Raw genomic sequence first — 110,221 nt, forward strand, 5'->3', positions numbered from 1 at the left:
CGAACGCGATCCTGAAGTGGCAGGAGGAACGCCAAGTCGAGTGGCACTACATCGCGCCCGGAAAGCCGATGCAAAACGGCTTCGTGGAGAGCTTCAATGGTCGCCTGAGGGACGAGTGCCTCAACGAGCACCTGTTCGCCAACCTGCGCCATGCCCGCCATCTGATCGCGGCATGGCGCGAAGATTACAACCATCACCGCCCCCACACGAGCCTCGACGGACTCACCCCGTGGGAGTATCACCAACGGTCAAGAGAGGACCAAACCCTGAACAGCGCGAACCAATAATCGCGGACTCCCTGGGGAGCAGGTCAGCTTCAAGCGCGCCGCTGTCGCAGTGGCGCGCAAGCTGGCGGTTATCATGCACGCGATGCTGAAATCCGGTCAGACCTTCCAACGACAAGCCGACCCCGTGGTCTGAACCGCAACCGATACGCATCGACCTTTCGACGCGACCCGGACGTCCCTGCCGGGACGTAGCCAGAACCATTCCGCCGAGGCTGTTGCACCATCCGATCCGTCAAAGTCGATGCGTGCGCTTCACACATTGGAAGGTTCTCCGCGAAGCCCCACCATGCGGCGGCACATGCCGACCGCGAAGATGACACTGCTCCCGGCACACGATGTCCCCCAACAAGCTGAAAGGTCTTGCAGTATGATATGCGATTAGATGACACCCTCGGCCGAGCGCTGCGTTGCCTGTCGTCGGGCAGTAAGCCGTGAGACACGGTATCGCGGCGCCAGAGCTGCACCTGGAACGTTCCAAACAGAACATCCTGCCGACACCGCATCTGCCCTTCACAACGACCAAAAGCCCTGCCTTCTGGAACGAAAGGCAAGACTTTTTGAAACTTGATATTGCGGGATTTTTTTGGTCGGAGCGAGAGGATTCGAACCTCCGACCCCCTGCTCCCGAAGCAGGTGCGCTACCAGGCTGCGCTACGCTCCGACCGTGACGGCGGAACTACAGACTCGGCCGGGGATTTGCAAGGGGCATTTCGCGCATTTTTCAATGTATCTCGCGCGGGCCACGAACACCCCGCCTCTGCAGCGCCCGACAGCGCCATCGCCGGCAAGAAGTGTGACCGGAGATGGAGGCTGGGGCGTGGTGCCGCCTCAGGGGCAAGGAGCGCCCGGGAAGCGCGGATGTGCGGGCATTGCGGCCAGCCCCCGGAGGGTGATCCGGTGGGAAGTGAAATCATGTTAAATATAGACCTATAGCTGATCTATTTTTGTGACGCCTCGCTCGAGAGCACGCCTTGCAGAACGATGCCGATGTGGTGTTCGAGCTGGTCCAGAAGCGAGTCGATCGGGCGCGACGGGGCCGCGACGAAATTGCCGAAATACTGTGTGGTCAGGCCGACGATGATCTCGGCCAGCGCCGTCGCATCGACCGAGGCGCGGATCTTCCCCGCTGCCTGGTAGTGCAGGACCAACCGAATGTAATGGCGCAGGATCAGGGTATGAAGCCGCGCGCCGGTTCGGCTGGCCGGGCCCTCGGGCTCGAGGAAGGGCGCCGACAGGATGACCCTCCAGCATTCGCGCGACAGGGGCCGCATTGCCTGGCGGGCGAGAAGCGACTCGAAGGCGATTACCCCCTGCAGCGGCTCCTCGGGCAGGTTGCGCAGGAAATCGCGCCGCTCGGGCAGCGAGGCGCGCACATGCCGCAGCGCCAGCCCCATCAGCAGGTTCGGCTTGGTGGCGAAGTAGTTGTAGACCGTCGCCGGCGCCACCAGCGCCTGTTCTGCGATCGCCTCGATATGTGTGCCCTCATAGCCGCGCTCGCGAAACAGCAGTGCCGCGGCATCCAGAACCTGCTCCGCCCGCCTCCGCTTGTTCCGCTCTCTCAGACCGCCCAGTGCCATTGCACTCTCCTTCGAAATTGACACTCTCCTGGGTATCGCGGTCTGACCGGCACCCTTAAGGTACGCGTCGCTCTAAATTTAACGTTGAAAACAAATAAAAACCCGTTCCTCCTGAGTTTTAAACGCCGGGCGGATCGTGGCAAAGCGAAAAAGCTCGCGCCGGTTCGCAACCTCGCGGCGCGACGGCTTGAACAGGCTGCTGCCCGCCCCGCACCCCCAGCCCAAGCGAATGACCGGCACCGGATCAACCTGGCCTCGGGGCTGCGCCATGACCGCGCGTGGTGGTGTTGCGGTTCGTCGAGATCTGGCGGGGGATGGTCACCGTGGCAGCCGCGCCGCCCGCACGCGGCGGCGATGGAACCGGCGCATGCGTTGCAGGGGCAGTCGGGTGCTGCGGGGCGGTGGGAACGGGCCGACAGGCTTGCTGATCTCACCCGGGGCGCGTCAGAAAATCAGTCTCTATTTTCGTTGTTGGGATGCTCTCGCATGATTGCCGAAACTCCGGGCGCTCCTCGGGCCGGGCTGCGAACGAGCGAATGGTGAAACCGGGACAGGCATGACCGGCGAGCGCCGGGGCGGGCCCTCTCCGGTCCGTCGAGGACCAGTCGCTTCAGCGCATGCAGACGGAATCAGGGCCAGATGCAGACGCCTGTACGTCTCGTCAATGCCGAGAGGTCCGGCGCTGCCCTGCGCGGTGCGCGGCGGATCGGCCCGGAAAGCGGCAGGTCAGGATTGCAGCAGCGTGAGGGCGACGGCGGCGGGGCTCGTGAAGCTGACCTCGGCGATCTGGACTCGGGCGAAATAGAGTCTGTTCAGTTTCTCGAGCGAGTCACTCGCCGCGAGCACCGACAGATCCGACGAGCCCAGAACCTCGAAGGCCTTCTGCCGATAGATCTCGACCTGCTGGTCGACATCGAGCGAAGCGACCTGCGAGGGCAGGCCAAGGGCCGTCTGCAGGTAGGAGCTCATCGGGCGCGAGCCGATGACGGCATACCAGCCGGCCCGCTGCGTGCTCTGCTTCGCGGCGATCTCGGGCAGTTCGCGCCGGGCCGAGAGCGCCAGCCTGAGACTGTCGTCCGTTTCGCCCACCGCCGCCTCGAACTGCCGGCTCTCGTATTTCTGCAAGATCTCGTCGGCGAAATCGGAAAGCTGCGTGCGCGGGACCGAGAAGTCGCCGAAGCCGAAGGCCTCCGACAGCTTGAAGTAGCTCTTGTCGGAGAGCGCATTCGCCAAAGATCCGGGCTCCAGCGTGCCTTCGTTCAGCACCTTCAGGATGAAGTGCTTGTTGTTGATGTCGCCCTCGAGCCCGAAGGCGCCAAGGGCGACGGTCAGCAGCCGGCGGTCGGCGACAAGGTCTTCCGCGGTCTTGATCGAGCCGATCTTCTCGCGGAAATAGGTCTCGCTGCGCTGGATGTCCTGCGAGGCCGTGAAGGCGGTCATCTGCCGCTCCATCGTCCGGTTCAGCAGGCTCCAGCCGGCATAGCCACTGAACGGAAGGATGGGCGTATAGCTCATGCTCCGGCTGCGGCGAGAAGCCGCTCCTCCCGGGGCAGCAGGCTGCGCAGCGCCTTCAGCGCCTGATAGGTCTGCCCCTCGAGCACCGCCGAAGTGGCAAGCGCCAGCTGGGCGCGGCTGTCGCGATCGGTCAGGGCCTGGCTCAACTGCTCGATCCCGCGCAGCAGCTGCCCCTTCGCCTCGGTCCACTCGGCATCGCCCGAGAGGACGAGCTGGGCGATGTAGCACACGCGCCGGACCGGGGTGTTGACCTCGTCGGGGTGAACGGCGTCGCGCAGGCGCAGGATATGGGCGTTCGGCGTCATGATCGCGAGCCGCGAGCGACGGTCGCCATTCTCGATCACCGCGCCATTGATCAGGACCCTCTCCTTCGGGGCCAGCTTGAGAACGAGACCGGTCATCCCTGTGTTCCTTCGCTGCGCAATCCCTTCATGATTGCGGTGTTGATGTCCACGAGAATGTCCGCCCGGGCCTGGCCGAGCAGGACCTTGCGACTGTGGGCCTGGGTGAATTCGGCAAGATAGAAAAGGCGCGCGCGCAGCGGTGCGGGCAGCGGGTTTTCCGGCAGGGACACATCCGCCGCAAGGATGGTCCACAGGCGGCGGTTGTCGTGGATGGCGCTGGCGAGATCGACGAAATCGGAGCGGGCGTCGGCCTGTTTCAACCGTCGCGTGACGCGCGCGAAGACCTCGTATTCGGTGGCGCGCGGGGTGCGGATCGGTTGTGCGGGGTTTTCGTAGGCCATCTTGGCCATGGTCGTTGCGGACACGGCAATACCTTTCTGTATCGAGGCGGGCATCGCGCAGCTTTGGCGCGGAAAGCGGGGCGCCTGAAGGCGCCCCGCCGGATGTCATCACTTGAACAGCGAGAGGATGTTCTGCGGCTGCTGGTTCGCGATCGACAGCGACTGGATGCCAAGCTGCTGCTGCGTCTGCAGCGCCTGCAGGCGGGCCGACGCTTCTTCCATGTCGGCGTCGACAAGGGCGCCGATGCCGGTCTTCATCGCATCCGTCAGCTTGGAGACGAAGTCCGCCTGGGTCTCCAGACGGGATTCGACCGAACCGAAGTTCGCGGCGGCGGTGGTGGCCGAATCGATCATCTTCTCGATGTTGGTCAGCTGCGCCGCGAGGGTCGAGTCATCGGTCACGTCGATCGTCGCGAGCAGCGACAGATCGCCCGAGTCCGCGTTCTTGTACTGGCCCGTCACGGTCAGCGCATTCGCGCTGGTGTTCGACAGGTTGAGCGTGCCGGTCGTGGTCGTGTCGTCGTAGGTCACGGTCAGCCCCGAGATCCCGAGGGCGTCGATCGCGTTCTTCAGGCCGAAGGCGATCGATTCCGACTTGTCGACACCGGCCCGCAGGTCGTCCTCGGTGACGGTGTAGGTCGCGCTCTGGTTGCCGATGTTCACCGAGATCGAGTCACCCGCGGCGAGGCCGGCAACCGTTCCGTCGACGACGATCGCGCCCGCGCCGGTTGTCGCACCAAGGCTGAAGGCCGTGGTATCGGCCCCCGCGGTGCTCAGCGCGCCGGATGCCCCCGAACCGGTGGCAAAGACGCTGCGCGCAGTGTAGCTGCCCGCAGAGAAATCCACCCCCGCCACCGAGATATAGGCCGCCGAGACATCCCCGCCGAGGGTGCGGTCGAGAGAGGACAGGATGTTGGTGGAGGCCTTGCTGCCGTCAATCAGGTTGAGCCCGTTGAACTGGGCCGAGCTGACCACGGACGCGATCTGCGCCTTCAGCGCGTCGACGTCGGTCTGGATCTTGCTGCGATCCTGGTTTTCGTCCTGCGCCGAGACGATCTTCGCCTGCATCTTGGTGAGCAGATCGGTCACCGTCTCCGACGCCTGGCGGGCCACGGCGACGGTCGATTCCCCAAGAGACAGGCTGTCGGAGATGCCCTGGAAGCCCTTCACGTCGGCTTCCATCACCTTGGAAATGGCCCAGACAGCCGCGTTGTCCTTCGCGGTGCCCACCGACTTGCCGGTCGAGATCTCGCCCTGCGTCTTCGAGAGGTTGGAGTTGATGCCCTTGAGCGTCTGCAGCGCGACCATGGCGCTGGTGTTCGTCAGAATGCTGGACATGTCAGTCCTTCACTTTCCATTCGGCGCTTTGCGCCGGCTTCAGATGCCGCTCCCTTTTGGGAGGCGGCGCTCGTGGCGTTCTGACCATGCGGCACGCCTGTTGCGTCGCCGCGCCATTCCATCGGAATGCGAGATGATCCTTGCAAAGAGATGCTAACGGAAAGCTAAGGGCCGGCATTTCTGCCGGCCCCGAATGCTTCAAATTTTCAACGTAATGGCGACGTTTCAGTCGACGCCCATCTGCGCGAGATAGCCCTCGATCAGCGGCACGTCGCTCGGGTTGTTCAGCTCCCAGAATTTCGCACCGGGGGCAAAGACCTCGACCGTCGAGACCGGGTAGCCGTTTTCCAGGAACCGCAGCTGTTCGAGCCCTTCGAGCTGTTCGAGCGTGCCGGGCTCCCAGCCGGAATAGGCGGCGAGCGCGGCGCGGCGATAGGCGTAGAGCCCGACGTGGTGGAACACCGGCACGATGCCGTCGACCTCGCCCTTGCCATTGGTGAAGGGGATCACTTCCTTCGAGAAGTAAAGCGCCTGGCCCAGATTGTTCGACACCACCGTGGTGGCGCCGACGCGGCCGTTGCGGCGGTCCTCGATGAAATGGCCGACCGATTCGGCATCGCAGCGCAGCACCGGCGTGGCGATGCCGCACGACGGGTTGGCGCGCATCGCGGCGATCAGCGCGGTGACGAAGCCGGGGGGGGTCAGCGGGGCGTCGCCCTGCAGGTTGACGATGATCTCGGCGCCGATCCCGGCGCGGTCGATCGCCTGGGCGACGCGCTCGGTGCCGTTGCGGCAGGCGGCATCGGTCAGGATCACCTCGGCACCGATGCGGGCGGCCTCGTCGGCGATGCGGTCGTCATCGGTCGCGACGTAGAGCGAGATCTCGCCGCCCGCCTCCTCGATCGCCTTGCGCCCGGCCATCACCGAGCGCTCGAGCAGGCTGCGCACCGTGCCCTTCGCGCCCTTCAGCGTGGCAAGCGGCTTGCCCGGGTAGCGGGTCGAGGCATAGCGCGCGGGGATGATGATGCAGGCGTCAGAGGTCATTTCGCGATCCGTTCCTTGTAGAGCGCGTCGAAGGCGCGCAGGTCGGCCACCAGGCCGCCGAGCTGATCGACCGGGATCATGTTCGGCCCGTCCGAGGGGGCGTTGTCCGGGTCCTGGTGGGTCTCGATGAAGAGCGCCGAGACCCCCACGGCGCAGGCCGCCCGCGCCAGCACCGGCGCGAATTCGCGCTGCCCGCCCGAGGTGGCGCCCTGCCCGCCCGGCTGCTGCACCGAATGGGTGGCGTCGAACACCACCGGATAGCCGGTCTGCGCCATGATCGGCAGGCCGCGGAAATCGGTCACCAGGGTGTTGTAGCCGAACGAGGTGCCGCGGTCGCACAGCATGATGCGCTCGTTGCCGGTCGAGGCGATCTTGGCGGCGACATTGGCCATGTCCCAGGGCGCGAGGAACTGCCCCTTCTTCACGTTGATCGCACGGCCGGTCTCGCCCGCGGCCAGCAGCAGGTCGGTCTGGCGGCACAGGAAGGCGGGGATCTGCAGCACGTCGCAGACCTCGGCGGCGATGGCGCAATGCCAGGGCTCATGCACGTCGGTCAGCACCGGCACGCCGAATTCCTTGCCGATGTCACCGAGGATCTGCAGCCCGACCTCCATCCCGAGCCCGCGGGTCGTCGCGAGCGAGGAGCGGTTCGCCTTGTCATAGCTCGCCTTGAAGATGAAGCGCGTGCCGGTCGGCGCGCAGGCCTCGGCAATGCGCTCGGCCATCATCCGGGCGTGGTCGCGGCTTTCAAGCTGGCACGGGCCGAGGATCAGGGCGATCGGGTTCGCCCCGCCGATCGCGATGTCGCCGATGGTCACGATGGAAGTCATGGTTCGTCCTTCACGCAATGCCTGCAGGCTGTTTCCTGCGGCATATATGGGATTTTCTCGGCGAAAGGCAGCCCATTCGCTCGGCCCGAGCGACATCGGGCACAGGGGGCGGCGTGTCGGCCATGAAAAAGCCGCAGAATTCTGATTTCGGGGGAGGCGGACCATTGACCTCACCTTGCGCCGACGCTGCCCCGACCGCGACGGACGCTGGCAGAACGGATCGCGCAATGAGACAACCGACGGCTTTCGAGCAGGAACTTCTGCAATACATCAACCGCGCCCGGATGGACCCGGCCGGAGAGTTCGACGCGCTGATCGCCAATGCCGACAGCCGCACCGCCGTCGCCGCCGACGTCACCACCGCGATCCGCTATTTCGGCGTCGATCTTGCGCTGTTCCGCGAGCAGCTTGCCGCCTATGATCCGGTTGCGCCGCTGGCCTGGAACGGGCTTCTGGCCGATGCCGCGCTCGGGCACAGCCAGCTGATGATCGACCAGGACACGCAGGCGCATCAGCTGACCGGCGAGGCCGCGCTTGGCCCCCGGATCCTGGCCACGGGCTATGCGGCGCTGCGGGTGGGCGAGAACATCTTCGCCTATGCCGAGAATGCGCTTTATGCCCATGCCGGCTTCTTCATCGACTGGGGCTATGGCACCGGCGGCATGCAGGATCCGGCGGGGCACCGGATCACGATCCTGAACGGCGCCTATACCGAGATTGGCATCGGCGTGCTGGCCGACCGGTCCTCTGCGACCAGCGTCGGGCCCTGGGTGGTGACGCAGGACTTCGGCGCCCGCGCCGATACCCCGGTGCAATTGCTGGGCGCGGTCTTCGACGATGCCGATGGCGATTCCTTCTATGATGCGGGCGAGGGGATGGGCGGGGTCACCGTCACCATCGTGGGCAACGGCCGCACCGTCACCACCACGACCTGGGACGCGGGCGGCTATCAGCTGGCCCTCGATCCGGGCAGCTATTCGGTGGAATTCTCGGGCGGCGGGCTTTCGGGCGTGGTGCGCCGCACCGTCACCATCGGCGCCGAGAACGTGGCGCTCGATGCGCAGGCCTCGGAGGCGGTGCCGGCCATCACCATGATCCGTGGCGACGATGCCGCGAACCTGCTGGCCGGCACGCCCTGGGCGGACCGCCTCTTCGGCGGGGCCGGGGCTGACACGCTGAATGGCGGGGCGGGCGCCGACACGCTTGACGGCGGGATCGGCAATGACGTGCTGAATGGCGGCTTCGGCAATGACGTGCTGTTCGGCGGTGCGGGGGCGGATACGCTGGCCGGCGGCGCCGGGGCGGACCGGATGGTCGGTGGTGACGGCGCCGATCTCTATTATGTCGAGTCGGCTGCCGACCGGATCGTCGAGCTGGCCGGCGGGACGGGGATCGACCGGGTCTTCTCCTCGGTCAATTTCTCGCTGACGATGGGCTATCTCGAAAACCTCGTGCTCACCGGCACGGCGCTGCGCGGTTTCGGCAATGCGCTCGCAAACCGGATCACCGGCAATGCCGGTGACAATTTCATCGACGGCGGGCGGGGCGTCGACACCATGGTCGGCGGCGCGGGCAATGACGTCTACGTCGTGCGCGACGCCGGTGACCAGGTGATCGAGGCGGCGGGGCAGGGGCTCGATTCGGTCTGGGCCTACGTCTCGACCGTGCTTGCGCCGAATGTCGAGCGGCTGTTCCTGCAACCCGCCCGCGATGCCGCGGGCGTGGGCATCGAGGGGCTGAGCGGCACCGGCAACGTTCTGGCGAACACCATCTTCGGCAACGGTTTCGACAACACGCTGACCGGGCTTTGGGGCAATGACACCCTGCGCGGCGGTGCCGGCGCCGATGCCTTCGTGTTCAACCGCACCCCCGGCGCCGGCAATGTCGACCACATCCTCGACTTCGACCGCACGGCCGTGGACGAGGGCGACACGCTGCGCATGGATCACGCGGTCTTCTCCGCGGTCGATCTTGGCGCGCTGGCGCCGTCGGCGTTTCAGGCCGGGGCGGTCGCGCAGGATGCCGAGGACCGCTTCCTCTATGACGCGGCGGCGGGGCGGCTGTGGTATGACGCAGACGGCACCGGGGCGGGGCAACGAGTTCTGGTCGCCACCTTCGCGGCCGGCACGGTGCTTGGCGCCGACGACATCTTCGTGTTCTGAGCGCTCAGTTGTCCGAGAAGCAGGCGGCGCGGCCGTCAACTCGGATTGTCTCGGCCCCGGCCGAGATCGCCCGCGCGCGGCGGGAGACGAAAGCCGAGGGACGCGAGGCCGAGCGCCCCTTCGGATCAGGCAGCACCGCGGCCAGCAGCGCAGCCTGCCGCGCCGTCAGCTTGTCAGGTGTGGTGCGGAAATAGTGGAAGGCCGCAGCGTTCACGCCGAACACGCCCTCGCCGAATTCCGCGACGTTGAGATAGATCTCGAGGATGCGCCGCTTGCTCCAGATGAATTCGGTGACCGGCGTCAGCGCCGCCTCCATCGCCTTGCGCAGCCAGCTGCGGCCCTGCCACAGGAAGACGTTCTTCACCGTCTGCTGACTGATCGTCGAGGCGCCGCGCTCGGCGCCGGCATCGATCGCCTGGCGGATCGCCTTCATGTCGAAGCCCCAGTGGCGGCAGAAATTCGCATCCTCCGCCGCGACGACCGAGCGCGCCATCACCGGCGCGATCTCCTCCATCGGCGTCCATTGCTGATCGACCGATCCGAGGCGGCGCATCTCCGACCAGATCGTCAGGGTGATCGGCGGATTGATGACGATATAGACAACGGCCAGCGCGACATAGGCCGCCGCGATGCCCAGAACGAGGCGCGCAAGCCAGCGCAGGGCCCACCGCAGGGGTGCGCTCGCGCCCTGTGCGGCCGCGCCTGCGGCCTTCTTGCCCGGTGATGCCCTGCGTGGTGCTGCCATGGCGCCATAAGTCACGCCATGGCCCGTCAGGTCAAGCCATCCGCGCCCTCAATCGCGTCCGGCGCCAATCACCGGCCGTTTCCGTTCGGCGGCGGCCGCGGTCATCTCCTCTGCACTGACTGCGGTGGTGCCGGCACGTGCGATCGCGACCCGCAGCCGCGCCTCCATGTCCTCGGGCAGCTCGGTGCTCAGGCTGCGGCCGGTGGCGCCGAGATTGCGCAGCCGTTCGAGCACCTCGGCTGCCCGCGCCCGGCGCAGAAGCAGGAACAGAACGGCGCCCCCTTGCGGCAGGGCGGTGGCGGCACGGCGCATGAAGTCGTCGTTGATGCCGATGTCGGCATGCGCGCCGGCGAGTGCGCCGACCCCCGCGCCGATCGCCGCCCCCGCGACCGGGGCCAGGAACACAAGCCCGATCAGCGCGCCCCAGACGGTGCCGCCAAGCGCGCCGCTTGCCGTCAGGTTCAGCGGCTGGTGCAGGATCACCCCGCCCGCGGCGTCGCGCGTCGCCACCACCATGTCCTCGGCGTCGAGGAAGCCCGTGCGCTGCAGCTCGCCCAGCGAATCGCGCATGCCGAAGGCGGCCGTCTCGGTCTCGAAGGCTAGGATCAGAAGCTCGGTCATCTCGCTCTCCCGCGGCTGCAAACGAAAAGGGCGGAACCCGGAGGTCCCGCCCGTCAACGCACGAGGCGTCGTTTCGTTCCGTCTTATTCGGCGGGCATCGCCGCCGGCTCGTCGCTGAGCGGATAGGGCAGGTGCACCAGCATCTCCTTCGGGCAGACCTGCAGGAAGTTCGCCCGCTCCGTCTCCCAGTTCTGCAGGATGTCCGCCGCCTTGCGCGAGCCCGTCTCCTTCGCGTGCCGCTCGATCAGGGTGTGCAGCTGCGTCTCCCAATGCGGGTGGCCGATGCCGCAGGTCACGATGCTCTCGAGGTTCATGTAGTCCTCGGCGATCCCGTCCGGATCGTAGAGATAGGCCATGCCCCCGGTCATGCCGGCGCCGAAGTTTGCCCCGATCCGGCCAAGGATCACCGCGACGCCGCCGGTCATGTATTCGCAACCGTTCGAGCCGCAGCCCTCGACCACCACCTTGGCGCCCGAGTTGCGCACCGCAAAGCGTTCGCCCGCGCGGCCGGCGGCAAAGAGATAGCCGTCCGTCGCGCCATAGAGCACGGTGTTGCCGATGATCGTGTTCTCGGACGCCACCAGCGGCGAGGACATCGGCGGACGCACCACGATGGTGCCGCCCGACAGACCCTTCGCCACATAGTCGTTGGCGTCGCCCGAAACCTCGATCTTCAGCCCCGGCGCCGCGAAGGCACCGAGCGACTGGCCGCAGGAGCCCGTCAGCTTCACCGTCAGATGGTCGGGCTGCAGCGCGTTGCGCATCCCGAAGTTCTTCACGATGTGGCTCGACGCCCGCGTGCCGATCGTGCGCAGCGTGTTGCGCACCGCATAGGACAGCTGCATCTTCTCGCCGTCCTCGAAGAAGCGGTGGCCGTCCTTGATGATCTCGGCATCGAGCGTATCGGGCACGTAGTTGCGCGGCTTCGAGCGGTCGTAGACGATCTTGTCCCAGCCATCGACGGTGATCAGCAGCGGGTTCAGGTCGAGGTCATCAAGATGCGCAGACCCGCGGCTGACCTGGGTCAGCAGGTCGGCACGCCCGATCACCTCGTCAAGCGAGCGCGCGCCGATCGAGGCGAGGATCTCGCGCACTTCCTGGGCGTAGAAGGTGATCAGGTTGACCACCTTGTCGGCCGTGCCGTGGAACTTGGCGCGCAGCACCGGATCCTGGGTGCACACGCCCACCGGGCAGGTGTTCGACTGGCACTGACGCACCATGATGCAGCCCATGGCGATCAGCGCCGCGGTGCCGATGCCGTATTCCTCGGCGCCCATCATCGCCGCCATCACGATGTCACGGCCGGTGCGCAGACCACCATCCGTGCGCAGCGTGACGCGCTCGCGCAGCTTGTTCATCGCAAGGACCTGATGCGCCTCGGTCAGACCCATTTCCCACGGCAGACCCGCGAACTTGATCGAGGTCGCCGGAGAGGCGCCGGTGCCGCCGTTGTGGCCCGAGATCAGGATGATGTCGGCCTTCGCCTTGGCCACGCCGGCCGCGATCGTGCCGACGCCCGAGGACGCCACCAGCTTCACCGTGATCTTGGCGCGCGGGTTGATCTGCTTGAGGTCGTAGATCAGCTGCGCAAGGTCCTCGATCGAGTAGATGTCGTGGTGCGGCGGCGGCGAGATCAGCGTCACGCCCTTGGTCGAGTGCCGCAGACGCGCGATGAGCTCGGTCACCTTCATGCCCGGAAGCTGGCCGCCCTCGCCGGGCTTGGCGCCCTGCGCGACCTTGATCTCCAGCTCCTCGCAGTGGTTCAGGTATTCGGCGGTGACGCCGAACCGGCCCGAGGCCACCTGCTTGATCTTCGCCGACGGGTTGTCGCCGTTCGGTTCCGGCACGAAATGCGCCGGATCCTCGCCGCCCTCGCCGCTGTCGGATTTGGCGCCGATGCGGTTCATCGCGACGTTCAGCGTCTTGTGCGCCTCCGGCCCGAGCGCGCCGAGCGACATGCCCGGGGTGACGAAGCGCTTGCGGATCGAGGTGATCGATTCCACCTCCTCGATCGGCACCGGCTTGCCCAGCGGCTTGATGTCGAGCAGGTCGCGGATGTGAATGGGCGGGTTCGCCCGCATCATCGCGGAATACTGCTTCCACAGGTCATAGCTTGCCCGGTCGCAGGCCGATTGCAGCAGGTGCATCGTCTGCGCTTCCCAGGCGTGCTTCTCGCCGGTGCGGCGTGCCTTGTAGAAGCCGCCGATCGGCAGCACGTCCTGGCCACCCAGCCAGCCCTTCTTGTGCACCTCTTCCAGCTTGTGCTGGATGCCGTGCAGGCCGATGCCGGAGATGCGCGAATGCATGCCCGGGAAGAACTCGGCCACCATGGCGCGCGACAGGCCCACCGCCTCGAAGTTCAGACCGCCGCGATAGGAGGAGATGATCGAGATCCCCATCTTCGCCATGATCTTCAGCAGGCCGGCATCGATCGCGTCGCGATAGCGGCGCATGTTGTCGACCAGCGAGCCGGTCAGCAGGCCGCGCTCGATGCGGTCGTTGATGCTGTCCTGCGCGAGGTAGGGGTTCACCGTGGTCGCGCCCGAGCCGATCAGCACGGCGAAATAATGGCTGTCGATGCATTCGGCCGAGCGCACGTTCACCGAGGTGAAGGTCCGCAGCCCCTTGCGGGTCAGCCAGCTGTGCACCGCCGAGGTCGCGAGGATCATCGGCATCGCCACCTTTTCGGCGTCCTGGAACTCGTCGGTCAGCACGAGATGCAGCGCGCCCGAGCGCACGGCATCCTCGGCCTCGGCGCGGATCCGTTCCAGCCCCTCGCGCAGCGCTTCCTGATCGGCGCCGGCGGGGAAGGTGCAGTCGATCACCGTCACCGACTCGCCGAAGACCTTCATCATCTCGGCATATTCGGCATTGGCGATGAACGGGCTCTCGAGGATCAGGATCTCGGTCTGCGAGCTGTCCTCGTCGAGCACGTTCTTCAGGTTGCCGAAGCGGGTCTTCAGCGACATCACCCGGCTTTCACGCAGCGAGTCGATCGGCGGGTTGGTGACCTGGGAGAAGTTCTGCCGGAAGAAGTGGCTCAGCGGGCGATACTGCTTCGACAGCACCGCGGGCGGCGTGTCGTCGCCCATCGAGGCGAGCGCTTCCTTGCCGTCCTCGGCCATCGGCGCAAGGATCTGCTCGAGATCCTCAAGCGAGTAGCCCGCCGCGATCTGCCGCTTGCGCAGATCGGCGCCCGCGTGCAGCGCCTTTTCCGGCACGTCGCGCATGATCGCGTTCAGGTCGATCACCTTCTCGACCCAGGCACCGAAGGGCTGGCTGTTGGCGAGCCGGTCCTTGATGTCCTTGTCGCGGTAGAGCTTGCCCTCGCGCATGTCGACGGCGATCATCTGCCCCGGCCCGAGCGCGCCCTTTTCGCGCACGTTCATCTCGTCGACCGGAACCATGCCGGCCTCGGAGCCCGCGATCAGCATGCCGTCGCCGGTGACCACATAGCGCATCGGGCGCAGGCCGTTGCGGTCAAGCCCGCCGCAGACCCAGCGGCCGTCGGTCATCGCGAGCGCCGCGGGGCCATCCCAGGGCTCCATCACCGCGTTGCAATAGGCATACATGTCCTGCCACGCCTTCGGCATGTCGGTCGTCGCCTTCGACCAGGCTTCGGGGACCAGCATCGTCTTCGTCATCGGCGCCGAGCGGCCCGAGCGCACCATCACCTCGAACACGGCATCAAGCGCGCCCGAGTCGGAGGTGCCCGACGGGATGATCGGCTTGATGTCCTCGGCCGCGTCGCCGAAGGCCGAGGAGGCCATGCGGATCTCGTGGCTCTTCATCCAGTTGATGTTGCCCTTGATCGTGTTGATCTCGCCGTTGTGGGCAAGCATGCGGAAGGGCTGCGCCAGCCACCACTGCGGGAAGGTGTTGGTGGAATAGCGCTGATGATAGATCGCGAAGGCCGATTCAAAGCGCTCGTCCTTCAGGTCCGGATAGAACTCGGCGACCTGCTCGGCCAGCATCATGCCCTTGTAGATGATCGAGCGCGTCGACAGCGAGCAGATGTAGAGCCCGGCGATCTGCGCCGCGATCGCCGCCTTCTCGATGCGGCGGCGGATGATGTAGAGCTCGCGCTCGAAGGTCTCGTCGTCGATGTCCTTCTCGCAGCGGATCAGAATCTGCTCGATCTCGGGACGGGTCGCGTTCGCCTTCTCGCCCAGCACCCCGGTGTTCACCGGGACGTGGCGCCAGCCATAGATGTAGTGCCCCATCCGCAGCACTTCGCTCTCGACGATCGTGCGGCAGCGTTCCTGCGCACTGAAGTCGGTGCGCGGCAGGAAGATCTGACCGACGGCGACCTTCTTCTCCATGTCCGGCTCGTGGCCGGTGCGGCGGATCTGGTCATAGAAGAAGGGCGCCGGGATCTGCACGTGGATGCCCGCGCCGTCGCCGGTCTTGCCGTCGGCATCGACCGCGCCGCGGTGCCAGATCGCCTTCAGCGCCTCGATGCCGTTCGCCACGACCCGACGCGAGGCCTTGCCGTTGAGCGACACGACGAGACCCACGCCGCAGGACGACTTTTCATCGTCATCGCGGTAGAGCGAGTTCTCTGCCATCCACTTGCGCTTCGCTTCCTCGGCGGCAACCCAGGCTTCATCGTATTTCGTCATCACAGTGCCTCCTCAGAGAGTGGGACGGTCAGGGTTCGGGGACATGTTGGTCATCATCATGTCGCAATCAAATTCGGGCTCGGCCGCGGCAAAGCCCTTGTCGCCCGGAAAGGCGAAGGTCACGGGCGCCTGCGAGATCTCGCTGCGGTCGCCCTGGACAGTTTCATAAGTCTCGGTGTCCGAGAAGAAGAGACGCAGCTTGCGCGAGATCAGCTGCATCCCCTTGCGGGTGGCAAGCGCATTGCCGGCGCCGTCCTCGATCCGCATCTCGAAGCCGCAGCGTTCGAGTGCCACGCCGCCGATCGTCACGCTCTCGCCGGTCAGCTGGTCGTGGCCGATGTAGCGCCGCACCTCGCCGCTGGTCGAGCGGGTGATGAAGTCGTAATCGTCACGGCCCGTCGCCAGCAGCGCGCTGAACGAGGCGTTGTCGGCCGAGGCGGCGGCGTCGAGCGCGTCATAATCGCCGGTCTCGAGGTCGAGGCTGGCGATCCAGCGCGTCTCGCTGTCGATGTGGCTGCGGAAGAACTCGCCCTTGCCATCGGCCAGCGACACCCACTGATCGCCCGCGGGGTCGCCCGCGCAGCGATAGTGGTTGGCGACCTGGCACGAATGCAGCTGCACCGTCATCTCGAGCGTGCAGCCCGGCGGCGGCGCGAAGATGCCGCCGGCCTGCGCCGGCAGTGCCGCGCACAGCCCTCCGAACAGAGCCAGATATGCCAGAGCCGGACGCATTCTCATCCTTCTTCCGAACGGGGTCGGGACCGCCCGTGCCGGCCGGGGCCGGACACGGGAAAGGTCGTTCACTCGGCCGCGACGCGCGAGGCGCCGTCGAGATACTTGACGATCTCGGCGCCGGCCTCGCGGCCGTCACGGATCGCCCAGACCACGAGCGAGGCACCGCGCACGATGTCGCCCACGGCATAGACGCCGGGCAGCGAGGTCGCATGGGTGCCGAAGGCCGCCTTGATCGTGCCCCAGCGGGTGGTCTCGAGCGCGTCGACGCCCCACATCTCGGGCAGGTTCTCGGGTTCGAAGCCGAGCGCCTTGATCACCAGATCGGCCGGTTCCTCGTAGATCCCGCCCTCGATCGGTTCGGGCGACTGCCGGCCCGAGGCATCGGGCGCGCCGAGCTTCATGCGCTGGATCGACACCGAGCGCACCGGGTTGCCCGAGAAGGCCTTGGGCGCGGCGAGCCAGACGAATTCGGCGCCCTCTTCCTCGGCGTTCTTCACCTCGCGCTGCGAGCCCGGCATGTTCGCCCGGTCGCGGCGGTAGACGCATTTGACCGAGGTCGCGCCCTGACGGATCGAGGTGCGCACGCAGTCCATCGCGGTGTCGCCGCCACCGATCACCAGCACGCGCTTGCCCTCGGCGTTCAGCGTGCCGTCGTCGTATTCCGGGACGTCGTCGCCGAAGCCCTTCTTGTTCGAGGCGGTGAGGAAGTCGATCGCGCGCACGATGCCCGCGGCGTCGGCGCCCGGGTCGCGCAGGTCGCGCGTCTTGTAGACGCCCGTGGCGATCAGCACCGCGTCATGCTTGCCGCGGATCGCGTCGAAGGAGATGTCCTCGCCGACGTTGCAGTTCAGCACAAATTCGACGCCGCCTTCCTCGAGCTGCTTGACGCGGCTCATCACCACGTCCTTTTCCAGCTTGAAGCCCGGGATGCCATAGGTCAGCAGACCGCCGGCGCGGTCGTGGCGTTCATAGACGGTCACCTGCACGCCCGCCCGGCGCAGCGCGTCGGCCGCGGCAAGGCCGCCCGGGCCGCCGCCGATGATCCCCACGCTTTCCGCGCGCTCGACCGCCGGCTTGATCGGCTTGACCCAGCCCATGTCCCAGGCGGTGTCGGTGATGTATTTCTCGATCGCGCCGATCGTCACCGTGCCGTGGCCCGATTGCTCGATCACGCAGTTGCCTTCGCACAGGCGATCCTGCGGACAGATCCGGCCGCAGATCTCGGGGAAGGTGTTGGTGGCCTGACTGATCTCGTAGGCCTCCTGCAGCCGGCCCTCGGCGGTCAGGCGCAGCCAGTCGGGGATGTTGTTGTGCAGCGGGCAATGCGAGTGGCAGTAGGGCACGCCGCACTGGCTGCAGCGGCTGGCCTGCTCGGCCGCCTTGGCATCGGCGAACTCGCGGTAGATCTCGTGGAAATCCTGCGAGCGCACGGTCGCGTCACGCTTCTCGGGCATCTCCTTCGCCGTGTGGACGAACTTGAGCATGCGTTGCTGTGCCATGGATGCGCCTCCCATTGGTGCAATTCCGGGTGCGCATGAGTTACACCGCTTCGCGGAGGAATAAAAGTCAGCATATGTGACCTAAATGGCCGAAAAATACCGGGATGACCGGGGGTGGGTGAATTTTTTGGGTCAAATAACGTCAGCAATGATGACCTATGCGCAATTCGGCAAGGAAATCAGGGGCGGGAATCACCGATGTGAGGGTGATTCTCTCATTTCAGTTGACGACACCGGCCTGCGCAAGGGCAAGCAGAACCGCGCCGAAGGCGATGCGATAGATCGCGAAAGAGGTGAAGCGATGGGTCCGGATGAAGCCGAGCAGCCATTTCACCGCGATGAAGGCGGTCACGGTCGAGGCCGCGAAGGCGATGCCGAGCCCGGTCCAGTCTTCCTGGCCGACGCCGTCCTTCACCTGCTTCAGAAGCTCGTAGCCGCTCGCCGCATACATCGTCGGGATGCCGACGAGGAAGGCGAACTCGGTCGCTGCGGCGCGGTTCGGGGTGCCGAGCAGCATCGCCGCAAAGATCGTCGCGCCCGAGCGCGAGGTGCCGGGGAAGATCCCGGCGACGATCTGCGCAAGACCCACGGCAATCGCGACGCGCAAGGTGATGCGGGTGCTGTCGGGCAGCCGCGCGGCAAGGGCCTCGGCGCCGAGGATCCAGAAACCGCCCAGAACCAGGGCCCAGGCGATGGGGGTGACCGTCTCGGGCAGCTCGAACCCCAGCTTCTTCACCACCAGGCCAAGCACGGCGGTGATCCCGAAGGCGATGGTCAGCTTGAGCAGGTAATCGCGGTTCTCGGGGTCGCGCCAGTTCAGGAACAACCCGACGATCCGCTGCCAGTAGATCAGCGTGACGGCGAGGATCGCCCCCGCCTGGATCACGATGTTGTAGGTGTCGGACCGGGCGCCAAGCCAGTGTTCGGCCAGCAGCAGGTGCCCGGTGCTCGAGATCGGCAGGAACTCGGTGATGCCCTCGATGATGCCGAGGAGCACGTCATTCAGATAGGACAAGCCGTCCTCCCATGCGGGATGTGCTGCCGCCGCCCCGGATCAGGACGGCTTGCGCAGGTTCTTCGCCGAGGCCTGGATCGTCTCGTACTGCCCATGCGGGCGGAAGCGCCACAGGTAGTCGGGCAGGATCGCCCCCATCGGCGTGGGGGTGATGCCGAGCGCGTCGAAGCCCTTGGCACCGGCCGAGACCACACTGTCGGTATAGAGGTTGCGGACCTGGTCGAAGGTCAGGACCTTGTTCGCGACGAGCCCGCCGGTCAGCCCCTGCACCGCATCGCCCGCGACGCCGATCGCCGAGGCGACGACGCGCGGCAGGTTCAGCACCAGACGGCGGCGGTCGATCACCGCCAGCATGCGCTGCATCAGCTGTTTGAAGGTCTCGACGTCCGGGCCGCCCAGTTCGAAGACGCCCTGCGCCTCGCCCAGCACGCCCTTGACCGCGGCCTTCGCCACGTCGTCGACATAGACCGGCTGGAAGCGGGTGTTGCCGCCGGCGATCGGCAGGATCGGGCCGAATTTCGTCATCGCGGCGAATTTGTTGAAGAACTGGTCCTCGGTGCCGAAGATCACCGAGGGGCGCAGGATCATCGCCGTCGGGAAGGCCTTGAGCACCGCCGCCTCGCCTGCGGCCTTGGTGCGGCTGTACTCGCTGTGCGAGCCGGCATCGGCACCAAGGGCCGAGATGTGCACCAGCCGCGCGACGCCGGTTTCCGCCGCGATCTTCGCGATGCGCTGCGCGCCTTCGGCATGGATCGCACCGAAGCGGTTCTTGCCGCGGCCGAGCAGGATGCCGACGCAGTTCACCACCGCATCCGCGCCGTGCATCGCGGCGCGCACGCTCGCGTCGTCACGGACGTTGCACAGCACCGGCTCGACCTGGCCGACGGCGCCATAGGGCTTGGTGAAGAGAGCCTCGTTCGGGCGCCGCACGGCGATGCGCACGCGCCAGCCTTCCTTCGCCATCCGGCGGGCGATGTACCGCCCGACGAAACCCGAACCGCCATAGATCGTGACCAGCTTCGACATCGGCTTCGGCCCCCTGCTGAGAAAAAGTCGCATTCTGATTACCGCCAACCCCCCTGCCAAACAAGACCCTGACGAAGGTGTTGCAGCGACGTGAAGATTTTCTTTCGAAACCCTGTTGACACTCCCGGCGGGGGTCGGTAAATCCCCCCTCACATCACCGGCCCAGGTGGCGGAATTGGTAGACGCGCACGGTTCAGGTCCGTGTGCCGCAAGGCGTGGAGGTTCGAGTCCTCTTCTGGGCACCAATACTTCGAAAGCCTCGCAACCCCTTCAGGTTGCGAGGCTTTCGTGTTTTCTGGCCCTCGCTGCCGATGCCGTGAGACCGCCGCGTCGCGCGCGCCCCGGGGCGCCGGCCACGCCGCTATCTCAGCCGGATCGCCGCGGAGTAACCAAGACCGGGATGCCGCCCCTCGGACCCGGGACGCAGCAGCGCCGCGGCCCGCCGTTCGGCCATCGTGCCCTCGCCGCCGAGGACATGGAGCGCCTCGAGATATTCGGGCAGGCGGCCCGACAGGATCAGCTTGTCGTTCAGCGGCAGATCCGATTTCAGGCCAAGCGCGAGCCCGTAGACCACCGTCGTGCAATTCGCCGTGATGGTGTTGTAAAAGCGCGGCTGACGTTCGAGCTGCCGCGCAAGCTCGACATAGGACAGGAACAGCGTGCGGCGCTGTTCGGCGGTGAGAATCACCGGATACATGCGCACCTCCTCGCGCCGCAGGTCGGTGCGCAGGCGCAGGATGTCGCGCTCGGTCGCGGCGATCAGCACCAGTTCGAACTGCCGGAAGAAGCCGCCGATCTCGTTGAACTCCTCGCCCTTTTCGCGACGGATCTCGACCGAGAAGACGACATGCTCGCCGGTGCTGAAGCCGAAGCTCACCAGAAGATGGGCGATATCGGGGTTGTCCCAGACCGAGGTGATCATGTCGACGGTCTCAAGCCGGTCCAGATCGACGCTGCGGGTGATCCAGCGCGGCGTCGCGTTGTCCTTGCTGTGCCAGTCGAAGTCGCGGATGTCCGCGAGCGTGACGATCTTGCCCGAAATCCGCGCCGTCACGCCGCGCGACACGTCCACCGCCCAGTCCCGGTCGGCGCGCGGGGCGATCGTCTGATACCAGCCACCAACCACCAGCGCCGCCAGGGCCAGCACGGCCCAGCCGGCCGGGCGCCTGCGGGTCCGTGCGGTGACGGCGCCGGCCGCGGCCAGCACCAGCGCGGCGAGGGCGGCAAGGCGCGGGAGGCCCGCCAGGTGCAGCCAGAGCGCCGTGGCGGCCCAGAGGCTGCCGGCCAGCACCGTCAGCGCGAAAAGGACATTGGAGAAAAGGCGCAGGGCGCGGGCCATCGGAACTGTCCTCTGCCGGAATTCGGGAACTTGCGAAACGGAGGGGCGGCCTCGGGCTGTTGCGGCACGGCCAGGCCGACCTTGTCCAGAAACTCCGCCGCGTGTTCGCGCACGGCGAAGAGCGTGATGAAGGAGCCGATCTCGTTCAGCGCGCTCTGGCTGAAGTTGCTGCGCGGGAACCGGCCCAGCCACGCGACGTGGCGCTGGTTGCGGTATTCGTCGGGATCGCCCGGCACATGCGCGTAATCGCCCCGGAGGCGCCCGATATTGACCATACGGTCGTGCTTCGAGGGATAGATGACGATGTCGCCGGGGCGGATCTCGCGGCAGAAGCGGAACAACGTGCCGGCATCGACGGGCAGGGCGCCCGGCTTCTTGTCGGGATAGGTGCAGGCGAGCGCGGTCTTCAGCGCCTCGCGGTCCGGATACTGGCCGAGATCGCCCAGTTCGGGCCAGCCGATGGCGACATAGCCAAGTTCGATCGGCCGCGCGGCGACATGTTCGCCCATGTGGATGCCCCAAACCGCGATCTGCTGTGCCATGCGTCCGTCCTTGTGAAATCCGCCTCGGCGAGGCGGCTTCATTGCTAGGTCGGGAGCGTGCCCCGATCAAGGGGAGGGGCCATGACCCGCCCTTCGGGGCGGCTGCCGTGGGGGGCGGCGCCGCGCCACCGTGCGTCCGGCAGAGGGCGAGCGTCGGCGCTATCTCCGGCCCGGTGGCCGCCGCGCACGCTGCGCTTGCCGCGCCCCTAGTTCAGGACCATCTCCGCATGCAGCGCGCCGGCGGCGTGGATGCTGTTGAGGATGTCGATCATGTCGCGCGGCGGCACGCCGAGCGCGTTCAGCCCTGCAACGACATCCGAGAGCGAACTTGTGCTGGCGATCTCGGCGATCTTCGAGCCGCCGCCCTGCTCGATGCTGGCATTGGTGCGCGGCACGACCACGGTCTCGCCGCGGGCGAAGGGGTTCGGCTGCGATACCATCGGGGTTTCCTCGATCCGCAGCGTCAGGCTGCCCTGGCTGACGGCAACGCGGGAGATCCGGACATCCTCGCCGATCACGATCGTGCCCGAACGCTGGTCGATCACCACGCGCGCCTTCTGCTCGGGCTCGATCCGGATGTTCTCGATCCGGCTGATGACATGGGCGGCGTTCGAGGACCCGGCCTGGCCAAGGTCGACCGAGACCGTGCCCGCATCCGTCATCCGCGCGACCCGCCGGTGGAATTCGCGGTTGATCGAGGCCTCGATCCGCGAGGCGGTGGTGAAATCTGGCGTCCGGAGTGCAAGGCGGACCTCGCGCAGGCTGTCGAGCTCGAAGGCGACCTCGCGCTCGACGCGCGCGCCCGACGGGATCGTGCCCGAGGTCGGCACGCCACGCGTCACGCTGGCGGCCTGGCCGCTGGCCGAGACGCCGCCGGCGATGATCGTGCCCTGCGCGACGGCGTAGATCTCGCCATCCGCCGCCTTCAGCGGGGTCATCACCAGCGTGCCGCCAAGCAGGCTCTTCGCATCGCCGATCGCGGAAACCGTCACGTCGATCTCGCGGCCGGAGCGGGCGAAGGCGGGAAGCGAGGCGGTCACCAGAACCGCCGCGACGTTCTTCGGCCGGACCTGTTCGCCGGTCACGTTGACGCCCAGACGTTCGAGGACGTTCGACATGATCTCTTCGGTGAAGGGGGCGTTGCGGATGCCGTCGCCGGTGCCGTTCAGGCCGACCACCAGCCCGTATCCGACAAGATCATTGCCGCGCACGCCGTCGAACTCGACCAGATCCTTGATGCGGATCGAGGCGGCCTCGACCGAGAGGGGCAGGAGCAGCAGGACCAGCAGGGCGAGAAGGCGCATCACAGGTAATCCGTCAGATGCATGCCGGAAAGCCGCGAGGTGAGCGCGTAGAGCGTTTCCAGCTGGGTCTGGACCGCCTTCAGGGCGGTCGAAGTCTCATAGGGATCGGCGGCCACCATGCCGAGCCTCGCGGTTTCAAGGCTGGTCCGTTCGGCGCCGTTGCGGGTCTTCGCGGCTGCGGTGGCCTCTTCCGCCACGCCGACCTCGGCGCGGGCGCCGGTGAGCGCGCTGCTGGCCGAGAGCACCTGCTGACCGGCGGTCTCGAGCATCCGGGACCGCAGCGCAGCCTCCGCCGGCACCATGTCCTTCGCGACAAGGGCCGACAGCGCCAGCCCCTGCAGGACATCGCGCAGCCGGGTGTCCGCCGCGGTGATGTCGGCGGCGACGGCCACGGTCTCGGAAACGCGCTGCGGCGCGAGCGGGCTGGCACTGCCCTGATAGGCCAGATCGCCATAGCCGCCGCTGCCGGCGGGGGCGGCAAACCAGTCGTTCACCGCGGTGATGATCTCGTCCGCCGTCGAAAGCCCCGAGACCGCGGTCGAAAGCGCGGTCAGGATCTGGTCGGGATCCGCCAGCGGCCGGGTGGCGGTGTCCATCCCGGCAAAGACATAGCGTCCGGCCGCCTGCGTGTTCAGCGCGCCCGCCACCGCGGCAAACCGCTGCGCGCCGTCCCTCGCCGCGGCGGCAAGGGCCGCGCTGTCGCCATTCTGCCCGGCGGAGATCAGCGTCGTCCCGAATTCCGCCGTCTGATCCTGGATCGTGCCGAGCGTGGTCTGCATCACCGAGAGGAAGGTGCCGGTGACGCTGGCCGAGGTGTCATAGGCATCGAGCCGCGCGATCGAGGCGACGAGGGCCGAATAGCCGGTGAATTCCCCCTTCAGCGCCGCGCCGACATCCTGCTGCACGCCGCTTGCCAGCTCGTCGGTCAGCCGGGCGAGGGTGGTCTTCAGCTGCTGGTTGTGCTGCCGGAAGCGGAAGCTCTGCGCCATGTCGCCGATCGATACATAGGCCATCTCAAAGCTCCAGAATCCGTTGCATCATGTCGTCGATCGCCTGGATGACACGGGCGTTCGCCGCATAGCTCTGCTCGATCTGCAGAAGGGTCTGCATCTCGTAATCGGTGTCGATTCCCTCGGAAAAGGCCGCCTCCGACAGGCTGTCGTGCTGTGCGGCCGCCGAGGCGCTGCGCAGCTCGGCGGACTGGCGGGCGGTCGAGGCCTGCGAGAGCAGCTCGGCCGCGAGGCCCGAAGCGCTGCGTGCGGCCGTGCCAAGCGCACCGGACGCCGGCACGACGTCCTGGGCGAGCGCGTCGGCGAGTGCGTTCAGCAGCGTCGCATTGCCGACCGGCCCCTGTGCCGTGGCTCCGAGCCCGTCGCGCAGGCGCCAGACCGCACCGCCCGCGGCGGGATCGACCAGCGCGTTGAGCCGGAGGCGGCCGGCGAGCCCCGCCTCGTTCGCGGCATCGAAGGCCGTGCCGGCATCGGTGAAGAGGCCCGCCGCGCCTGCCGCGAGGGTCGGATCCACCCCCGGGTCCGCGAAACGCTCGACAAGGTTGCGGGCGAGGGCGTCGATCTGCGATTGCGCCGCGGGGGCGAGCGTGTCGCGCACCGCGAATGTGGCGCCGAGCGTGCCGCCGCCCAGCACGCCGTCATCCGTCGACGCGATCGGCTGGCCGTTGATCGTCAGACCGGAGAGCACGCCGCCCGCCAGGGTCATGTCCGCGGTCATCGCCCCGACCGGGGTGAAGCCGATCTCGACCGTCGAGGTCCCGTCAAGCAAAAGCGCCCCGCCGGTGGTGTAAAGCGTCACCTGCCCGCCCTGATGGGGGGCGCTGCGCAAGGGCACGATCTCGCCGATCTTGGCGATCAGGGCCTGACGCGTGTCGATCAGGCCGTTCGCATCGCGCCCGTTCGCCAGCTCGCCGGTGATCGTCCGGTTCAGATCGGCAACCTGGTGCAGCGCCGCGTTCAGGGTGTCGACCTGCGTCGCGATCGAGCGGTCGGCCTCCAGCCGGCTGTGCTGCAGATCGGCGGAAACCGCGTTGAGCTTGTCGGCGAGCGTGCCGGCCGCGGTGGCGACGGCGGTCAGCCGGGCGGTGCTGTCGGGTTGGCTCGAGGCCGCGATCAGCGAGGTCTCGAGATCGGAAAAGGCGGTCGAGAGCGACCCGCTCTCGCCGGGCGTGCCAAGCTGATCCTCGAAGCGCTGCAGAAAGCTGGTCCGGGTTTCGGCATTGCCGGCTGCGGCGCCGGCAAGACGCAGGTTTTGCTGCAGCGACTCGCTGACCGCGCGCGACACGCTGTCGATGCTCACCCCGCCGCCGGTGCGGGCGGAGAGCCCGACCTCGCGCCGCGCATAGCCATCGGTCAGCGCATTCGCGATGTTCGAGGAGACGACCTCTGCCATCCGCGACGTGGCCGTCAGCCCGGAGGTGGCGTTGTTGAAGGCCGATGAGATGCTCATGAGATCGTCTCCCGCTTACGGGCTTCAGCGCTTGATGTTCGTCGTCTCCTGCAACATCTCGTCCACGGTCTGGATGACCTTAGCGTTCGAGGAGTAGGCGCGCTGGGTCTGGATCAGGTTGGTCAGCTCCTGCGCCACGTCGACGGCCGAGCCCTCGCGCGCATAGCCCTCGATCGTGCCCGTCGGGCCGTCGCCGGCATCCCACAGGAAGAACGAGCCGGAGGTCGGCGAGACCTGGAAGGTCTGGTTGTCGAGCGCGCTGAGCCCGTTCGGATTCGGCACGTCGACCAGCGGGATCTGATAGACCGTCCGGATGAAGCCGGTGTCGTAGGTGGCCTTGATGAAGCCCGCGTCGTCGATCTCGACCGCGGTCAGATTGCCGACCGGCGAGCCGTCCTTGGTGATCGAGGTCGGCGCGAAATCGGTGGCGAGCTGCGTCAGACCGTTCGCATCGCCGATCTTGCCGATCGTCAGGGTGATGTTCTGCAGCCCCTCGGCCACGCCGAGGCTCACGGTGCCGGTCGCGGGGTCATAGGTGCCGCCCGACAGCGTCGAGACCGAGGCGAGCGTGCCGCCGTTCACGCTGGTGTTGTCGAAGACCAGCGTATACTCGCCCATGATGCTTTCGTCCGCGGCGGTGGCCGGATCGTCGATCGTCGCCGAATCGCGGATCACCATTGTCCATTCGTTCGAGGAGCCGCTCGCCGGCACCGTGGGCGTGAAGGTGATGTCGAGCGATTCCGAATTCCCGAGGTTCCCGAAATACTCGACCGAGAGCGGCAGCGCATCGCCGCTGCTGCCCGCGCCGGTTTCCGAGGAGGGCAGGTTCACCCCGAGGTTCATCGCCGTGGTCGGGTCGCCCGCGGTCTGGTTGGCGTTGATCACCACCGGGACGAGGCCGCCGACGGTGTCGCGCGGCATCGTCGGGATCGAGCCGTCGGCATTCGCCGGCCAGCCCAGCAGCACAAGCCCCGAATCGGTGCGCAGCACGCCGTCGCTGTCGGTGTGGAACGACCCCGTGGTGGTCATCATCAGCGGCTGTTCGCCCTGCGTCTTGTCATAGGTCGCGGCGCTGGCAACGGGGAGGAAGCCGCGGCCGGACACCGCGAGATCGGTCGCGTTGGCGGTCGAGACGATCGAGCCACGCTCGTCGATCAGCCGCCCGGTCGAGGCGCGGACGCCGCCGGCGGAATAGGTGCCCGAATTGCGGGTCTGCGCGAGAACCATGCTTTCGAAATCGGTGGTGGCGCGCTTGTACCCATAGGTGCCGGAATTGGCGATGTTGTCGGAGATCGTCGCGAGTCGGGTCGCATTGGCCGCAAGGCCGGCCACACCCGCATTGAGCGAAGAGGAAATGGACATGAAAGCGCCTTTCTGCTGCTGCGTCCTTCGATCAGCCGGAACTCTGCGGCAGGCCGTGTTAACAGCCGCCTAACATGGCCGATTTTCCCGCTTTTCTAGTGCTGCTCGCGCAGCAGGATCAGTTCGAGCCGGTTGTTGCGGGCCGACATCGGCGGCTCGGTTGCCGGGGCGCGGTCGGCATAGCCGGTCACCCGCTGGATCCGCTGCCGGTCGAATCCCTTCTGCTCGAGCAGCGCGCGCATCGCCTGTGCCCGGGCCAGCGACAGGTCCCACACCGGGTTCTCGCGCAGCATCGCGGGATAGGCGTGCACATGGCCGTTCAGCGCGACCTTGTTGGTGACCAGACCGAAGACCTTCGCCAGCACCGCCGCGATCTCGCCCAGAACGGGTTCGGGCGTGGCGCTGTCGCCGGCGAACAGCGGCGCCCCGTCGAGATCGAAGAACTCGACGATCAGCCCCTCGTCCGTCACCCGCGTCACGATGTGCCGCGCCAGGTTCTGCGTCGCCATCGACTCGCCGCCCAGCCCCTGCAGGGCCGAATCGACATCGCGCGCCATCTGCGCGAATTGCTGCTGCTCCTGCGATCCGTCGGCAACCTCGGCCCCGCCGGCGCCCTGCGCCTGCTGCACAGTCGTCGGTCGCTGTTCGGACGCACCGGTCCCGTCATGCGCCATCTGCCGGTCCGAAAACACCGAGTCGCCGCCGAAGGCGCCGTCGCCCCCGCCCGAGACCCGGTTGATCGGCACCGTCGGATTGAAGTAGTCGGCCAGCCCCTTGCGCTGTTTCTCCGTGGTCGCGTTCAGCAGCCACATCATCAAGAAGAAAGCCATCATCGCGGTGACGAAGTCGGCATAGGCGACCTTCCAGGCGCCACCGTGATGCCCGCCGCCGCGCACCAGCTTCTTGCGCTTGATGATCACCGGGACGGCGTTGTCGCGCATGCTCATCGGTGCCCCTCGCCTGCTCCTCCGGCAGGCCTAGCAGCGCGGCATTAATGTGCCCTTAATGGGAAAAATGCTCCGGCTTCCGCGTGCGGCTTGCGGTGCGGCGGGGGGAGGCTATGTTCGGGGCATGTCCGTGCCGCCCGAGACCATAGATGCGCTGATCGCCTGTCCGCGCTGCGATACGCTGCATCGCAGCCATGCGCTGGCCGAGACCGAGCGCGCCGCCTGCGCGCGCTGCGGCACATTGCTGATCACGCCGCGGACGCGGTCCTTCCTGCATGTGGTGGCGCTGTCCTTCACCGCGATGATCCTGATGGTGGCGGCGGTGTTCTTTCCCTTCCTCGGCATCTCCTCGCACGGGCTCTCGCATGAAAGCTCGGTCTTCGAGGCGGCAATGGCGTTTTCGGACGGCTGGCTTGCGCCGCTGTCGCTTGCCGTGCTGCTGGCCATCGTGCTGCTGCCCGTCGCCCGCTTTGCCGCGCTCATCTACACGCTCTGGCCGCTGTCGAACGGCCGCCCGCCCTACCGCCACGCCGCCCTCGCCTTCCGCTTCGCCGAAGAGTTGCAGCCCTGGTCGATGGCCGAGATCTTCGTCATCGGCACCGGCGTCGCCCTGGTGAAGGTGGCGGGGCTCGCCGAGATTTCCTTCGGGCCGGCGTTCTGGGCCTTTTGCACGCTGATCGTGGTCACCGTGCTGAAGACCGCCTTCATGAGCAAGTGGACGATCTGGGAGGCGATTGGCCGATGACCGACCATCCCCCCTTCCTCACCGCGACCGATGCCGGGTTGACCGGCTGCACCAGCTGCGGACGGGTCTGGCCCGCGGGCACGGCGCGCTGCGGCCGCTGTGGCGCGCATCTGCACCCGGTCAGCACCGCAAGCCTGCAACCGGTCTGGGCCTGGTGGGTGGCGGGGCTGATCTTCTACATTCCGGCGAACCTCTATCCGATGCTGCTGACCGCAACGCTCACCGGGCATCAGCAGAACACCATCCTTGGCGGCGCGGTCGAGCTGGCGCAGCACGGCAGCTGGGGCGTGGCGGGGATCATCTTCCTCGCCTCGATCCTGATCCCGATCTCGAAATTCCTCGCCATCGCCTATCTTGCCCTGTCCGTCGGCACCGAGCGACGGGCGGGCAGCCACCGCCATCTGCTGCTGTACGAGGTCGTCGAGTTCATCGGCCGCTGGTCGATGATCGACGTCTTCGTGGTGGCGGTGCTGTCGGCGCTGGTGCAGCTCGGCTTCGTCGCCTCGATCCATCCGGGGCCGGCCGCCGCGGCCTTCGCGCTTTCGGTTGCCTTCACCATGCTCTCGGCGCAAAGCTTCGACCCCCGGCTGATCTGGCGCGGCCCCACGGAGAATGAGTGACCCATGACGACTGACCCGCAGCCCGCCGCGCTGAAGACCGAACCCGCGCCGAACCCGATCTGGACCCGGCTCTCGGTGGTCTGGCTGGTGCCGCTTCTGGCGCTGGCGATCACCCTCGGCATCGCCTGGAAGACCTATGCCGACCGCGGCATGCTGATCGAGATCGACTTCGCCGACGCGACCGGCATCGTGCCCGGCGAGACGCCGCTGAAATTCCGCGAGGTCGATGTCGGCAAGGTCGAGAGCGTGGGCTTCAGCCCCGACCTCACCTCGGTGCGCGTCGGCGTGCGGGTGAACAAGGACGTGGCGCAATACATCGACGACGAGGCGCGCTTCTGGGTGGTGCGCCCCGAGGTCACCACGCAGGGGATCTCTCGGCTCGACACGGTGCTGTCGGGCGCCTTCATCGAGGGCTGGTGGGACGCGACGCCGAAGGGGCACAAGACCCTCTTCACCGGGCTCGACCGCCCGCCCGTCGCGCCCGACCCGACCAAGGGCACGGTGGTCGAGCTGCGCGCCGACGATGCGGGCGGCATCGCCGAGGGGGCGCCGGTTCTGTTTCGCGGCGTCACCGTCGGCCGGATCCAGAACCTGCGGCTGAACGAGGGCGACTCGGGCGTCACCGTCGACGCCTATATCGAGGCACCGCATGACAAGCGGCTGAGCACCACCACCCGGTTCTGGGACACCTCGGGGATCTCGGTCTCGCTCGGGGCCTCGGGGGTCAGCCTCGACATGCGCTCGCTCGCCACGCTGGTGCAGGGCGGGGTCGAGTTCGACACCCTCTCGACCGGCGGCGGCCTGGTCGAGAACGGCCACGCCTTCCGCCTCTATCCGAGCGCGGAAGAGGCAAAGGCCTCGATCTTCGGCGCCGAGCTGGTCGATCCGCCGCGCTATGCGCTGCTGTTCGACGACGCGATCAGCGGGCTGTCGCGCGGCTCGAAGGTGCAGTTCCGCGGTGTCGAGGCGGGCGAGGTCACCGATGTCTCGGTCAAGGTGCAGACCGATTCCACCGGCACCCGCTATGCCCAGCAGCAGGTGGTGATCGCGCTCTCGCCCGAGCGGCTTGGCCTGGCGCGCGACACCGACACGCAGATCGTCACCGAGTTCCTGGAAACCGAGGTCGAGGCCGGGCTGCGCGCCCGCATCGCCGGCACCGGGCTTCTGGGCACGACGCTGGTGATCGAGCTTGTCGATATTCCCGACCTGCCGGTGGCAAAGATGGGGCTCGACGCGAAGCCCTTCCCGACGATCCCGACGGCCCCCGCGGCGCAAAACGACCTTGCCGCCTCGGCCAAGGATGTCTTCGGCCGGATCAACAAGCTGCCGATCGAGGAGCTGATGGCCTCGGCGATCCGCACGCTCGATTCGGTCTCGGCGATCGCCGAAAGCCAGGATACGCGGGCGGTGCCGGGCAACCTCTCGGGCCTCTTGTCGGAAATGCAGACGCTGGTCGGCGAGCTGAACAAGCAGGATGCGGCGAACAAGACGATCACCGCGATCGACGGCGTGTCTTCCGCCGCCACGAGCTTCCTGACCGAGATCGACGGGCTGCACGAGACGCTCGATTCCGCCGACAAGGCGGCGCAGGCGGTGGCGGCGATGCCGCTCGAGGATATCGGCAAGAACGTTGACGGGCTGATCGCCGACATCCGCGGCATGCTGGGCACCAAGGATGCCGAGCGGCTGCCGAAGGCGCTGTCCGACACGCTCGAACAGACCGCCGGTCTGCTCGAGGAGCTGCGCGCGGGCGGGGCGGCCGAGAAGCTGAACGGCACGCTGGTCGCGACGCAGGATGCCGCGAGCGCGATCTCCGACGCTTCGGGCAAGCTGCCCGAGCTGACGGCAAAGCTCGATGCGCTCGTCACCCAGGCCCAGGGGCTGGTGGCCGCCTATGGCGACCGCTCGACCTTCAATTCCGAGATGGTCAGCACGCTGAGCGAGCTGCGCCGCGCCACCGCGGCCTTCGGCTCGCTCGCGCGAATGATCGAACGTAACCCGCGCGCCTTCATCCTTGGCCGCTGACCGGAGAGTGCCATGACCCGTCTCCTTCTTCTTGCCACTGTCGCGGCGCTGGCCGCCTGTTCGAACCCGGAAAAGACCGCGCGCTACACCATCGACCCGCCGGCGGCGACGCAGCGCCTGCCCGACCGGCTCGGCATGGCCGAGCTGCGCGAGGTGTCCTTGCCGCAATATGCCTCGGGGCAGGAGATCGCCTGGCAGGGGGCGGATGGCGCGCTGCATTCGACGCCGAAGACGATCTGGGCCGACGATCCGCCGCGAGCGGTGACGCTGGCGCTGGCGCGGCAGATCTCGGCGCTTTCCGGGGCGCGGGTGATCGCCGAGCCCTGGCCGCTGGCCGACGGGCCGCAGCGCCGCATCGAGGTGCGGGTCGAACAGTTCATGGCGCAGGCCGACGGCGTGGTGCGGCTGACCGGCAGCTATTACGTCACCCCGGCGATGGCCGAGGGCCGCGACATCGTGCGCCGCTTCGACCTGAGCGTGCCGCTTGCGGGCGAGGGACCGGCCGCGATCGCCGCGGCGCAGTCGCAGGCGGTGGCGCAGCTGGCCGAACAGATCGCCCGGCTCGACTAGGGAACGCCACCTTGGACGAGATGGAAAAAGCCGCGGCCGGCTTGCTTTACGACGCGAACCACGACCCGGGCCTTGTGGAGAAGCGTCGCGCGGCGAAGCGGCTTCTGTTCGAGCTCAACGGGCTGCACCCCGATGAGGAGATGCGGCGCCATGTGCTGTTCAGGCGCCTGCTCGGCCGCACCGGGGAGGCCTTCACCTTCGACGGCGCCTTCCACTGCGACTATGGTTTCAACATCGAGATCGGCGAGAATTTCTATGCCAACGTGAACCTCGTCATCCTGGATGGAGCGAAGGTCACGATCGGGCGCAACTGCTTCATCGCGCCGAATGTCGGCATCTACACCGCGGGTCACCCGCTCGACGCCGAGCAGCGCGCCATGGGGCTGGAATATGCGCGGCCGGTGACGATCGGCGACGATGTCTGGATCGGTGCCGGCGTCTCGATCCTGCCCGGGGCGACGATCGGCGCGGGCAGCGTCATCGCCGCCGGATCGGTGGTGCGCGGGGATGTTCCCCCGAATGTCATCTGCGCCGGCAACCCCGCGCGGGTGATCCGCGAGATCACCGAAAGCGACCGCGCGCGGTATCGCTGAAGGGCGCGGCCCCGCTCAGCTCGGTTCGAACCGGCCGTAGCGACCGCCGGCGAAGACCAGCGGCTCGCCCTCGCCACACAGCGCGAAGCGGATCACCCGACCGATGATGATGGTGTGATCGCCGCCCTCATGCGTCGCCTCGGTGCGGCATTCGAACCGGGCGAGCACGTCGTCGAAGACCGGCACGCCTTCGGCGTTCTGCCGGTGGTCGAGCCCCGCGAAGCCCTCGCCCTTGCCGGTGAAGCGCTGTGCGAGGCTCTGCTGGCCGAAGCCCAGCACATGCACCGCGAAGGCCTGCGCGACCGAGAAATGCCGGTGCCGCATCGAGGAACGCGCCGCCGACCACAGCACCAGCGCCGGATCGAGCGAGACCGAGGCGAAGCTGTTCGCGGTGATCCCCACCGGCGCGGCGCCATCGGCCTCGCAGGTGGTGATGACGGTGACCCCGGTGGCGAACCGGCCAAGCGCGTCGCGGAATTGCCGCGGATCGACCGGGTCGGGCATCGGGCTTGCCTCTTCGGCCCGGCTGACGGCGGCTTCGATCTGGTGGCTCTCGCGCATCGCATCCCCTTTCGACGGCGCCGGCCTGTGCCGCCGGCTGCCCCTGATCTAGCGCGTTGTGGCGCATTTCACAGCCTCTTTCGTCGGCAAAAGCGCTTGAGCCCCGGGCGGCGAGATCCTAGCGTCGCGCCGGACATGGAGGGAATCATGAGCCTGATCGAAACGCGTCTTGCCGAGCTTGGACTCGAGCTGCCGCCGGCCCCGGCGCCGGCGGCGAATTACGTGCCCTTCGTGCGCACGGGCAACCAGCTCTTCGTCTCGGGGCAGATCTCGTCGGATGCGACGGGGCTGATCACCGGTCGTCTCGGCGCCGATCTGAGCATCGAGGAAGGCGCCGCCGCCGCCCGCCGCTGCGGGCTTGCGCTGCTGGCGCAGGCGCGCGCCGCGCTGGGCGATCTCGACCGCGTGACGCGGGTGGTCAAGCTCGTGGGCTTCGTCAACTCGACGCCCGAGTTCACCGACCAGCCGAAGGTGGTGAATGGCGCCTCGGACCTGATGGTCGAGGTCTTCGGCGAGATCGGGCGCCACGCCCGCTCGGCGGTCGCTGCGCCCTCGCTGCCGCTGGGCGTCGCCGTCGAGATCGAGGCGATCTTCGAGGTCGCATGATGCTGTCCCCCGACTTCCTGCGCCTGCCGGTCGCGCATCGCGGCTATCACGACCGCGCCGCCGGCCGCCCCGAGAACAGCCTGGCCGCCGCGCGCGCCGCGATTGCCGCGGGCTATGCGATCGAATGCGATCTGCAGCCCTCGGCCGATGGCGTGCCGATGGTGTTTCACGATTACGACCTGCGCCGGCTGACCGGCGTGGCCGGCCGGATCGGCGGCTTCACCGCGGCCGAGCTGGCCGCGATGCCGCTTCTGGGCGGTGACGAGGGAATCCCGACGCTCGCAGAGCTTCTGGCCCTCGTCGCCGGCCGGGTGCCGCTGCTGATCGAGATCAAGGACCAGCACGGCGCCATGGGCGGCACCGACGGTGCGCTCGAACGCGCGGCGGCGGCGCAGATCGCGGCCTATGCCGGGCCGGTCGCGGTGATGTCCTTCAACCCGAACGCCATCGCGGCCTTCCGTGCCGCGGCACCCGATGTGGCGGTGGGGCTGACGACCTCGGCCTATACCGCCGAGGACTGGCCTCTGCTGCCCGCCGCGGTGCGAGACAGCCTGCGCGAGATCCCCGATTACGACCGCGTCGGTGCGTGCTTCATCTCGCACGAGGCGGCGGCGCTGGACACGCCACGGGTCGCGGCCCTGAAGGCGCAGGGCGCGGCCATCCTGTGCTGGACGATCCGCTCGCCCGAGGCCGAGGCCACGGCGCGCAAGATCGCGCAGAACATCACCTTCGAGGGCTATCCGGCGCCGATCCCGGCTTGACGCCGCGTCGCGGCGCGCCACCATCGGGGCAGGTTTCCCGAGGGGGCAGATGAGCGCGGCCGTCGAAGTTTCGATTCTTTCCGGAGTTTCCGAGATTTCGGAAACCGACTGGAACGCCTGCGCCTGTCCCGAGGCCCAGGACGGGGCGCGCCCGCTTGATCCGTTCACCACGCATCGCTTCCTGACCGCGCTCGAGACCTCGGGCTCGGTCGGCGAGGGCACCGGCTGGATGCCGCGGCCGATGGTGGCGCGGCAAGCGGGGCAGGTGATCGCCGTCGCGCCGCTCTATCTGAAAAGCCATTCGCAGGGCGAATATGTCTTCGACCACGGCTGGGCCGAGGCCTTCGAGCGCGCGGGCGGGCGCTATTACCCGAAACTTCAGGCCGCGGTGCCCTTCACCCCGGTCACCGGCCGTCGCCTGCTGACCCGCCCGGGGCACGAGGCTGCGGGCCGCGCCGCGCTGTTGCAGGCGATGGCCGAGGTGGCCGGGGGCGCGGGGCTCTCCTCCGTCCACCTCACCTTCTGCACCGAAGACGAGGTGACGGCGGCGACCGGGGCGGGCTGGCTGCACCGCACCGGCATGCAGTTCCACTGGACCAACCGCGGCTATGGCAGCTTTGACGATTTCCTCGCCGATCTCGCCTCGCGCAAGCGCAAGGCGCTGCGCAAGGAGCGCGAGCGGGCGCAGGGGTTCGGCGGCACCATCCGGGCGCTGACCGGCGATGCGATCGGGCCCGAGCACTGGGCGGCGATGTGGGCCTTCTATCAGGACACCGGCGGGCGGAAATGGGGCCGGCCTTATCTCACCCGCGCCTTCTTCGATGCGCTGCACGCGCTGCGCGACGAGGTGCTTCTGGTGCTGGCCGAGCGCGATGGCATTCCCGTCGCCGGGGCGCTGAACCTGATCGGGCGCGAGGCGCTCTTCGGCCGCTATTGGGGCTGTCTCGAGGATCACGCCTTCCTGCATTTCGAGCTGTGCTATCATCAGGCCGTCGACTGGGCGATTGCCCATGGCCTGGATCGCGTCGAGGCCGGCGCGCAGGGCGAGCACAAGCTGGCGCGCGGCTACATGCCGGTGACCACCCATTCCGTCCACCGGATCGCCCATCCGGGGCTGCGCCGGGCGGTCGACGACTATCTTCAGGCCGAACGCCCCGCCATCGCCGCAGAAATCGAGGCGCTGGCCGCACTTGGCCCCTTCCGCACCGAGGAGTGAACCGCGGGCTTTGGCCCGGCGCCCCGATGTGCAAGGATGGGGCGAACAGCACGGAGGACCGAGAATGGCCGAGATCCTGAGCGAGGAAGAACGCACCGCCCTGCTGCCCGCGCTCGAGGCGACGGGGTGGCGTGCCGCCCCCGAGGGGGACGCGCTGCGCAAGGTCTGGAAGTTCCGCAGCTTCTCGCAGGCCTGGGGGTTCATGGCGCGCGTCGCGCTCGAGGCCGAGAAGATGGATCACCACCCGGACTGGCGCAACAGCTACAACGTGGTGGACATCCGCCTGACCACCCATTCCTGCGGCGGGCTGAGCGTGCTGGACACCGAGCTGGCGAATTGTCTCGACGCGATCGAGACCGAGGCCGAGATCATCCTCGATCTCGCGCGCCCGATCGCCTGCCTGTGCGCGGAAAAGGCCGCGGCGGTGGCCCCGGAGCCCCCGCCCGAAGGCTGAGGGGCGCCACGCGGCGCCCCCCGGATCGTCACATCGCGGCGAGCAGACCCTCGCCCGCGGAGATCTCGCAGGTGCCGGGCGATTCCTCGCGGTGCAGGATCTTCACCACGCCATCCTCGACCAGCATCGCATAGCGGGCCGAACGGTTGATGAGACCGGCGGGCGGGGCCGAGAAATCCATCCCGATTGCGGTGGTGAAGGCCGATTCCGCATCGGCGAGCATCGAGATCCCGGCCGCATTCGCGCCGGTCGCATCGCCCCAGGCCTTCATCACGAAGGGGTCGTTGACCGAGATGCAGATGATCTCGTCGACGCCCTTCGCGGCGAACTTGTCCTTGGTGCGGATGAAGCTCGGCACATGGGCGGTGGTGCACACGCCGGTATAGGCGCCGGGCACGGCAAAGATCACCACCTTGCGCCCCTTCATCTTGGCACCGAGGCTCACCGCCTCGGGCCCGTTGTCTCCCAGAACCAGCAGCGTGGCGCCGGGAAGCACGTCCCCAACCGTTACAGTCATGTCGTCCCTCTCGCGTTGCATGTCGTTGCCCCGAGGATATAGGGTCGGCGCGCAACGGGACCAGAGGTGAGATGATGGCGGGGATCGTGATTGTCGGGGGCGGCCAGGCGGCAGCGTCGATGGCGGCAAAATTGCGGGGGCTGGGCTATGTCGGCGCGGTGACGATCCTTGGCGCGGAGCCGGTCGCGCCCTATCAGCGCCCGCCGCTGTCGAAGGGCTATCTTCTGGGCCAGATGCCGCTCGATCGGCTGACGCTGCGCGGTGCCGACTGGTGGACGACGAATGACATCACGCTGCGCACCGGGCTGCGCGTCGAGGTGATCGACCGCGCCGCGAAGACGGTGACGGCGGCGGGCGAGGTGTTCGCCTATGACCAGCTGGCGCTGTGCACCGGCGCCCCGCCGCGCCGCCTGCCCGCGGCGATCGGCGGCGAGCTGCCCGGCGTCTATACCGTGCGCACCCTTGCCGATGTCGACGCGATGGAGCCCGAATTCCGCGCCGGCCGCCGCCTCGTGGTGATCGGCGGCGGCTATATCGGGCTCGAGGCCGCGGCGGTCGCCTCGAAACTCGGGCTGAGCGTGACGCTGATCGAGGCGGCGCCGCGCATCCTCGGCCGCGTCGCCTGCGCCGAGACCGCCGGCGCCATCCGCGCCCTGCATGTCGCCCATGGCGTCACCATCCTCGAGGGGATCGGGCTGAAGCGGCTGACCGGCGAGACCCGCGTCACCGGCGCCGAGCTGGCCGACGGCCGGGTCATCGACGCCGATTTCGTCATCACCGGCATCGGCGTCACGCCCGAGACCGGGCTGGCCGCGGCGGCGGGACTGAAGGTCGAGAACGGCATCGCCGTCGATGCGACGGGCCGCACAGACGACCCGTCGATCTGGGCCGCGGGCGATTGCGCCGCCTTCCCCTGGATGGGCGCGCGGCTGCGCATGGAAAGCGTCGGCAACGCCATCGACATGGGCGAGCTGGTGGCCGAGAACATGCTGGGCGCCGGCAAGGCCTATGCGCCCAGGCCCTGGTTCTGGTCCGACCAGTTCGACGCCAAGCTGCAGATCGCCGGGCTCAACACCGGCTATGACCGGGTGGTGACGCGGCAGGGCGAGGGCGCCTCGTTCTGGTATTTCCGCGGCGAGACTCTGATCGCCGTCGACGCGCTGAACGATGCCCGGGCCTATATGATCGGCAAGCGGCTGATCGAGGCGGGCAAGCCCGTGACGCCCGAACAGATCGCCACCGAAACAGACCTGAAGGCGCTGATGAAATGAGGATCATCGGGGGAGACCGCCGTGGCCTGAAGCTCGCCGATGTGGGCGAGGGCGATGCGCAGGCGCATCTGCGCCCGACGACCGACCGCGTGCGCGAGTCGATCTTCAACCTTCTGATCAACGGCACGCACGGCAACCCGGTGCCGGGCGCGCGGGTGCTTGACCTCTTCGCCGGCACCGGCGCGCTTGGTCTCGAGGCGCTGTCGCGTGGCGCGGCGCGCGTGGCCTTCGTCGACGACGGCACCGCGGCGCGCGCGCTTCTGCGCCGCAACATCGAGCTGATGCGGGCGATGGGCGTCACCGATGTCTGGCGCCGCGACGCCACCGCCATGGGCCCGTGCCGTGGTGCGGGCTATGACCTTGTCTTCCTCGATCCGCCCTATGGCATGGGGCTGGGCGAGAAGGCGGTGGCCTCCTGCCTCGCGAATGGCTGGATCGCCCCGGGCGCGATGATCGTGTGGGAGGAAAGCGTTTCCCCCGCCGTGCCCGCGCCGCTCGAACAGATCGACCAGCGCCGCTACGGCGATACCCTTGTCACCCTTGCCCGGATGCCCGCATGAAACCCCAGGCTGTTCTTTTCGACTGCGACGGCGTGCTCGTCGACAGCGAGCCCGCCACCTTCGCCCTGATCCAGTCGGACTTTGCCGCGCACGGGCTGCCGATGGAGATCCCGGCGCTCGAGGATCTGTTCATCGGCGGCACCATCGAGGGCGTGGCCGAGCAGGGCCGGGCGCTTGGCGCGGCGCTGCCCGCCGATTGGGTCGACAGCTATTACCCGCGGCTCTACGCCCGGCTGCGCGCCGGCACGCCGCTGATGCCGGGGGTGGCCGCGCTGCTCGCCCGGCTTGACGCCGAGGGGATTCCCTTCGCCGTCGGCTCGAACGGGCGCGGCGCGAAGATGGAGGCGACGCTGGGCCAGCACCCGAAGATCCGCGCCCGGCTCGAGGGGCTGCTGTTCTCGGGCCAGGATCTGGGCTGCCCGAAACCCGCGCCCGATCTTTACCTGCACGCGGCCCGCGCGCTTGGCGCCGATCCGGCGCGCTGCGTGGTGATCGAGGACAGCGCGACCGGCGCGCGCGCGGCGAAGGCCGCCGGCATGCGCTGTCTCGGCTATGCGCCGCAGGGAGAGAACCCGCGGCTTGCGGCGGCGGGGGCAGAGATCTTCACCGACATGGCGCAGGTGCCGGCCCTGATCGGGCTCTGAGCCTTCGGTGTTTTCCTGGCGAAAATACTCCGGGGGCCCGGGGGCAGGGCCCCCGGCGCTTCCCCCGGCTCAGCGCCAGGTCGGATGGAAGCGGTTCGCGGGCGAGAGGGTGAAGATCTCGCAGCCGTCGGCGGTCACGCCCACGCAATGCTCGAACTGCGCCGACAGCGACTTGTCGCGGGTCACCGCGGTCCAGTCGTCGGCCAGCACCTTGGTTTCATAGCGGCCAAGGTTCACCATCGGCTCGATGGTGAAGATCATCCCCTCTTCCAGCACCGGGCCCGAGCCCGCGCGGCCGTAATGCAGCACGTTCGGCGGGGCGTGGAAGACGCGGCCGACGCCATGGCCGCAGAAGTCGCGCACCACGCTCATCCGGTTGCCCTCGACATAGGTCTGGATCGCGTGGCCGATGTCGCCGAAGGTGTTGCCGGGCTTCACCTGCTCGATGCCGATCATCAGCGATTCATGGGTGACGTCGATCAGCCGCTCGGCCTTGCGGCTGAGATTGCCCGCGACATACATCCGCGAGCTGTCGCCGAACCAGCCGTCGAGGATGACGGTGACGTCGATGTTCAGGATGTCGCCGTCGTGCAGCACCTTGTCCGAGGGGATGCCATGGCACACGACATGGTTCACCGAGATGCACGAGGCGTGCTTGTAGCCCCGATAGCCGATCGTCGCCGAGGTGGCGCCGAGCTCGACAAGGCGGTTGCGGATGAAATCATCGAGCTCTGCCGTGGTCACGCCCGGCTTCACGAGGTCGGCGACCTCGTCGAGGATCTGTGCGGTGACCTGGCAGGCGGCGCGGATGCCATCGAAATCGCTGGTGGTGTTGTAGATGCGAATCCCGTCCTTGGTGACGCGGCCCCGACTCTCTTCCACTGATCTTCTCCTGCTTGTTGGCCCCCTAGATAGTCACAAAAGCATGGCTTGGCCAGAGCCGGGCTTTTCCGGCACCGGGCGCGGGCCTATACATTTGCGCAAAAGGAGGCCCGACATGCCCAATCCGACCGCTGCCATCCTGATCATCGGCGACGAGATCCTCACCGGCCGCACCCGCGAGGGCAACGCCTGGTTCCTCGCGCAGGAGCTGGTCAAGGTGGGCATCGACCTGCGCCAGATCCGCGTCATCGGCGACGACCACGCCACCATCGTCGCCGCGGTGCGCGAGCTCTCGGCGGCGCATGACCAGCTCTTCACCTCGGGCGGCATCGGGCCGACGCATGACGACATCACCGCCGATGCCGTGGCCGATGCCTTTGGCCGCACCATCGGCGTGCGCGAGGATGCCCGCGCGATCCTGGCCGCCCATTACGCCGCCCGCGGCCTCGAGTTCACCGAGGCGCGGCTGCGCATGGCACGCATCCCCGAGGGGGCGGCGCTGATCGACAACCCGGTCTCGGCGGCGCCGGGCTTCTCGGTCGAGAACTGCCACGTGATGGCGGGGGTGCCGAACATCTTCCATGCGATGGTGGCGGGGCTTCTGCCGCGGCTCACCGGCGGCGCGCCGCTCCTCAGCCGCAGCCTTCAGCTGATGGTGCCCGAGGCGACGATCGCCGACGCGCTGCGCGCGCTTGCCGCGGCGCATCCCGAGGCGAGCTTCGGCTCCTATCCCTTCGTCACCGAGGGGCGTTATGGCACCAACCTCGTGGTGCGCTCGACCGTTCCCGCGGCGCTCGAAGGGGCCTTCGCCGCGCTGCAGGCCACCTTCCCGGAGGGGCAATGACCGATCTTTTCGAGGTGATCGACGCCACCTGGCCCGCCGCCAGCACCCGGCTTGCGGGCGGGTTCAAGGTGCGCGAGGGGCTGGGCGGCGGCTCGCGCGTCAGCACCGCAAGCCTTGAAGTGCCGCTGGACGAGGCAGACATCGATGCCGCCGTCGCCGCGCATCGCGCCCTTGGCCAGCCGCCGAAGTTCATCGTCCGTCCGGGCGAGGCGGCGCTGGATGCGGCGCTGGCCGCGCGCGGCTTCGAACTCTTCGACCCGGTCACCCTCTTCACCGCGCCGATTGCGGCGCTGCCCTCCGACGTGCCGCCGGTCACCGCCTTCGCGCATTGGCCGCCGCTGGCCATCACCCGCGAGGTCTGGAGCGAGGGCGAGATCGGCCCCGAGCGTCAGGCGGTGGCCGAGCGCGCGGCGGGCCCGAAGGCCGCGGTTCTGGGCCGCACGTCCGACCGCGCCGCGGGGGCGGGTTTCGTCGCGATCCACGACGGCGTCGCGATGCTGCACGCGCTCGAGGTGCTGCCCGCCTTCCGCCGTCGCGGCCTTGCCCGCGCGATCATGGCCGAAGCCGTCCGCTGGGCCGGGGGCGAGGGCGCCGAGACCTTCGCCCTGGTCGTGCGCAGCGCCAATGCGCCGGCGATTGCCCTTTATACCGCGCTCGGCATGGTGCCGGCCGGCAATTACCACTATCGCCGCGAGCCTGCCGCATGAGACTGCCCGTTCTGGCGCTGATTGGCGCCGCCCTGCTTGCCTCTCCCGTTCTTGCCGCGCCGCTCGAGCTGTCGCTGCCCGAGGGCGCCGCGGTCTCGGCCGAGGCCACCAATGCCGCCACCAGCTATCGGATGCTGACCGGTCCCTGGCAGGATGGCGTGGGGCCGGCGAGCACGCTCGAGGGCACGCGCACCGACACCGCCTGGCGGCTGCGCGCCGATCAGGAGACGACGCTGCAGATCCTCGCGCCCCTGCGCGACCAGATCCAGGCGGCGGGCTATACCATCCTCTATCAATGCGAGACCGAGGCCTGCGGCGGCTTCGACTTCCGCTATGAGCTCGACCTGCTCTCCGAGCCCGAGATGCACGTCGATCTGGGCGATTTCCGCTATCTCTCGGCGCGGCGGGGCACCGATTGGCTGGCGCTGACCGTCTCGCGCTCCTCGGAATCGGGCTTCCTGCATCTGACGACGATGACGGTGCAGGACGTGCGCCCGGCCACGCCGGACAATCCGCTCGCCTCGCCGACGCCCGCGCCGGCGATCGCGCCCTCGGATTTCGCCACGCAGATCGAGGCGAAAGGGGCGGTGGCGCTGGATGACCTGATCTTCGAGAGCGGCGCGACCGATCTTGGCCCCGAGGATTTCACCTCGCTCAAGGCGCTGGCCGATTACCTGTCGACCCGGCCCGAGGCAGTGATCGTCCTTGTCGGGCATACCGATGCGACCGGTGGGCTCGAGGCGAATATCGCGCTGTCGAAGCGGCGGGCGGAATCGGTGCGGGCGCGGCTGATCGCCGATTACGGCGTCGCGCCCGAGCAGGTGAACGCCGAGGGCGCGGGCTGGCTGGCGCCGCGCGCCACCAGCCTGACCCCCGAGGGGCGGGACAAAAACAGACGGGTCGAAGCGATCCTTGCCCCGACCCGTCAGTGACGGCGCCCGACGGAGTGGCGCCGCGCGAGGGAATTCACCAGTTGTCGGGGCCCTTGTCGGCGAAGGTCTGGGCCAGGAAGTCGATGAAGGCGCGCACCTTGGGCTGGGTGAAGCGCCCGGGCGGATAGACGGCATAGATGCCCAGCGTCTCCATCGGCAGATCGGGGATCGCCTCCTCGACCAGCCCCTGTTTCATCGCGTCGGCGTAGAGGAACGAGGGCAGATAGGCGATGCCGAGCCCGGCGATGCAGGCATGCAGAAGCGACTGCCCGTCGTTCACCGTCAGCCAGCCGGCCGAGCGCACCTGCCGCCGCTCGCCCGAGGGCGCGGTGATCTTCCAGACGTTGCCGTTCGACTGGCTGGAATAATGCAGAAGCTTGTGCTCGTTCAGATCGTCGATCTTCAGCGGCCGGCCGTATTTCTGGAAATAGGAGGGCGCGGCGATCATCCGGCGCGAGCTTTCGGTCAGCTTGCGCGCGCGCAGCGTGCTGTCTTCCAGCTCGCCCACCCGGATCGCCATGTCGAAGCCTTCCGAGATCAGCTCGACATAGCGGTTGGTCAGCACCATGTTCACGGTGATCTCGGGATATTCCTGCAGAAAATCGCCCAGCACCGGCGACAGCAGGTTCACCCCGAAATCGGTGGCAACGGAAATCCGCAGCAGACCCGAGGGCGCCACCTGCATCGCGGTGACCAGCGCGTCGGCCTCGCCCGCGTCGTTCAGCACGCGCCGGGCGCGGTCGTAATAGGCAAGGCCGATCTCGGTCGGCGAGACGCGGCGGGTGGTGCGGTTCAAAAGCCTTGCGCCAAGACGCGCCTCAAGCGCCGAGACGTGCTTCGACACGGCAGACTTGGAGATGCCCATCTTCTTCGCCGCATCGGTGAAGCCGCCCTGATCGACGACAGTGGCAAAGGCTTCCATTTCGGTCAGGCGGTCCATTGTGCACCCTTCGGGAACGTTTCTCGGTCCCTCAATCCATCGGTGTGAAATCGGGCGCAAATGGGGCCCGGCGGGGACAATACGGGGGAATTGCACAGAATGGGGAAACGATCGCCCGTCAGGGTTAAGGCCCGGGGCGCGGGATCGGGCGCCGGATCTGCCGGCGCCCGATCGGGGCTCAGAAGTCGAGGTTCTCGACGTTGAGCGCGTTTTGCTGGATGAATTCGCGGCGCGGCTCGACCACGTCGCCCATCAGCTTGGTGAAGATGTCGTCGGCTTCGGCCACATCGTCGATCTTCACCTGCAGCAGGGTGCGCGCCGAGGGGTCGAGCGTGGTTTCCCACAGCTGTTCCGGGTTCATCTCGCCCAGCCCCTTGTAGCGCTGCAGTGTCAGCCCCTTCTCGCCCTCCGACAGGATCGCCTGCAAAAGCGCCAGCGGGCCATAGATCAGCTGCTCGCGGTCCTTGCGGATCAGCTTCGCAGGCGTGCCATAGACCTCCTGCAGCAGCGCGGTGTGCTGCGCCAGTCGCCGCGCCTCGCCCGAGCGCAGCACTGTGCCGTCGAGGGTGCGGTGCTCCTCGACGCCGCGCACCATGCGCGCGAAGCGCAGCCCGTGGTCCTGCGTCGGACGGCCGCTCCAGCCGCGCTCGTATTCCAGCGCAACAAGGTCGAGCCGCGTCGCCACCGCATTCGCCACGCCCTGCGCATCGGCATCGACCCGGCCGGGCACCAGGGCGCCGGCGATCGCCGCCTGTTCGAGGATGCTTTGCGGGTAATGCGTCGGGAAGGCCTGCAGGATGCGGCGGATCATCCGCGCCTCCTCGACCACGCGCTCGAGATCGGCACCGGTGATCTCCTGCCCGTCGCCAAGCCGCAGCCGCGCGCCCTCGGTGCCCTGATGGATCAGGAATTCCTCGAAGGCGGCCTGATCCTTCAGATAGACCTCGGACTTGCCGCGCGTCACTTTGTACAGCGGCGGCTGCGCGATGTAGAGATAGCCGTTCTCGATCAGCGAGGGCATCTGCCGGAAGAAGAAGGTCAGCAGCAGGGTGCGGATGTGGGCGCCGTCGACGTCGGCATCCGTCATGATGATGATCTTGTGATAGCGCAGCTTGTCGATGTTGAACTCGTCGCGCCCGATGCCGGTGCCAAGCGCGGTGATCAGCGTGCCGATCTGTTCCGAGCCGAGCATCCGGTCGAAGCGCGCGCGCTCGACGTTCAGGATCTTGCCGCGCAAGGGCAGCACCGCCTGGTTCTTGCGCTCGCGCCCCTGCTTGGCCGAGCCGCCGGCCGAATCCCCCTCGACCAGGAAGAGTTCGGAATCGGCGGGGTCCTTCGACTGGCAATCGGCCAGCTTGCCGGGTAGCGAGGCGACGTCCATCGCCGTCTTGCGCCGGGTGAGTTCACGCGCCTTGCGCGCCGCCTCGCGGGCAAGCGCCGCCTCGACGATCTTGCCGACGATCGTGCGCGCCTCGCCCGGGTGTTCCTCGAACCATTCGCCAAGCTTCTCGTTCACCAGGTTCTCGACCGCGGGCCGGACCTCGGAGGAAACGAGCTTGTCCTTGGTCTGGCTGGAGAATTTCGGATCTGGCACCTTGACCGACAGAACGCAGGTCAGCCCCTCGCGGGCGTCGTCGCCGGTGAAGTCGATCTTCTCTTTCTTGGCGATGCCGCTGTCCTGGGCGTATTTCGTCAGCGTCCGGGTCAGTGCGCCGCGCAGGCCGGCCAGGTGCGTGCCGCCGTCGCGCTGCGGGATGTTGTTGGTGAAGGGCAGCACCGCCTCGTGATAGCCGTCGTTCCACCACAGCGCCACCTCGACGCCGATGCCGCGCACCTCGCCGACCATGTAGATCGGTTCGGGGATCAGCGCGCTCTTCGAGCGGTCGAGGTATTTGACGAATTCCTTGACGCCGCCGTCATAATGCAGCTCGACATGCAGCGGCTCGGCCGGGCGCTCGTCCTCGAGCAGGATGCGCACGCCCGAGTTCAGGAAGGCCAGTTCCCGCAGCCGCGTTTCCAGTGTCTTGAAGCTGTAGTCGAGGTTCGAGAAGGTGCCCTCGGGATCGGTCGTCTTGGCCGAGGCCATGAAGCGCACCTCGGTGCCCTTCTCGCCCGGCGCATCGCCGATCTCGCGCACATGCTCGACGCATTCGCCCTTCTCGAAACGGGCGAAATAGACCTTGTCGTTGCGCCAGACCTTGAGTTCGAGCCAGTCGGACAGCGCGTTCACCACCGAGACGCCGACGCCATGCAACCCGCCCGAGACCTTGTAGGCGTTGCCGCCCTCGTCGGTGTTGTTGAACTTCCCGCCCGCGTGCAGCTGGGTCATGATGACCTCGGCCGCCGAGACGCCCTCTTCGTGGTGCATGTCGACCGGGATGCCGCGGCCGTTGTCGCGCACCGAGACCGAGCTGTCGGCGTGGATCTTCACCGCGACGTAATTCGCATAGCCCGCGAGCGCCTCGTCGATGCCGTTGTCCACGACCTCATAGACCATGTGATGCAGGCCCGAGCCGTCGTCGGTGTCGCCGATATACATGCCCGGCCGTTTGCGCACGGCCTCCAGGCCCTTGAGAACCTTGATGGACTCCGCGCTGTAGTCGGACTTCTTCGGGCTGTTTTCGGTCATGCGCGCCTATCCTGACAAGTGTTGCGGACTTATAGGAGTTCGGCGGGGGAATGTCACGCGTCAGCGGGGTTTTCAGGGCAGGACGGTGCCGTCCGGCAGCGCCAGCGTTCCGTCTTCCGCAAGCGGCCAGAACGGGTTTCGCGCCACTTCCCAGACATGGCCGTCAAGGTCGGCCCAATAGCCGGAATAGCCGCCCCAGAAGGTGCGTGCGGGCGGTTTCACCGGCTCGGCGCCGGCGGCGAGCGCGGCCGCGAAGGCCGCATCCACATCGGCCTCGGTGGCGAAATTCTGCGCCAGCGTGATCGCGCCGGTGCCCAGCGGCACCTCGGGCCGGCCCTGATCCTCGGCCAGATCCTTCAGCCCGAAGAGGCCAAGCGCCATCCCCGGCATGCGGAAGAACACCACCGCCTGCGTCGCCTCGGCCGGGCGCCAGCCAAGCGCCTCGTAAAAGCGGCGCGCCTTCGTCAGGTTGCGTACACCGAGCGTGATCAGGGTCACGCGCTGCACCGGATAGCTCATTGCACCTCCTCGACCTGCGAGGTGCCCCCCGCCTCGGTCACCTGCCAGCCCTGACCCCGTGTGCCGAGGCTGTCGAACAGCTCGGCCCCGGTGCCGGTCATCATCACCTGCGCGGAGAGCGCGCAGACCTCGTCATAAAGCGCGGCGCGCCGGCCCGCGTCCAGATGCGCCGCGACCTCGTCGAGCAAAAGCACGCAAGGCGCGCCCGCAACTGCCCGCGCATTGGCCAGCAGAAGCGAAATCAGAAGCGCCTTCTGCTCGCCGGTCGAGCATTGCGCGGCCGGGATCGCCTTCTCGGCATAGATCGCCTCGAGATCGGCGCGGTGCGGGCCTTCGAGCGTACGCCCCGCCGCCATGTCACGCCGCCGCCCCGAGGCCAGCGCCGCCGCCAGATCCGCCGGCCCCTCGTTCACCAGCGTCAGCGTCGCCGCCGGAAAGGCCGTCGCCGCGCCCGCCTGCGCCGCCGCGATCCGGGTCAGCGCCTCGGTCCGCGCCGCGCTGATCCGCCCGGCGGCTTCGGCCATCCGCGTCTCGAGCGCGCCATACCAGCCCGCGTCGGTCACCATGTCCTTGAGCAGCCGGTTGCGCTCGCGCATCGCCTTTTCATAGGCCAGCACCGCCTCGGCATGGGAGGGATCGAAGGAAAGCGTCATCCGGTCGAGAAACCGCCGCCGCCCCTCGGCCGCCTCGATCCAGAGCCGGTCCATCGAGGGCACGAGCCACAGCACCCGCATCAGCCGGCCAAGCGCCAGCTGCGGCGCGGCCTTGCCGTCGATCGTCACCTCGCGCGAGGCGCCGGGCAGGGCCATGGTCTCGACCGCCTGACCGCCGATCTCGGCGCGGATCTTCCAGCCCACGGCCTCCTGCCGGCGGATCAGCTCCTCGGCGCCCGCCCGGCGCAGCCCGCGCCCCGGCGACAGCAGCGACACGGCTTCAAGCACCGAGGTCTTGCCCGCGCCATTCGGCCCCCAGATCGCCACCGGCCGGCCGTCGAAGGTGAACTGCGCACGGCGATGCGAGCGGAACTGCAGCAGCGTCAGGTCCCGCAGCATCGGCCCCTCGTTTTCCTGGCAAAAAAGACTCCCGCCGGAGGCGTTCGTGCGCCTCACACGCGCATCGGCATCACGACATAGACCGCCGAGGTGTCATTGCCCTCGCGCATCAGTGTCGGATCGCCCGAGGAGTTGAACAGGAAGACGGCGTTCTCGCGGTCGACCTGGCTGGCAATCTCCAGCAGGTATTTCGCGTTGAAGCCGATCTCCAGCCGCTCGTCGTCATAGGCGACGGCCAGCTCTTCCTCGGCCGCGCCGGAATCGGGGGCGTTGACCGAGAGCACCAGCCGGTCTTCCTCGAGGCTCAGCTTGACGGCGCGCGAGCGTTCCGAGGACACGGTGGCCACGCGGTCGACGGCCTTGGCAAACTCCGCCGCATCCACTTCCAGCCGGCGGGCGTTGCCCATCGGGATCACACGCGAATAATCGGGGAAGGTGCCGTCGATGACCTTCGAGGTCAGGGTGATCTCGGGCGTGGCGAAGCGGACCTTGGTCTCGCTGACCGAGACCGCGATATCGGCCTCGTCGTCATCGAGAAGCTTGCGCAGCTCGTTCACCGTCTTGCGCGGCACGATCACGCCCGGCGTGCCTTCGGCGCCCGCGGGCAACGGCGCGTCGATGCGGGCCAGGCGGTGGCCGTCGGTCGCCACGCAGCGCAGCACCGGGCCGCTCTCGCCGGTCGCCACATGCATGTAGACGCCGTTCAGGTAATAGCGCGTCTCCTCGGTCGAGATCGCGAATTTCGACTTGTCGAACAGCCGCTTCAGCATCCCCGCCTTGGCGGTGAAATTCGCCGTGTATTCCGACGAGGCCATGACCGGGAAATCTTCCTTCGGCAGCGTGGCGAGGTTGAAGCTCGACCGCCCCGCCTGGATCGTCAGCCGCCCCGCGGCCGGATCGTCGGCGAGCACGACCAGCGCACCGTCGGGCAGCTTGCGCACGATCTCGTGCAGCATCACCGCCGAAACCGTCGTCGCGCCCGCGCGCTCGACCTGCGCCGGGGCCTTGTTCACCACCTCGATGTCAAGGTCGGTGGCGCGGAAGGACACGCTGTCGCCCTCTGCCTCGACCAGCACGTTGGCCAGGATCGGGATGGTGTTGCGCCGCTCCACGACCGACTGGGCCTGCGCCACGGCCTTGAGCAGTGCGGCGCGTTCGATGCTGATCTTCATTTCCATCCCTCACGGCAACCGGGGGCGGAAAGGTAGCATCTCCCCGCACCGGCACAAGTTTTTTCGGACATTCGGCCGCTTTGGCCGAAGCGTCAAGACTCAGGACTCGAGAAGGCGGCGCAGCAGGTCGATATCTTCGGCGATCTGACGGTCAGAGCCCATCAGCTCCTCGATCTTGCGGATGCCGTGCATGATCGTGGTGTGGTCGCGCCCGCCGAAGCGGCGGCCGATCTCGGGCAGCGACCGGGTGGTCAGCTGCTTCGACAGATACATCGCCACCTGCCGCGGCCGGGCGATGGTGCGCACGCGCTTCGGCCCGATCATGTCGGAAAGCCGCACGTTGTAATGCTCGGCCACCTTGCGCTGGATCTCCTCGATGGTGACCTTGCGGTCCGAGGCGCGCAGGATGTCGGTGAGGCATTCCTGTGCCAGATCGAGGGTGATCTCCTTGCCGACGAGCGAGGCGAAGGCGAAGAGCCGGGTCAGCGCGCCTTCGAGCACGCGCACGTTGGTGGTGATGCGATGCGCGAGGAACTCGAGCACGCCATCGGCCATCTTCAGCCCCGGGTATTGCGCGCGGTAAGCCTCGGTCTTGGTCTGCAGGATGCCAAGGCGCAGCTCGTAATCGGTGGGGTGCAGGTCGACGACCAGGCCGCATTGCAGGCGCGACTTGATCCGTTCCTCGAGATCCTTGATCTCGCCCGGCGCGCGGTCGGCCGAGATGATGATCTGCTTGCCCTGATCGACGAGCGCGTTGAAGGTGTGGAAGAACTCTTCCTGCGTGCTGTCCTTGCCGGCGATGAACTGCACGTCATCGACCATCAGAACGTCGACCGAGCGGAACATCTCCTTGAAGTCCATGATCTGGCGTTCGCGCAGCGCCTGCACGAAACGGTACATGAACTGTTCGGCGGACAGGTAACGCACCCGCGCCTCGGGGCGGCGGATCTGCAACTCGTGCGCGATGGCGTGCATCAGGTGGGTCTTGCCGAGGCCGACGCCACCGTAAAGGAACAGCGGGTTGAAGGTGACGGGTCCGCCCTCGGCCACGCGGCGCGCGGCGGCATGGGCAAGCTCGTTCGGCTTGCCGACGACGAAGTTGTCGAAGGTGAAGCGGGCATCGAGCGGTGCGCCGGGCAGATCTTCCTCGGCACGGGCCTTCGGCGCGGCGGGGGCCGGCGCGGCCACGGCAGGGCGCGAGACCTCGTTTGCCGGAATCGGGCGCAGCTCGGGCACGCGGAACTCGATCCGCTCGACGACATGACCGTCGTTGCGCAGCTCGCGCAGGATCGCCTCGCCGAAGTTGCGCGACACCCAGTCACGCATGAATTTCGTCGGAGCTTCGAAGGCAGCGATGCCTTCGGACATGTCGATCATGCGCAGCGGCGCAATCCAGGTCGTGTAGTTGCTCTTGCCGACAGTCTTGAGAAGTTCATTGCACACCCGCCCCCAGGTTTCTTTGGTCATCTTCTTGTTGCCTTTAGAGTCTACACGCAGTTTCGGTGCGCACATCCCCCTGGAACAGGGACCCGCGCGGACGCGGGCCGGAACCCCTGCATTTGGACACGGCTACAGGCCCGGCAAAACCGGGCAAGGCACTGGATGCCGAATCTCGGAAGGCGGCAGCCTTCAGAATCGGATTCGCTTTCTCGACACCGGAACCCCCGGCTTTTTTCGTTGTCGTGGCAGACTTTATGCCTGCTCCGGCGGTCGAGAACGCGTCATGTCCCCCAAGGCGACGTGAATCGCTGAGGCAAGCTAGCCCGGGGGTGCGGCGCGCTGCAACCGAACTTCGCGCTTGACGGAGGATTCCCGAAATCGAATCTCCGGACGTGGTGAAACGCGCAACACGCGCGGTTAATGCATTGAAATGTATTGAAAATATGAAAAAGGGCGCCCGAGGGCGCCCTTAGACTGAGTCTCTGCGATGCAGCAATCTGCAGCTCAGTTGGCCAGCGCCTTGACGCGGGCCGACAGGCGCGAAACCTTGCGCGAGACGGTGTTCTTGTGCAGCACGCCCTTGGTCACGCCGCGCGCCAGTTCCGGCTCGGCGGCGAGCAGGGCGGTCTTGGCGGCAGTCGCGTCGCCCGAGGCGATCGCTTCTTCCACCTTGCGCAGGAAGGTGCGGATGCGCGAGCGGCGCGCGCGGTTGATGTCGTTGCGGCGCTCGTTCTGACGGGCGCGCTTCTTGGACTGGGGCGTATTGGCCATGGTTCTTTCCCACTTTCCGGGTCAGTTGCGTCAGGATAGCGCACAAAGCCCGGTCTCTCGAAGAACCGGATGATTCTAGCCAAAGCGGGCTGCACGCGCATGTGAGGGCTGCCATTACGGCAAAAGCCGCCGAAAGGGAAGCCCCCTCGGCGGCCAATCGGCTTCGGGACGGCTCAGCGGTCGCGGAACTGCGGTTCGCGCTTCTCGAGGAAGGCCGACATGCCCTCCTTCTGGTCCTCGGTCGAGAACAGCGCGTAGAAGATGCGGCGTTCGAAATGCACGCCCTCGGCGAGGGTGGTCTCGTAGGCGCGGTTGACGCATTCCTTCACGACCATCGTGCTCAGCAGCGATTTCTCGGCGATCTTGTGCGCGGCGGCCATCGCCTCGGGCAGCAGCTGGGCAAGCGGCACGACGCGGCTGACAAGGCCCGAGCGTTCCGCCTCGGCCGCATCCATGAAGCGACCGGTCAGGTGCATGTCCATCGATTTCGACTTGCCGACGAAGCGGGTCAGCCGCTGCGTGCCGCCCATGCCGGCGACGACGCCGAGGTTGATCTCGGGCTGGCCGAACTTGGCGTTCTCGGCGGCGATGATGAAATCGCACATCATCGCCAGCTCGCAGCCGCCGCCGAGCGCATAGCCCGCCACCGCCGCGATCACCGGCTTGCGGGTCTTGAGGATCCCGTCGGTCTCGGTGCTGAAGAAGTTCTTGGTGAACATGTCGACGAAGCTCTGTTCCGACATCTCCTTGATGTCGGCGCCGGCCGCGAAAGCCTTCTCCGAGCCGGTGATGACGACGCAGCGCACCTTGTCATTGGCGTCCGCCGCGGCCAGCGCGTCGGACAGCTCGCCCAGCAGGGTCGAGTTCAGCGCGTTCAGGGCTTCGGGGCGGTTCAGCCGGATCAGGGCGACATAGTCTTCGATCTCGACGATCAGGGTCTGGTAGGCCATGTGGCAGTGCCTTTCCTTATGCTGGGCCGGAGTCGTAACAGGGTCTGGGCGATTATCAAGACCCTCTCGCAGGTGCAGCATAACCGCTATTTCTGGCACTGCGGGCAGAAATAGCTCGACCGGCCCGATTGCACGATGCGCCGTATCGGTGTGCCGCAGACCGGGCAGGGCTCGCCCTCGCGGTCGTAGACGCGGAAGGAATGCTGGAAATATCCAAGCTCGCCGTCGGCCTGGCGATGGTCGCGCAGCGACGATCCGCCGGCCTCGATCGCCTCGCTCAGAACCTCGCGCACCAGCGGCACAAGCGCCGCGATCCGCTTCGACGCGATCCGACCGGCCGCGCGGCGCGGGTCGATGCCGGCACGGAACAGCACCTCGGAGACATAGATGTTGCCCAGCCCGGCGACGACGTGCTGGTCGAGGAGCGCGGTCTTGATCGGGCTGGCCCGGCCCTTCAGGCGTTCCACAAGGTACTCCTCGTGGAACTCGTTGCCGAAGGGCTCGGGGCCCAGCCCCACAAGCAGCCAATGCGCCGCCTCGCGGTCGGTGCGCACAAGGTCCATCGCCCCGAAGCGGCGCGCGTCGTTGAAGGTGACGCGGGCGCCGCCCTCCATCTCGAGGACGACGTGATCGTGCTTTTGCGGTGCCGGATGGTCGAGGTGATAGTCGCCCAGCATCACCCCCGACACCAGCATCCGCCCCGACATGCCAAGATGGATGAGCAGGCTCTCGCCGCTGTCGAGATCGGCCAGGATGTATTTCGAGCGCCGCCGCAGCCGCTCGACGCGCCGCCCGGTCAGACGCCCGGCCATGTTCTCGGGCAGGGGCCAGCGCAGGTCGGGGCGGTTCACCTGCGCGGCCTCGATCCGCCGCCCCTCCATCGCCGGGGCAAGGCCCCGTCGCACGGTTTCCACCTCGGGCAGTTCGGGCATCTTCGTTCCTGTCGCATTGTCTTGGCCGAAAGGGCCCCTATAAGAAGGGGGAGATTTCGGGATCGGCAAGAGACCATGACGACAGAACAGACGAGAACCACGCATTTCGGCTTCCAGACCGTGGACGAGGACGCGAAGGCCGGAATGGTCCATGGCGTGTTCTCGCGCGTGGCCTCGAAATACGATATCATGAACGACCTGATGAGCATGGGCATCCACCGCATCTGGAAGGATGCGATGATGGACTGGCTTGCGCCGCGGCCGGGGCAGAAGCTGCTCGACGTGGCGGGCGGCACCGGCGACGTCGCCTTCCGCTTCCTGGGGCGCGCGCCGGGCGCCACGGCCACCGTCTGCGACATGACGGAATCGATGCTGATCGAGGGGCAGAAGCGCGCCGAGGCCGAGGACATGGCCGAGCGGCTGAGCTGGGTCGTCGGCGACGCGATGGAGCTGCCCTTCGAGGACAACACCTTCGACGTCTACACGATTTCCTTCGGCATCCGGAACGTGACCCGCATCCCCGACGCGCTGCGCGAGGCCTATCGCGTGCTGCGGCCGGGCGGGCGGATCATGGTGCTTGAATTCAGCCAGATCCCGAACGACATGCTGCAGGCGGTCTATGACGCCTATTCCTTCAACGTCATCCCGGTGATGGGCCAGATCGTGGCGAATGACCGCGACAGCTATCAATATCTGGTGGAATCGATCCGCAAGTTCCCGACGCAGGAGATCTTCGCCTCGATGATCCGCGAGGCCGGGTTCGAGCACGTCAAATATCGCAACCTGACCATGGGCATCGCCGCGCTGCATTCCGGCTGGAAGATCTGAGATGCGCGGGCCCCACAATATCTGGCGGCTGATCCGCACCGGCGCCACCTTCGAGCGCACCGGCGCGATGAGCGTCGCGCTCGAGGCGATGGAAGCGCCGCCGCGGCTGCGGCTGGTGGCGCGGATCATGGGCTGGCCGTTCAAGTGGCTCGGCTACAAGGGCGATCCGGCGTTGCCGCCGGTGACGCGTGCGATCACCGCGCTCGGGCCCGCCTACATCAAGTTCGGCCAGGTGCTGTCCACCCGCCCCGACGTGGTGGGCGAGGATCTGGCAAACCAGTTGCGCGTGCTGCAAGACAAGCTGCCGCCCTTTGACACGGCGCTGGCCAAGGCCGCGATCGCCGAGGAGCTCGGTCGTCCGGTCGGGGAGATCTTCGCGGAATTCTCCGAACCCGTCGCCGCCGCCTCGATCGCGCAGGTGCATTCGGCGGTGCTGGCCGACACCGGCGAGACCGTCGCGGTGAAGGTGCTGCGCCCGGGAATCGAGCGCGCCTTCCGTCGCGACCTCGACGCCTTCCATTTCGCTGCCGGGATGATCGAGCGGCTTCTGCCCGGCACCCGCCGGCTGAAACCGACCGAGGTGGTGAGCCATTTCGAGCAGACCGTTCTGGGCGAGCTCGACCTGCGGCTCGAGGCCGCCGCCGCTTCTCAATTCGCCGCGAACACCGCGCGGGACGCGCATTTCCGCGTGCCGGCGCCGGTCTGGGCGCTGTCCGGCCGCACCGTGATGGTGATGGACTGGGCCGAGGGCACGGCGATGGGCGACGTGCCGGCGCTGCGCGCGGCGGGCCATGACCTCGTGGCGCTCTCCGAGCGGGTGCTGCAGCTCTTCCTCAGCCATGCGCTGCGCGACGGCTATTTCCACGCCGACATGCACCAGGGCAACCTGAAGGTCGCGGCGAACGGCGATGTCATCGCCTATGACTTCGGCATCATGGGGCAGATCGACGAATACACGCGCCGCGTCTATGCCGAGATCCTGATGGGCTTCATCCGCCGCGACTATCGCCGCGTCGCCGAGGTGCATTTCGAGGCGGGCTATGTGCCGGCCGACCGCGACGTGAACGCCTTCGCGCTGGCGCTGCGCGCCGTGGGCGAGCCGATCTTCGGCATGAACGCGACGCAGATCTCGATGGCGAAGCTGCTCGCCTATCTCTTCGAGGTGACCGAGCGGTTCGGCATGCAGACCCGCACCGAGCTGATTCTGCTGCAGCGCACCATGGTGGTGGTCGAGGGCGTGTCGCGCTCGCTCAACCCGGCGATGAACATGTGGGAAGTGGCACGGCCGGTGGTCGAGACCTACATCCGCGAGAACCTCGGCCCGCGCGCGGCGCTGCGCGATCTGAAGCGCACGGCGCTGGTGCTGGGCCATTTCGGGCCGCGGATGCCGGCGCTTCTGCAGGAGCTGATCGAGCGGCGGGTCAACGGCGCCGCCCCTGCGCCCGAACCCGAGCGGCGGCGCACGGGCTGGTTGGCGCTTGGCGGGATTGCGGCCTTCGCACTCGGGCTGATCGCGGCTCAGATCCTCTGATCGGGGTCGCGCAGCCCGGTGACGTCGGCGGGAGAGACCTGCGCCCCCCCGCGCAGCACCAGCACTGAACCGCCCGCGGTGCCCTGCACCTCGGCGATGGTGCTGTAGACTTCGGCCGGGTCGGTCGACAGCAGGGTGCCGGCGTTGTAGCTTTCAAGTTCGAAGGAATAGACCCCGGCCGGCAGGGCGTTGCCCGAACTGTCGGTGCCGGTCCAGTCGATCGTCTCGGCCGTGGTGCCGACGTCCCGTCGCGCCACCTCGGTCCCCGCGGCGTCCTTCACCACCAGCACCGCCTGATCGGCGCCGGTCACCGGATTCGGCGCGATGCTGAGCGGGGTCGTTCCGTCGAAATAGGCCGGCGCCGCCACCCGCGCCTCCATCCCCACCCAGCCCGCATATTGCGTCACGCCGAGCAGGCCGAGCTGCGTCGTCATGCTGGTCAGCAATTCATTCGTCTTCACCTGCTGTTCGACCCCCGAGAAGGTGGCGAGCTGCACCGCGTAATCCGAGCTGTCGATCGGGTCGGTCGGGTCCTGATTCTGCATCTGCGTGGTCAGCAGCTTCAGGAACATCTGGTAATCCGAGCTGATGTTGGTGCCCGAGCCGGTGGTGCTCGCGGTTTTTGCGGTGGTCGGGGTGATGCCGGAAACGGTGCTCATGGGCTGTCCTTACATGCGCAGATCGAGGGAGCCGTCCGCGCCGCGCGCGGCGGGCGTGGGCGGGGCAATTGGGGGGGCGGGCGAAGCGGACTCCGTCTCGGCGACGAAGGGGGGCGGCGTGGCCTCTCCGCCCTGGCGCTCGCCGCTCTCGGCGCCGAAACTGAAGGAGACGTCGGCATAGCCGAGTGCGCGGAAATCGCGCGCCAGCATCTCGATGTTGCGGCGCATCAGGTCGAGCGTTTCCGGGCGTTCGGCCTGAACGGTGACGGTGATGCCGTGCTCGACCGGATGCAGCGTCATGCGGACAGGGCCCAGCTCCTCAGGGGAAAGCGCCACCTCGACCGGCCCATCGGGGGGGCGCGCGACGGCCTCGTGCAGCTGGCGCAGAACGTGATGTGCCGGCACATGGCCGGCGATGTCGCGCCCGGCGCTGGCCGGTGTCGTGGCGGGTCCTGCATCGGCGGCGGTGGCGGGCGGTGCAGGGCCGAGGGGCGCGAGGGACCCGGCTTCGTCGCCATCGGTTCCTGTCGGAGGGGGCCGGGTCTCGGCATCGGTCCGCAGCGGGATGGCGGCCGCAGGCGCCGAGACGTGCGGCGCAATGGCCTGTGCCGGCCCTGTGGGCGGGGCAGTGATCGCATCCTCCGGCACCCCGAACGTGGTCGTCGCGCCTGCGACGAACGATGCGGCGGGGGCGGCCTGGGGACGCTCTGCCCAGATCGCGGTCCGGGGCGTGGCGGGCGGGATGTCCGCATCGGTGGAGTGCCGATCCGGGGCGCGCGCGGACGCGCCGTCGGTCGGAGGCAGCGACGCGGGCGGCGGACCGGAGGCCAATGCGACGGTCGTCGCTTCCGCGCGGGGTACGGTGCCGGTGGCCGGCGCTGTGTCGGCCGGTCCGGGGGGCAGCATCATTGCCAGCGCCGGCCCGGAGCTCCGTGCCGGGGGCCGCTCGGAATGCGGGGATGGTGCGCCCACTCCGCCCGGGCCGTGGTCGGGCGTGGCGGGAATGTCGGCAGGAAAATCGATGGCTGCCCCGGCCCCTGCGTCGGTCTGAGGCGGCATCTGCAGCAATTCGGTGTGTGGCGGGGGCGGCAGGGCACTCGCGGCGCCTGCGGTTTGTGGCGGCGTCGTCCGTGGGGAGGGGGCGGCCTCCTTGTGCGCACGCGCAGAGGGGTCCACACCGGTTTCGCCGCGCCGGGCGGGAGCGGGCGATGCCGGTGGGCTCGCCGAGGTCGACGCCGTTTCGGTGGCGGAACCTGCGGCGGGCGCCGCTGCGGCTCGGGCGGGCGGGGCATCTGCTTCCGGGGCCGCGTGGTCCGTGAAAATGGCCGCATCGCCGCGCACGTGGGCGGAAGCCGCGGCGCCGGGGGGGCGCGCGGTCCTGTCCCGCATACCCGCGGCAGACGTCGCGTCGGTCGCCTCGGGCGCCGTGGTGGTCGGCGGCACGGGTGCCCCCCCGCCAGGTTCCGCCCTGTCATCGGCAGTCGGACGTGTCGCGACGGGCGCGGAGGCCGGTCGGGCCTCGTGCTGCGGTCTGATGTGCAGGTCGGTCATCGTCGTCGGCGCGGGCTCACTCGCCACCGCCCCGCCGGGGGCAGGCAGCATCTGCGGCGCGGCGGCGGCACCCCCGGACGACGGGAGGGCAGCAGACCGCGGCACGGCGGACGTGGGCTCGGTCGCCGAGTGATCCTCCGCCTCGGGGGCCGGCACTTTTCCTGCGGGGTTCGCCGCGGCCGGGACGGGAGGCGGGGTCAGCGCGACGGGCGGCTGCGGGGCGACGCTGTCCGGCGGCTCTTCGCGCTGTGCGAAGCGCGCGTCGACCGCCGATGCAAGGGGCTGCGGGGCCGCTGCTCCGGATGCACTTGGAGCGGCGGCCGCGACCCCGGCGTCCGGCTGATTCTCCTCGCGTGCCGCGTGCCGCCTCGCCGCGTCGTCTGCCGTGGTCGGGGTCGTGGCTGACGTCGCCATCAGGTGCGGGGCTGGCGGTGGCGCGGCGAGGGCCCCTTCCGCAAGGCGGGAAACGCCTGCGGGATGCGGCGTCGGAGCCGTGGCCCGGCGTGTCGAGGTCGAAGGCGGGCCGGACCAGTCCGGCAGCGTTGGACGGCGACCGGGGGCCGCGGGATCGGGGGAGTGGAGCGGGTGCGTCGCGGCCGTGATCCGCCCGGCGGTGGCGGGACGCCCCGCCGCGACCACATCCGCCGCGGGCTCCGGTGCCGCAGCGTGGAGCACGGGGGTGACGTCACCGCTCGTCGTCTCGCCGGGCGCGGGCTGGGCTGCGTCGGTTTTCGCTGGCCGCGGGCGCTCCTCGGAGCGCCGCTGCCCCTCTGTCCTGGTCGGCTCGGCTTTGGCGCCCTCCCCCTCATGCGTGCCGCTGTCCTGTCCTGCGGCGCTGGTTCGGGCCGGAGGTGGCGGGGGGACGTCTTCCGCGCGTCGCCCGGCCGATGGGGCTGCGGCGGGCGGGCCGGCCTGCGCCGTGGCCGCCAAGCGGCGCGCAGGCGTACCAAGCCGCCCGAGCGCCGTTTCCGGCACGGCCGCGGCGCCCTGCGGTCCGGCGGGGGACGCCGGAAGATCGGCTGCGGGGGCCCGGTGCACCGTCTGCCCCAACGCGAGCGGAGACGGCGGAGCGGCGGGCGTCGCGGGGGCGGCCGCTGTCCCGGCCAGCGCTTCCGTCAGCACTTCCCGGTGCGGCGGTGGGGGCGACGATGCGGTCGCCGCACTCTCGCGCAGGATCTGTGCCGATGATGGCCTGCCATCGCGACGGGGTTCGGGCGGCGCCTGTGTCGTGCGGGGGGCGGATGTCGGGGCGATGGCCGCGCCCGCGACGCCCGCCGCCTGTGTCCACGACGCCGGAAGAGCCGCCGTCGGAGGTGCCACGGCAATCTGCGGCAGATCCGCCGGGGGGGCGGTGCTGTCCGCCTCCGCCCCGTCCGACACGCGTGCGACGTCGTGCCGAGGCGCGCAGGGTGGCGAACTTTGGGCGGGGACGGGCAGGGCCGGCTTCGCGGGAGGCAGTGGTGCGATCTTTGCCGGGCCGGCCGCGGCGTCAGGTGGTGTGTCTTTCTCCTGTCCGCGCGGGGCGAGTGCAGCCGATTTCTCGAAGAGAAGCGCGCGCGGGGGCAGAGCGGTCCCGGTGTCGTGGCCTTCGGGGCGGGCGCTGTCGCCTTGCGCCGCATCCGGGCGAGGGGGCGAGGCGATGGCGGGCGTGGCTTGCATGTGCAGCTGCCATTGCAGCGTCTGGTCCGTCCGCAGCAGTGCCGATATGGCGCCGAAACGTCCCGCGGCCGTCGCGACCGGCGCCGGAGGGAGGGCCGGATCGCCCGACAACGACAGGGTGCCGATGACCGTGTCGAATGCCGCGCCGCCCGGCGCCGGGTCGCCTGCCTGCCCCTCGCGCCCATGCGCTGCCGGCATTGCCAGCTGCGCAAGAAGGTCGGGGAGGAGGAACTGGTTCATCGCCATCGCACGGTCTGCCGGGTTCGTGCAGAATGGCAGCAGGAAGTTACCGCTTCTTTACGGAGTGCTGCGAATTTCGGTGGAAATCCATTCACCTGCGGCGGAGCGACAGGATGCAGGACCTTCAGCCGATCCCGGTGGCGCCGACCGGCGCGACGCCGGCGCAGACCGAGCAGAAGCTGCGCGCGCAGGCGGTGCAGCTCGAGGCGGCCTTCCTGTCGGAGATGCTGAAATGCGCCGAGGTCGGGCGCCCGATGGATAGCTTTGGCGGCGGCATCGGCGAGGAGCAGTTCGCCTCGTTCCTGCGCGACGCCTATTCGGAAAAGATGGCGGAGAAAGGCGGCATCGGGCTGGCCGAGTCGATCTTTCACGCGCTGACGAAAGGGCAAGGTCATGTCTGAGGGCAACGACGGAGCGATCCGCGAGCTTCTGGAGCATCTGCGCGCGGAGCGGGAGGTGCTGCGCACCGGCCGGTTCGGCGAACTGGCGCCGCTGATCGCCCACAAGGAGTCGCTGCTTGCCGGGTTGGCGGGCACGCCGGGGGCGCGCCTTGCGCAGGCGCAGCGCATGGCGCGGGAGAATCAGCGCCTGCTGGCGGCCGCGATCGAGGGGGTGCGCGCGGCGCGGGCCCGGCTGGGCGAGATCGTCCAGGGGGCGCAGGGCTATCAGAGCTATGATCAGCGCGGCCGGGCGCAGCGGATCAGCCCCGAGCGGCCGACGCTCGAGAAACGCGCCTGAGGGGGTGAGGTACCGGCGGGGAATCGCGCAGAAGTGGTGGGGCGGCGGCGGTCCCGGTCGCGCGTCATCGTGCAGGTGATGCCGCGGCGCGGCAATGGCCTGCGACCGCTTGCGGGGGCACAGCGCGGGAGATGCGGATGGAAACCATGCTCCCACTCCTCGCCAAAAGTGGAAGTGGTATTTTCATCTTTCAGCGGGGCCGCCTTTGTCATTTCCCGTGGATCGTGGTGGAGAACTCTTCCTTTACAATATGTTGCGCCAAATTCCGTCTCGCTTTCGCACGCCGCTGTGATACACTGTCGCAGCAACAAGCCATAGCTGGCTCTACGGCTGAAATATTCAAATATTAGGACGTGTTAGATCGTTCTCGGAGGACAGGGGCGTGAGCAGATTCGAACCAGACGGTGGGTTGAAGATCCTCGCCCTTGGTGTCGGCAACACGCTTCTGACTGACGAGGCGGCGGGGCCGCTCGCGCTGCGGTTGTTCGAGGAGCGGCATGGTGCGGCACTCGGCGTGAGCTGCCTTGACGTCGGCACGCTCGGCTTTCCGCTGGCCGAGGAGATCGGCGCCGCCGATGCGCTGATCGTCTTCGATGCCGCCCGTTTCGGCGCCACGCCGGGCACGGTGCGCGCACTCGAGGATGCCGAGATGGACCATTTCGTCCGCGCCGGCAGCCTGAGCGTGCACGAGGTCGGCCTGCGCGATCTGCTCGACATGGCGCGGCTGACCGACGACCTGCCTGCCCGCCGCGCGCTCATCGGCATCGAGCCGGGCGAGATCGGCTGGGGCCTTGCCCCGAGCGCCGCGATCGCCGCGGCGCTGCCGGTCGCGGCAGAGGCGGCGCGGCAGATCGTCGCCCGCTGGCAGGCCGCGGTAGCGGAGGCCTGCGCATGAGGCCCGATCTGAACGAGGTGCTGCGCCGGCGTGCCGCCGGGACCGGGAACATGGTTCTGGTGCTGCACGAGGTTTCCCATGCGCTCGATCGCCTTGCCCGCACCGGCGAGACCCATGTGATCGATCTCAGCAGCCTGCCGATGACGCCCGTGGAATTGCAGCAGCTGATCGCCTCGCTGGGCGAGGGCGAGGTGCGCGCCGTGATCGAGGCCGAGGGCCGCTCGGAAGTGACCGAGACCGGCTTTTCCGGCGTCTGGCTGGTCACGCATCGCGACACCGATGACATGCTGCGCGGCCGCTACATCGAGATTACCCCCCTGCCGGAGATCCTGCGCAGCCAGGACGCCGACATCCGCGCCGCCGCCGCCCGGCTCGCGCGCAAACTGGACCAAATCAGCGACCTGGAGGAGGCATCATGATCCGAAGGCAGCAAACACTGGGCGAACGGCTGGAGGAGCGCGGCATCTCGCGGCGCAGTTTCCTGAAATTCTGCACCACCACCGCGTCGCTTCTGGCCCTGCCGCCGGCCTTTGCCCCGCGCATCGCCGAGGCGCTGGAAAGCCAGCGCCGGCCGTCGGTGATCTGGCTCAGCTTCCAGGAATGCACCGGCTGTTCGGAATCGATCCTGCGCGCCGGTTCGCCCTCGATCGAGAGCCTGATCTTCGAAGCGATCTCGCTCGATTATCACGAGACGCTGCAGGCCGCCGCGGGCCATCAGGCCGAAGCCGCGCGCGAGCAGGCGATGGCCGAGAACATGGGCAAGTATCTGGTCGTCGTCGACGGCTCGGTGCCGCTTGGCAACCCGGGCTTCTCGACCGTTGCCGGACAAAGCAACGTCGAGACGCTGAAACGGGTGGCGAAGGGCGCGGCCGCGGTGATCTGCATGGGCACCTGCTCGGCCTTCGGCGGCATTCCCTATGCGAAGCCGAACCCCACCGGCGCGGTGCCGGTCTCGGAAATCATCACCGACAAGCCGATCGTCAACGTGCCCGGCTGTCCGCCGATCCCGGCGGTGATGACCTCGGTCATTGCCCATTACATCACCTTCGGCAGCCTGCCCGAGCTCGATGACCTCGGCCGGCCGAAGGTGTTCTACGGTCAGAACATCCACGACCGTTGCTATCGCCGGCCGTTCTATGAACGCGGCCAGTTCGCGCAAAGCTTCGACGACGAGGGCGCGAAGGCCGGCTGGTGTCTTTACAAGCTCGGTTGCAAGGGCCCCACCACCTACAACGCCTGCGCGGTGCTGAAGTGGAACGAGGGCACCTCCTTCCCGATCGAGGCCGGGCATGGCTGCCTTGGCTGTTCGGAGCCGAACTTCTGGGACAAGGGCAGCTTCTATGCGCCGCTGTCGACGGCGACCGAGCTTGGCTCGGGCACGGTCGCGGCGGGCGTTCTGGCCGGTGCGGTGCTGGGGGCCGGCGCGGGCTATGCCGGGCGCAAGATGCAGGAAAAGGGCAAGGCCGGCCCGTTCGAGGCACCGCCCGTGGCGGATGCCGGACAGAAGGAGAACAGCTGATGACCCTTCTTGATTTCGCACGCGGTCCCGCGCTTCAGGGTGCCGCCTTCATCTTCGTCGTCGGCATGGTCTGGCGCGCGCTCGGCCTGCTTTTGCTGCACCGCAACACGCCGCTGTCGCGCAACCGCGACAACCATCTGGCGCGGCACGGCTTTCGCACCGTGCTCAGCCGCTTCATCCCCGCCCCGGTGTTCGAGCGGCGGGTGTCCTTCCAATATGTCGCGGGCTGGATCTGGCATCTCGGCTTCTTCGTCGTGCTGCTGTTCTTCAAGATCCACGTGATGTTCTTCCAGGGGCTGCTGGGCTTCGGCTGGCCGACGCTGCCGAACGGCGTCGTCGTCGCCGTTGCGGGGATCACGCTTGGCGTGCTGCTGTGGCTTCTGGGCCGGCGCATCGTGAACCCGGTGCTGCGCTACATCTCGACCTTCAACGACTATTCGAGCCTGGTCGTGACGATGCTGCCCTTCATCACCGGCTTCCTCGCCTTCGCCCATTACGGCTTCGCCTATGAAACGATGCTGGCGCTGCACATCCTGTCGATCTCGCTGCTGCTGGTGTGGTTCCCGTTCTCGAAACTGATCCATGTCATCACGCTTCTTCCGTCCCGCTATATTCTGGGCGTGAAGTTCTGGCGCAGGGGGGTCCAAGCATGACCGAAGTCGTCACCAAGCAGGAACTCGACGAAGCCTTCGCCATGTTCTACGGCATGGCCGCGAGCCTGAAGGATCTGGCCAGCCCCCCGGTCGAAGTGGCCGACGAAGAGCGTGTCGCCGCGGCGAAGCGGGTCTTCCTGAAGGGCATCGACGCGAATTTCGCCACCCAGCTCGACGCCTGCGTGCATTGCGGCGCCTGTGCCCAGGCGTGCCAGTTCTACCTCGGCACGGATGATCCGAAATACACGCCGGTGCACAAGCTCGACCTGATGAAGCGGGTCTATGACCGCGAGATATCGCCGCTGAGCTGGCTGAAGAAATTCATCGTGAAGGACATCACCGCCGACGATCTGCGCGCCCAGCAGGAGCTGGTCTATGATTCCTGCACGATGTGCGGGCGGTGCAACCTGGTCTGTCCGGCGGGCATCAACATCGCCGACATGGTGGCGTTGAACCGCTCGGCGCTCGCCGCGGCGCGGCTGATGCCGGACGAGCTGCGCTTCATGCAGGAAGGGCAGGAGGCCGACGGCACCATCTTCGGCGCCGACGAGGATCTGTTCCGCTTCCGCATGGATGCGCTGCAGGAAAAGCTCGGCTTCGAGATTCCGATCGACAAGCCGAAGGCCGATGTGCTGCTCGTCACCACCGGGCTCGACATCCACCTGTTCCAGGATGCGACCGGCGGCACGATCGAGACGCTGCACCACATGGGCGTCGATTACACCCTGCGCTCGGATGCCTACGAGGGGGCGAACTTCGGCCTTCTCTCGGGTCACGAGGGCACGAAGAAGAAGATGGCGGCAAAGCTTGCCAATGCCGCGATCGAGGTCGGCGCCAAGGTGGTGATCGTGCCCGAATGCGGCCACGCCTTCCCGGCGCTGCGCTGGGGCGCGGCCGAGGCGCTCGGCAAGCCTGTCGAGTTCGACGTGATGACCGTGTCCGAATATTTCGGCAAGGCGGTGATGGACGGTCGGCTGAAACTCGAGAAGGACAAGGAGCCGCGCGTTGTCGCCCTGCACGACCCGTGCAAGGTCGGCCGCTGGGGCGGCGTCTTCGAGGAGCCGCGCGCCATCCTGAAGGCGATCGGCTGGGAGCTGCACGAGACCGAAAGCAACCGCGCCTACAACTTCTGCTGTGGCGGCGGGGCCGGCAACTTCCTGATCGAACGCGCCAACCCGCTCAAGCGCGCGGGCTATCGGGTGAAGATGGCCGAGATCGAGAAGACCGAGGCGAAGACCCTCGTCGTCTCCTGCGGCTCGTGCCGGATGAATTTCGAGGTCGGCAAGGTCAATGCCGGTGACACGATCCCGGTGGAAAGCCTCGCTGCGATCATCGCGGCGCATCTGCCGAAGAAGGAAGGAGCCAAGGCATGAGCCGCATCGTCGTCGATCCGATCACCCGCATCGAGGGGCACCTGCGCATCGAGGCGCAGATGGAGGACGGCCGCATCGCGCAGGCCTTCTCCTCGGGTACCTCGGTGCGCGGTCTCGAGATCATCCTGAAGGGCCGCGACCCGCGCGACGCCTGGGCCTTTGCACAGCGCATCTGCGGGGTCTGCACGCTGGTGCATGGCATGGCCTCGATCCGTGCGGTCGAGGATGCGCTGAAGATCGACATCCCGACCAACGCGCAGCTGATCCGCAACCTGATGATCGGGGCGCAATACGTGCATGACCATGTGATGCACTTCTATCACCTGCATGCGCTCGACTGGGTCGACGTGGTCTCGGCGCTGGATGCCGATCCGGCGGCGACCTCGGCGCTGGCGCAGTCGATCTCGAAACATCCGAACTCGTCTCCGGGCTATTTCTCGGACATGAAGACGAAGCTGAAGAATTTCGTCGAAAGCGGGCAGATCGGCATCTTCAATCAGGGCTACTGGGGCCACCCGGGCTACAAGCTGCCGCCCGAGGCGAACCTGATGGCCGTCGCGCATTACTTCGAGGCGCTCGCCTGGCAGCGCGAGGTGGCGAAGCTGCACGCGATCTTCGGCGGCAAGAACCCGCATCCGAATTTTGTCGTCGGCGGCGTGCCGAGCCCGATCGACCTGAACTCGGACAGCGCGATCAACGCCGAGAAGCTCGCCAAGGTGAAGAACATCCTCGACATGGCGCAAAGCTTCGTCGACGAGGTCTATCTGCCCGACACGCTGGCGATCGCCGGTTTCTACAAGGATTGGGCGACGCGCGGCGAGGGGCTGGGCAACTTCCTGACCTATGGCGACTTCCCGTCGACCGGGCTGACCTCGGACCGCTCGAGCTGGCTGGTGCCGCCGGGCGTGATCCTTGACCGCGACCTGTCGACGATCCACCCGGTCGACCTGTCGGCCGAGGGCGAGATCGAGGAATATGTCGCCCATTCCTGGTATGAATACGAGGGCGGCAAGGACAAGGGCCTGCACCCCTGGGCGGGCGAGACCGCGCTTGACTACACCGGGCCGAAGCCGCCCTTCGATCAGCTGGATGTCGAGGGCGCCTATTCCTGGATCAAGGCGCCGCGCTGGAAGGGCAAGCCGGTCGAGGTCGGCCCGCTCGCGCGCGTGCTGATGATGTATGCCTCGGGGCAGGAACAGGCGAAGTCGCTGGTCGACAGCGCGCTCACCACGCTCGATCTGCCGGTGCGCGGGCTGTATTCGACGCTTGGCCGGGTGGCGGCGCGCACGCTCGAAACCAAGCTGATCGTCGATGCGATGCAGGATTGGTACGCGGCGCTGATCGCCAACATCAAGGCCGGCGACACCACCACCTTCAACGGCACGAAATGGGACCCGTCGAGCTGGCCGAAACAGGCCAAGGGCGTCGGCTTCATGGAGGCGCCGCGCGGCGGTCTGGGCCATTGGATCGTGATCGAGGATGGCAAGATCGCCAATTACCAGGCCGTGGTTCCCTCGACCTGGAACGCCGGGCCGCGCGATGCGCAGGGCCAGTCGGGCGCCTATGAGGCCGCGCTGCAGGACAATCACACGATGGCGGTCGAGGACCAGCCGCTCGAGATCCTGCGCACGATCCACAGCTTCGACCCCTGCCTTGCCTGCGCGGTGCATGTGATGGACCCCGACGGCGAAGAACGGCTGCAGGTCAAGGTCTGCTGAACAGGAGAAAGACAAGATGAGCGAGATTTTCAGCCCCGAATGGATGGCCGGTTTCGCCGCCGAATGGAACAAGGAGCCGGCACTGGCCGGCGCGCTCGAGCAGATCGGCTTCAAGTCGACCATCGCCTATGGCTTCAAGGGCGACCCGGCGCCGAAGGGCGTGATGGTGATCGAGGGCGGCAAGGTGATCTCGAGCGGCGCCTATGCCGGCGAGCCGCTGAGCTGGGACATCCGCTGCACGCCTGAACATTGGGACAAGTGGCTGAAGAAGCCGCCGACCATGATGGATCTGGGCGTCGCCTATACCACCGGCAAGATGAAGTTCGACGTCGGTGATTACACTGCGATGATCAAGGACCCGCGGATGGCCGGTCCCTTCATCAAATCCTTCGCAGCAATGTCGCGCGTCGGATAACCTGTCACTTCCGGGGCGCCTCCGGTTCCGACCGGGGCGACGCGGAAGATTTTGACCAACTCCAGCCCATGGAGGCTTGAATGAAGTCCACCCTGAAACCCCGCCTCGCGGGAACGGCGGCGCTGTGCCTTGTGGCGGCACTGGTGCCGGAAGTCGCCTCGGCCACCGAAGGATATTTTGCCCTGGGTTACGGCGTCGCGCAGCGCGGCGTGGCGGGCGCGGGCGTCGCCTACAGCCAGGACGGGATGTCGAGCGCGATCAACCCCGCCGCGGTGGCCTCGGTCGGGCAGGAGTTCAGCCTGGGCGTTCAGGTGTTCTCGCCGCGGCGCAGCTACACGGGCACGGGGACCGGCTTCGTCGCCCCGGGCAAGGTGGAAAGCGGGCACGAGTATTTCCTGGTGCCGAACTTCTCCTTCAACAAGCCGTTGCAGAATGGCGCGGTGCTGAACTTCGCGGCCTATGGCAACGGCGGGATGAACACCTCCTATCCGGCGGTTGCGAACCCGAATTGCGGCTATTTCGGCGGCGGCTCGGGCGTGCTGTGCGGCGGCAAGGCCGGCGTGAACCTGAACCAGCTGTTCCTGTCGGTGACCTATGCGCAGAAGTCGGGACCGCTGTCCTGGGGTGTCGCGCCGACGGTCGCGGTGCAGAGCTTCTCGGCACGTGGCCTTGCGGCCTTCGGCGTGATGGCGAATGACACGGATTATTCGACCGGCGTCGGTCTCAGGGCGGGCGTGCAATACGAGGCCTCGCCGCAGCTGACGCTGGGCCTTTCGGCGCAGACCCGCTTCGAGATGTCGAAGCTCGAGGACTATTCGAATCTGTTCGAGAATGGCGGCGATTTCGACATTCCCGCCTCGATCACCGCCGGTCTCGCCTATCACCTGCGCCCGGACGTGACGCTGCTGCTCGACTATTCGCGGATCTTCTACAGCGACGTCGGCGCGGTCGGCAATGCGACCAATGCCGGACCGATGGGGGCGCCGGGCGGTGCGGGCTTTGGCTGGGACGATGTCGATGTGATCCGGCTTGGCGCCGAATGGCAGCAGACGCCCGACATGACCTGGCGTGTGGGCTATGCCCATGCCACGAATCCGGTCGGCCCCGAGGACGTCAGCCTGAACATCCTCGCCCCCGGCATCGTCGAGGATCACGTCAGCTTCGGCGGCTCGAAGATGCTGAGCGACAACGACCGGCTCGACTTCTCGGTGGACTATGCGCTGTCGAATTCGGTCAAGGGCACGCTGCCGGCTTCGATGGGCGGCGGCACCGTCAAGCTCGAGATGCACCAGTTCAGCGCGTCGGTCGGCTGGACGCGGCGGTTCTGAGCCTTTCGCACACGGGGCGCCCCCGCTCGGGGCGCCTCAGGGGGTGGGGAAATCGGCGAGCAGCCGGGTCAGGGCCTCGCGCTCGGCCTGGCTGCGCGCGATCAGGTCCTTGAACCCCGCGACCCCATCGGCCGGAGAGGGCGGCGGGGCGGTCGGCTCCTCGGCCGTCAGGTCGTAAAGCCGCACCAGCGCCTTTTCGGCCTCGCTGCCGTTCGCGGCAACAAAGCTCCAGTCGCCGCCACGCCAGGCCTCGGCCGTGGCATTCGGCAGGTCGCCCGCGGTGGCAAAGACCGCCTGCGCGATGGCATGTTCGTTCAGCAGCGCATGGGCGCGGGCCTTCAGCGCGGTGGCGCGGCTGCCGTCGAGCGTGTCGAGATAGGAAAGCGCCGCCGGGCCGTCCCGCTCGGCGATGGCGGCGGCGGCGAGCGCCACCCGCCCGTCGGGCGTGCGGCCAAGCGGCCCGCCCAGCAGATCGCGCACCGGGCCGGTCAGGCCCGCGGCGGTCAGCCGGTCCGCCATCCGGAGCCGCACGAGGTTCGGCAGATCCTCCGGCACCTGATCCTGCCGGGCAAGGAGCTGGCCCAGAAACAGCGGGTCGTCCGGCACCTTGGCGAGCAGCTCCCAGAGGCTGCGCCGGGTTTCCTGCCGCAGCGTGGGCGTGTCCTGCGCCGGCCAGGCATCGAGCGCGGCGAAGGCCTCGGAAAACCGTCCGACCGAGCCCTCGCCCAGGATCTGCGCGCGCAACAGCCGCGCCCCCTCGGGCGAGCCGCGCAATTCGCGGGCAAGCGAGGTCGCCAGTTCGACATTTGCCGCATCGACCGGCTCGCCGCGCGCGATCCGGGTATCGATCAGCAGGACCAGCGCCTGCGCCGCATCGGCGCTGTTGCGGTCGATCATCCCGGCCAGAACCGGCTCGGCCTGCGCCGGTTCGCCGCGGGCGATGTCGATCCGTGCATCGATCAGGCCGAGCGCCGGATCGCCGGGCGCAACCCCGCGGGCAAGCATCGAGCCGATCTCGCGCGCGTCGCTGTCGGCGCCAAGCGCAAGCAGCCGGCGCACCAGCTCGGGCCCGACGATCTTGCGGATCGGCAGCGGCAGCGCCGAGAAGCTGCGCCGCACTGCGGCAAGGTTCGGCGCCTCGCCCTCCGCATCGTCGCGCCCGAGCAGGGCCCAGAGCGCGACCTTGCCGTCGCAGGCGGCCATGCGCGAGATCGGCGACGCGGGCACCGGCAGGTCGTCGAGCACCGCCGCGACATAGGCGATCGCGCCGGCGGACGGCGTTCCAAGGCCGAAGCCGCGCAGCGTGGCGCGGGCTTCGGTGCCGAAGCCAAGGCCGAGATAGGTGTGTGCAAGCCGCTCGACCGCGGCAGTGTCGGGGCGGTCGAACTCGCCCACCAGCCCCTGCCGCGCCGTCGCGATCTGCACGCCCGCGGGGGCGTCGGAAACCCAGCTTTCCACCGCGAAAAGCCGGTCCTGCAGGCAGCGCAGCCCGTTTGCCAGCAGCTGTGGCGCGGGGCCGTTGCCGAGCATGTCGCGATCGAAGACCGTCTGCGATTCGATCGCCAGATGCGGGGCGGCGCCCTCGGGCGGGGCGGCGCCCGGCGGCAGCGGCGCGGGCGCCTCCGCCTTCGGGGCGACGAAGGCGCTGATCACGCCTTGCGAGGCGGCGCGGCTGAGCTGCGCGAGCAGCTCGGTTTCCGCCTCGCGCACGCGCGGGTCAGGTGGCGCAAAGCCGGGCCGCAGGTCGCCTGCCCCGGTTGGCTCTGCCCCGGCGGGTGCGGGGACGGCACGATTGCGCCAGTAGGTCTCGAGATGGTCAAGACGCAGCGGCGTGCTGGTCGCGGCACGGGGGCCACTGGCGGGCATCGGCAGCGCGGGCGCATCGAGGATGTCGAGCACCACGGCCCCCGAGGCAAGCTGGAACGCCTCGTGCACCGTGCCGGGCGCGGTGGCGATGCGCAGCCCCTCGGCCTGCGGCGCAACCCCGGTGATCCGGGTGCGCGGGATCAGCCGGAAGACCTCCGCGGTGTCATAGCCGAAGCTTTCGCCCGGGGTGCGCAGGGTGAGCGCACCCACACCCTCGCTCAACTGCCAGTCGGTGCCGGGGGGGAGCATGAAGACGAGGCGCGAGAAGCCGTCATGCTCGCCCGATCGCACGGCGACCTGCTGCGCCTGCGCCGTTCCCGCCGCGCAGATCAGCGCGCCGGCGGCAAGGATCTGCCCGATCCTCATGCCGCCTCCGCCTTCACCGTCCGCAGCGCCTCTTCCAGTTCGGAAAAGCTCGGGCGGATGTGATGGGGGGTGTTCTGCCGGCCGACCTCGATGCAGATATTGGTCGCGTGGTTGTAGAGATTGGCGACCAGAACCTCCCGGATCAGCTTGTAGAAATGGCTGTCCTCCTCGATCACCGCGCCGATGCGGCTGGCGAAGGGGCCGACGAAGCCATAGGCGAGGAAGACACCGAGGAAGGTTCCGACCAATGCGCCGCCGATCATGTGGCCGAGAATCTCGGGCGGCTGGTCGATTGCCGCCATGGTCTTGATCACGCCCAGAACCGCAGCGACGATGCCGAGCGCGGGCATCGCGTCGGCCACCGTCTGGATCGCGTGGCTCGAGTGCATTGCGTGCTCGAAATTGGCCTCGAGCTGCTTGTCGAGGATCTCCTCGACCTGATGCGGGTCGTCGTAATTCATCGAGGCGGCACGCATCGTGTCGCAGATCATCTCGATCGCCTCGTGATCCTTCAGGATTTTCGGATATTTCTGGAAAATCGAGGAGCTTTCCGGCGCCTCGATATGTTCCTCGATCGCTACCGGATTCTGCCGCACCAGCCGGATCAACTCGAACAGCAGGCACAGCAGATCACGGTAATCGGCAGGCTGCCAGATCGGCCCCTTGAACACCTTGCCCATGTCGCGCAGCGTCCGCTTGACCGCGGCCAGATCGTTCGACAGCAGGAACGAACCCGCCGCCGCCCCGCCGATCATGATCAGCTCGAAGGGCAGCGCCTTCAGGATGATGCCGATCTTGCCGCCCGCGGCGACAAAGCCGCCAAACACCATCACGAAGATGACGATCATCCCGACAATGCCGATCATTCATCTCTCTCCACAGCTCGCCCGGCGTTTCGCACGGGAGGATTGATCCTGGCCGCGCTTCATCGGCCGGGGGCACCGGCGTTTCTGCCGGCCATGATGACGCTGATCGAATAGCCGACCTCGGGCGTCAGATTGGCGAGGACCGCGGCGGCCTGTTCGGGGCGCATCCGGGCCAGGAAGCCTGCCGCGAATTCGGGCGCCATCGCCTCGAACAGCGGCGCCGCCTCCTTGGGTTTCATGTTCTCGTAGACGGTGACCAGGCGCGAAACATCCGCATCCGCGCCGGAATCGGCCACCGCCACGGTCTTCGACAACGCGTCCTCGGCCGCGATCAGGGTGGCCAGACGCTCGTCGATGCGCGCTTCGGCCAGTCGCAGCGCCTGCGCGCGGTCGGCGATGATGCCCTCGCGCAGGGCAAGCTTCTGCTCGCGGTCCTCGAGTGCACGCAACAGCGCGGCATTCGCGGCGGGGTCGGGGCAGATCGTGGGCGAGGCCCCGCTTCGGGTGTCGAGCGCCAGGGCGAGCCCGATGCCGTCGCCGATCCGCAGCACCGCCGCCAGCGCGAAGGCCGCCGCGATCAGTGGCAGCAGCGAGCGGCCCGGGCGCCAGCGCGGGCGCAGTGTGCGCGGGGCGGGCGGTTTCATTCCGCCGCCTCCATGTCCGGGCTGCGCGGCCGGCGGCGCAGCACGCGGTGGCGGCGCGGGTCGGTTTCCGCCTCGGGCAGGTCATGCAGCGCGGCCAGCATCAGTTCGAGCCGTTCGGCCCCCTGCTCGGCGCGGTCGGTCAGGGCGGTCAACTGTTCGGCCGAGAGCGCGGCGGTGGATTGCGCCCGGTTCAGCGCCTTCGTCATGTCGTCAACCTGGGCAGACAGCACGGCAATCGCCCCGCCCATGCCGTTCTCGAGCTGATTGAAGCGCTTCAGCCGGCGCGACAGCACAAGGCAATAGACCGCCGCCCCAAGCGCGCCGAGCCCGGCCAGAAGATCGGCAATCAATTGCATCGGGCTCTCCTCAGTTCAGAACGAATTCCATGATCAGCAGGTCGCGCACGCGGTCCTCGCCGCACACGATCTGCACCCGGCGCAGCATCTGCGCGCGCAGCCGGATCAGCGCGGCGGGGTCTTCGAGGTCGCGCAGGTCGACCGCCCGCAGATAGCCGTTGAGCACGTCGACCACCCGCGGCTTCAGGAGCTCCACGTCCTTCTGGTAGGCCGCCGGCACCTCGATCTGCGCCGAAAAGCGCAAGTGCCGCGCCGCCGGATCCGAGAGCGAGATCACCATCGGATCAAGCGCCACATAGGCGATGTCGGGCAGCGCATCGGGCCCCGTGGCTGCGCTCGGCGCCGGCGCGTGGCCGAGCGGGATCAGCCCGAGATAGAGCGCGGCAAAGCTGGCCCCGCCGCCGGCGATCATCAGCGCAAGGCCGAGAATCAGCGGCAGTTTCAGGCTCTTGGAGGGAGCCGCTTCCGGCTCTGTCTGTGTCTGTGTCTGCGCCATGGCATCACCGATTTCTTCGTCGACCCAGCTATAGCTCCGAGTCGACTAACCGATTGTTAAGGGCGATCGGGGAAAGATGCCTGGACGACGGGGCAGACGTCCGCTCGCGTGGAGGCTTGGTGTTGCAACAGTTGACGACGGTATGGAGTGCCCTCGACACGCGTCGCCGGATCATCGTGGTAGGGGCAACGGCCCTCGTTTTTGCGGCGGTCCTGGCCCTGTCCAGCCTTGCCGCGCGGCCCGACATGGCGTTGCTTTATGCCGGGCTCGATGGCGCGAAGGCGGGCGAGGTGATCTCGGCGCTGGACCAGCGCGCGGCGAAATACGAGGTGCGCGGCGATTCGATCTATGTCGAGGCGCCGAAGCGCGACGAGCTGCGGATGACGCTTGCGGCCGAGGGGCTGCCCGCGACCGGCGGCGCGGGCTATGAGCTGCTCGATTCGCTCTCGGGCTTCGGCACCACCTCGCAGATGTTCGACGCCGCCTATTGGCGCGCGAAGGAAGGCGAGCTGGCGCGCACTATCCTTGCCAATCCGGCGATCCGCGCGGCGCGGGTGCATATCGCGCCGCCTTCGGGCGTGTCCTTTCGCGCGCAGCATCGCCCCACGGCCTCGGTGACGGTCACCACGAACGCCGGCGGGCTGTCGCCGCCGCAGGCCAAGGCGCTGAAATATCTTGTGTCCTCGGCCGTGGCCGGAATGACGCCCGACGACGTCTCGGTGATCGACACGGCAAGCGGGCTGGTCGCGGCGGGAGACGAGAGCCCCGCCGCCTCGGGCACCGACCGGGCCGAGACGCTGCGCCGCAACATCGAGCGGCTGCTCGAGGCGCGGGTGGGCTATGGCAATGCGGTGGTCGAGGTCGCGGTCGAGACGGTGACCGAGCGCGAGGCGATCACCGAGCGGCGCATCGACCCGACCAGCCGCACGATGATCTCGACCGACACCTCCGAAAGCTCGAACAAGGCCGACGAGAGCAAGACCGGCGGCGTCTCGGTCGCCTCGAACCTGCCCGACGGGCAGGGGGCGAATGGCGGCAGCTCGCAGCGGCAGGGCAACGAGACGCGCGAACGGACGAATTATGACCTGTCGGAAACCACACGCGAGGTGGTGCGCAATCCCGGCGACGTCAAGCGGATCACCGTGGCGGTGCTGGTCGACGGCACCGAGGGCAAGGACGCGAACGGGCAGGTCTCGGTGGTGCCGCGCTCGGAGGACGAGATTGCCGCGCTGCGCGACCTCGTCGCCTCGGCCGTGGGTTTTGACGAGGGGCGCGGCGACGTCATCACCATCCGCTCGATGGCCTTCCAGCCGATCGCCGAAAGCGGCGCGGTGGCGACGGCGGGGATGCTCGGGGGCACGTCGCTCGACGTGATGCAGCTGATCCAGATCGCTGCGCTGGTCGTGGTGGCGGTGGTGCTTGCGCTGTTCGTGATGCGCCCGGCGCTTGCCCCGCGCACGCCTGCGCAGCCGCAGCTGGCCGGGCTGCCGGTGCCCGCGATACCGGGCGGGCCGCAGGCCCTGACCGGCGAGATCGCGGGCGACGAGATGCCGGCGACCGAGATGTCGGTGGTGTCCGATTTCCCGATGGCCGACCTGCCGGTGCCCTTCGCCATGGCCTCCGCCCTCGATGCGCAGGCCGAGATCGAGGATGACCCGGTCGCCCGGCTGAAGCGGCTGATCGGCCAGCGCCAGGCCGAATCGGTCGAGATCCTGCGCGGCTGGATGGAGCGACCGGAGGAGCGCGGCTGATGAAGAAGCCCGTCCATCTGGAAACCTTCGAGACCGAGGCGCTCGAGCCGCAACAGATCGAGATCGCGCCGGCCGAGTTCGAGGAGGCGCGTCTTGCAGCCTTCGAGAAGGGCTATTCCGCCGGCTGGGACGATGCCATCGCCGCGCAGGATGCCGAGGTCGCCAAGCTGCGCACGCAGCTCGGCCGGCAGCTGCAGGAGATGTCCTTCACCTTCCACGAGGCGCGGCGCAACCTCCTGGCCGCGTTGCAGCCGCTGTTGCTGGAGATGACGGCGAAGGTGCTGCCCGCCGCCGCGAGGGAGGCGCTGCCGCAGATCGTCGCGGACGAGCTTCTGCCGCTTGCCGGCACGCTGCTCGACCGGCCGGTGACGGTGGTCGCGAACGCCGCAAGCCTTGCGCAGCTGCGCGCGCTGATGCCGCAGGAGGTGGCGCTGCCGCTGACCTTCACCGAGGAGCCGAGCCTGGGAGATGGCCAGGCCTTCGTCAAATTCCCCGAGGCCGAGACGCGCATCGACCTCGACGGCGTGACCGCCGCGATCACCGCGGCGATCCGCAGCTATTTCGATGCAACCTTGCAGGAGACCGACCATGGATGAGATCCGCCAAGACCCTGCCGCGAGCCCGTTCTCGCAGATCCCGATCGAGATCACGATCTCGGTCGGCAAGGCGCGCCCGCTGGTGCGCGATCTGCTGCGGATGAAGCGTGACGCGATCCTGCCGCTCGACCGCAAGGTCGAGGACCCGGTCGAGCTCTATGTCGGCGACAAGCTGATCGCGCGCGGCGAGCTGACCGAGCTCGAGGGCGATCAGGCCGGCCAGCTTGCCGTGCGCCTGACCGAGGTGGTCGACCTGCAGAACGGTCTTTGACCGATGCGCCGCGCCGCGGTTCTGGCCGCGCTGATCTGCCTTGTCGCGCTGCCTGCCGGGGCGCAGCAGATCTCGCTCGATCTTGGCGGCAGCGACGGCCTTGCCGGCCGCTCGATGCTGATGATCGCGGGGATCACCCTGCTCAGCATCGCGCCGGGGCTGGCGATCATGGTGACCTGCTTTCCCTTCGTGGTCACCGTGCTGTCGATCCTGCGTCAGGCGATGGGGCTGCAGCAGTCGCCGCCGAACATGCTGATCGTCAGCCTCGCGCTGTTCCTGAGCTGGTTCATCATGGAACCGACCTTCACCGAAAGCTGGAACGCCGGCATCAGCCCGCTCCTCGACGGCACGATCGACCTTGCCACCGCGTTCGAGCGCGGCGTGGCGCCGTTTCGCGGCTTCATGGCGGGGCGGGTCAACCCCGACACTTTCGCCCAGCTGTCGGGGATGCGCGACGGCACCCCCTTCGCGGGCGAACTGAAGGCGGCGCCGCTCTCCACCCTGGTGCCGGCCTTCATGCTGTCCGAGATCACCCGGGCCTTCGAGATCGGCTTTCTCGTCTATCTGCCCTTCCTCGTCATCGACCTCGTCGTCTCGGCGATCCTGATGTCGATGGGCATGATGATGGTGCCGCCCGCCGCCGTGGCGCTGCCCTTCAAGCTTGCCTTCTTCGTGGTGGCGAACGGCTGGGTTCTGGTCTCGGGGGCGCTGGTGCGCAGCTATCTCTAGCGCTCAGGCCGCCGCCCCCTTGGTGCCGAACCGCGCGAGCAGCGCCGCAAGTTCGGGCCGGCACGAGCCGCACGACGTGCCCGCGCCAAGCGCCGCGCCGATCGCCTCGACGCTGCTCGCCTGACCCGAGGTGATCGCGGCGCAGATCTGGTTCAGCCCGACGTTCAGGCAGGCGCAGACGGTGGGCCCCGGGTCGGGCGCGTCGGCGCCGGGGCGGCCGGCCAGAACCCGCACCGCGTCGGGCCCGCCCACGGCCGCCACGACATGGCTGCGCGCCACCGCGATCGGGCGGGGCGAGATGAACAGCGCCGCGCGCAGCACGCCGTCTTCATGCAGCGCGATGCGGACCGTGCCGCGCGCCGCGTCGGTGACGGTGGCGGCGGTGGCGCCGGGCAGGCCGAACATCCGCCGCGCCAGCGCCTCCCAGTCCGGGGCGGGGTCGCTGCCGGCCAGCTCCATCTGCCAGCCACTGGCCGAGCGCAGCCGCGTCCAATAGGGCGCCTCGGGCTCGGGCCGGATCTCGCCGCTCACCGCGAACCCGTGCCAGCCTGCCGCGAAGCGCTCGATCGCGACGACCGAGCCCTTGCTTTCGGGCTGGCCCGAGATGGGGTCGGTCACCGCCCGCACCAGCGTGTCGATGCGCGCGGCCGAGGCGGTTTCCGCGGTCCAGTGCATCGGCACGAAGACCTCGCCCGGGCGCACCGCGTCCGAGATCGCGGCGCGCGCGATCACCGCACCGAGCGGGTTGTGCAGCCGCACCAGATCGCCCGCGCCAAGGCCAAGCCGGGCGGCGTCCTCGGGGTGGATCTCGCAATAGGGCTCGCCCAGATGCTGGTTCAGCCGCGGCGCCTTGGCGGTGCGGGTCATCGTGTGCCACTGGTCGCGGGTGCGGCCGGTGTTCAGCCGGAACGGGAAGGCGGCGCCTGGCCGGCTTTCGGGCCCGCGCGGCGTGACGGGCAGCATCCGCCCCTTGCCGTCGGGGGTGTGAAAGCGGCCATCGCCGAAGAAGCGCCCGCCGTTTTTGCGCGCATTGCGCGGCCAGACGAAGGGGGCGAGCGCGTCATACTCGGCGGCATCAATCCCGGCGAGGTCGGAGATGTCGAAATCGGATCCAAGCGCCCCGGCCACGCCCGACAACGCTGCGTATTCGGCAAAGACCTCGGCCACCGAGGACCAGCCGAAGGCCGCGGGCCAGCCCATGCGGCGTCCGACCTCGGCAAGGATCTCCCAATCCGGCCGGGCGCTGCCGGGGGCGGGCAGGGCGGCGCGCTGGCGGCTGATGCAGCGCTCGGAATTGGTGACGGTGCCCTCCTTCTCGGCCCAGGCGGCGGCGGGCAGCAGCACATGGGCGAGCCGGGCGGTGTCGGTGCACTCGGTGATGTCGGAGACGACGACGAAGTCTGCGCCCTCGAGCGCGGCGCGCACCGCATCCGCCTCGGGCATCGAGACGACGGGGTTGGTGTGGATGATCCAGATCGCCTTGATCCGCCCCTCGCCCAGGGCGCGAAACATCTCGACCGCCTTCAGCCCGGCGCGCTCGGGCATCGCCGGCGCGTCCCAGAAGGCCTGAACGGCGGTGCGATGCGCGGGGGCCTCGAGGTCGAGGTGGCAGGCCAGCATGTTGGCAAGCCCGCCGACCTCGCGCCCGCCCATGGCGTTGGGCTGCCCGGTGACCGAGAACGGGCCCATGCCGGGGCGGCCGATCCGCCCGGTGGCCAGGTGGCAGTTGAGGATCGCGTTCACCTTGTCGGTGCCCGAGGACGACTGGTTGATGCCCTGGCTGTAGACGGTGACGACCTTCGGCGTGCCGATCCACAGATCGCAGAAGGCCTCCAGCTCGGCCGGGCTCAGCCCGCTCTCGGCCGGGTCCGAGGCCCGCGCGGCGGCAAGCGCCTCGGCAAAGCCGGTGACGTGGCGCAGGAAGGCGGTGTCGGTCGCGCCGCGCCGGTCGATCTCGGCCAGCAGGGCGTTGAAGATCGCCGCATCACCACCCGGCGCCACGGCCAGATGCAGGTCGGCGATGTCGCAGCTTGCGGTGCGGCGGGGGTCGATCACCACGACCCGCATCGCGGGTCGCGCCGCCTTGGCGGCCACGAGGCGCTGATAGAGCACCGGATGGCACCAGGCGAGGTTCGAGCCGGTCAGCACCACCAGATCCGCCTCTTCAAGGTCGGCATAAAGCCCGGGCACGGTATCGGTGCCGAAGGCGCGGCGGTGGCCCGCGACCGACGATGCCATGCACAGCCGCGAATTCGTGTCGATGTTGGCCGAGCCGATGAAGCCCTTCATCAGCTTGTTGGCGACATAGTAATCCTCGGTCAGGAGTTGTCCCGAGACGTAGAAGGCGACCGCATCGGGGCCATGTTCGCGGATCACCTCGGAAAAGCGGGCCGCCACCAGATCAAGCGCCGTGTCCCAGCCGGTCTCGTGCCCAAGCACCCTCGGCGCGCGCAGCCGGTCGTCGAGGCCGAGCGTCTCGGCAAGCGCCGTGCCCTTCGAGCACAGCCGGCCGAAATTCGCCGGGTGGTCGGGGTCACCCTTCACCGCGATCCGGCCCGCGCCGTCGCGGCCCAGCAGCACGCCGCAGCCGACGCCGCAATAGGGGCAGGTGGTGCGGATCGCCTCGGACGGGGCGAGGCGGGAGCGACGGGGCGCGGGCGAGGTCATCAGGCGGCACTCCGCAGGGCTGGGGCCGCGTCCTGGAAGGCCGGGCCGAAGATCACGGTGTCGCGGAAGGCGGAAATGTCGCCGCCCGCACGGATCAGGTTGAAGAACCAGCTGCCCTCGGCGGTGTCGCCATACATCACGGCGCCGATCAGCCGGTCGCCTTCGAGGATCAGCCGCTTGTAGACGGCGCGGGCGGGGTCGCGCAGGATGATCTCCTCGCGCCCGGGGCCGGCGGCGAAATCGCCCGCCGAGAACAGGTCGCAGCCCGTCACCTTGAGCTTGGTCGAGACCTCGCGCGGCACGAAGCAGGCCGCGCGGCCGCACAGCGTCGCGGCGGCAACCTGCGCCTGATCGTAAAGCGGCGCGACAAGGCCGAAGAGCGCGCCGTCATGTTCGACGCATTCGCCAAGCGCCAGCACGCCGGGGGCCGAGGTCTCCATCCGGTCGTTCACCACGATGCCGCGGTTGCACGCCAGACCCGCCGCTTGCGCCAGCGCGATGTTCGGGCGGATGCCGACCGCCATCACCAGGATGTCGCAGGCGATCTCCGTGCCGTCGGTCAGCCGCAACGCCCGCACCGCGCCCCCCTCGCCGAGGATCTCCTCGGACTGCGCGGCGCACAGCACGCGGATGCCGCGCGCCTCGAGATCGGCCTGCAGCAGCCGTCCCGCCTCGGGGTCGAGCTGCCGCTCCATCAGATGCGGCGCGATATGGATGACGGTGACCGCCATGCCGCGGGTGGCAAGCCCCGCCGCAGCCTCGAGGCCAAGCAGGCCGCCGCCGATCACCACCGCGCGCCCGCCGGTCTCGGCCGCCGCGATCATCGCCGAGGTATCCTCGAAATCGCGATAGGCGATCACCCCCTTCAGGTCGCGGCCGGGCAGCGGCACGATGAACGGGGTCGAGCCGGTGGCGATCACCAGCCGGTCATAGGGCACCGCGCCCTTCTCGCCGGTGACCACGCGGGCCGCGGTGTCGATCGCCGTCACCCGCTCGCCGAAGCGGCAGGTGACGCCGGCGCGGGCATACCAGTCGGCATCATGGGTGACGATCTCGTCAAAGCGCTTCTCGCCCGACAGCACCGGGCTCAGCAGGATGCGGTTGTAAGTGCCGCGCGGTTCGGCGTTGAAGAGGGTCACCTCCCAGCGGCCCGGGGCCTCGTCGAAGAGGTGCTCGAGCATCCGCCCCGAGGCCATGCCGGCGCCGATCACCACCAGCCGCCCGGTCATCACGCGGCATCCTTCTTGGTCGCGCCATGCTCGTATTCCTCGAGGAAATCGAGCACGTCCTGGCGGTAGCCATAGTAATCGGGGTGGTCGAGCAGCGCCTTGCGCGTGCGCGGGCGGGGCAGTTTGACCTCGGTGATCTTGCCGATCGTGGCGCGCGGCCCGTTCGTCATCATCACCACCCGGTCGGCGAGCAGGATCGCCTCGTCGACGTCATGGGTGACGCAGATCGCGGTGACGTTGGTGCGCGACCAGACCTCCATCAGCACTTCCTGCAGCTCCCAGCGGGTGAGGCTGTCGAGCATGCCGAAGGGCTCGTCCAGCAGCAGCAGTTTCGGGCTGAGCGCGAAGGCGCGGGCGATGCCCACCCGCTGCCGCATGCCGTTCGACATGCTTGACGCAGGCTTGTCCATGCTGTCGGCCAGCCCGACGCGTTCGAGGTAATATTCGACCACCTCCTGCCGCTCGGCCTGGCTGGCCTTGGGATAGACCTTGTCGACGCCGATCGCGACGTTCTCCTTGGCGGTGAGCCAGGGGAAGAGGTTGGGCGACTGGAACACCACGGCGCGCTCCGGGTCGGCGCCCTCGACGTGGATACCGTCCAGCTTGATCGCGCCCTTCGAGATGCCGTTGAGCCCGGCGGTCATCGTCAGCACCGTCGACTTGCCGCAGCCCGAGTGACCGATCAGCGAGATGAACTCGCCCTTCTTCACGGTGAGGTTGAAATCCTCGACCACGGTCAGCGGGCCCTTCGGCGTGGCATAGATCTTGTGCAGCTGCGAGAACTGCAGATAGCGGTCCTCGGCAAGACTCGTGCCGGCCGCCGCAGTCTCATAGGCGCGCGGCAGCAGGGCGTGGCGCGGCGTGACGTTTGGCAGGCGGCGGGTCTCCTCGGTCTTGGCCGAGATGCCCACGTCCATCAGATAGCTGGTGACGGCGGCGCGCAGCTGCATGAAGCGCGCATCCTCGTTCATCGCGGCGCGGTCGCGCGGGCGGGCGAGGTCGACCTTGAAGACGTCGCCCAGCGTGCCGTCGGGGTTGAGGCAGACGATGCGGTCGGCCAGGACCAGCGCCTCGTCGACGTCGTTGGTGATCAGGATCGCGGTGCGGCGGTCGGCCTCCCAGATCTGCTCGATCTCGGTCGCGACATTGGCGCGGGTGAGCGCATCGAGCGCCGAGAGCGGCTCGTCCATCAGCAGCACCTCGGGCTTCATCGCCAGCGCCCGCGCCACGGCGACGCGCTGGCGCATGCCGCCCGACAGTTCCGCCGGGCGGCGGTCGGTGGCATGGGCCAGGCCCACCATGCGGATCGCATCGGCGACGATCCGCGCGCGCTCGGCCTTCGAGGCCTTGCGGTGCACCGCCTCGACGGCAAGGGCGATATTGCCCTCGACCGTCAGCCACGGCATCAGCGCATAGGATTGGAAGACAAGACCACGCTCGGGGCCGGGGCCGGTAACCGGGTGCCCCTTGAACAGCACATCACCCCGGTCGGGCTGTTCGAGCCCGGCGATCAGGTTGATCAGCGTGGTCTTGCCGGTGCCGGAGAACCCCAGGACAACCAGGAATTCCCCGTCCTCCACGGCAAGCGAGATATTTCGCAGAACATGAGTGGCGGCATCGCCCTCGCCGTAGGATTTGGAAACGTTTTTCAGCTCGAGAATGGCCATGGCGCTCACCGGTTGTTCGAGAAGGTGAAGAGCGACTGCAGCGCGAACATCACCCGGTCGAGCAGGAAACCGATGATGCCGATGGTGAAGACGGCGACCATGATCCGGGCGAGCGACTGCGAAGACCCGTTCTGGAACTCGTCCCAGACGAATTTGCCAAGGCCCGGGTTCTGCGCCAGCATTTCGGCCGCGATCAGCACCATCCAGCCCACGCCGAGGCTCAGCCGCAGCCCGGTGAAGATCAGCGGCAGCGCCGAGGGCAGCACGAGGCGGGTGATCTTCGTCCAGGGGCCGAGCTTGAGCACCTTCGACACGTTCACCAGGTCCTTGTCGATCGAGGCGACGCCAAGCGCGGTGTTGATCAGCGTCGGCCAGAGCGAGCACAGCGTCACGGTGACGGCCGAGATGATGAAGCTTTTCGGCATCGCGCCCTCGCCGCCGACATAGACGGCCGAGACGATCATCGTCACGATCGGCAGCCAGGCGAGCGGCGAGACCGGCTTGAACACCTGCACCAGCGGGTTGATCGCGGCATTGGCGGTGGGCGACAGGCCCGAGACGATACCCAGCGGCACGGCCACCGCGGTGCCGATCAGGAAGCCGAAGAACACCGTCTGGATCGAGGTCCAGATCTGCTGGTAATAGGTCGGCTTGCCGGTATAGGCGCGGGTCTTGACCTTGTCGGCCTTGCCGTCTGCCACCAGCTGGGCGTTGCGCTCGTCCTGCCGGGCGTAGAACTCGGCGGCCTTCGCGCGTTCGGCCGCGGCATCGGCGTTCAGCACCCTGACCTGGTCCCAGACCTGCGCCGGTCCCGGGATCGCGCCAAGCGAGGTCTGCACCTTCGGCGCCAGCGCCGCCCAGATGCCGAGGAAGAGCACGATCGCCACCAGCGGCACGCCAAGCAGCCGCCAGATCTCGCGCAGCTGGGCGCGCGGGGTGTCGCCCGCGGCAAGGCGCAGGATCGGCGTCAGCCAGGGCAGGCCGAGAACCTTGAACCAGCTGTCGAGCTTGCTGATCCGGGCGAAGCGGCGGGCGCGCCGGGCGTCGCGGGCAGCGTCGCGGGCGGCGGTGGGCGCGGTGGGGTCGATCGCGGTCATGTGGGGTTTCCTGGCTGTCATGGCGGGGAAGAGACGGGGGCGGGGCCCCCGCCCGCTCAGTTGGTGACGACCTGGCCGCCGACGACCGTCTGGTCGTCCTTCAGGCCGATCGGCAGGCTGTCGATATAGGCGTTCGGCGCATGGGCATCGAAGCCGATGCCGTCGATCACATCCGCGCCCGGGGTGGGCTCGCGGTAGCCGTCCGCATCAAGATCGAAGTTCGCGGCCGGCAGCGTGCCGTCGTCGATCAGCGACTGCGCCGCGGCCTTGTAGATGTCGGGGCGATAGACCGCCTTCGCCGTCTCGTCATACCAGGCGTCCGGATGCGCCTCGGGGATCTGGCCCCAGCGGCGCATCTGCGTCAGATACCACACCGCGTCCGAGTAATAGGGATAGGTCGCGTTGTAGCGGAAGAAAACGTTGAAATCGGGCACGTCGCGGGTGTCGCCCTTCTCATACTCAAACGTGCCGGTCATCGAGTTCGCGATCACCGCCTTGTCGGCGCCGACATATTCCGGGCGGCTGAGGATCTCGACCGCCTCGGAGCGATGGGCGCCGTTGTCGGCATCGAGCCATTCGCCCGCCCGGATCAGCGCGCGGGTCAGCGCCTTCACCGTCTCTGGGTTCTCCTCGTTGAAGGCCTCGGTGATGCCGAAGACCTTCTCGGGATTGTTCTTCCAGATCTCGTAATCGGTCACGACCGGCACGCCGATGCCCTTGAAGACGGCAGCCTGGTTCCACGGCTCGCCCACGCAATAGCCCGAGATCGTGCCGGCCTCGAGCGTCGCGGGCATCTGCGGCGGCGGGGTGACGGAGAGCAGCGCCTCGGCGCCGATCTGGCCCGAGACGTCATCGGGGCTGTAGAGGCCCGGGTCGATGCCGCCCGCGGCGAGCCAGTAGCGCAGCTCGTAATTGTGGGTCGAGACCGGGAACACCATGCCCATGTTGAAGGGCTTGCCCTCGGCCTTGAATTTCTCGATCACCGGCTTCAGCGCGGCGGCCGAGATCGGGTGCAGTGGCCGGCCCTCGGCGTCGAGCTTCAGGTTCGGCTTCATCATCTCCCAGACCTCGTTCGACACGGTGATGCCGTTGCCGTTCAGGTCCATCGAGAAGGGGGTGATGATGCTGCCCTTGGTGCCATAGCCGATGGTGGCGGCGATCGGCTGACCGGCCAGCATGTGCGCGCCGTCAAGCTCGCCCGAGATCACCCGGTCGAGCAGCACCTTCCAGTTCGACTGCGCCTCGAGGGTGACGTAAAGCCCCTCGTCCTCGAAGAAGCCCTTCTCCTTGGCGATGGCCAGTGGCGCCATGTCGGTCAGCTTGATGAAGCCGAGGGTGAGTTCGTCCTTTTCGACGTCGAAGGCGAGCGCGGGGCCCGCGAGGCACGTGGTGGCGGCGAGAAGCAGTGCGATGCGTTTCATGTCGTCCCTGTCCAGTTGGCCCCTCGGGGCGCGGAAAATGAAAAAAAAAAGCCGCTCAATCGGTCGCCGCGGGAGGAGGTGCGGCAACGGATCGAACGGCTTTGTTCGGTGTCCCCGACAGCGGGAACTATGATCGGAAAGCCCCCGTCAGCGGGGGACAGACCGCGGGGGACATCGTTGTCCCTGCGCTTGCTTTACGAATGCCAGCAGGGCGGGCAATGCGTCAATCATCGTGGCGGATGATGCCCGCGGTTTCCGGCCGCGAGACGCCGGCTGCACGGGAAATGGGCCCGTTCCTCAGGCGCCGGCGGCGTCAGGGTCAAAAATGCGGCAGTCGAAGAACCGATCGGCGGGGAGAATCATCTGCCCGCGTTCCGAGGCCACGGCGGTCGGCGCGGTCAGCGCGCCTTCCAGCTTGGCCGAGGCGCCGGGCAGATCGGCGCCCGCCGCGCGAAGGTGGCGGCGGTAGAGATCGGGGCGATAGACCTCGGCCGCGCTCTGCGCTGCCGCCACCGGATCGAGACCATAGCGGCGGGCCAGCTGTGCGCCGATCCAGGCCGCCTGGCTGCGCCAGGGGAAGGTCGCGGCGCCGCCCGAGAAGACGATCATGTTGGCGCTTTCGCGCTCCTCGCCCTCGGCCGAGATCACCATCCGCCCCGACAGCGCGCGGTCGATCACCTCGGCGGCGATCGGCAGCCGGTCGGGGCCAGAGAGCAGGTCGGAGACGAGGAAGCGGTTTTCCGGCGCGCCAAGCCAGCCGCAGGCGTGCCAGACCGCGCGCATCAGCCGGCCGGCGAGGTCTTCGTTCTCGTCGGCCCAGCCCTGCCGCACCGCCAGCACCTTCTCGGGCGCGAAGGCCCAGATCGCGGTGCCGGGCAGAAGCAGCTCGCCCACGCCGCGCTCGACCGCCTGGCTACCCCAGGGCTCGCCGACGGCGAAGGCGTCGATCTCGCCCGCGGCCAGCGCCTCGGTCATGCGCGGCGGCGGCACGGTGCGGATGTCGAGCTCGGCCGGCAGCGGCAGGCCGAGGTTCTCGAGCCAGTAATGCACCAGCTCGGCGTGCATCGAGAAGGGGAAGGGCACGCCGATGCGCAGCCGGGCCCCGGCCGCGGCCAGCAGCGCCGCCCCCGCCGTGCGGGCATCCGCGAAATCGAACGGGTGGCCCGCCGCGCGCATCGTGGCAGCGAGCGCCCGCGACACGCCGATGACGTCGCCATTCGCGTTCAGCAGCTGCAGCGCCTCGAACCGGGCCTGGCTGGCGCCCAGACCGAGCGCGGCGGCGACCGGCACCGGCGACAGCATCTGCGCCGCCTCGACCGCGCCCATGGCCAGCATGTCGCGCAGCGCCGACCAGGACGGCGCGGGACGCAGGTCAAGCACCAGCCCCTCGGCCTCGGCAAAGCCCAGCGATTGCGCGATGAAGAAGGGCGCCGCGTCGATCAGCGGGATATAGCCAAGGCGCAGCGTCTCGGTCATTTCAGCAGCTCCGCGGCGGTGACCAGCGCCTGCGCCACATCGGCGATCTTGCGCCCCTGGGCCATCGCCGTCTTGCGCAGCAGCGCATAGGCCGCGTCCTCGTCGATGTTGCGCGCCCGCATCAGCAGGCCCTTGGCGCGGTCGATCACCTTGCGCTCTTCCAGCGCGCGCCGCGTCGCGGCCAGTTCCGCGCGCATCTTCTGCAGCAGCGCAAAGCGCGCGATCGCGGCATCGAGGATCGGCGTCAGCCGTTCCGGCCGCAGCCCGTCGACGACATAGGCTGAGACCCCGGCCTCGATCGCCGCCCGGGTCAGCCCGCCGTCGGTGCGGTCGACGAACATCGCCACCGGGCGCTCCATCGGCGCGGTGGCAAGCGTCAGCTCCTCGAGCACGTCGCGCGAGGGCGAGGCGAGGTCGATCAGCACGATGTCGGGGTTGCGCTCGGCGATGCGGCGGGCAAGGCCGACCTCGTCGCCGATCACCACGACCTCGTGCGCGCCGGCCTCGCGCAGGCCGTCGACGATCATCCGTGCGCGGTCGCGGTCCTTCTCGACGACGACGATGGAGAGGGGACGGGTCATGGCGTGGCCTCTTTTCTGTCCGGGTGGACCGGGCCGGGGCGGAAGGCAAGCGCGCTGCCGCGGCGGGGAGCCGGCCCCGGCGGGCCGTCGGACGGGGCGCCTGGAAATACGGCGCCTCGCCCATATTTTGCGCAAGGCGCGAAGCGCGCCCGCAGGTCACTCGGCCGCGCGCCGCGGCAGCACCCAGCCCGGCCGGATCCGGTGGCAGGTATAGCCGTTCGGGAAGCGCTCGAGGTAATCCTGATGCTCGGGTTCGGCCTGCCAGAACGGGCCGGCGGGGGCGAGCTCGGTCACCACCTTGCCCGGCCACAGACCCGAGGCGTCGACATCCGCGATGGTGTCGAGCGCGGTCTGGCGCTGTGCCTCGGAGGTGTAGAAGATCGCCGAGCGGTAGGAGGGGCCGATGTCGTTGCCCTGCCGGTTCGGCGTGGTCGGGTCGTGGATCTGGAAGAAGAATTCCAGCAGCCGACGATAGCTGATCTGCGCCGGGTCGAAGGTGATCTCGATCGCCTCGGCATGGGTGCCGTGGTGGCGGTAGGTCGCGTTCTCCACGTCGCCGCCGCTATAGCCGACGCGGGTCGACACCACGCCCGGCAGCTTGCGGATCAGATCCTGCATCCCCCAGAAGCAGCCGCCGGCAAGAAGGGCCGTCTCGGTCATCATTTCACCATGTCCAGATAGTCGCCATAGCCTTCGGCCTCCATCCGGTCGCGCGGGATGAAGCGCAGGCTGGCCGAGTTGATGCAATAGCGCAGCCCGCCGCGGTCCTGCGGCCCGTCGGGGAAGACGTGGCCCAGATGGCTGTCGCCGTGTTTCGAGCGCACCTCGACCCGCACCATGCCATGGCTGAGGTCGCGATGCGCGGTGACGTGCTCGGCCTCGAGCGGGCGGGTGAAGGACGGCCAGCCGCAATGGCTGTCGAACTTGTCCTGCGAGGCGAAGAGCGGCTCGCCCGAGACCACGTCGACGTAAAGCCCGGGCTCGGTGGTGTCGGTGTATTCGCCGGTGAAGGGCCGTTCGGTGCCGCTTTCCTGCGTCACCCGGTATTGCTCGGGCGTCAGCCGGGCCAGCGCCTCGGGCGTCTTCGCATAGGTCCTGCTCATGCGGTTCCCTCCTGTTGCGGTCTGGCGCAGAAGATGGGGCGCGGGCGGCGGATGTCCAGCCCCCCGCGGCTGTCAGGCCACCAGCTGCTCGGCGCGCTTGAGGTCGACCGAGACGAGCTGGCTCACGCCCTGCTCCTGCATCGTCACCCCGAACAGCCGGTCCATCCGGCTCATCGTCACCGCGTGGTGGGTGATGACGAGGAAGCGGGTGTCGGTGCGCCGTGTCATCTCGTCCATCAGGTCGCAGAACCGCGTCACGTTCGCATCGTCGAGCGGCGCGTCGACCTCGTCGAGCACGCAGATCGGCGCCGGATTCGCCAGGAACACCGCGAAGATCAGCGCCAGCGCGGTCAGCGTCTGCTCGCCGCCCGACAGCAGGGACAGCGTCGACAGCTTCTTGCCGGGCGGCTGGCACATGATCTCGAGCCCCGCCTCGAGCGGGTCGTCCGATTCGATCAGCACGAGGTTGGCCTCGCCGCCGCCGAAGAGGTGGGTGAAGAGGTTGCGGAAGCTCTGGTTCACCTGTTCGAAGGCGGTCAGCAGCCGCTCGCGCCCCTCGCGGTTCAGCCCCTGGATGCCCGAGCGCAGCTTGCGGATCGCCTCTTCGAGGTCGCTCTTTTCCTGCACCAGCGTGTCATATTCGCCCTGCACCTCGCGCGCGTCTTCCTCGGCGCGCAGGTTGACCGCGCCAAGCGCCTCGCGGCTGCGCTTCAGCCGGGCGACCTCGGTCTCCAGCTCCTCGGCGCCGGGCATTTCCTCGGTCCCCTCGCCAAGGCTCTCGAACAGCGCCTGCGGCGATTGCTCGGTCACCTCGAGGATGCGGTCGGCGGCCTGCGACAGCGTCGCGCGCGCGGCCTCGACCCGGGCCTCGGCGCGGGCGCGGCCCTCGCGCGCCTCGCCGGCCAGACGTTCGGCCTCGCGCTCGGCCAGTTGCGCCTCGCGCAGCGCGGCCTCGGCGGCGCCCAGCCGTTCCGAGGCGGTGCCGCGGCGCTCCTCGGCCGTCTCGATCGCCTCGGACAGCTCCTCGCGCTTCGCGGCCAGCTCCTCGGGCACCTCGGCGGCCTCGGAGAGCTCGTCCACCGCCTCGGCCCGGCGCGCGGCGAGTTCCGCCGAGCGCTTCTCGGCGGTCTCGAGCCGGTGACGCCAGCCCGACAGCTCCTTGGTGATCTCCTGCCGGCGCTTCAGCCGGGCCTCGCCCTCGCGGCGGATCTCGTCATGCGCCGAGCGGCGGGTCAGCATCGTCACCCGCGCCGCCTCGACCGTCATCTTCACCGCGTCGACATCGGCGCGCGCGGCATCGAGGTCCGGCAGCGCCGCCGATTGCGCCTCGGCCTCGGCAAGGGCGAGCCGCGCCGACGACGCCTCGTCGCCATGCCGTTTCATCGCCAGCCGCGCGGATTCGAGCTTGCCCGCCGCGATCGCGCGTTCGGCCTCGGCCCGGCTCAGCGCGCGACCCGCTTCGGCCAGACGCTGATCGGCGGCGCGGCGCGCCTCGCGGGCGCGGGCATCGGCGGCCGAGGCATCGGCGAGCGCGCGCGTCAGCGCCTCATGGGCCTGCCGTGCGCCTTCGGCCCGTGCCGCGACCTCCTCGAGATCGCGTTTCAGCTCGACCAGACGGTTGAGCTGGCGCAGCCGCAGCGCCGCGGCGCTTGGTGCATCCTCGGCGCCGGCGCGGAACCCGTCCCACCGCCACAGATCGCCCGCCAGCGACACGAGCCGCTGACCGGGCGCCAGCAGCGGCTGCAACCGTGCGCCCTCGGCCGCGTCCGCCACAAGGCCGATCTGGCCGATGCGGCGGGTCAGGACCTCGGGCACGCCGACATGCGAGGCCAGCGGCGCGACGCCGTCGGGCAGCGGTTGCGGCGCGTCGTAATCGGGCAGAAGCCCCCAGCCCGAGGCGGCGTCTTCCCCGACCTCGGGGGCGCGCAGATCGTCGGCCAGCGCCGCGCCAAGCGCTGCCTCATAGCCCGGCTCCACCTGCACCCGGTCGAGAAGCTGCTGGCCGCTTGCCGCCTCGCGCTCGACCAGCCGGGCAAGCGCCGTCACCTCGGCGCGCAGCGCGCCGGCCTCGCCCTCGGCCTCGGAGCGCATGGCGCGGGCGGCGGATTCGCGGGCCTGCACCTCGGCGCGGGCTTCCTCGGCGGCGGTCAGCATCTCCTCGGCGGTCTCGGTCGCCTCCTGCGCCTCTTCCTGCGCGATCTGCGCCGCCTCGAAGGCCTCGCCGGCACGGTCAAGCGCCTCGGCGGCCTCCTCGGCCTGACCGGCTGCGCGCGCAGCCTCGGCCTCGGCGCGCGTCGCGGTCGCACGGCTGTCGGACAGAAGCCGCTGCGCCGAGCCGTGCCGGGCCGCCAGCCGCGCCACGTCCTCGGTCATCTCGGCGAGCTGCGCCTCGCGGTCGGCCAGAACCCCTGCCGCCTCGGCCGAGGCCTCTGCCGCCGCCTCGAGCTTGTCGTCCTGGCCCTCTGCCGCCTTCAGCAGCTGGCCCATTTCCCAGTCGAGCCGCTCGATCGTCTCGCCGGCATCGCGGTTCAGCCCGGCTTCGCGCTCCATGTCGCGGTCAAGCTGGGTGATGCGCGATTTCAGCGTCTCGATCCGGGCGGCGGCCTGCGCTTCCTGATCGGACAGCGCATCGCGCTGCAGCATCAGCCGCTGCAGGATCGCGCCGGCGATCGCCTCTTCCTCGCGCAGCGGCGGCAGCGCGTCTTCCTGCACCGCGCGCGCCTTCGCCGCGCCGCGCGCCGCGCCTTCGGCCTGCGCCGCCGCGGTCAGCCGCGCGCGCAGCCCCGCCTCGGCCTCCTCGCGGGCGAGGTCGGCCTCGCGCCAGCGCCGATAGAGCAGCATCCCCTCGGCCCGGCGCAGCGCGGCACCAAGTTCGCGATAGCGCGCCGCCTGCCGGGCCTGCCGGGCCAGCGTCGCCAGCTGTCCGCCGAGCTGCTCGATCACATCATCGACGCGCAGCAGGTTCTGTTCGGCGCCATTGAGCTTCAGCTCGGCCTCGTGCCGGCGCTGATAGAGGCCCGAGATCCCCGCGGCCTCTTCCAGGATCCGCCGCCGCGCCTTCGGCTTGGCGTTGATGAGTTCGGAAATCTGCCCCTGCCGCACCAGCGCCGGCGATTGCGAGCCGGTCGAGGCATCGGCGAACAGCATCTGCACGTCGCGCGCCCGCACGTCCTTGCCGTTCACCTTGTAGGCCGAGCCCGCGTCGCGGGTGATCCGGCGCACGATCTCCAGCGTGTCGGCATCGTTGAAGCCCGAAGGCGCCAGCCGCTCGGTGTTGTCGATGCTGAGCGAGACCTCGGCGAAGTTGCGCGCGGGCCGGGTGGCGGCGCCGGCGAAGATCACGTCCTCCATGCCGCCGCCGCGCATCGCCGAGGCGCGGTTCTCGCCCATCACCCAGCGAAGCGCCTCGAGCAGGTTCGACTTGCCGCAGCCGTTCGGCCCGACGACGCCGGTCAGACCGTCGTGGATCACGAGGTCGGTCGGGTCGACGAAGCTCTTGAAGCCGTTCAGGCGCAGGCGGGAGAAGCGCAAGGCAGATCTTTCCGATTCCGTTCAGGGTGGGGCAGTTTCGGGGGCGGGGGCGGACGAGTCAACCGCGCCCCCCACGATCTGGCGGGCAGGGGCGGGGTTATCCACAAGATCTGCGCGGGTTTCGGCTTGATCCCGCCCGCGCCTCGCCTAGGCTGGGCAAAACGCCTCGCAACAAGGGAAGGCCGATGGTCCCGGCTCTGTCAATCATCCTGATCTTTCAGCTCGTGGGCGAGGTGATCTCGCGCGCGCTGCACCTGCCGCTGCCCGGGCCGGTGCTGGGCATGGTGGGGCTGGTGGTGGCGCTGCAGGTGATCCCGCCGCTCGGCGCGCTGATCCGGCCCGCGGCGCAGGGGCTTCTGGCCAATCTGGCGCTGCTCTTCGTGCCGGCCGGGGTGGGGGTTGTGGCGCACCTGCCGACGATTGCCGCGCATGGGCTGGCGCTGGCCGTCTCGCTCGTCGTCTCGACGCTGCTGGCGATCACCGTGGGGGCGCTGACCTTCACCTGGGTCGCGCGGCTGGTGGGGAGCAACCCCGATGACTGACGCCGCGCTGATCTGGTCCTATCTCGCCTCGAAGCCGCTCTTGTGGCTCGCCGCGACGCTGATCGCCTATTGGGCGGGCGACCGCCTCTATCGGCTGGCGCGCTGCAACCCGATCGCCAACCCGGTGATGATCGCGGTGGCGCTGCTGGCGGTGCTGCTCTGGCTGACCGGCACGAATTACGAAAGCTATTTCGACGGCGCGCAATTCGTGCACTTCATGCTGGGCCCGGCGACGGTGTGCCTCGCCGTGCCGCTGCAGGCGAACCTTGCGAAGATCCGCAAGGCACTGGTGCCGATCGCGGTGGCGCTGGTCGCGGGCTCGTTCACTGCGGTGTTCTCGGCGCTGGCGATCGCCTGGGCGCTTGGCGCGGACAAGGGGCTGCTCGCCACGCTCGCGCCGAAATCGGCGACCGCGCCGGTCGCCATCGGGATTTCGGAAAGCCTTGGCGGCGCGCCGACGCTGACCGCGGTGCTGGTGCTGCTGACGGGGATGATCGGGGCGATCTTCGTCACCCCGATGCTGAACGCGATCGGGCTGACCGACTGGCGTGCGCGCGGCTTTGCGACCGGGGTGGCGGCGCATGGCATCGGCACCGCCCGCGCCTTTCAGGTGAACGACACGGCGGGGGTCTTCGCCTCGATCGGGATGGGGCTCAATGCGGTGCTGACCGCCTTCCTCGCGCCGCTGGTGCTGCAGCTGTTCCTCTAACTGTGCGGGCGGGGCGGGCGCGGCTTGTAGACCGGCAGCTTCCAGCCCCAGCGCAGCGACCCCGCCCTGAGCGCGAAGGTGACGAGACCGCAGCCGATCGCCGCGGGCAGCCCCGGCGCGCCGGCGGCGGTCAGCAGCAGCGCCGCCCCCGCCCCGGCAAAGGCACAGCTGAGATAGAGCTCGCCCTGTTTCAGCGTCAGCGGCACCTCGTTGCACACGACATCGCGCATCAGCCCGCCAAACGATCCGGTGACCACCCCCATGATGAGCACGGTGACCGGGCCGTGCCCGCGCGACATCGTCACCGCGACGCCCGCCGGCACGGCGACGGCGAGCGCGCAGGCATCGAGCCACAGAAGCGCGCGATAGCGGCTTTCCAGCAGATGCGCGGTGAAGAAGACGAGCACCGCCGCCCCGGCGATCAGCACCATGTATTCGGGCTTGCCCACCCAGAACACCGGGATCCGCCCGATCAGCAGATCGCGCAGCGTGCCGCCGCCAACGGCGGTCAGCGCCGCGATGAAGATGAACCCCACCAGGTCGAGCTGCTGGCGCGAGGCGACGAGTGCGCCCGTCAGCGCGAAGACGAAGACCGAGACGTAATCGAGCGCGATGCCGACGGGCAGCGTCGTCAGATAGTCGATGACCGGATGCTGATCCCCGGGGGTCATGGCGGCGCCTCGCTGCGGTGTCGCCCGATGCTAGCGGGTTATTTGCCGCCTTTATAGGGGGCCATGCCGGCGCGGGCGAGCTCGTCGGCGCGCTCGTTCTCGGCGTGGCCGGCGTGACCCTTGATCCATTTCCAGGTCACCTTGTGGCGCGCCTGCGCCGCATCGAGCCGCTGCCACAGATCGACGTTCTTCACCGGCTTGCGGTCCGCGGTCTTCCAGCCGTTGCGCTTCCAGCCGTGGATCCAGCCGGTCACCCCGTTCTTCACATAGGCCGAATCGGTGGTGATGGTGATCGCCACCTCGCGGGTCAGCGCCTCGAGCGCGCTGATCGCGGCCAGCAATTCCATCCGGTTGTTGGTGGTCATCGCCTCGCCGCCGTTCAGCTCGCGCTCCTTGGCGACGCTCTCACCCTCCATCGCGCGCATCAGCACACCCCAGCCGCCCGGCCCCGGGTTGCCCGAGCAGGCGCCGTCGGTCCATGCAAAGAACTCGGCCATGTCTTCCAATCGCTCCAAATATCCCGGGGTGCGGGGCAGCGCGCCCCGCATCTGTCCGCCCCGTTTGCCCCGCCCTCAGGCGGTGCGCAACACCCGCGGCACCTTGAACTCGATGTCCTCGCGCGCGGTCTCGACCCGCTCGACGGTCAGCGCATAGTGCTCGGCGAAGGCGTCGATCACCTCGTTCACCAGCACCTCGGGGGCCGAGGCGCCCGCGGTCACGCCGACCGCGCGAATGCCCTCGAGTGCGCGCCAGTCGATGTCGGTCGCGCGCTGCACCAGCTGGCTGTAGGCGCAGCCCTCGGCGCGGCCGACCTCGACCAGACGGCGCGAGTTCGAGGAATTCGGCGCGCCGATCACCAGCAGCGCGTCGATCTTCGGCGCGATCGCCTTCACCGCCGCCTGCCGGTTCGTCGTGGCATAGCAGATGTCTTCCTTCGCCGGCCCGACGATCGCCGGGAAGCGCGCCTTCAGCGCCGCGACGATCTCGGTGGTGTCGTCGACCGAGAGCGTCGTCTGGGTGATGAAGGCCAGCCGCGCCGGATCGCGCGGTTCCAGATGCGCGACATCGGCCACGGTCTCGACCAGAAGCACCTCGCCCTCGGGCAGCTGCCCCATCGTGCCCAGCACCTCGGGGTGGCCGGCATGGCCGATCATCACCATCTGCAACCCGGCCTCGTGATGGCGCTCGGCCTCGATATGTACCTTGCTGACCAGCGGGCAGGTGGCATCGACCCAGATCATCTCGCGCCGCTGCGCCTCGGCCGGCACCGATTTCGGCACGCCATGCGCCGAGAAGATCACCGGCCGGTCGGCGGGCACCTCGTCCAGCTCCTCGACGAAGACCGCGCCCTTGTCGCGCAGCCCGTCGACGACGAACTTGTTGTGCACGATCTCGTGGCGCACATAGACCGGCGCCCCCCATTTCTCGAGCGCCATCTCGACGATCTTGATCGCCCGGTCGACGCCGGCGCAAAAGCCGCGCGGCGCGGCGAGGTAGAGGGTCAGGGCTGGCTTCATCGCGCTCTCCTTGGTCTGCCCCTGACCTAATGCGCGCCGCCCGCTGCGTCCAGCCCGGGCGGCGTGGCAGCGAATAGCTGAAAATCGCCGCGACATATTCGGTCCAATCATGCTGCGCTTGCGAATTTTTATTGCGCTGCGGTTGCAAAATGCCTAAGCACGGGACCAACGCAAGACGAGGCGCCGATTCCGGGCGCAAGATGGGGCTGACATGACCACGACGACTGTTCTTCCTGACCTGCTCGCTCTGACCGAGGCGGCGCTGCCCGAGCTCGCCACGCTGCTGTCCGAGGCCACCGCGAACCTGCGCGCGAAGGTGAGCCATCAGGGCAAGGTCTCGGGATCGGCGCTCGAGCGCGAGCAGTTCGCCGCCCATGCGCTGGCCTGGCTGGCCACCTATGAACAGTCGCTGGTGCAGCTGCGGGCCTGGGCCGGCCGCGTCGCCGAGGCGGGCGGTTTCGGCGAGATGGAAGGGCTGCTGCTGCAGATCGGCTTCGGCGAATACCTGAACCAGATCGCCGGCGGCATCCCGATGAGCCAGGGCGAGGTGGCGCGTCTGCATGACCTCGGGCTGAGCTGGAGCCCCTCCGACGCCGCCGCGAAACTGATGGCCGAGGGCAACAGCCCCGCCGCCCGCGCGGCCCTTGTCGCGCTGATGCGCGACAATCAGGGCCGGGCCCTCTTCGGTGCCTCGGGCCTTGATGAAGACCTCGAGATGATCCGCGAGCAGTTCCACCGCTATGCCGAGGAACGGGTGATCCCGAACGCGCATGAGTGGCACCTGAAGGACGAGCTCATCCCGATGGAGATCATCGAGGAGCTTGCCGAGCTTGGCGTCTTCGGTCTGACCATTCCCGAGGAATATGGTGGGCTTGGCCTGTCGAAGGCCTCGATGGTGGTCGTCACCGAAGAGCTTTCGCGCGGCTACATCGGCGTCGGCTCGCTCGGCACGCGCTCGGAAATCGCGGCCGAGCTGATCCTGTGCGGCGGCACCGAGGAGCAGAAGAAAAAATGGCTGCCCGCGCTCGCGAGCGGCGAGATCCTGTCGACCGCGGTCTTCACCGAACCGAACACCGGCTCGGACCTCGGCTCGCTGCGCACCCGCGCGGTGCGCGAGGGGGATGACTGGGTCATCACCGGCAACAAGACCTGGATCACCCATGCGCAGCGCACCCATGTGATGACGCTTCTGGCCCGCACCGAGCCCGAGACCAGCGACTGGCGCGGGCTGAGCATGTTCCTGGCCGAAAAGACCCCGGGCACCGACGACAACCCCTTCCCGACCCCCGGCATGACCGGCGGCGAGATCGAGGTGCTCGGCTATCGCGGCATGAAGGAATACGAGCTCGGCTTCGACGGCTTCCGGGTGAAGGGCGAGAACCTTCTCGGCGGCGAGACCGGGCGCGGCTTCAAGCAGCTGATGGAGACCTTCGAATCGGCCCGCATCCAGACCGCGGCGCGCGCCGTCGGCGTGGCGCAGGCGGCCTGCGAGATCGGCATGCAATATGCGATCGACCGCAAGCAGTTCGGCAAGTCGCTGATCGAGTTCCCGCGGGTCTCGGGCAAGCTGGCGATGATGGCGGTCGAGATCATGATCGCGCGCCAGTTCACCTATTTCTCGGCCTGGCAGAAGGACCACGGCCGGCGCTGCGACCTCGAGGCGGGGATGGCGAAGCTTCTGGGCGCCCGTGTCGCCTGGGCGGCGGCCGACAACGCGCTGCAGATCCATGGCGGCAACGGCTTCGCGCTCGAATACACGATCTCGCGGATCCTGTGCGACGCGCGCATCCTGAACATCTTCGAGGGCGCGGCCGAGATCCAGGCGCAGGTCATCGCCCGTCGCCTGCTCGGCTGAGGCCCGACATAACAGGGAGGGAAACGGGGCCTTCGGGCCCCGTTTTTCATTGCATCGCGGGTCTCTTTGCGCTCACTGGCGGCAAAGGAGAGTGCGATGATCCGTGACGCCATTGCCGACGATGCCGAGGCCCTTGCGGCGATCTACAACGACGCCGTGCGCAACACGACGGCGATCTGGAACGATGTCGAGGTCGATGCCGCGAACCGCATCGCCTGGATGAGCGCGCGGCAGGGCGCGGGGCTGCCGGTCCTTGTGCTCGAGGAGGCGGGCGAGGTCACGGGCTATGCGAGCTATGGCCCGTTCCGCGCCTTCGATGGCTATCGCGAGACGGTCGAGCATTCGGTCTACATCCGGTCCGACCGGCGCGGTGGCGGCCGGGGCCGGGCGCTGATGACGCAGCTGATCGCCTTCGCCCGCGCCGAGGGGCTGCATGTGATGGTGGCGGCGATCGAGGCGGGCAATGCGGCCTCGATCGCGCTGCACGAGCAGCTCGGCTTCCGCGCCGTCGGCACGATGCCCGAGGTCGGGCAGAAATTCGGCCGCTGGCTGGATCTGGCGCTGTTGCAGCTGGTGCTCGACGACCGCACTCAGCCCTGACGGGCAAGTGCCGCGATCAGCCGGGCGCGGGCGGCGGGCAGCGCCCGGCTGCCGTGCTCGGCCGCGAACCGGTCGAGGAAATGGCCGGTGAGGCGCAGCCCGTCCGAGATCTCCGCCCAGCTTGCCGGCCCCTGACCCAAGAGGCAGGCGGGCAGCGGCAGCAGCCGCGGCGCCCAGTCACCGGCGCCCGCGCGGCTGACGGCGCGGCCGCTGCGGGGGCTGACGAAGGCCAGATCCTCGCGCGTGCCGGTGACGGCGCAGCGGCCGAGGTCGAGCCCATAGCCGAGCTCGTCGAGCAGCTGCATTTCCCAGCGGAGATAATCGAGCGGCCAGCCCGGCACCGCATCGCCGATCACCGCGAAAAGCGGCTCGGTGGCGGCAAAAAGCGCCGGGTGGGGGGCGCGTTCGGGCAGGGTGAAGGCAAGCATCGCGCAGGTGGCGGACAGCCCCGCAAGCGCCAGCCGGTCGCTCATCGCGCCGGCGCGCGAGGCGATCGGTTCGACGGTGAAGGTGCCGAGCTGGTCCTCGAGCCGGGCGCGCCAGCGCACGGTTACCGAGGAGCCGGGTTGCAGCGTCGCCGCCATCTTCCGCGAGGCGCCGCCGCGCACCACGCCCGCATGCCGGCCATGGGCCGCCGTGAACACCTCGATCAGCGCCGAGGTCTCGCCCTGCGGGCGGGTCGAGAGGATGGTGCCGTGGTCTTGCCAGTCCATGCGGGGGTTCCGGGGCGAGAGGCCGGGGGGCCGTCTGCCCCCCGGACCCCCCGAAGGTATTTCCGGCAAGATGAAAGGGAAAGGGGGCGTCCGGGCAGGGGGTCAGTCGCTGAGGCCTTCCTGGTCGAGCAGGGTGCGGCCGTCGCGGCTTTCGATCTCGATCACCCAGAGGTCGGGGTCGAAGCCGCGCTGGCGGCGGATCGAGGCGTCGACCTCGGGTTCCGGGCCTTCGGTCAGGATCATCCATTTGCGCGCGCCGGTCGTCAGATCGAAGCTGCGCTGCCACAGCGTCGCGCGCCCGTCGAGGGTGGCGCATTTCACCATCACCGCGCCGGAGGTCGGCTCGCCGCGGGCGGCGACATAGGCGGGGATGTGCGCGATCTCCAGCCGTCGCAGATAGGCGCGCACCCAGACCTCCGCGGCGAGGCGGAGGCCCATTCAGTCGCCGTCCTTGAAGTCGAGCCCCATCTCGGAATAGCGCTCGGCCTCTTCGAGCCAGTTCGGGCGCACCTTCACCTGCAGGAAGAGATGCACCGGCCGGCCGAGGAATTCGGCAAGATCGGCGCGGGCCGCGGTCGAGATCGCCTTGATCGTCTCGCCACCCTTGCCGAGCACGATGCCCTTGTGGCCCTCGCGCGCGACATAGATCAGCTGGTCGATGCGGGTGGAGCCGTCCTTGCGGTCCTCCCATTTCTCGGTCTCGACGGTGAGCTGATAGGGCAGCTCCTCGTGCAGACGCAGGGTCAGCTTCTCGCGCGTGACCTCGGCGGCGATCTGGCGCATCGGCAGGTCGGCGATCTGGTCCTCGGGGTAGAACCACGGGCCCTCGGGCAACTCGCCCGCCAGCCATTCGCGCAGGTCGTCGACGCCATAGCCGCGCTCGGCCGAGATCATGAAGGTCCTGACGAAGGGGAAGGCCTCGTTCGCGGCCTGCGCCAGTTCGAGCAGGCGCTCGGCCTTGACCTTGTCGATCTTGTTGATCGCAAGTGCGACCGGCTGTTCGCCGGCGCGTTCCTTCAGCGCCTCGATGATCGCGCGGGTGCCGTCGGTCAGGCCGCGATGCGCCTCGATCAGCAGCACGATGATGTCGGCATCCGAGGCGCCGCCCCAGGCCGCGGTGACCATGGCGCGGTCGAGCCGGCGGCGCGGGCGGAAGATGCCGGGGGTGTCGACGAAGACGATCTGCGTCTCGCCCGCCATGCACACGCCGCGGATGCGGGCGCGCGTCGTCTGCACCTTGTGGGTGACGATCGAGACCTTGGCGCCGACCATGCGGTTCAGCAGGGTCGACTTGCCGGCGTTCGGCTCGCCGATCAGCGCGACGAAGCCCGCGCGGGTGTGCTCGGGATGCGGGGTGTCTTCGGTCATGTGTCGCCCTCCAGGCGGGTCAGGAGCGCCTTGGCGGCGGATTGTTCGGCGATGCGTTTCGAGCCGGCCTTGGCGCGCTCGCTCTCGCCCGAGGCGAGATGCACCTCGATGGTGAAGACCGGCGCATGGTCGGGGCCGGTGCGCGACACGGTCTCGTAGGCCGGTGGCGGCAGGCCGCGGGCCTGGGCCCATTCCTGCAGCGCGGTCTTGGCGTCGCGGGCGTCTTCCTCGACGGTCTCGACCCGCTCGCCCCAGAGCCGCAGCACGAGCTTGCGCGCCGTCTCGAAGCCCGCGTCGAGATGCACGGCGGCGATCACCGCCTCCATCGCGTCGCCAAGCAGCGCCTCCTTGCGGCGGCCGCCCGACATCATTTCCGAGCGGCCGAGCTTCAGCACCGCGCCGAGGTCGATCTGGCGAGCGACATCGGCGCAGGTCTCCTTGCGCACCAGCGCGTTGAAGCGCGGTGCAAGCTGGCCCTCGGAGGCGGTGCGGTCGGCCTTGAACAGCGCCTCGGCGATGCTGAGCCCGAGCACGCGGTCGCCCAGGAATTCGAGCCGCTGGTTGTCGGGCCGGGTGGCCGAGCCGATCGAGCTGTGGGTGAGCGCGCGAACGAGAAGCTCGGGCTTCGCGAAGCGGTGCCCGAGCCTGTCCATGAATGCCTCGATGTCGGAGCCGACCTTCACGCCCTCACCTCAGTCGATCGCCTTGAAGAAACGGTCCGGACGCCAGGTCCAGAAGTAGAAGAGCGACTTGCCCGCCGAGGAGAACATCACCCGGTCGGCGCGGCCGATCAGGTATTCCGCCGGCACGAAGCCAAGCCCGCCGGCGGCGGCCGGGAAGCGGCTGTCCTCGGAATTGTCGCGGTTGTCGCCCATGAAGAAATACTGGCCCTCGGGCACGGTGAAGACCGGGGTGTCATCGGCCACCCAGCTGTCCGAGATGTTCAGGATCTCGTGGCGCACCCCATTCGGCAGGGTCTCGATCTGGCGCTGCTTCAGGCAGGTGCCGCCGATCCCGACCGGGTCGTTCTCGCAGCGCGGCATCAGCTGCTGCGGGCCCTGCGGCGCCTTCTCCTCGGCAAAGGTGCCGGCATCCTCGAGCTTCACCGGTTCGCCGTTGATCTGCAGCACCCCGTGCACCATCTGGATCTTGTCGCCGGGCAGGCCGATCAGCCGCTTGATGAAGTCGACGTTCTTCGTCGGGTGGCGGAACACGACGACATCGCCGCGCTCGGGCTCGCTCGCGAAGAGGCGCCCCGAGATCGGGCAGGCGGAGAACGGGCAGGAATGGCTCGAATAGCCATAGGCCATCTTGTTCACGAAGAGGAAGTCGCCGATCAGCAGCGTGTCCTTCATCGAGCCCGAGGGAATCCAGAACGGCTGGAAGAACAGGGTGCGGAACACCCCCGCGATCACCAGTGCCCAGACGATGGTTTTCACCGTCTCGACGATGCCGCCTTCGGATTTCTTGGCCATTCCCTGCCCCGCTTGTGAAAAGTCCCGCCTTCCTAGGCTTGGGGCGGCGCCCAAGTCAAGGAAGGGGTCGTGCCTCGATCACCACGAAAGCCTGCGCCCAGGGGGCGTCGTCGGTCAATGTGACGTGAACGATCGCCTCGTGGCCGGGCGGGGTCATCGTGGCAAGCCGTTCGGCGGCCCAGCCGGTGAGGTGCATCACCGGCTGCCCGGTCGGCAGATTCGTCACCGCCATGTCGCGCCAGGAGATCCCCATCCGCAACCCGGTGCCGAGCGCCTTCGAGCAGGCCTCCTTTGCCGCCCAGCGTTTGGCATAGGTGCCGGCGATATCGGCGCGCCGCTCGGCCTTGGCGATCTCGGTCTCGGTGAAGACGCGGGTACGGAAGCGGTCGCCGAAACGGTCGAGCGTCGCGGCGATGCGGTCGATATTGGCGAGGTCGGAGCCGATGCCGAGAATCACGCTCACTCGCCCCGCGCGGCGTCCATCAGGGCGCGCATCTGGCCGATCGCGCCCTCGAGGCCGATGAACACCGCCTCGCCGATCAGGAAATGGCCGATGTTCAGCTCGCGGATCTCGGGCATCGCCGCGACCGGGCTGACCGTCTCGAAGGTCAGGCCATGGCCCGCATGCACCTCGAGGCCGAGCGAATTGGCATAGGCCGCGCCGGCCGCCAGCGCCTCGAGCTCGAGATCGCGCTCGGCGAAGCGGCCGGCATAATGCAGGTCGCAGTAATGGCCGGTGTGCAGCTCGATCACCGCCGCGCCGATCTGCGCCGAGGCCTCGATCTGTGCCGGGTCATGACCGATGAACATCGAGACGCGGATCCCCGCCTCGTTCAGCGCGCCGACATACTCGGTCAGCCGCGGCAGATCGGCCACCACGTCGAGCCCGCCTTCGGTCGTCACCTCCTGCCGCTTCTCGGGGACGAGGCAGCAGGCATGCGGCGCGGTGGCCAGCGCGATCGCCTGCATCTCGTCGGTCGGCGCCATCTCGAAGTTGAGCGGGATCCCGAGCCCGGCCTTCAGCGCGGCGATGTCGCTGTCGCGGATGTGGCGGCGATCCTCGCGCAGGTGGGCAGTGATGCCGTCCGCACCTGCCGCCTCGGCCAGAAGGGCCGCGCGCAGCGGTTCGGGATAGGCGGCGCCGCGGGCGTTGCGCAGGGTGGCGACGTGGTCGATGTTGACGCCAAGGCGAAGCGAGTGGGGCATGGGATCCTCCGGTCAGTGCGGCGGGAGTATGCGCGCAAGCCCGCGCGGAAGAAAAGGGGGGGCGCGGCGTTGCGCGCCCGTCTCGGCAGGCTCAGCCCTCGCCGGGCGGCGGCGGGCCATCCTTGCGGCGCGGACTGATCTTGGCGCGGATCTTCGTCAGCCGCTCCTTCAGCCGGGTGCGGCGGCGGTTCTGATAGGCGGTGACGATCGGCAGGGCGATGAAATAGCACACCAGCCCCGCGGCGATGCCCGGCAGCAGCCCGCCCACGAGATAGGGCAGGAAGATGCCGTCGAAGAAATTCGCCAGCCCGTGCCATTGCGTCGGCTCATGGGTGAACAGGGCGAAAAGATTGTGGCGCAGGTCGTGGAAGGCATGCGCGAAGGTCTCGAACAGCCCTTCGGTCCGGACCTGGGCAAGGTGGCGACCGAGTATCCAGTGGCCGAGCTTGATCGAGATGAGCGCGATCAGCGGGAAGGTCAGCGGGTTGCCGAGCAGCGTGCCGAAGAGTGCGGCGATGATGTTGCCGCGCACCAGCCAGGCAAGCGCCACCGCGCCGCCGAGGTGAAAGCCGAAGAGCGGGGTGAAGGAGATCAGCACGCCGGCGAAGATGCCGCGCGCGATCCGCTCGGGCCGGTCAGGCAGGCGGTTCAGCCGGTGCCGGATGTAATGGAAGGCACGCGTCCAGCCGCCGCGCGGCCAGACCGCCTCGCGCAGCGCCTGAAGGAAGGGACGTTTGTTGCGCCGCTTGAAAACCACCGTCGTCCTTCTCCCCCTTGCGGGGGGCCGTTCCCTCTGTCCGCGGTGCCCTCGGGCCCGCTCAGGGCTTGCGCGTGATGTCGCGCCACCGCTCCACCTGCGCCACGTCCGTCTCCGCCTCGAGCGCGGTGAGCAGCATGTGCAGGTGTTCCACGTCCCTTAGCTCGACTTCCACGACAAGTGAGTAAAAGTCCGGCTTGCGGTCGATGAAATGCAGATCCGAGATATTGGCCTTCTGCTGCCCGATCAAGGTGCAGATATGGCCAAGCACGCCCGCGTCGTTCGAGATCGTGATCTTCAGCGAGGCGGTATAGGCGGGCGGGTGCTGGCCGGGCTGCCAATGCAGGTCGACCCAGCGTTCGGGTTCTTCCTCGAATTCCTCGAGCGCGGGGCAATCGATCGCGTGGATCACCACGCCCTGGCCGCGATAGGTGATGCCGACGATGCGCTCGCCGGGCAGCGGCTGGCAGCAATCGGCGCGGCGGAAGCTCTGGTCGGCGCCAAGGCCGATCACCGCGCGAGTGGGTTCGACCGTCTCCGGGCCGTGCTGGGCGAGTTCGGGATAGAGCGTCTCGACCACTTCGCGCGCGGTGAATTCGGCCGAGCCGAGGCGGGCGAGCAGTTCGATCTCGTCGACCATGCCGAGGGTCTTCGCCGCGGTGCGCAGCGCCTTGTCAGACACCTTGCGGCCGACATGCTCGAAGGCGACGCGGGCAAGCTCGGCGCCGAGCTTGACGAAGCGCGAGCGGTCTTCCTCGCGCAGGCTCTTGCGGATCGCGGCGCGGGCGCGGCCGGTGCCGACGATGTCGAGCCAGGTCGCCTGCGGGCGTTGGCCGGCGGCGGTGATGATGTCGACCGACTGGCCGTTCTTCAGCCGGGTCCAGAGCGGCACGCGGATGCCGTCGACCTTGGCGCCGACGCAGGAATTGCCGATCCGGGTGTGGATCGCATAGGCGAAGTCGATCGGCGTCGCGCCCTTCGGCAGCTTCACCACATCGCCCTTGGGCGTGAAGCAGAACACCTGGTCGGAATACATCTCGAGCTTGACGTTCTCGAGGAATTCCTCGTGGTCGCCCTCGGCGAAGCGCTCGGTCAGCGAGGACAGCCATTTCGCCGGATCGACGGCGAAGGGGTTCTCGGCGGGCTCGCCGTCGCGATAGGACCAGTGCGCGGCGACGCCGGCCTCGGCGACCTCGTGCATCTGCCGGGTGCGGATCTGCACCTCGACGCGCTTGCCGTCGCGGCCCGTCACCGTGGTGTGGATCGAGCGGTACCCGTTCGTCTTCGGCTGACTGATGTAATCCTTGAACCGGCCCGGCACGGCGCGCCAGCGCTGATGGATCAGCCCGACGACGCGATAGCAATCCTCGACATTCTCGGTGATGACGCGGAAGCCGTAGATGTCGGACAGGCGCGAGAAGGCAAGCTGCTTCTCCTCCATCTTGCGCCAGATCGAATAGGGCCGTTTCGCGCGACCGAAGACGTCGGCCTCGATCCCGGCCTTGTCCATCAGCGTGCGGATGTCGTGCGTGATCTTCGAGATCACGTCGCCCGATTCCTTCTGCAGCGAGACGAAGCGGCGGATGATCGAGGTGCGGGCCTCGGGGTTCAGCACCTTGAAGGCGAGGTCCTCGAGTTCCTCGCGCATCCACTGCATGCCCATGCGGCCGGCGAGCGGGGCGAAGATCTCCATCGTCTCGCGCGCCTTCTGCGCCTGCTTCTCGAGCCGCATCGACTTGATCGTGCGCATGTTGTGCAGCCGGTCGGCCAGCTTGACCAGCAGCACGCGGATGTCCTTCGACATCGCCATCAGAAGCTTGCGGAAGTTCTCGGCCTGCTTCGAGGCGTTCGAGGACAGCTGCAGGTTGGTCAGCTTGGTGACGCCGTCGACAAGCTCGGCGATCTCGTGGCCGAACAGCCCCTCGACCTCGGTATAGGTCGAGCGGGTATCCTCGATCGTGTCGTGCAGAAGCGCCGTGACGATCGTCGCGTCGTCAAGCCGCTGCTCGGTCAGGATCGCGGCGACGGCGACGGGATGGGTGAAGTAGGATTCACCCGACTGCCGGAACTGACCCTCGTGCATCTTCATGCCGTAGGCATAGGCCCGGCGGATCAGCTCGGCATTGGTATGCGGGTTGTAATTGCGGACGAGCGCGATCAGGTCTTCGACATCGATCATCCGCGCATCCGCCTCCCGTCGGTCGTGCGACTCAGTCGCGACCCTGCGCGTCCATCAGGGCGCGGAGCATGCGCTCTTCGTCCATGTCGTCGGCGCGCGGACGGTCGGGGGTTTCGCCCGACATCAGCATCGCCATGGAATCGTCTTCGGGTTCGTCGACTTCGATCTGGGTCTGATGCGATTCGATCAGACGTTCGCGCAGATCCTCGGCGGACTGCGTTTCCTCGGCGATCTCGCGCAGGGCGACCACCGGGTTCTTGTCGTTGTCGCGGTCCACCGTCAGCGGAGAGCCGGCAGCGATTTCGCGGGCCCGATGCGCGGCGAGCATCACCAGCTCGAAGCGGTTCGGAACCTTGTCAACGCAATCTTCAACCGTCACGCGGGCCATCGGCATCTCCAATCGGATGTGGGAGGTGTGAGGCGCCTATTTAGGCGCAATATCGGGGCTTGACAAGCGGTCAATCCGACGCCCCGGCGGGCTCGAGCGGCACCAGGGCGGCTTTTTCCGCCTCGGGCAGGGCCGCGGCCATCTCGGTGACGGTCCGGCCGGTCGCCGGATGACGCCAGCCGGGCGCGATCTCGGCGAGGGGAATCAGCACGAAACCGCGGTCCTGCAGCCGCGGGTGGGGCAGGATCAGCTCGGCCGGCGTCTCGCGCATCTGCCGCTCGAGCGGCAGCGCACGCCAGGCCGCCTGGGCTTCGGCATCGGGCAGCACCATGTGCCCCGCGGCGATCAGGTCGAGGTCGATCTTGCGCGCCTGCCAGCGTTCGGTGCGGATCCGGCCAAGCTCTTCCTCGATCGCGTGGAGCCGCGCCAGAACCGCGCCGGGCGTGGCTTCAGCCGCCAACACGGCACAGGCATTGACATAATCCGGCCCGGAGCCCGCCGGAAACGCGGGCGAGCGGTAGAACCGGCTGACGGCGATCAGCGCAAGCCCCTGCTCTGCCATCTTTTCCAGCGCTGCGGCCAGGGTCTGGGCCGGCAGCCCGACGGCCGAGGGCAGATTTGCCCCGAGGGCAATCAGGAAAGTGTCATTGGCCATAAATACAGATATCCTTGCCTGCGGCCGATTGCTATGCACTTCTGTCAGGAACTGTGCACAGCGGCGTATTGGGGATATTCTACCTCGCGTCAACCACTCACACGACGCCTACCGCTGGGCAAAGACGAAAGGAAGTGTTGATGTTTTACAAGGACGAGCGGCTTGCGCTGTTCATTGATGGTTCGAATCTTTACGCGGCGGCCAAGGCGCTCGGGTTCGACATCGACTACAAGCTGCTCCGGCAGGAGTTCGAACGGCGCGGCAAGCTGGTGCGGGCCTTCTACTATACCGCGCTGCTCGAGAACGAAGAATATTCGCCGATCCGTCCCCTCGTCGACTGGCTGCATTACAACGGCTACGCGATGGTGACGAAACCGGCGAAGGAATACACCGACTCGATGGGTCGGCGGAAGGTCAAGGGCAACATGGACATCGAGCTCGCGGTCAACGCGATGGAGCTCGCGCCGCGTCTCGACCATGCCGTGCTGTTCTCGGGCGACGGCGATTTCCGTCCGCTCGTCGAGGCGCTGCAGCGGATGGGCGTGCGGGTGTCGGTTGTCTCGACGATCCGCTCGCAGCCGCCGATGATCGCCGACGAGCTGCGTCGCCAGGCCGACAATTTCATCGAGCTGGACGCGCTGCGCGAGGTGATCGGTCGTCCGCCGCGGGAGACCCGCGAGCCCGAGACCGTGGCCGAGGCGTAAGGCCGAACCGGCAGGGCCGTCGCGACCCACTCCTCCGCGACAGGACCGGCCGGGACCGCAAAACGAGATGCGAAAGGGGGCTTCGGCCCCCTTTCTGCTGCGCGGGGGTCAGGCGGCGAGCGGGCCGCGGCCGCGCGCGCGCGCCAGCGCCAGGGCCTGAGCCTCGTGCGGGGCCAGCTCGCGGCGAACGGGTGTCGCATGCACCGGCAGCGTGCCCGCCTCGGCCAGCGCGGCGAGCGCGGTGGTGCGGGCGAGCGCGGGTTGCCGCGCCAGCCGCCCGGCGCTGAGGCTTTCAAGCCGGCAGCCGTCGGCGATCAGCAGATGGTGCCCCTCCAGCATGATCCCCTGCCAGCCCAGCACGCAGGGCCGGTCGGGTTGCTGCGCGCTGCAGCCATCGACCAGATGCTGGGCGGCGATCAGCACCTCTTCCTCGCCGAAGAGATAGTCGACCGCGGGGCCGGCCAACGCAATGCGGTGCTGCGGCAAAAGCCAGAGGTCGGTGCGCTCGGCAAAGCTCGGCGCGCTCAGCCGCACCGGGCGCAGCGCGCCAAGCGCGGGCAGCATCACCCGCCCCGACCACAGCACCGGCTGCGGCCCGGCATCGACGGTCTCGACCAGGTCGCCCGGCTGCAGGCTGCCCGCGGGGCGCAGCCCCTCGGGCGTGGCGATCGGGGTGGCGGGGGCAAAGCAGGCGCCAGGCCCGACCGGCTGCAGGTGATCGCCGATCGCCAGCCAGTCGACCCGCGGCCCGGGGAGCGCGCCTTGCGCCCCGGCGACGAGGGCCGCCACCTCGGCACGGCGCGGCGACAGCGGGGCGGTGCCCGCGCGCTGGCGCAGCGTCGCCTGATCGAGCGCCTCGAGCGTCAGCAGGCTGGTGTCGGTGGCGCTGTCCCAGCTCCAGATCAGCCGCATCCGTCCGCCGGCAAGGCATTCCTCGGTGACGTCGATCGACAGCGCGTGAAAGGCCGCGCCGCGCCGCTCGATCAGGGCAAGCTGGTGCTCGGTGCCGATCGCGATCGACAGGAACAGCCCGTCGCGAGCAAGCGGCGGCAGGTGCAGCAGCGGCAGGGGCCCCTCCTCGCCGCGCAGCAGGGTGAATTCCAGCATCAGGCTGCCGCGCGGCCAGAGTTCGGGCAGCGCCCGATGCGCCAGCGCGATCGCGCCCTCGTCCGGCAGATGCGCCCGTAGCCAGCCGCCCGGCTCGCCCCGCCCGGTCATGCCGCACGCCCCTGCAGCAGCCGCGCCTCATAGGCGCGCAGGCTGCGCCGCGCGGCCGGGCCATAGCCCGCGCCGGTTTCCGGGTCGAGTTCGGGGAAGAGGGCGCAGATCTCGGCCTGCACCGCGGCCTCCATTGCGCCCAGCACCTGCGGCCCGGGCAGGAAGCTCTCGCTCGCCATGCCTTCGGAGAACAGGATGTGGTGGCGATCGAACAGCAGGTGGACATAGTCGACCGTGCCGCCCTCGACCACCCGCACGGATTGGCCGTCGACCAGATCCTTCGCCGCGACCAGCACCTCGGCCTCGCCGAACAGCAGCTCGGCCGCCGGGGTGCGCAGCAGCACCCGATGCTGCGGCGAGACCATCAGCGGCCGCACCGCGCCATGGGCGCCGGCCTCGAAGCGGATCGGGGCAAGGGAGCCCTCGGCCGGCACGCGCCGCCGCCCGACCCATCGCAGCGGCTGCGGCCCGGCGTCCTGTGTCAGCACCAGATCGCCCGGCACCAGCGTCTCGACCGCGCGCGGACCCTCGGGCGTCGCGACGCAGGTGCCGGCGACGAAGCAGGGCACGACATGGACGGTGACGAAGCCCACATCGGTATGCCCGTCGGAACTCGTCACCCCATAGGTGAAGTTGACGGTCTCTTCCTCGGGGTCGGCATGGATCGTCAGCGTGCCGTCGGCGTTCAGCGTCACGCTCTCGCCCGAGGCAAGCTGCACGGTATCGCCCGGCTGCACCGCGACGCCGTTGATCTCGGTGATCGTCAGCGTGCCATGGGTCCGGTTCACGTCATTGGCCAGCACGTCGATCGTCTTGTCGCCGCCCGGCGCGACGTTGGTCTCGTCATCGACGGCGACCAGCACGGTCTGGATCGAATCTCCCGCGATCAGCAGGTTCGAATCGTAATTCGCATCGCCCGCGTCGGCGATGCCGATGCGGATCGAGTTCAGTGCGCCGACGTTCACCGGGAAGGTCAGCGTCATCGTCACGGTGAAGCCGTCCATCTCGGTGTTGTAGGCGTCATTGGTGTTCGAGATGTAGAGGTTCTCGTTGTTGGCGCCGTTCACGCTGTTGACCGAGGTGGTCGAGGTCGACAGGTCCACCGCGACCGGCGTCCCGTTCACCCAGACCCCCACCACGTCGTTGTAGATCGAGTTCACATATTCCGGGTATTCGTCCGAGGCGAAGGTGAAGCTGATCGTCATCAGGTCGCCCGTCGGCACGAAATCGACGTCGAGCCAGGCCGCGTCATAGGTGCGCGTGCCGGCAAGCGCGTTGAACCCCGCGTTGTTGTCGACGCCCGTGGTGTTGGTCGAGGTGTTGGTCGCGATGTTCGGATCGCCACGCGAGTTGGTGAAGCTCGCGGCATTGCCGGTCGACAGGATCACCCCGGTGTCGGACGGCGTCGCCTCGGGCGAGATCGAATCGCCTTTCGAATAGATCGCCGAGGAGGCCGGCGCACCGGTGTAGGAGGCGCTGACCACCGTGACGCCGTCGCCAAAGATCGTCTGCGCCATCTGCATCGCAGTGGCGGAGGTGTTGTAGCTCAGCTCTGCCGCTCGTGCCATGCCGTCCCCGCAAGTCAGGGAGGCAGCGCAAACGCCGCACCGGAAGCGCGCTTCCGGCCTTGGGGTCGGGCCGTTTCGGCCTCGGTTTCATGGGGGCGCGTGGGCCCTGCTCGTTGCCCTGCCTCGGGTCATCATTGTTACGCTCAGCTTAAGCCCGACTCTCGCCACGAGAAAACCTTTTTCTTTCAACGGGGCACGCGGGGCAGAGCGGGTGACTGCGGTGCAACAGTGCCGCCGCGGTTGTGCTTGCATCCGGCCGGGGCTAAGCCTGAGACGCCATGAGAAGGAGCCCGCGATGCCGCTCGACCCCGTGAAACTCACCGCCGACCTGATCCGCTGCCCCTCGGTCACGCCGGGCGAGGGCGGCGCGCTTGTCCTGCTGGAAGAGGTGCTGAGCCGGGCCGGCTTCGCCTGCACCCGCGTCGACCGCAACGGCATCGCCAATCTCTTTGCCCGCTGGGGCGCGAAGGGGGCGAAGACCTTCGGCTTCAACGGCCATACCGACGTGGTGCCGGTGGGCGATGCCGCGGCCTGGACGCATGACCCCTTCGGCGGCGAGATCCATGACGGCGTGCTCTGGGGCCGCGGCGCCACCGACATGAAATCGGGCGTCGCGGCCTTCGTCGCCGCCGCGGTCGATCTGGTGACCGAGGCCCCGCCCGAGGGCGCGGTGATCCTGGCGATCACCGGCGACGAGGAAGGCGCGGGGCGCGACGGCACCCGCGCGCTCCTCGACTGGATGGCCGAGACCGGCGAGGCGATGTCGGTGTGCCTGGTGGGCGAGCCGACCTGCCCCGAGGTGATGGGCGAGATGATGAAGATCGGCCGGCGCGGCTCGATGACCTTCTACATCGAGGCGACGGGGGTGCAGGGCCATGCCGCCTATCCGCACCGGGCGAAGAACCCGCTTCATGCGCTGATCGACCTGCTGGGCCGGATGACCGGCGCGCCGCTCGACACCGGCACCGCGCATTTCGACCCGTCGACGCTGCAGGTCACCACCATCGACTGCGGCAACCCGGCGAACAACGTGATCCCGGCGAAGGCGCGCGCCACCGTCAACATCCGCTTCAACGACGCCCACAGCGCGGCCAGCCTGATCGCCTGGGGCGAGGCGCTGGCGGCCGGGGTCAGCGCCGCGACCGGCGTCACCTTCGCGATGAACCCCGAGGTCTCGGGCGAGAGCTTCCTCACCCCGCCCGGCGAGTTCGTCGCGCTCGTCGCCCGCGCGGTCGAGGCCGAGACCGGGGTGACTCCCGTGCTCTCCACCTCGGGCGGCACCTCGGATGCGCGCTTCGTCAAGGACCATTGCCCGGTGCTCGAGTTCGGCCTCGTCGGGCGCACGATGCACCAGGTCGACGAGCGCATCGAGGTCGCGCAGATCGAGACCCTCAAGCGCGTCTATGCCCGCGCGCTGCGGGAGTATTTCGCATGATCCTCACCGAAACCGACGATCTCGCCGCCTGCCACGCCCTGCGCCGCGCCGTGTTCATCGAGGAGCAGGGCATCGCCGAGGCCGAGGAATGGGATGACCTCGACGGGCAGGCCGTCCACCTTCTTGCGCGCGAGGGCGACACCCCCCTCGGCACCGCGCGGCTTTTCGTCGAGGGCACGGAAGGCCGCATCGGCCGGGTCTGCGTGGCGAAAT

105 protein-coding genes, 2 tRNA genes and 1 pseudogene (1 of these 108 cut by a window edge) are annotated in these 110,221 nt (G+C 68.4%); 41 read left to right on the plus strand and 67 right to left on the minus strand.

Translation table 11 applies throughout. The annotated features are described in order from the left end of the window. Positions 1-287: integrase core domain-containing protein (locus DYS74_RS12375; RefSeq protein WP_147435506.1), on the plus strand; the 287-nt coding region annotated here is incomplete at its 5' end. A 584-nt stretch (positions 288-871) separates the two neighbouring features. Here DYS74_RS12375 and DYS74_RS12385 read toward each other — a convergent pair. The 8 genes from DYS74_RS12385 to kdsA all read right to left on the minus strand — a co-directional run bounded on the left by DYS74_RS12385 (position 872) and on the right by kdsA (position 7,336). Next, positions 872-948, minus strand: a tRNA-Pro gene (locus DYS74_RS12385). A gap of 277 nt (positions 949-1,225) precedes the next feature. Beyond that, a complete protein-coding gene (locus DYS74_RS19175; protein ID WP_121534007.1) occupies positions 1,226-1,864 on the minus strand; it encodes a TetR/AcrR family transcriptional regulator in 639 nt (212 codons plus the stop codon). 726 nt (positions 1,865-2,590) lie between these two features. Next, on the minus strand, positions 2,591-3,379 hold the full coding sequence (locus DYS74_RS12395) for a DUF1217 domain-containing protein (RefSeq protein WP_121534008.1): 789 nt from the start codon (positions 3,377-3,379) through the stop codon (positions 2,591-2,593). Beyond that, positions 3,376-3,780, minus strand: a complete 405-nt coding sequence (gene flbT / locus DYS74_RS12400) for a flagellar biosynthesis repressor FlbT (protein WP_121534009.1) — start codon at positions 3,778-3,780, stop codon at positions 3,376-3,378. The genes DYS74_RS12395 and flbT overlap by 4 nt, the downstream gene beginning before the upstream one ends. Then, positions 3,777-4,148 (minus strand): flagellar biosynthesis regulator FlaF, encoded by a 372-nt coding sequence (gene flaF, locus DYS74_RS12405; RefSeq protein WP_121534010.1) that lies wholly within the window; start codon positions 4,146-4,148, stop codon positions 3,777-3,779. Before flaF ends, flbT begins: the two co-directional genes overlap by 4 nt. An 84-nt stretch (positions 4,149-4,232) precedes the next feature. Beyond that, positions 4,233-5,462, minus strand: a complete 1,230-nt coding sequence (locus DYS74_RS12410; protein WP_121534011.1) for a flagellin N-terminal helical domain-containing protein — start codon at positions 5,460-5,462, stop codon at positions 4,233-4,235. Positions 5,463-5,687: 225 nt separating this feature from the next. Further along, positions 5,688-6,506: a 3-deoxy-manno-octulosonate cytidylyltransferase gene (locus DYS74_RS12415; protein ID WP_121534012.1), complete on the minus strand. Its 819-nt coding sequence runs from the start codon at positions 6,504-6,506 to the stop codon at positions 5,688-5,690. Further along, positions 6,503-7,336: a 3-deoxy-8-phosphooctulonate synthase gene (gene kdsA, locus DYS74_RS12420; RefSeq protein WP_121534013.1), complete on the minus strand. Its 834-nt coding sequence runs from the start codon at positions 7,334-7,336 to the stop codon at positions 6,503-6,505. The genes DYS74_RS12415 and kdsA overlap by 4 nt, the downstream gene beginning before the upstream one ends. 227 nt (positions 7,337-7,563) lie before the next feature. Between kdsA and DYS74_RS12425 the strand changes: the two genes are divergently transcribed. After that, the gene (locus tag DYS74_RS12425; protein WP_183077523.1) at positions 7,564-9,498 is read left to right on the plus strand and encodes a carboxypeptidase regulatory-like domain-containing protein; all 1,935 of its coding nucleotides are present in this window, start codon (positions 7,564-7,566) and stop codon (positions 9,496-9,498) included. Between the two features lie 4 nt (positions 9,499-9,502). On the opposite strand, the gene mtgA is transcribed toward DYS74_RS12425, so the two are convergent. The 7 genes from mtgA to DYS74_RS12460 all read right to left on the minus strand — a co-directional run bounded on the left by mtgA (position 9,503) and on the right by DYS74_RS12460 (position 19,761). Continuing rightward, on the minus strand, positions 9,503-10,243 hold the full coding sequence (gene mtgA, locus DYS74_RS12430) for a monofunctional biosynthetic peptidoglycan transglycosylase (RefSeq protein ID WP_121534015.1): 741 nt from the start codon (positions 10,241-10,243) through the stop codon (positions 9,503-9,505). Between the two features lie 48 nt (positions 10,244-10,291). Further along, positions 10,292-10,864 (minus strand): DUF1269 domain-containing protein, encoded by a 573-nt coding sequence (locus DYS74_RS12435; RefSeq protein ID WP_121534016.1) that lies wholly within the window; start codon positions 10,862-10,864, stop codon positions 10,292-10,294. An 83-nt stretch (positions 10,865-10,947) separates the two neighbouring features. Then, positions 10,948-15,486 (minus strand): glutamate synthase large subunit, encoded by a 4,539-nt coding sequence (gene gltB / locus DYS74_RS12440; protein WP_121534017.1) that lies wholly within the window; start codon positions 15,484-15,486, stop codon positions 10,948-10,950. Positions 15,487-15,498: 12 nt separating this feature from the next. Next, positions 15,499-16,218, minus strand: a complete 720-nt coding sequence (locus DYS74_RS12445; RefSeq protein ID WP_245965279.1) for a hypothetical protein — start codon at positions 16,216-16,218, stop codon at positions 15,499-15,501. A 68-nt stretch (positions 16,219-16,286) separates the two neighbouring features. Next, complete coding sequence (locus DYS74_RS12450; RefSeq protein ID WP_121534019.1) at positions 16,287-17,720, minus strand: NAD(P)-dependent oxidoreductase; 1,434 nt, start codon at positions 17,718-17,720, stop codon at positions 16,287-16,289. Positions 17,721-17,940: 220 nt separating this feature from the next. Next, positions 17,941-18,735 (minus strand): undecaprenyl-diphosphate phosphatase, encoded by a 795-nt coding sequence (locus DYS74_RS12455; protein WP_121534020.1) that lies wholly within the window; start codon positions 18,733-18,735, stop codon positions 17,941-17,943. Between the two features lie 39 nt (positions 18,736-18,774). Continuing rightward, complete coding sequence (locus DYS74_RS12460) at positions 18,775-19,761, minus strand: complex I NDUFA9 subunit family protein (protein ID WP_121534021.1); 987 nt, start codon at positions 19,759-19,761, stop codon at positions 18,775-18,777. A gap of 160 nt (positions 19,762-19,921) precedes the next feature. Here DYS74_RS12460 and DYS74_RS12465 point away from each other — a divergent pair. Then, a tRNA-Leu gene (locus tag DYS74_RS12465) sits at positions 19,922-20,006 on the plus strand. Between the two features lie 116 nt (positions 20,007-20,122). Here DYS74_RS12465 and DYS74_RS12470 read toward each other — a convergent pair. The 7 genes from DYS74_RS12470 to DYS74_RS12500 form a co-directional block, all read right to left on the minus strand. Continuing rightward, on the minus strand, positions 20,123-21,100 hold the full coding sequence (locus tag DYS74_RS12470) for an Lnb N-terminal periplasmic domain-containing protein (RefSeq protein WP_121534022.1): 978 nt from the start codon (positions 21,098-21,100) through the stop codon (positions 20,123-20,125). Beyond that, positions 21,055-21,642: a restriction endonuclease gene (locus DYS74_RS12475; protein WP_121534023.1), complete on the minus strand. Its 588-nt coding sequence runs from the start codon at positions 21,640-21,642 to the stop codon at positions 21,055-21,057. The genes DYS74_RS12470 and DYS74_RS12475 overlap by 46 nt, the downstream gene beginning before the upstream one ends. Positions 21,643-21,848: 206 nt before the next feature. After that, a complete protein-coding gene (locus DYS74_RS12480; protein ID WP_121534024.1) occupies positions 21,849-22,946 on the minus strand; it encodes a flagellar basal body P-ring protein FlgI in 1,098 nt (365 codons plus the stop codon). Then, a complete protein-coding gene (locus DYS74_RS12485; protein ID WP_121534025.1) occupies positions 22,946-23,959 on the minus strand; it encodes a flagellin in 1,014 nt (337 codons plus the stop codon). Before DYS74_RS12485 ends, DYS74_RS12480 begins: the two co-directional genes overlap by 1 nt. A gap of 1 nt (position 23,960) precedes the next feature. Continuing rightward, positions 23,961-25,406, minus strand: coding sequence for a flagellar hook-associated protein FlgK (flgK, locus tag DYS74_RS12490; protein WP_121534026.1), 1,446 nt, complete (start codon positions 25,404-25,406; stop codon positions 23,961-23,963). Between the two features lie 24 nt (positions 25,407-25,430). After that, positions 25,431-26,768 (minus strand): flagellar hook protein FlgE, encoded by a 1,338-nt coding sequence (locus DYS74_RS12495; RefSeq protein WP_121534027.1) that lies wholly within the window; start codon positions 26,766-26,768, stop codon positions 25,431-25,433. A 95-nt stretch (positions 26,769-26,863) separates the two neighbouring features. Beyond that, complete coding sequence (locus tag DYS74_RS12500) at positions 26,864-27,715, minus strand: flagellar motor protein MotB (protein ID WP_121534028.1); 852 nt, start codon at positions 27,713-27,715, stop codon at positions 26,864-26,866. A gap of 124 nt (positions 27,716-27,839) precedes the next feature. Between DYS74_RS12500 and DYS74_RS12505 the strand changes: the two genes are divergently transcribed. Genes DYS74_RS12505 through DYS74_RS12525 form a run of 5 tightly spaced genes read left to right on the plus strand, consistent with a single transcriptional unit; the run spans position 27,840 to position 32,268 of the window. Continuing rightward, on the plus strand, positions 27,840-28,460 hold the full coding sequence (locus DYS74_RS12505; protein ID WP_121534029.1) for a paraquat-inducible protein A: 621 nt from the start codon (positions 27,840-27,842) through the stop codon (positions 28,458-28,460). Continuing rightward, the gene (locus DYS74_RS12510) at positions 28,457-29,080 is read left to right on the plus strand and encodes a paraquat-inducible protein A (RefSeq protein ID WP_121534030.1); all 624 of its coding nucleotides are present in this window, start codon (positions 28,457-28,459) and stop codon (positions 29,078-29,080) included. The genes DYS74_RS12505 and DYS74_RS12510 overlap by 4 nt, the downstream gene beginning before the upstream one ends. A 3-nt stretch (positions 29,081-29,083) precedes the next feature. Next, entirely contained in the window at positions 29,084-31,105 is a 2,022-nt protein-coding gene (locus DYS74_RS12515; RefSeq protein WP_121534031.1) for a PqiB family protein, read from the plus strand. A 12-nt stretch (positions 31,106-31,117) separates the two neighbouring features. Further along, positions 31,118-31,675, plus strand: coding sequence for a PqiC family protein (locus tag DYS74_RS12520; protein ID WP_121534032.1), 558 nt, complete (start codon positions 31,118-31,120; stop codon positions 31,673-31,675). A gap of 20 nt (positions 31,676-31,695) precedes the next feature. Continuing rightward, on the plus strand, positions 31,696-32,268 hold the full coding sequence (locus tag DYS74_RS12525; RefSeq protein WP_183077526.1) for a sugar O-acetyltransferase: 573 nt from the start codon (positions 31,696-31,698) through the stop codon (positions 32,266-32,268). 15 nt (positions 32,269-32,283) lie between these two features. On the opposite strand, the gene DYS74_RS12530 is transcribed toward DYS74_RS12525, so the two are convergent. Continuing rightward, positions 32,284-32,829, minus strand: coding sequence for a flavin reductase family protein (locus tag DYS74_RS12530; RefSeq protein WP_121534034.1), 546 nt, complete (start codon positions 32,827-32,829; stop codon positions 32,284-32,286). A 147-nt stretch (positions 32,830-32,976) separates the two neighbouring features. On the opposite strand from DYS74_RS12530, the gene DYS74_RS12535 reads away from it, so the two are divergent. The 4 genes from DYS74_RS12535 to DYS74_RS12550 all read left to right on the plus strand — a co-directional run bounded on the left by DYS74_RS12535 (position 32,977) and on the right by DYS74_RS12550 (position 35,866). After that, the gene (locus tag DYS74_RS12535) at positions 32,977-33,435 is read left to right on the plus strand and encodes a RidA family protein (protein WP_121534119.1); all 459 of its coding nucleotides are present in this window, start codon (positions 32,977-32,979) and stop codon (positions 33,433-33,435) included. Continuing rightward, on the plus strand, positions 33,432-34,196 hold the full coding sequence (locus DYS74_RS12540; RefSeq protein WP_121534035.1) for a glycerophosphodiester phosphodiesterase family protein: 765 nt from the start codon (positions 33,432-33,434) through the stop codon (positions 34,194-34,196). Before DYS74_RS12535 ends, DYS74_RS12540 begins: the two co-directional genes overlap by 4 nt. Before the next feature lie 49 nt (positions 34,197-34,245). Further along, positions 34,246-35,412 (plus strand): GNAT family N-acetyltransferase, encoded by a 1,167-nt coding sequence (locus DYS74_RS12545; RefSeq protein WP_121534036.1) that lies wholly within the window; start codon positions 34,246-34,248, stop codon positions 35,410-35,412. 64 nt (positions 35,413-35,476) lie between these two features. Next, positions 35,477-35,866 carry a 4a-hydroxytetrahydrobiopterin dehydratase gene (locus tag DYS74_RS12550; RefSeq protein WP_121534037.1) on the plus strand — a complete coding sequence of 130 codons (390 nt, stop codon included), beginning with the start codon at positions 35,477-35,479 and terminating at the stop codon, positions 35,864-35,866. 28 nt (positions 35,867-35,894) lie between these two features. Here the strand turns inward: DYS74_RS12550 and DYS74_RS12555 are convergent, their stop codons facing one another. After that, on the minus strand, positions 35,895-36,383 hold the full coding sequence (locus DYS74_RS12555; RefSeq protein ID WP_121534038.1) for a peroxiredoxin: 489 nt from the start codon (positions 36,381-36,383) through the stop codon (positions 35,895-35,897). A gap of 74 nt (positions 36,384-36,457) precedes the next feature. Between DYS74_RS12555 and DYS74_RS12560 the strand changes: the two genes are divergently transcribed. From DYS74_RS12560 to DYS74_RS12570, 3 genes are read left to right on the plus strand one after another with little or no spacing between them, the layout of a single operon-like run. After that, positions 36,458-37,654, plus strand: coding sequence for an NAD(P)/FAD-dependent oxidoreductase (locus tag DYS74_RS12560; protein ID WP_121534120.1), 1,197 nt, complete (start codon positions 36,458-36,460; stop codon positions 37,652-37,654). After that, positions 37,651-38,214, plus strand: coding sequence for a 16S rRNA (guanine(966)-N(2))-methyltransferase RsmD (rsmD, locus tag DYS74_RS12565; protein ID WP_121534039.1), 564 nt, complete (start codon positions 37,651-37,653; stop codon positions 38,212-38,214). The genes DYS74_RS12560 and rsmD overlap by 4 nt, the downstream gene beginning before the upstream one ends. Beyond that, positions 38,211-38,858 (plus strand): HAD family hydrolase, encoded by a 648-nt coding sequence (locus tag DYS74_RS12570; RefSeq protein WP_121534040.1) that lies wholly within the window; start codon positions 38,211-38,213, stop codon positions 38,856-38,858. The genes rsmD and DYS74_RS12570 overlap by 4 nt, the downstream gene beginning before the upstream one ends. A 69-nt stretch (positions 38,859-38,927) precedes the next feature. Here the strand turns inward: DYS74_RS12570 and map are convergent, their stop codons facing one another. Beyond that, positions 38,928-39,740: a type I methionyl aminopeptidase gene (gene map / locus DYS74_RS12575; RefSeq protein WP_121534041.1), complete on the minus strand. Its 813-nt coding sequence runs from the start codon at positions 39,738-39,740 to the stop codon at positions 38,928-38,930. Between the two features lie 115 nt (positions 39,741-39,855). On the opposite strand from map, the gene DYS74_RS12580 reads away from it, so the two are divergent. From DYS74_RS12580 to DYS74_RS12590, 3 genes are read left to right on the plus strand one after another with little or no spacing between them, the layout of a single operon-like run. Then, the gene (locus DYS74_RS12580; RefSeq protein ID WP_121534042.1) at positions 39,856-40,584 is read left to right on the plus strand and encodes a competence/damage-inducible protein A; all 729 of its coding nucleotides are present in this window, start codon (positions 39,856-39,858) and stop codon (positions 40,582-40,584) included. Then, positions 40,581-41,291: a GNAT family N-acetyltransferase gene (locus DYS74_RS12585; protein ID WP_121534043.1), complete on the plus strand. Its 711-nt coding sequence runs from the start codon at positions 40,581-40,583 to the stop codon at positions 41,289-41,291. The genes DYS74_RS12580 and DYS74_RS12585 overlap by 4 nt, the downstream gene beginning before the upstream one ends. Beyond that, on the plus strand, positions 41,288-42,223 hold the full coding sequence (locus tag DYS74_RS12590; RefSeq protein WP_121534044.1) for an OmpA family protein: 936 nt from the start codon (positions 41,288-41,290) through the stop codon (positions 42,221-42,223). Before DYS74_RS12585 ends, DYS74_RS12590 begins: the two co-directional genes overlap by 4 nt. 34 nt (positions 42,224-42,257) lie before the next feature. Here DYS74_RS12590 and DYS74_RS12595 read toward each other — a convergent pair whose 3' ends face one another. The 9 genes from DYS74_RS12595 to mutM form a co-directional block, all read right to left on the minus strand. Continuing rightward, on the minus strand, positions 42,258-43,163 hold the full coding sequence (locus DYS74_RS12595) for a LysR family transcriptional regulator (RefSeq protein WP_121534045.1): 906 nt from the start codon (positions 43,161-43,163) through the stop codon (positions 42,258-42,260). Positions 43,164-43,341: 178 nt separating this feature from the next. Further along, positions 43,342-45,792: a DNA topoisomerase (ATP-hydrolyzing) subunit B gene (gene gyrB / locus DYS74_RS12600; protein WP_121534046.1), complete on the minus strand. Its 2,451-nt coding sequence runs from the start codon at positions 45,790-45,792 to the stop codon at positions 43,342-43,344. 72 nt (positions 45,793-45,864) lie between these two features. Beyond that, positions 45,865-46,311, minus strand: coding sequence for a VOC family protein (locus DYS74_RS12605; RefSeq protein ID WP_121534047.1), 447 nt, complete (start codon positions 46,309-46,311; stop codon positions 45,865-45,867). Next, the gene (recF, locus tag DYS74_RS12610) at positions 46,308-47,363 is read right to left on the minus strand and encodes a DNA replication/repair protein RecF (protein WP_121534048.1); all 1,056 of its coding nucleotides are present in this window, start codon (positions 47,361-47,363) and stop codon (positions 46,308-46,310) included. Before recF ends, DYS74_RS12605 begins: the two co-directional genes overlap by 4 nt. A 53-nt stretch (positions 47,364-47,416) precedes the next feature. Beyond that, complete coding sequence (gene dnaN / locus DYS74_RS12615) at positions 47,417-48,535, minus strand: DNA polymerase III subunit beta (RefSeq protein ID WP_121534049.1); 1,119 nt, start codon at positions 48,533-48,535, stop codon at positions 47,417-47,419. A gap of 99 nt (positions 48,536-48,634) precedes the next feature. After that, the gene (dnaA, locus tag DYS74_RS12620; RefSeq protein WP_220668845.1) at positions 48,635-50,002 is read right to left on the minus strand and encodes a chromosomal replication initiator protein DnaA; all 1,368 of its coding nucleotides are present in this window, start codon (positions 50,000-50,002) and stop codon (positions 48,635-48,637) included. A 477-nt stretch (positions 50,003-50,479) separates the two neighbouring features. Then, on the minus strand, positions 50,480-50,746 hold the full coding sequence (gene rpsT / locus DYS74_RS12625) for a 30S ribosomal protein S20 (RefSeq protein ID WP_113901618.1): 267 nt from the start codon (positions 50,744-50,746) through the stop codon (positions 50,480-50,482). A gap of 173 nt (positions 50,747-50,919) precedes the next feature. Next, positions 50,920-51,696: an enoyl-CoA hydratase gene (locus DYS74_RS12630; protein ID WP_121534051.1), complete on the minus strand. Its 777-nt coding sequence runs from the start codon at positions 51,694-51,696 to the stop codon at positions 50,920-50,922. Between the two features lie 86 nt (positions 51,697-51,782). Further along, positions 51,783-52,628 carry a bifunctional DNA-formamidopyrimidine glycosylase/DNA-(apurinic or apyrimidinic site) lyase gene (gene mutM, locus DYS74_RS12635; protein WP_121534052.1) on the minus strand — a complete coding sequence of 282 codons (846 nt, stop codon included), beginning with the start codon at positions 52,626-52,628 and terminating at the stop codon, positions 51,783-51,785. 75 nt (positions 52,629-52,703) lie between these two features. On the opposite strand from mutM, the gene ubiE reads away from it, so the two are divergent. Together ubiE and ubiB are read left to right on the plus strand one after the other, a co-directional pair. Beyond that, the gene (gene ubiE, locus DYS74_RS12640) at positions 52,704-53,456 is read left to right on the plus strand and encodes a bifunctional demethylmenaquinone methyltransferase/2-methoxy-6-polyprenyl-1,4-benzoquinol methylase UbiE (protein WP_121534053.1); all 753 of its coding nucleotides are present in this window, start codon (positions 52,704-52,706) and stop codon (positions 53,454-53,456) included. Position 53,457: 1 nt separating this feature from the next. Further along, entirely contained in the window at positions 53,458-54,987 is a 1,530-nt protein-coding gene (gene ubiB, locus DYS74_RS12645) for a 2-polyprenylphenol 6-hydroxylase (RefSeq protein WP_121534054.1), read from the plus strand. Here the strand turns inward: ubiB and DYS74_RS12650 are convergent. Continuing rightward, the gene (locus DYS74_RS12650) at positions 54,975-55,646 is read right to left on the minus strand and encodes a flagellar hook capping FlgD N-terminal domain-containing protein (RefSeq protein WP_121534055.1); all 672 of its coding nucleotides are present in this window, start codon (positions 55,644-55,646) and stop codon (positions 54,975-54,977) included. The genes ubiB and DYS74_RS12650 overlap by 13 nt on opposite strands. 9 nt (positions 55,647-55,655) lie before the next feature. After that, positions 55,656-56,555: a flagellar hook-length control protein FliK gene (gene fliK, locus DYS74_RS18680; protein ID WP_183077524.1), complete on the minus strand. Its 900-nt coding sequence runs from the start codon at positions 56,553-56,555 to the stop codon at positions 55,656-55,658. A 2,654-nt stretch (positions 56,556-59,209) separates the two neighbouring features. Here fliK and DYS74_RS12660 point away from each other — a divergent pair. The 10 genes from DYS74_RS12660 (at position 59,210) to DYS74_RS12705 (ending at position 67,735) form a co-directional block, all read left to right on the plus strand. Continuing rightward, positions 59,210-59,497 carry a rod-binding protein gene (locus tag DYS74_RS12660; RefSeq protein WP_121534057.1) on the plus strand — a complete coding sequence of 96 codons (288 nt, stop codon included), beginning with the start codon at positions 59,210-59,212 and terminating at the stop codon, positions 59,495-59,497. Next, positions 59,490-59,834, plus strand: coding sequence for a flagellar biosynthesis protein FlgN (locus DYS74_RS12665; protein ID WP_121534058.1), 345 nt, complete (start codon positions 59,490-59,492; stop codon positions 59,832-59,834). Before DYS74_RS12660 ends, DYS74_RS12665 begins: the two co-directional genes overlap by 8 nt. Before the next feature lie 382 nt (positions 59,835-60,216). Next, the gene (locus DYS74_RS12670) at positions 60,217-60,729 is read left to right on the plus strand and encodes a hydrogenase maturation protease (protein WP_220668846.1); all 513 of its coding nucleotides are present in this window, start codon (positions 60,217-60,219) and stop codon (positions 60,727-60,729) included. Beyond that, on the plus strand, positions 60,726-61,148 hold the full coding sequence (locus DYS74_RS12675; RefSeq protein ID WP_121534060.1) for a hydrogenase expression/formation C-terminal domain-containing protein: 423 nt from the start codon (positions 60,726-60,728) through the stop codon (positions 61,146-61,148). Before DYS74_RS12670 ends, DYS74_RS12675 begins: the two co-directional genes overlap by 4 nt. Beyond that, positions 61,145-62,248 carry a hydrogenase small subunit gene (locus DYS74_RS12680; RefSeq protein WP_121534061.1) on the plus strand — a complete coding sequence of 368 codons (1,104 nt, stop codon included), beginning with the start codon at positions 61,145-61,147 and terminating at the stop codon, positions 62,246-62,248. The genes DYS74_RS12675 and DYS74_RS12680 overlap by 4 nt, the downstream gene beginning before the upstream one ends. After that, the gene (locus DYS74_RS12685) at positions 62,248-62,901 is read left to right on the plus strand and encodes a nitrate reductase (RefSeq protein WP_121534062.1); all 654 of its coding nucleotides are present in this window, start codon (positions 62,248-62,250) and stop codon (positions 62,899-62,901) included. The genes DYS74_RS12680 and DYS74_RS12685 overlap by 1 nt, the downstream gene beginning before the upstream one ends. Beyond that, positions 62,898-64,274, plus strand: a complete 1,377-nt coding sequence (locus DYS74_RS12690) for a (Fe-S)-binding protein (RefSeq protein WP_121534063.1) — start codon at positions 62,898-62,900, stop codon at positions 64,272-64,274. Before DYS74_RS12685 ends, DYS74_RS12690 begins: the two co-directional genes overlap by 4 nt. After that, on the plus strand, positions 64,271-65,992 hold the full coding sequence (locus DYS74_RS12695; RefSeq protein ID WP_121534064.1) for a nickel-dependent hydrogenase large subunit: 1,722 nt from the start codon (positions 64,271-64,273) through the stop codon (positions 65,990-65,992). The genes DYS74_RS12690 and DYS74_RS12695 overlap by 4 nt, the downstream gene beginning before the upstream one ends. 16 nt (positions 65,993-66,008) lie before the next feature. Beyond that, positions 66,009-66,407 carry an SCP-2 sterol transfer family protein gene (locus tag DYS74_RS12700; RefSeq protein ID WP_121534065.1) on the plus strand — a complete coding sequence of 133 codons (399 nt, stop codon included), beginning with the start codon at positions 66,009-66,011 and terminating at the stop codon, positions 66,405-66,407. 80 nt (positions 66,408-66,487) lie between these two features. Then, positions 66,488-67,735 carry an OmpP1/FadL family transporter gene (locus DYS74_RS12705; protein ID WP_121534066.1) on the plus strand — a complete coding sequence of 416 codons (1,248 nt, stop codon included), beginning with the start codon at positions 66,488-66,490 and terminating at the stop codon, positions 67,733-67,735. A gap of 36 nt (positions 67,736-67,771) precedes the next feature. Here DYS74_RS12705 and DYS74_RS12710 read toward each other — a convergent pair whose 3' ends face one another. The 5 genes from DYS74_RS12710 to DYS74_RS12730 are packed head-to-tail and all read right to left on the minus strand — an operon-like array spanning position 67,772 to position 72,329. Then, positions 67,772-69,967, minus strand: a complete 2,196-nt coding sequence (locus DYS74_RS12710; RefSeq protein ID WP_121534067.1) for a hypothetical protein — start codon at positions 69,965-69,967, stop codon at positions 67,772-67,774. Next, positions 69,964-70,833 (minus strand): flagellar motor stator protein MotA, encoded by an 870-nt coding sequence (gene motA, locus DYS74_RS12715; RefSeq protein ID WP_121534068.1) that lies wholly within the window; start codon positions 70,831-70,833, stop codon positions 69,964-69,966. The genes DYS74_RS12710 and motA overlap by 4 nt, the downstream gene beginning before the upstream one ends. Before the next feature lie 59 nt (positions 70,834-70,892). Beyond that, the gene (locus DYS74_RS12720; protein WP_121534069.1) at positions 70,893-71,477 is read right to left on the minus strand and encodes a MotE family protein; all 585 of its coding nucleotides are present in this window, start codon (positions 71,475-71,477) and stop codon (positions 70,893-70,895) included. Continuing rightward, positions 71,474-71,833, minus strand: coding sequence for a hypothetical protein (locus tag DYS74_RS12725; protein ID WP_121534070.1), 360 nt, complete (start codon positions 71,831-71,833; stop codon positions 71,474-71,476). Before DYS74_RS12725 ends, DYS74_RS12720 begins: the two co-directional genes overlap by 4 nt. A 10-nt stretch (positions 71,834-71,843) precedes the next feature. Continuing rightward, positions 71,844-72,329: a flagellar basal body-associated FliL family protein gene (locus DYS74_RS12730; RefSeq protein WP_121534071.1), complete on the minus strand. Its 486-nt coding sequence runs from the start codon at positions 72,327-72,329 to the stop codon at positions 71,844-71,846. A 122-nt stretch (positions 72,330-72,451) separates the two neighbouring features. Between DYS74_RS12730 and fliF the strand changes: the two genes are divergently transcribed. From fliF to fliP, 4 genes are read left to right on the plus strand one after another with little or no spacing between them, the layout of a single operon-like run. After that, on the plus strand, positions 72,452-74,080 hold the full coding sequence (fliF, locus tag DYS74_RS12735) for a flagellar basal-body MS-ring/collar protein FliF (RefSeq protein WP_121534072.1): 1,629 nt from the start codon (positions 72,452-72,454) through the stop codon (positions 74,078-74,080). Next, positions 74,080-74,676, plus strand: a complete 597-nt coding sequence (locus DYS74_RS12740) for a flagellar biosynthesis protein (RefSeq protein ID WP_121534073.1) — start codon at positions 74,080-74,082, stop codon at positions 74,674-74,676. The genes fliF and DYS74_RS12740 overlap by 1 nt, the downstream gene beginning before the upstream one ends. Next, positions 74,669-74,947, plus strand: a complete 279-nt coding sequence (locus DYS74_RS12745) for a FliM/FliN family flagellar motor switch protein (RefSeq protein WP_121534074.1) — start codon at positions 74,669-74,671, stop codon at positions 74,945-74,947. The genes DYS74_RS12740 and DYS74_RS12745 overlap by 8 nt, the downstream gene beginning before the upstream one ends. A 3-nt stretch (positions 74,948-74,950) precedes the next feature. After that, the gene (gene fliP / locus DYS74_RS12750) at positions 74,951-75,676 is read left to right on the plus strand and encodes a flagellar type III secretion system pore protein FliP (protein WP_121534075.1); all 726 of its coding nucleotides are present in this window, start codon (positions 74,951-74,953) and stop codon (positions 75,674-75,676) included. A gap of 3 nt (positions 75,677-75,679) precedes the next feature. Here the strand turns inward: fliP and DYS74_RS12755 are convergent, their stop codons facing one another. The 10 genes and pseudogenes from DYS74_RS12755 to DYS74_RS12800 all read right to left on the minus strand — a co-directional run bounded on the left by DYS74_RS12755 (position 75,680) and on the right by DYS74_RS12800 (position 90,448). Continuing rightward, a complete protein-coding gene (locus DYS74_RS12755) occupies positions 75,680-78,343 on the minus strand; it encodes a nitrate reductase (RefSeq protein WP_121534076.1) in 2,664 nt (887 codons plus the stop codon). 20 nt (positions 78,344-78,363) lie between these two features. Further along, a pseudogene (locus DYS74_RS12760) lies at positions 78,364-79,572 on the minus strand (NAD(P)/FAD-dependent oxidoreductase); the annotation flags it as partial. Further along, positions 79,572-81,239, minus strand: a complete 1,668-nt coding sequence (locus tag DYS74_RS12765; protein ID WP_121534078.1) for an ABC transporter ATP-binding protein — start codon at positions 81,237-81,239, stop codon at positions 79,572-79,574. The gene DYS74_RS12765 and the pseudogene DYS74_RS12760, both read right to left, overlap by 1 nt. A 5-nt stretch (positions 81,240-81,244) precedes the next feature. Further along, positions 81,245-82,336 carry an ABC transporter permease gene (locus DYS74_RS12770; protein ID WP_121534079.1) on the minus strand — a complete coding sequence of 364 codons (1,092 nt, stop codon included), beginning with the start codon at positions 82,334-82,336 and terminating at the stop codon, positions 81,245-81,247. A 56-nt stretch (positions 82,337-82,392) separates the two neighbouring features. Continuing rightward, a complete protein-coding gene (locus DYS74_RS12775) occupies positions 82,393-83,757 on the minus strand; it encodes a CmpA/NrtA family ABC transporter substrate-binding protein (protein WP_121534080.1) in 1,365 nt (454 codons plus the stop codon). A gap of 297 nt (positions 83,758-84,054) precedes the next feature. Then, entirely contained in the window at positions 84,055-85,233 is a 1,179-nt protein-coding gene (locus DYS74_RS12780) for an ABC transporter substrate-binding protein (protein WP_121534081.1), read from the minus strand. Beyond that, entirely contained in the window at positions 85,230-85,814 is a 585-nt protein-coding gene (locus DYS74_RS12785; protein ID WP_121534082.1) for an ANTAR domain-containing response regulator, read from the minus strand. The genes DYS74_RS12780 and DYS74_RS12785 overlap by 4 nt, the downstream gene beginning before the upstream one ends. Before the next feature lie 156 nt (positions 85,815-85,970). Then, entirely contained in the window at positions 85,971-86,474 is a 504-nt protein-coding gene (msrA, locus tag DYS74_RS12790; RefSeq protein ID WP_220668848.1) for a peptide-methionine (S)-S-oxide reductase MsrA, read from the minus strand. Further along, positions 86,474-86,917 carry a peptide-methionine (R)-S-oxide reductase MsrB gene (gene msrB, locus DYS74_RS12795; RefSeq protein WP_113901533.1) on the minus strand — a complete coding sequence of 148 codons (444 nt, stop codon included), beginning with the start codon at positions 86,915-86,917 and terminating at the stop codon, positions 86,474-86,476. Before msrB ends, msrA begins: the two co-directional genes overlap by 1 nt. Before the next feature lie 72 nt (positions 86,918-86,989). Further along, positions 86,990-90,448 carry a chromosome segregation SMC family protein gene (locus DYS74_RS12800; protein ID WP_121534084.1) on the minus strand — a complete coding sequence of 1,153 codons (3,459 nt, stop codon included), beginning with the start codon at positions 90,446-90,448 and terminating at the stop codon, positions 86,990-86,992. A 185-nt stretch (positions 90,449-90,633) separates the two neighbouring features. Here DYS74_RS12800 and DYS74_RS12805 point away from each other — a divergent pair, with 185 nt between their 5' ends. Next, complete coding sequence (locus DYS74_RS12805; RefSeq protein WP_121534085.1) at positions 90,634-90,990, plus strand: CidA/LrgA family protein; 357 nt, start codon at positions 90,634-90,636, stop codon at positions 90,988-90,990. Beyond that, positions 90,983-91,699, plus strand: a complete 717-nt coding sequence (locus DYS74_RS12810; protein ID WP_121534086.1) for an LrgB family protein — start codon at positions 90,983-90,985, stop codon at positions 91,697-91,699. The genes DYS74_RS12805 and DYS74_RS12810 overlap by 8 nt, the downstream gene beginning before the upstream one ends. Here DYS74_RS12810 and DYS74_RS12815 read toward each other — a convergent pair. From DYS74_RS12815 to ispH, 3 genes are all read right to left on the minus strand, one after another. Next, positions 91,696-92,370, minus strand: a complete 675-nt coding sequence (locus DYS74_RS12815; protein WP_121534087.1) for a trimeric intracellular cation channel family protein — start codon at positions 92,368-92,370, stop codon at positions 91,696-91,698. The genes DYS74_RS12810 and DYS74_RS12815 overlap by 4 nt on opposite strands. 38 nt (positions 92,371-92,408) lie before the next feature. Further along, complete coding sequence (gene rnhA, locus DYS74_RS12820; protein WP_121534088.1) at positions 92,409-92,867, minus strand: ribonuclease HI; 459 nt, start codon at positions 92,865-92,867, stop codon at positions 92,409-92,411. Between the two features lie 75 nt (positions 92,868-92,942). Then, a complete protein-coding gene (ispH, locus tag DYS74_RS12825) occupies positions 92,943-93,887 on the minus strand; it encodes a 4-hydroxy-3-methylbut-2-enyl diphosphate reductase (protein WP_121534089.1) in 945 nt (314 codons plus the stop codon). Between the two features lie 211 nt (positions 93,888-94,098). Between ispH and DYS74_RS12830 the strand changes: the two genes are divergently transcribed. Continuing rightward, the gene (locus DYS74_RS12830; protein WP_121534090.1) at positions 94,099-95,742 is read left to right on the plus strand and encodes an acyl-CoA dehydrogenase family protein; all 1,644 of its coding nucleotides are present in this window, start codon (positions 94,099-94,101) and stop codon (positions 95,740-95,742) included. A 96-nt stretch (positions 95,743-95,838) separates the two neighbouring features. After that, a complete protein-coding gene (locus DYS74_RS12835) occupies positions 95,839-96,342 on the plus strand; it encodes a GNAT family N-acetyltransferase (RefSeq protein WP_121534091.1) in 504 nt (167 codons plus the stop codon). Here the strand turns inward: DYS74_RS12835 and recO are convergent. The 11 genes from recO to folK all read right to left on the minus strand — a co-directional run bounded on the left by recO (position 96,333) and on the right by folK (position 105,083). Beyond that, positions 96,333-97,055, minus strand: coding sequence for a DNA repair protein RecO (gene recO / locus DYS74_RS12840; protein WP_121534092.1), 723 nt, complete (start codon positions 97,053-97,055; stop codon positions 96,333-96,335). The genes DYS74_RS12835 and recO overlap by 10 nt on opposite strands. A gap of 102 nt (positions 97,056-97,157) precedes the next feature. Then, complete coding sequence (locus tag DYS74_RS12845) at positions 97,158-97,493, minus strand: DUF1491 family protein (RefSeq protein ID WP_121534093.1); 336 nt, start codon at positions 97,491-97,493, stop codon at positions 97,158-97,160. After that, positions 97,494-98,423, minus strand: coding sequence for a GTPase Era (gene era / locus DYS74_RS12850; RefSeq protein WP_121534094.1), 930 nt, complete (start codon positions 98,421-98,423; stop codon positions 97,494-97,496). After that, complete coding sequence (gene rnc, locus DYS74_RS12855) at positions 98,420-99,076, minus strand: ribonuclease III (protein ID WP_394342965.1); 657 nt, start codon at positions 99,074-99,076, stop codon at positions 98,420-98,422. The genes era and rnc overlap by 4 nt, the downstream gene beginning before the upstream one ends. Positions 99,077-99,115: 39 nt before the next feature. Next, entirely contained in the window at positions 99,116-99,898 is a 783-nt protein-coding gene (lepB, locus tag DYS74_RS12860; protein ID WP_121534096.1) for a signal peptidase I, read from the minus strand. 55 nt (positions 99,899-99,953) lie between these two features. Next, positions 99,954-100,355, minus strand: coding sequence for a holo-ACP synthase (acpS, locus tag DYS74_RS12865; RefSeq protein ID WP_121534121.1), 402 nt, complete (start codon positions 100,353-100,355; stop codon positions 99,954-99,956). Between the two features lie 2 nt (positions 100,356-100,357). Continuing rightward, on the minus strand, positions 100,358-101,104 hold the full coding sequence (locus DYS74_RS12870; protein WP_121534097.1) for a pyridoxine 5'-phosphate synthase: 747 nt from the start codon (positions 101,102-101,104) through the stop codon (positions 100,358-100,360). 91 nt (positions 101,105-101,195) lie between these two features. Further along, complete coding sequence (locus tag DYS74_RS12875) at positions 101,196-101,861, minus strand: DUF2062 domain-containing protein (protein WP_121534098.1); 666 nt, start codon at positions 101,859-101,861, stop codon at positions 101,196-101,198. A 61-nt stretch (positions 101,862-101,922) separates the two neighbouring features. Beyond that, complete coding sequence (locus tag DYS74_RS12880) at positions 101,923-104,040, minus strand: RelA/SpoT family protein (protein ID WP_121534099.1); 2,118 nt, start codon at positions 104,038-104,040, stop codon at positions 101,923-101,925. A 31-nt stretch (positions 104,041-104,071) separates the two neighbouring features. Next, entirely contained in the window at positions 104,072-104,428 is a 357-nt protein-coding gene (gene rpoZ, locus DYS74_RS12885) for a DNA-directed RNA polymerase subunit omega (RefSeq protein WP_121534100.1), read from the minus strand. Positions 104,429-104,498: 70 nt separating this feature from the next. Beyond that, entirely contained in the window at positions 104,499-105,083 is a 585-nt protein-coding gene (gene folK / locus DYS74_RS12890; protein WP_121534101.1) for a 2-amino-4-hydroxy-6-hydroxymethyldihydropteridine diphosphokinase, read from the minus strand. Positions 105,084-105,223: 140 nt separating this feature from the next. On the opposite strand from folK, the gene DYS74_RS12895 reads away from it, so the two are divergent. After that, a complete protein-coding gene (locus DYS74_RS12895; RefSeq protein ID WP_121534102.1) occupies positions 105,224-105,787 on the plus strand; it encodes a LabA-like NYN domain-containing protein in 564 nt (187 codons plus the stop codon). Positions 105,788-105,895: 108 nt separating this feature from the next. Here the strand turns inward: DYS74_RS12895 and DYS74_RS12900 are convergent, their stop codons facing one another. Next, on the minus strand, positions 105,896-107,005 hold the full coding sequence (locus DYS74_RS12900; protein WP_121534103.1) for a Hint domain-containing protein: 1,110 nt from the start codon (positions 107,003-107,005) through the stop codon (positions 105,896-105,898). Further along, positions 107,002-108,573 (minus strand): Hint domain-containing protein, encoded by a 1,572-nt coding sequence (locus tag DYS74_RS12905; protein WP_121534104.1) that lies wholly within the window; start codon positions 108,571-108,573, stop codon positions 107,002-107,004. Before DYS74_RS12905 ends, DYS74_RS12900 begins: the two co-directional genes overlap by 4 nt. A 295-nt stretch (positions 108,574-108,868) precedes the next feature. Between DYS74_RS12905 and dapE the strand changes: the two genes are divergently transcribed. Together dapE and DYS74_RS12915 are read left to right on the plus strand one after the other, a co-directional pair. Continuing rightward, positions 108,869-110,008 (plus strand): succinyl-diaminopimelate desuccinylase, encoded by a 1,140-nt coding sequence (gene dapE / locus DYS74_RS12910; protein WP_121534105.1) that lies wholly within the window; start codon positions 108,869-108,871, stop codon positions 110,006-110,008. Further along, positions 110,005-110,221, plus strand: partial view of a GNAT family N-acetyltransferase gene (locus tag DYS74_RS12915; protein ID WP_121534106.1) — the 5' portion only. The gene runs 197 nt beyond the window's last position; the window shows 217 of its 414 coding nt (coding positions 1-217); it begins with the start codon at positions 110,005-110,007; its stop codon lies beyond the right edge, outside the window. The genes dapE and DYS74_RS12915 overlap by 4 nt, the downstream gene beginning before the upstream one ends.

The organism is Paenirhodobacter hankyongi, assembly GCF_003664585.1.
Taxonomy (GTDB): domain Bacteria; phylum Pseudomonadota; class Alphaproteobacteria; order Rhodobacterales; family Rhodobacteraceae; genus Rhodobacter; species Rhodobacter hankyongi.

What these genes read in the sequence shown, in the direction of transcription:
- gltB (WP_121534017.1), bottom strand. Translation starts at nt 15,486, where the DNA reads ATGACGAAATACGATGAAGCCTGGGTTGCCGCCGAGGAAGCGAAGCGC.
- DYS74_RS12740 (WP_121534073.1), top strand. Translation starts at nt 74,080, where the DNA reads ATGAAGAAGCCCGTCCATCTGGAAACCTTCGAGACCGAGGCGCTCGAG.
- ubiB (WP_121534054.1), top strand. Translation starts at nt 53,458, where the DNA reads ATGCGCGGGCCCCACAATATCTGGCGGCTGATCCGCACCGGCGCCACC.
- DYS74_RS12525 (WP_183077526.1), top strand. Translation starts at nt 31,696, where the DNA reads ATGGAAAAAGCCGCGGCCGGCTTGCTTTACGACGCGAACCACGACCCG.
- DYS74_RS19175 (WP_121534007.1), bottom strand. Translation starts at nt 1,864, where the DNA reads ATGGCACTGGGCGGTCTGAGAGAGCGGAACAAGCGGAGGCGGGCGGAG.
- ubiE (WP_121534053.1), top strand. Translation starts at nt 52,704, where the DNA reads ATGACGACAGAACAGACGAGAACCACGCATTTCGGCTTCCAGACCGTG.
- motA (WP_121534068.1), bottom strand. Translation starts at nt 70,833, where the DNA reads ATGATCGGCATTGTCGGGATGATCGTCATCTTCGTGATGGTGTTTGGC.
- msrB (WP_113901533.1), bottom strand. Translation starts at nt 86,917, where the DNA reads ATGAGCAGGACCTATGCGAAGACGCCCGAGGCGCTGGCCCGGCTGACG.
- DYS74_RS12425 (WP_183077523.1), top strand. Translation starts at nt 7,564, where the DNA reads ATGAGACAACCGACGGCTTTCGAGCAGGAACTTCTGCAATACATCAAC.
- DYS74_RS12570 (WP_121534040.1), top strand. Translation starts at nt 38,211, where the DNA reads ATGAAACCCCAGGCTGTTCTTTTCGACTGCGACGGCGTGCTCGTCGAC.
- DYS74_RS12500 (WP_121534028.1), bottom strand. Translation starts at nt 27,715, where the DNA reads ATGAGCATGCGCGACAACGCCGTCCCGGTGATCATCAAGCGCAAGAAG.
- DYS74_RS12510 (WP_121534030.1), top strand. Translation starts at nt 28,457, where the DNA reads ATGACCGACCATCCCCCCTTCCTCACCGCGACCGATGCCGGGTTGACC.
- DYS74_RS12785 (WP_121534082.1), bottom strand. Translation starts at nt 85,814, where the DNA reads ATGACCCGTCCCCTCTCCATCGTCGTCGTCGAGAAGGACCGCGACCGC.
- DYS74_RS12690 (WP_121534063.1), top strand. Translation starts at nt 62,898, where the DNA reads ATGACCGAAGTCGTCACCAAGCAGGAACTCGACGAAGCCTTCGCCATG.
- DYS74_RS12630 (WP_121534051.1), bottom strand. Translation starts at nt 51,696, where the DNA reads ATGGCCTACCAGACCCTGATCGTCGAGATCGAAGACTATGTCGCCCTG.
- DYS74_RS12515 (WP_121534031.1), top strand. Translation starts at nt 29,084, where the DNA reads ATGACGACTGACCCGCAGCCCGCCGCGCTGAAGACCGAACCCGCGCCG.
- recF (WP_121534048.1), bottom strand. Translation starts at nt 47,363, where the DNA reads ATGCTGCGGGACCTGACGCTGCTGCAGTTCCGCTCGCATCGCCGTGCG.
- DYS74_RS12665 (WP_121534058.1), top strand. Translation starts at nt 59,490, where the DNA reads ATGTCTGAGGGCAACGACGGAGCGATCCGCGAGCTTCTGGAGCATCTG.
- DYS74_RS12505 (WP_121534029.1), top strand. Translation starts at nt 27,840, where the DNA reads ATGTCCGTGCCGCCCGAGACCATAGATGCGCTGATCGCCTGTCCGCGC.
- DYS74_RS12685 (WP_121534062.1), top strand. Translation starts at nt 62,248, where the DNA reads ATGACCCTTCTTGATTTCGCACGCGGTCCCGCGCTTCAGGGTGCCGCC.
- DYS74_RS12545 (WP_121534036.1), top strand. Translation starts at nt 34,246, where the DNA reads ATGAGCGCGGCCGTCGAAGTTTCGATTCTTTCCGGAGTTTCCGAGATT.
- DYS74_RS12495 (WP_121534027.1), bottom strand. Translation starts at nt 26,768, where the DNA reads ATGTCCATTTCCTCTTCGCTCAATGCGGGTGTGGCCGGCCTTGCGGCC.
- fliK (WP_183077524.1), bottom strand. Translation starts at nt 56,555, where the DNA reads ATGATGCTGCCCCCCGGACCGGCCGACACAGCGCCGGCCACCGGCACC.
- DYS74_RS12460 (WP_121534021.1), bottom strand. Translation starts at nt 19,761, where the DNA reads ATGTCGAAGCTGGTCACGATCTATGGCGGTTCGGGTTTCGTCGGGCGG.
- ispH (WP_121534089.1), bottom strand. Translation starts at nt 93,887, where the DNA reads ATGAAGCCAGCCCTGACCCTCTACCTCGCCGCGCCGCGCGGCTTTTGC.
- DYS74_RS12730 (WP_121534071.1), bottom strand. Translation starts at nt 72,329, where the DNA reads ATGGCGCAGACACAGACACAGACAGAGCCGGAAGCGGCTCCCTCCAAG.
- DYS74_RS12450 (WP_121534019.1), bottom strand. Translation starts at nt 17,720, where the DNA reads ATGGCACAGCAACGCATGCTCAAGTTCGTCCACACGGCGAAGGAGATG.
- DYS74_RS12585 (WP_121534043.1), top strand. Translation starts at nt 40,581, where the DNA reads ATGACCGATCTTTTCGAGGTGATCGACGCCACCTGGCCCGCCGCCAGC.
- dnaN (WP_121534049.1), bottom strand. Translation starts at nt 48,535, where the DNA reads ATGAAGATCAGCATCGAACGCGCCGCACTGCTCAAGGCCGTGGCGCAG.
- DYS74_RS12680 (WP_121534061.1), top strand. Translation starts at nt 61,145, where the DNA reads ATGATCCGAAGGCAGCAAACACTGGGCGAACGGCTGGAGGAGCGCGGC.
- DYS74_RS12530 (WP_121534034.1), bottom strand. Translation starts at nt 32,829, where the DNA reads ATGCGCGAGAGCCACCAGATCGAAGCCGCCGTCAGCCGGGCCGAAGAG.
- DYS74_RS12745 (WP_121534074.1), top strand. Translation starts at nt 74,669, where the DNA reads ATGGATGAGATCCGCCAAGACCCTGCCGCGAGCCCGTTCTCGCAGATC.
- DYS74_RS12590 (WP_121534044.1), top strand. Translation starts at nt 41,288, where the DNA reads ATGAGACTGCCCGTTCTGGCGCTGATTGGCGCCGCCCTGCTTGCCTCT.
- DYS74_RS12540 (WP_121534035.1), top strand. Translation starts at nt 33,432, where the DNA reads ATGATGCTGTCCCCCGACTTCCTGCGCCTGCCGGTCGCGCATCGCGGC.
- DYS74_RS12880 (WP_121534099.1), bottom strand. Translation starts at nt 104,040, where the DNA reads ATGATCGATGTCGAAGACCTGATCGCGCTCGTCCGCAATTACAACCCG.
- DYS74_RS12650 (WP_121534055.1), bottom strand. Translation starts at nt 55,646, where the DNA reads ATGAGCACCGTTTCCGGCATCACCCCGACCACCGCAAAAACCGCGAGC.
- fliP (WP_121534075.1), top strand. Translation starts at nt 74,951, where the DNA reads ATGCGCCGCGCCGCGGTTCTGGCCGCGCTGATCTGCCTTGTCGCGCTG.
- DYS74_RS12705 (WP_121534066.1), top strand. Translation starts at nt 66,488, where the DNA reads ATGAAGTCCACCCTGAAACCCCGCCTCGCGGGAACGGCGGCGCTGTGC.
- DYS74_RS12725 (WP_121534070.1), bottom strand. Translation starts at nt 71,833, where the DNA reads ATGCAATTGATTGCCGATCTTCTGGCCGGGCTCGGCGCGCTTGGGGCG.
- recO (WP_121534092.1), bottom strand. Translation starts at nt 97,055, where the DNA reads ATGGACTGGCAAGACCACGGCACCATCCTCTCGACCCGCCCGCAGGGC.
- DYS74_RS12445 (WP_245965279.1), bottom strand. Translation starts at nt 16,218, where the DNA reads ATGCGTCCGGCTCTGGCATATCTGGCTCTGTTCGGAGGGCTGTGCGCG.
- DYS74_RS12770 (WP_121534079.1), bottom strand. Translation starts at nt 82,336, where the DNA reads ATGACCGCGATCGACCCCACCGCGCCCACCGCCGCCCGCGACGCTGCC.
- DYS74_RS12895 (WP_121534102.1), top strand. Translation starts at nt 105,224, where the DNA reads ATGTTTTACAAGGACGAGCGGCTTGCGCTGTTCATTGATGGTTCGAAT.
- msrA (WP_220668848.1), bottom strand. Translation starts at nt 86,474, where the DNA reads ATGACCGAGACGGCCCTTCTTGCCGGCGGCTGCTTCTGGGGGATGCAG.
- flgK (WP_121534026.1), bottom strand. Translation starts at nt 25,406, where the DNA reads ATGAGCATCTCATCGGCCTTCAACAACGCCACCTCCGGGCTGACGGCC.
- DYS74_RS12830 (WP_121534090.1), top strand. Translation starts at nt 94,099, where the DNA reads ATGACCACGACGACTGTTCTTCCTGACCTGCTCGCTCTGACCGAGGCG.
- era (WP_121534094.1), bottom strand. Translation starts at nt 98,423, where the DNA reads ATGACCGAAGACACCCCGCATCCCGAGCACACCCGCGCGGGCTTCGTC.
- DYS74_RS12780 (WP_121534081.1), bottom strand. Translation starts at nt 85,233, where the DNA reads ATGACCGAGACGCTGCGCCTTGGCTATATCCCGCTGATCGACGCGGCG.
- DYS74_RS12810 (WP_121534086.1), top strand. Translation starts at nt 90,983, where the DNA reads ATGACTGACGCCGCGCTGATCTGGTCCTATCTCGCCTCGAAGCCGCTC.
- rsmD (WP_121534039.1), top strand. Translation starts at nt 37,651, where the DNA reads ATGAGGATCATCGGGGGAGACCGCCGTGGCCTGAAGCTCGCCGATGTG.
- DYS74_RS12720 (WP_121534069.1), bottom strand. Translation starts at nt 71,477, where the DNA reads ATGAAACCGCCCGCCCCGCGCACACTGCGCCCGCGCTGGCGCCCGGGC.
- DYS74_RS12550 (WP_121534037.1), top strand. Translation starts at nt 35,477, where the DNA reads ATGGCCGAGATCCTGAGCGAGGAAGAACGCACCGCCCTGCTGCCCGCG.
- rpsT (WP_113901618.1), bottom strand. Translation starts at nt 50,746, where the DNA reads ATGGCCAATACGCCCCAGTCCAAGAAGCGCGCCCGTCAGAACGAGCGC.
- DYS74_RS12775 (WP_121534080.1), bottom strand. Translation starts at nt 83,757, where the DNA reads ATGAAACGCATCGCACTGCTTCTCGCCGCCACCACGTGCCTCGCGGGC.
- rpoZ (WP_121534100.1), bottom strand. Translation starts at nt 104,428, where the DNA reads ATGGCCCGCGTGACGGTTGAAGATTGCGTTGACAAGGTTCCGAACCGC.
- mutM (WP_121534052.1), bottom strand. Translation starts at nt 52,628, where the DNA reads ATGCCCGAACTGCCCGAGGTGGAAACCGTGCGACGGGGCCTTGCCCCG.
- DYS74_RS12520 (WP_121534032.1), top strand. Translation starts at nt 31,118, where the DNA reads ATGACCCGTCTCCTTCTTCTTGCCACTGTCGCGGCGCTGGCCGCCTGT.
- DYS74_RS12435 (WP_121534016.1), bottom strand. Translation starts at nt 10,864, where the DNA reads ATGACCGAGCTTCTGATCCTAGCCTTCGAGACCGAGACGGCCGCCTTC.
- DYS74_RS12415 (WP_121534012.1), bottom strand. Translation starts at nt 6,506, where the DNA reads ATGACCTCTGACGCCTGCATCATCATCCCCGCGCGCTATGCCTCGACC.
- DYS74_RS12835 (WP_121534091.1), top strand. Translation starts at nt 95,839, where the DNA reads ATGATCCGTGACGCCATTGCCGACGATGCCGAGGCCCTTGCGGCGATC.
- DYS74_RS12605 (WP_121534047.1), bottom strand. Translation starts at nt 46,311, where the DNA reads ATGAGCTATCCGGTGCAGCGCGTGACCCTGATCACGCTCGGTGTACGC.
- DYS74_RS12710 (WP_121534067.1), bottom strand. Translation starts at nt 69,967, where the DNA reads ATGAGGATCGGGCAGATCCTTGCCGCCGGCGCGCTGATCTGCGCGGCG.
- kdsA (WP_121534013.1), bottom strand. Translation starts at nt 7,336, where the DNA reads ATGACTTCCATCGTGACCATCGGCGACATCGCGATCGGCGGGGCGAAC.
- DYS74_RS12560 (WP_121534120.1), top strand. Translation starts at nt 36,458, where the DNA reads ATGGCGGGGATCGTGATTGTCGGGGGCGGCCAGGCGGCAGCGTCGATG.
- DYS74_RS12595 (WP_121534045.1), bottom strand. Translation starts at nt 43,163, where the DNA reads ATGGACCGCCTGACCGAAATGGAAGCCTTTGCCACTGTCGTCGATCAG.
- DYS74_RS12660 (WP_121534057.1), top strand. Translation starts at nt 59,210, where the DNA reads ATGCAGGACCTTCAGCCGATCCCGGTGGCGCCGACCGGCGCGACGCCG.
- DYS74_RS12695 (WP_121534064.1), top strand. Translation starts at nt 64,271, where the DNA reads ATGAGCCGCATCGTCGTCGATCCGATCACCCGCATCGAGGGGCACCTG.
- DYS74_RS12475 (WP_121534023.1), bottom strand. Translation starts at nt 21,642, where the DNA reads ATGGCACAGCAGATCGCGGTTTGGGGCATCCACATGGGCGAACATGTC.
- DYS74_RS12815 (WP_121534087.1), bottom strand. Translation starts at nt 92,370, where the DNA reads ATGACCCCCGGGGATCAGCATCCGGTCATCGACTATCTGACGACGCTG.
- folK (WP_121534101.1), bottom strand. Translation starts at nt 105,083, where the DNA reads ATGGCCAATGACACTTTCCTGATTGCCCTCGGGGCAAATCTGCCCTCG.
- lepB (WP_121534096.1), bottom strand. Translation starts at nt 99,898, where the DNA reads ATGGCCAAGAAATCCGAAGGCGGCATCGTCGAGACGGTGAAAACCATC.
- DYS74_RS12485 (WP_121534025.1), bottom strand. Translation starts at nt 23,959, where the DNA reads ATGGCCTATGTATCGATCGGCGACATGGCGCAGAGCTTCCGCTTCCGG.
- DYS74_RS12905 (WP_121534104.1), bottom strand. Translation starts at nt 108,573, where the DNA reads ATGGCACGAGCGGCAGAGCTGAGCTACAACACCTCCGCCACTGCGATG.
- flbT (WP_121534009.1), bottom strand. Translation starts at nt 3,780, where the DNA reads ATGACCGGTCTCGTTCTCAAGCTGGCCCCGAAGGAGAGGGTCCTGATC.
- DYS74_RS12480 (WP_121534024.1), bottom strand. Translation starts at nt 22,946, where the DNA reads ATGCGCCTTCTCGCCCTGCTGGTCCTGCTGCTCCTGCCCCTCTCGGTC.
- rnhA (WP_121534088.1), bottom strand. Translation starts at nt 92,867, where the DNA reads ATGGCCGAGTTCTTTGCATGGACCGACGGCGCCTGCTCGGGCAACCCG.
- DYS74_RS12470 (WP_121534022.1), bottom strand. Translation starts at nt 21,100, where the DNA reads ATGGCCCGCGCCCTGCGCCTTTTCTCCAATGTCCTTTTCGCGCTGACG.
- DYS74_RS12580 (WP_121534042.1), top strand. Translation starts at nt 39,856, where the DNA reads ATGCCCAATCCGACCGCTGCCATCCTGATCATCGGCGACGAGATCCTC.
- DYS74_RS12870 (WP_121534097.1), bottom strand. Translation starts at nt 101,104, where the DNA reads ATGCCCCACTCGCTTCGCCTTGGCGTCAACATCGACCACGTCGCCACC.
- rnc (WP_394342965.1), bottom strand. Translation starts at nt 99,076, where the DNA reads ATGGACAGGCTCGGGCACCGCTTCGCGAAGCCCGAGCTTCTCGTTCGC.
- DYS74_RS12410 (WP_121534011.1), bottom strand. Translation starts at nt 5,462, where the DNA reads ATGTCCAGCATTCTGACGAACACCAGCGCCATGGTCGCGCTGCAGACG.
- DYS74_RS12675 (WP_121534060.1), top strand. Translation starts at nt 60,726, where the DNA reads ATGAGGCCCGATCTGAACGAGGTGCTGCGCCGGCGTGCCGCCGGGACC.
- DYS74_RS12845 (WP_121534093.1), bottom strand. Translation starts at nt 97,493, where the DNA reads ATGGGCCTCCGCCTCGCCGCGGAGGTCTGGGTGCGCGCCTATCTGCGA.
- DYS74_RS12395 (WP_121534008.1), bottom strand. Translation starts at nt 3,379, where the DNA reads ATGAGCTATACGCCCATCCTTCCGTTCAGTGGCTATGCCGGCTGGAGC.
- mtgA (WP_121534015.1), bottom strand. Translation starts at nt 10,243, where the DNA reads ATGGCAGCACCACGCAGGGCATCACCGGGCAAGAAGGCCGCAGGCGCG.
- DYS74_RS12805 (WP_121534085.1), top strand. Translation starts at nt 90,634, where the DNA reads ATGGTCCCGGCTCTGTCAATCATCCTGATCTTTCAGCTCGTGGGCGAG.
- gyrB (WP_121534046.1), bottom strand. Translation starts at nt 45,792, where the DNA reads ATGACCGAAAACAGCCCGAAGAAGTCCGACTACAGCGCGGAGTCCATC.
- DYS74_RS12755 (WP_121534076.1), bottom strand. Translation starts at nt 78,343, where the DNA reads ATGACCTCGCCCGCGCCCCGTCGCTCCCGCCTCGCCCCGTCCGAGGCG.
- dapE (WP_121534105.1), top strand. Translation starts at nt 108,869, where the DNA reads ATGCCGCTCGACCCCGTGAAACTCACCGCCGACCTGATCCGCTGCCCC.
- dnaA (WP_220668845.1), bottom strand. Translation starts at nt 50,002, where the DNA reads ATGACCAAAGAAACCTGGGGGCGGGTGTGCAATGAACTTCTCAAGACT.
- DYS74_RS12555 (WP_121534038.1), bottom strand. Translation starts at nt 36,383, where the DNA reads ATGACTGTAACGGTTGGGGACGTGCTTCCCGGCGCCACGCTGCTGGTT.
- DYS74_RS12700 (WP_121534065.1), top strand. Translation starts at nt 66,009, where the DNA reads ATGAGCGAGATTTTCAGCCCCGAATGGATGGCCGGTTTCGCCGCCGAA.
- DYS74_RS12535 (WP_121534119.1), top strand. Translation starts at nt 32,977, where the DNA reads ATGAGCCTGATCGAAACGCGTCTTGCCGAGCTTGGACTCGAGCTGCCG.
- DYS74_RS12765 (WP_121534078.1), bottom strand. Translation starts at nt 81,239, where the DNA reads ATGGCCATTCTCGAGCTGAAAAACGTTTCCAAATCCTACGGCGAGGGC.
- DYS74_RS12900 (WP_121534103.1), bottom strand. Translation starts at nt 107,005, where the DNA reads ATGACCGGGCGGGGCGAGCCGGGCGGCTGGCTACGGGCGCATCTGCCG.